Source organism: Paraburkholderia sp. JHI869, from assembly GCF_038900775.1.
Classification (GTDB): Bacteria; Pseudomonadota; Gammaproteobacteria; order Burkholderiales; family Burkholderiaceae; genus Paraburkholderia.
Map to the genome: position 1 here is coordinate 56,919 of NZ_JAYMSC010000023.1, position 89,122 is coordinate 146,040.

85 protein-coding genes, 1 other RNA gene and 1 pseudogene (1 of these 87 running past the window's edge) are annotated in these 89,122 nt (G+C 62.7%); 57 read left to right on the forward strand and 30 right to left on the reverse strand.

Annotation, left to right across the window (positions count from 1 at the left end):
- The 3 genes in view from fdhF to VSR72_RS30710 are tightly spaced (at most 13 nt apart) and all read right to left on the reverse strand, a layout consistent with a single transcriptional unit that may run on beyond the window.
- On the reverse strand, positions 1–15 hold the 5' end (the start) of the coding sequence (gene fdhF, locus VSR72_RS30700) for a formate dehydrogenase subunit alpha (protein ID WP_342956035.1). It extends 2,922 nt beyond the left edge of the window; only the first 15 of its 2,937 coding nucleotides appear in the window; its start codon is at positions 13–15; the stop codon falls past the left edge of the window.
- Between the two features lie 13 nt (positions 16–28).
- Complete coding sequence (locus VSR72_RS30705) at positions 29–1,588, reverse strand: NADH-ubiquinone oxidoreductase-F iron-sulfur binding region domain-containing protein (protein ID WP_342956036.1); 1,560 nt, start codon at positions 1,586–1,588, stop codon at positions 29–31.
- Complete coding sequence (locus tag VSR72_RS30710) at positions 1,585–2,097, reverse strand: NAD(P)H-dependent oxidoreductase subunit E (RefSeq protein WP_342956107.1); 513 nt, start codon at positions 2,095–2,097, stop codon at positions 1,585–1,587. Before VSR72_RS30710 ends, VSR72_RS30705 begins: the two co-directional genes overlap by 4 nt.
- Positions 2,098–2,227: 130 nt before the next feature.
- Here VSR72_RS30710 and VSR72_RS30715 point away from each other — a divergent pair, with 130 nt between their 5' ends.
- On the forward strand, positions 2,228–3,310 hold the full coding sequence (locus VSR72_RS30715; protein ID WP_342956037.1) for a substrate-binding domain-containing protein: 1,083 nt from the start codon (positions 2,228–2,230) through the stop codon (positions 3,308–3,310).
- Positions 3,311–3,434: 124 nt separating this feature from the next.
- Positions 3,435–3,701 carry a hypothetical protein gene (locus VSR72_RS30720; protein WP_342956038.1) on the forward strand — a complete coding sequence of 89 codons (267 nt, stop codon included), beginning with the start codon at positions 3,435–3,437 and terminating at the stop codon, positions 3,699–3,701.
- A 203-nt stretch (positions 3,702–3,904) separates the two neighbouring features.
- Here the strand turns inward: VSR72_RS30720 and ssrA are convergent.
- The 4 genes from ssrA to ompA all read right to left on the reverse strand — a co-directional run bounded on the left by ssrA (position 3,905) and on the right by ompA (position 6,739).
- Positions 3,905–4,274: a transfer-messenger RNA gene (gene ssrA, locus VSR72_RS30725) on the reverse strand.
- Between the two features lie 100 nt (positions 4,275–4,374).
- A complete protein-coding gene (gene gph, locus VSR72_RS30730; protein ID WP_342956039.1) occupies positions 4,375–5,097 on the reverse strand; it encodes a phosphoglycolate phosphatase in 723 nt (240 codons plus the stop codon).
- An 86-nt stretch (positions 5,098–5,183) separates the two neighbouring features.
- Positions 5,184–5,882 (reverse strand): bifunctional 2-polyprenyl-6-hydroxyphenol methylase/3-demethylubiquinol 3-O-methyltransferase UbiG, encoded by a 699-nt coding sequence (ubiG, locus tag VSR72_RS30735; RefSeq protein WP_342956040.1) that lies wholly within the window; start codon positions 5,880–5,882, stop codon positions 5,184–5,186.
- A gap of 212 nt (positions 5,883–6,094) precedes the next feature.
- Positions 6,095–6,739 (reverse strand): outer membrane protein OmpA, encoded by a 645-nt coding sequence (gene ompA, locus VSR72_RS30740; protein ID WP_112171352.1) that lies wholly within the window; start codon positions 6,737–6,739, stop codon positions 6,095–6,097.
- Between the two features lie 563 nt (positions 6,740–7,302).
- Here ompA and gyrA point away from each other — a divergent pair.
- The 17 genes from gyrA (at position 7,303) to cysM (ending at position 26,757) form a co-directional block, all read left to right on the forward strand.
- Complete coding sequence (gene gyrA, locus VSR72_RS30745; protein ID WP_342956041.1) at positions 7,303–9,912, forward strand: DNA gyrase subunit A; 2,610 nt, start codon at positions 7,303–7,305, stop codon at positions 9,910–9,912.
- 197 nt (positions 9,913–10,109) lie between these two features.
- Entirely contained in the window at positions 10,110–10,718 is a 609-nt protein-coding gene (locus tag VSR72_RS30750; RefSeq protein WP_342956108.1) for a DUF2059 domain-containing protein, read from the forward strand.
- A gap of 225 nt (positions 10,719–10,943) precedes the next feature.
- Complete coding sequence (gene serC / locus VSR72_RS30755; protein WP_342956042.1) at positions 10,944–12,026, forward strand: 3-phosphoserine/phosphohydroxythreonine transaminase; 1,083 nt, start codon at positions 10,944–10,946, stop codon at positions 12,024–12,026.
- Positions 12,027–12,068: 42 nt separating this feature from the next.
- Positions 12,069–13,154, forward strand: a complete 1,086-nt coding sequence (gene pheA / locus VSR72_RS30760; protein WP_342956043.1) for a prephenate dehydratase — start codon at positions 12,069–12,071, stop codon at positions 13,152–13,154.
- Positions 13,155–13,298: 144 nt separating this feature from the next.
- Positions 13,299–14,417 (forward strand): histidinol-phosphate transaminase, encoded by a 1,119-nt coding sequence (hisC, locus tag VSR72_RS30765; RefSeq protein ID WP_342956044.1) that lies wholly within the window; start codon positions 13,299–13,301, stop codon positions 14,415–14,417.
- Positions 14,418–14,462: 45 nt separating this feature from the next.
- Complete coding sequence (locus VSR72_RS30770) at positions 14,463–15,404, forward strand: prephenate dehydrogenase/arogenate dehydrogenase family protein (protein WP_342956045.1); 942 nt, start codon at positions 14,463–14,465, stop codon at positions 15,402–15,404.
- Positions 15,405–15,484: 80 nt separating this feature from the next.
- On the forward strand, positions 15,485–16,789 hold the full coding sequence (gene aroA, locus VSR72_RS30775) for a 3-phosphoshikimate 1-carboxyvinyltransferase (protein WP_342956046.1): 1,305 nt from the start codon (positions 15,485–15,487) through the stop codon (positions 16,787–16,789).
- A gap of 28 nt (positions 16,790–16,817) precedes the next feature.
- A complete protein-coding gene (cmk, locus tag VSR72_RS30780) occupies positions 16,818–17,513 on the forward strand; it encodes a (d)CMP kinase (RefSeq protein WP_342956047.1) in 696 nt (231 codons plus the stop codon).
- 181 nt (positions 17,514–17,694) lie between these two features.
- Entirely contained in the window at positions 17,695–19,425 is a 1,731-nt protein-coding gene (gene rpsA / locus VSR72_RS30785) for a 30S ribosomal protein S1 (RefSeq protein ID WP_342956048.1), read from the forward strand.
- A gap of 25 nt (positions 19,426–19,450) precedes the next feature.
- The gene (locus VSR72_RS30790) at positions 19,451–19,774 is read left to right on the forward strand and encodes an integration host factor subunit beta (RefSeq protein WP_027817382.1); all 324 of its coding nucleotides are present in this window, start codon (positions 19,451–19,453) and stop codon (positions 19,772–19,774) included.
- A gap of 279 nt (positions 19,775–20,053) precedes the next feature.
- Positions 20,054–20,347, forward strand: coding sequence for a LapA family protein (locus VSR72_RS30795; protein ID WP_201695552.1), 294 nt, complete (start codon positions 20,054–20,056; stop codon positions 20,345–20,347).
- Positions 20,348–20,412: 65 nt separating this feature from the next.
- On the forward strand, positions 20,413–21,588 hold the full coding sequence (gene lapB / locus VSR72_RS30800; RefSeq protein ID WP_342956049.1) for a lipopolysaccharide assembly protein LapB: 1,176 nt from the start codon (positions 20,413–20,415) through the stop codon (positions 21,586–21,588).
- 113 nt (positions 21,589–21,701) lie between these two features.
- Positions 21,702–23,099, forward strand: a complete 1,398-nt coding sequence (locus tag VSR72_RS30805; protein ID WP_342956050.1) for a UDP-glucose/GDP-mannose dehydrogenase family protein — start codon at positions 21,702–21,704, stop codon at positions 23,097–23,099.
- The gene (rfaE1, locus tag VSR72_RS30810) at positions 23,071–24,075 is read left to right on the forward strand and encodes a D-glycero-beta-D-manno-heptose-7-phosphate kinase (RefSeq protein WP_342956051.1); all 1,005 of its coding nucleotides are present in this window, start codon (positions 23,071–23,073) and stop codon (positions 24,073–24,075) included. Before VSR72_RS30805 ends, rfaE1 begins: the two co-directional genes overlap by 29 nt.
- Positions 24,076–24,180: 105 nt before the next feature.
- On the forward strand, positions 24,181–25,173 hold the full coding sequence (gene rfaD / locus VSR72_RS30815; protein ID WP_342956052.1) for an ADP-glyceromanno-heptose 6-epimerase: 993 nt from the start codon (positions 24,181–24,183) through the stop codon (positions 25,171–25,173).
- 73 nt (positions 25,174–25,246) lie between these two features.
- Positions 25,247–25,609: a helix-hairpin-helix domain-containing protein gene (locus VSR72_RS30820; RefSeq protein ID WP_342956053.1), complete on the forward strand. Its 363-nt coding sequence runs from the start codon at positions 25,247–25,249 to the stop codon at positions 25,607–25,609.
- Positions 25,610–25,854: 245 nt separating this feature from the next.
- Entirely contained in the window at positions 25,855–26,757 is a 903-nt protein-coding gene (cysM, locus tag VSR72_RS30825) for a cysteine synthase CysM (protein ID WP_342956054.1), read from the forward strand.
- Between the two features lie 67 nt (positions 26,758–26,824).
- Here cysM and mltB read toward each other — a convergent pair whose 3' ends face one another.
- Entirely contained in the window at positions 26,825–28,120 is a 1,296-nt protein-coding gene (gene mltB, locus VSR72_RS30830; protein ID WP_342956055.1) for a lytic murein transglycosylase B, read from the reverse strand.
- Between the two features lie 217 nt (positions 28,121–28,337).
- On the opposite strand from mltB, the gene VSR72_RS30835 reads away from it, so the two are divergent.
- A complete protein-coding gene (locus tag VSR72_RS30835) occupies positions 28,338–29,264 on the forward strand; it encodes a histone deacetylase family protein (RefSeq protein WP_342956056.1) in 927 nt (308 codons plus the stop codon).
- Positions 29,265–29,306: 42 nt separating this feature from the next.
- A complete protein-coding gene (locus VSR72_RS30840) occupies positions 29,307–30,101 on the forward strand; it encodes an enoyl-CoA hydratase (protein WP_342956057.1) in 795 nt (264 codons plus the stop codon).
- A 25-nt stretch (positions 30,102–30,126) separates the two neighbouring features.
- Here VSR72_RS30840 and VSR72_RS30845 read toward each other — a convergent pair whose 3' ends face one another.
- A complete protein-coding gene (locus VSR72_RS30845; protein ID WP_342956109.1) occupies positions 30,127–30,957 on the reverse strand; it encodes a lysophospholipase in 831 nt (276 codons plus the stop codon).
- Positions 30,958–31,307: 350 nt separating this feature from the next.
- Here VSR72_RS30845 and VSR72_RS30850 point away from each other — a divergent pair, with 350 nt between their 5' ends.
- The 6 genes from VSR72_RS30850 to VSR72_RS30875 all read left to right on the forward strand — a co-directional run bounded on the left by VSR72_RS30850 (position 31,308) and on the right by VSR72_RS30875 (position 37,668).
- Entirely contained in the window at positions 31,308–32,342 is a 1,035-nt protein-coding gene (locus VSR72_RS30850; protein WP_342956058.1) for a methionine ABC transporter ATP-binding protein, read from the forward strand.
- Positions 32,332–32,985, forward strand: coding sequence for a methionine ABC transporter permease (locus tag VSR72_RS30855; RefSeq protein WP_342956059.1), 654 nt, complete (start codon positions 32,332–32,334; stop codon positions 32,983–32,985). The genes VSR72_RS30850 and VSR72_RS30855 overlap by 11 nt, the downstream gene beginning before the upstream one ends.
- A gap of 55 nt (positions 32,986–33,040) precedes the next feature.
- Complete coding sequence (locus tag VSR72_RS30860) at positions 33,041–33,838, forward strand: MetQ/NlpA family ABC transporter substrate-binding protein (RefSeq protein WP_342956060.1); 798 nt, start codon at positions 33,041–33,043, stop codon at positions 33,836–33,838.
- A 211-nt stretch (positions 33,839–34,049) separates the two neighbouring features.
- Entirely contained in the window at positions 34,050–34,799 is a 750-nt protein-coding gene (locus VSR72_RS30865) for an electron transfer flavoprotein subunit beta/FixA family protein (RefSeq protein WP_342956061.1), read from the forward strand.
- Positions 34,800–34,822: 23 nt separating this feature from the next.
- Positions 34,823–35,758: an FAD-binding protein gene (locus VSR72_RS30870; RefSeq protein ID WP_342956110.1), complete on the forward strand. Its 936-nt coding sequence runs from the start codon at positions 34,823–34,825 to the stop codon at positions 35,756–35,758.
- A 122-nt stretch (positions 35,759–35,880) separates the two neighbouring features.
- Complete coding sequence (locus tag VSR72_RS30875) at positions 35,881–37,668, forward strand: acyl-CoA dehydrogenase (protein ID WP_342956062.1); 1,788 nt, start codon at positions 35,881–35,883, stop codon at positions 37,666–37,668.
- A gap of 80 nt (positions 37,669–37,748) precedes the next feature.
- Here VSR72_RS30875 and VSR72_RS30880 read toward each other — a convergent pair whose 3' ends face one another.
- Positions 37,749–39,035 carry a D-amino acid dehydrogenase gene (locus VSR72_RS30880; protein WP_342956063.1) on the reverse strand — a complete coding sequence of 429 codons (1,287 nt, stop codon included), beginning with the start codon at positions 39,033–39,035 and terminating at the stop codon, positions 37,749–37,751.
- A 176-nt stretch (positions 39,036–39,211) separates the two neighbouring features.
- Between VSR72_RS30880 and VSR72_RS30885 the strand changes: the two genes are divergently transcribed.
- Both VSR72_RS30885 and VSR72_RS30890 read left to right on the forward strand, forming a co-directional pair.
- On the forward strand, positions 39,212–39,700 hold the full coding sequence (locus VSR72_RS30885; protein ID WP_042261052.1) for an Lrp/AsnC ligand binding domain-containing protein: 489 nt from the start codon (positions 39,212–39,214) through the stop codon (positions 39,698–39,700).
- Positions 39,701–39,802: 102 nt separating this feature from the next.
- Positions 39,803–40,951 (forward strand): PA0069 family radical SAM protein, encoded by a 1,149-nt coding sequence (locus VSR72_RS30890; protein WP_342956064.1) that lies wholly within the window; start codon positions 39,803–39,805, stop codon positions 40,949–40,951.
- Between the two features lie 16 nt (positions 40,952–40,967).
- Here VSR72_RS30890 and VSR72_RS30895 read toward each other — a convergent pair whose 3' ends face one another.
- Together VSR72_RS30895 and VSR72_RS30900 are read right to left on the reverse strand one after the other, a co-directional pair.
- Complete coding sequence (locus VSR72_RS30895; RefSeq protein ID WP_342956065.1) at positions 40,968–41,441, reverse strand: NINE protein; 474 nt, start codon at positions 41,439–41,441, stop codon at positions 40,968–40,970.
- A gap of 134 nt (positions 41,442–41,575) precedes the next feature.
- Entirely contained in the window at positions 41,576–42,652 is a 1,077-nt protein-coding gene (locus tag VSR72_RS30900) for a PQQ-dependent sugar dehydrogenase (protein ID WP_342956111.1), read from the reverse strand.
- Between the two features lie 309 nt (positions 42,653–42,961).
- Between VSR72_RS30900 and rpsP the strand changes: the two genes are divergently transcribed.
- The 6 genes from rpsP to VSR72_RS30930 all read left to right on the forward strand — a co-directional run bounded on the left by rpsP (position 42,962) and on the right by VSR72_RS30930 (position 47,339).
- Entirely contained in the window at positions 42,962–43,225 is a 264-nt protein-coding gene (gene rpsP, locus VSR72_RS30905; protein ID WP_028206744.1) for a 30S ribosomal protein S16, read from the forward strand.
- Between the two features lie 97 nt (positions 43,226–43,322).
- Positions 43,323–44,069, forward strand: a complete 747-nt coding sequence (gene rimM, locus VSR72_RS30910; RefSeq protein ID WP_342956066.1) for a ribosome maturation factor RimM — start codon at positions 43,323–43,325, stop codon at positions 44,067–44,069.
- A gap of 42 nt (positions 44,070–44,111) precedes the next feature.
- Positions 44,112–44,879, forward strand: a complete 768-nt coding sequence (gene trmD / locus VSR72_RS30915) for a tRNA (guanosine(37)-N1)-methyltransferase TrmD (protein ID WP_342956067.1) — start codon at positions 44,112–44,114, stop codon at positions 44,877–44,879.
- 153 nt (positions 44,880–45,032) lie between these two features.
- Positions 45,033–45,428, forward strand: a complete 396-nt coding sequence (rplS, locus tag VSR72_RS30920; protein WP_028206741.1) for a 50S ribosomal protein L19 — start codon at positions 45,033–45,035, stop codon at positions 45,426–45,428.
- Positions 45,429–45,514: 86 nt separating this feature from the next.
- Positions 45,515–46,252 (forward strand): CoA pyrophosphatase, encoded by a 738-nt coding sequence (locus VSR72_RS30925; RefSeq protein WP_342956068.1) that lies wholly within the window; start codon positions 45,515–45,517, stop codon positions 46,250–46,252.
- Positions 46,253–46,400: 148 nt separating this feature from the next.
- Positions 46,401–47,339 (forward strand): CobD/CbiB family protein, encoded by a 939-nt coding sequence (locus tag VSR72_RS30930; protein ID WP_342956069.1) that lies wholly within the window; start codon positions 46,401–46,403, stop codon positions 47,337–47,339.
- Positions 47,340–47,415: 76 nt separating this feature from the next.
- On the opposite strand, the gene VSR72_RS30935 is transcribed toward VSR72_RS30930, so the two are convergent.
- From VSR72_RS30935 to VSR72_RS30945, 3 genes are read right to left on the reverse strand one after another with little or no spacing between them, the layout of a single operon-like run.
- Entirely contained in the window at positions 47,416–47,736 is a 321-nt protein-coding gene (locus VSR72_RS30935; RefSeq protein ID WP_233883840.1) for a DUF2007 domain-containing protein, read from the reverse strand.
- A 27-nt stretch (positions 47,737–47,763) separates the two neighbouring features.
- Complete coding sequence (rsgA, locus tag VSR72_RS30940) at positions 47,764–48,651, reverse strand: ribosome small subunit-dependent GTPase A (RefSeq protein WP_342956112.1); 888 nt, start codon at positions 48,649–48,651, stop codon at positions 47,764–47,766.
- Positions 48,652–48,710: 59 nt separating this feature from the next.
- Entirely contained in the window at positions 48,711–49,988 is a 1,278-nt protein-coding gene (locus VSR72_RS30945; RefSeq protein ID WP_342956070.1) for a M48 family metallopeptidase, read from the reverse strand.
- Between the two features lie 112 nt (positions 49,989–50,100).
- Here VSR72_RS30945 and orn point away from each other — a divergent pair, with 112 nt between their 5' ends.
- A complete protein-coding gene (gene orn, locus VSR72_RS30950) occupies positions 50,101–50,730 on the forward strand; it encodes an oligoribonuclease (protein ID WP_342956071.1) in 630 nt (209 codons plus the stop codon).
- Positions 50,731–50,807: 77 nt separating this feature from the next.
- Here the strand turns inward: orn and mog are convergent, their stop codons facing one another.
- A complete protein-coding gene (mog, locus tag VSR72_RS30955) occupies positions 50,808–51,431 on the reverse strand; it encodes a molybdopterin adenylyltransferase (protein WP_233882353.1) in 624 nt (207 codons plus the stop codon).
- Positions 51,418–52,032 (reverse strand): ribosome biogenesis factor YjgA, encoded by a 615-nt coding sequence (gene yjgA, locus VSR72_RS30960; RefSeq protein ID WP_342956072.1) that lies wholly within the window; start codon positions 52,030–52,032, stop codon positions 51,418–51,420. Before yjgA ends, mog begins: the two co-directional genes overlap by 14 nt.
- 276 nt (positions 52,033–52,308) lie before the next feature.
- On the opposite strand from yjgA, the gene pmbA reads away from it, so the two are divergent.
- Positions 52,309–53,679 (forward strand): metalloprotease PmbA, encoded by a 1,371-nt coding sequence (gene pmbA, locus VSR72_RS30965; RefSeq protein ID WP_342956073.1) that lies wholly within the window; start codon positions 52,309–52,311, stop codon positions 53,677–53,679.
- An 84-nt stretch (positions 53,680–53,763) separates the two neighbouring features.
- Here the strand turns inward: pmbA and VSR72_RS30970 are convergent, their stop codons facing one another.
- From VSR72_RS30970 to VSR72_RS31010, 9 genes are all read right to left on the reverse strand, one after another.
- Positions 53,764–54,261 carry a dihydrofolate reductase gene (locus tag VSR72_RS30970; RefSeq protein WP_342956074.1) on the reverse strand — a complete coding sequence of 166 codons (498 nt, stop codon included), beginning with the start codon at positions 54,259–54,261 and terminating at the stop codon, positions 53,764–53,766.
- Positions 54,262–54,357: 96 nt separating this feature from the next.
- Positions 54,358–55,887, reverse strand: coding sequence for a sigma-54 dependent transcriptional regulator (locus tag VSR72_RS30975; RefSeq protein ID WP_342956075.1), 1,530 nt, complete (start codon positions 55,885–55,887; stop codon positions 54,358–54,360).
- 16 nt (positions 55,888–55,903) lie between these two features.
- Complete coding sequence (locus VSR72_RS30980) at positions 55,904–57,394, reverse strand: hypothetical protein (RefSeq protein WP_342956076.1); 1,491 nt, start codon at positions 57,392–57,394, stop codon at positions 55,904–55,906.
- 155 nt (positions 57,395–57,549) lie between these two features.
- Positions 57,550–58,395, reverse strand: coding sequence for a peptidase C39 (locus VSR72_RS30985; RefSeq protein WP_342956077.1), 846 nt, complete (start codon positions 58,393–58,395; stop codon positions 57,550–57,552).
- Between the two features lie 13 nt (positions 58,396–58,408).
- Positions 58,409–59,098, reverse strand: coding sequence for a C39 family peptidase (locus VSR72_RS30990; RefSeq protein WP_321962722.1), 690 nt, complete (start codon positions 59,096–59,098; stop codon positions 58,409–58,411).
- Positions 59,099–59,245: 147 nt separating this feature from the next.
- Positions 59,246–60,823, reverse strand: coding sequence for a cell wall anchor protein (locus tag VSR72_RS30995; protein ID WP_342956078.1), 1,578 nt, complete (start codon positions 60,821–60,823; stop codon positions 59,246–59,248).
- A gap of 27 nt (positions 60,824–60,850) precedes the next feature.
- Positions 60,851–61,480: a hypothetical protein gene (locus VSR72_RS31000; protein ID WP_342956079.1), complete on the reverse strand. Its 630-nt coding sequence runs from the start codon at positions 61,478–61,480 to the stop codon at positions 60,851–60,853.
- Positions 61,477–61,977 (reverse strand): hypothetical protein, encoded by a 501-nt coding sequence (locus VSR72_RS31005; protein WP_342956080.1) that lies wholly within the window; start codon positions 61,975–61,977, stop codon positions 61,477–61,479. Before VSR72_RS31005 ends, VSR72_RS31000 begins: the two co-directional genes overlap by 4 nt.
- A gap of 122 nt (positions 61,978–62,099) precedes the next feature.
- Positions 62,100–62,645, reverse strand: coding sequence for a hypothetical protein (locus VSR72_RS31010; protein ID WP_342956081.1), 546 nt, complete (start codon positions 62,643–62,645; stop codon positions 62,100–62,102).
- A gap of 547 nt (positions 62,646–63,192) precedes the next feature.
- Here VSR72_RS31010 and VSR72_RS31015 point away from each other — a divergent pair.
- From VSR72_RS31015 to VSR72_RS31025, 3 genes and pseudogenes are all read left to right on the forward strand, one after another.
- Positions 63,193–64,578, forward strand: coding sequence for a sigma 54-interacting transcriptional regulator (locus VSR72_RS31015; RefSeq protein WP_342956082.1), 1,386 nt, complete (start codon positions 63,193–63,195; stop codon positions 64,576–64,578).
- A 312-nt stretch (positions 64,579–64,890) separates the two neighbouring features.
- A pseudogene (locus tag VSR72_RS31020) lies at positions 64,891–65,652 on the forward strand (thymidylate synthase); the annotation flags it as partial.
- 333 nt (positions 65,653–65,985) lie between these two features.
- Positions 65,986–66,288, forward strand: coding sequence for a hypothetical protein (locus tag VSR72_RS31025; protein ID WP_342956083.1), 303 nt, complete (start codon positions 65,986–65,988; stop codon positions 66,286–66,288).
- Positions 66,289–66,818: 530 nt separating this feature from the next.
- Here the strand turns inward: VSR72_RS31025 and VSR72_RS31030 are convergent.
- Genes VSR72_RS31030 through VSR72_RS31040 form a run of 3 tightly spaced genes read right to left on the reverse strand, consistent with a single transcriptional unit; the run spans position 66,819 to position 68,628 of the window.
- On the reverse strand, positions 66,819–67,652 hold the full coding sequence (locus VSR72_RS31030) for an ImmA/IrrE family metallo-endopeptidase (RefSeq protein ID WP_342956084.1): 834 nt from the start codon (positions 67,650–67,652) through the stop codon (positions 66,819–66,821).
- On the reverse strand, positions 67,649–68,041 hold the full coding sequence (locus VSR72_RS31035; protein WP_342956085.1) for a hypothetical protein: 393 nt from the start codon (positions 68,039–68,041) through the stop codon (positions 67,649–67,651). Before VSR72_RS31035 ends, VSR72_RS31030 begins: the two co-directional genes overlap by 4 nt.
- Positions 68,038–68,628: a hypothetical protein gene (locus VSR72_RS31040; protein ID WP_342956086.1), complete on the reverse strand. Its 591-nt coding sequence runs from the start codon at positions 68,626–68,628 to the stop codon at positions 68,038–68,040. The genes VSR72_RS31035 and VSR72_RS31040 overlap by 4 nt, the downstream gene beginning before the upstream one ends.
- Positions 68,629–68,793: 165 nt before the next feature.
- On the opposite strand from VSR72_RS31040, the gene VSR72_RS31045 reads away from it, so the two are divergent.
- The 15 genes from VSR72_RS31045 (at position 68,794) to VSR72_RS31115 (ending at position 85,710) form a co-directional block, all read left to right on the forward strand.
- Positions 68,794–69,735 (forward strand): hypothetical protein, encoded by a 942-nt coding sequence (locus tag VSR72_RS31045; RefSeq protein WP_342956087.1) that lies wholly within the window; start codon positions 68,794–68,796, stop codon positions 69,733–69,735.
- Positions 69,736–69,984: 249 nt separating this feature from the next.
- Positions 69,985–71,142, forward strand: coding sequence for a metallohydrolase (locus VSR72_RS31050; protein ID WP_342956088.1), 1,158 nt, complete (start codon positions 69,985–69,987; stop codon positions 71,140–71,142).
- A gap of 12 nt (positions 71,143–71,154) precedes the next feature.
- Complete coding sequence (locus VSR72_RS31055) at positions 71,155–73,383, forward strand: Mov34/MPN/PAD-1 family protein (protein ID WP_342956089.1); 2,229 nt, start codon at positions 71,155–71,157, stop codon at positions 73,381–73,383.
- Positions 73,298–74,158: a hypothetical protein gene (locus VSR72_RS31060; RefSeq protein WP_342956090.1), complete on the forward strand. Its 861-nt coding sequence runs from the start codon at positions 73,298–73,300 to the stop codon at positions 74,156–74,158. Before VSR72_RS31055 ends, VSR72_RS31060 begins: the two co-directional genes overlap by 86 nt.
- Before the next feature lie 215 nt (positions 74,159–74,373).
- The gene (locus VSR72_RS31065) at positions 74,374–75,525 is read left to right on the forward strand and encodes a hypothetical protein (protein ID WP_342956091.1); all 1,152 of its coding nucleotides are present in this window, start codon (positions 74,374–74,376) and stop codon (positions 75,523–75,525) included.
- A gap of 74 nt (positions 75,526–75,599) precedes the next feature.
- Complete coding sequence (locus tag VSR72_RS31070; RefSeq protein ID WP_342956092.1) at positions 75,600–77,000, forward strand: hypothetical protein; 1,401 nt, start codon at positions 75,600–75,602, stop codon at positions 76,998–77,000.
- Positions 77,001–77,060: 60 nt separating this feature from the next.
- Positions 77,061–77,696: a hypothetical protein gene (locus tag VSR72_RS31075; protein WP_342956093.1), complete on the forward strand. Its 636-nt coding sequence runs from the start codon at positions 77,061–77,063 to the stop codon at positions 77,694–77,696.
- 168 nt (positions 77,697–77,864) lie between these two features.
- Positions 77,865–78,308, forward strand: coding sequence for a hypothetical protein (locus tag VSR72_RS31080; RefSeq protein ID WP_342956094.1), 444 nt, complete (start codon positions 77,865–77,867; stop codon positions 78,306–78,308).
- A 726-nt stretch (positions 78,309–79,034) separates the two neighbouring features.
- A complete protein-coding gene (locus tag VSR72_RS31085) occupies positions 79,035–79,718 on the forward strand; it encodes an SOS response-associated peptidase family protein (RefSeq protein ID WP_342956095.1) in 684 nt (227 codons plus the stop codon).
- Positions 79,715–80,074 (forward strand): hypothetical protein, encoded by a 360-nt coding sequence (locus VSR72_RS31090; protein WP_342956096.1) that lies wholly within the window; start codon positions 79,715–79,717, stop codon positions 80,072–80,074. Before VSR72_RS31085 ends, VSR72_RS31090 begins: the two co-directional genes overlap by 4 nt.
- Before the next feature lie 309 nt (positions 80,075–80,383).
- Complete coding sequence (locus VSR72_RS31095; protein ID WP_342956097.1) at positions 80,384–81,157, forward strand: IclR family transcriptional regulator; 774 nt, start codon at positions 80,384–80,386, stop codon at positions 81,155–81,157.
- 163 nt (positions 81,158–81,320) lie between these two features.
- Positions 81,321–82,436 (forward strand): zinc-binding dehydrogenase, encoded by a 1,116-nt coding sequence (locus VSR72_RS31100; RefSeq protein WP_342956098.1) that lies wholly within the window; start codon positions 81,321–81,323, stop codon positions 82,434–82,436.
- A 355-nt stretch (positions 82,437–82,791) separates the two neighbouring features.
- Entirely contained in the window at positions 82,792–83,907 is a 1,116-nt protein-coding gene (locus VSR72_RS31105) for an alcohol dehydrogenase catalytic domain-containing protein (RefSeq protein ID WP_342956099.1), read from the forward strand.
- An 11-nt stretch (positions 83,908–83,918) separates the two neighbouring features.
- A complete protein-coding gene (locus VSR72_RS31110) occupies positions 83,919–84,458 on the forward strand; it encodes a cupin domain-containing protein (RefSeq protein WP_342956100.1) in 540 nt (179 codons plus the stop codon).
- Positions 84,459–84,639: 181 nt separating this feature from the next.
- A complete protein-coding gene (locus VSR72_RS31115; protein ID WP_342956101.1) occupies positions 84,640–85,710 on the forward strand; it encodes a porin in 1,071 nt (356 codons plus the stop codon).
- Positions 85,711–85,800: 90 nt separating this feature from the next.
- On the opposite strand, the gene VSR72_RS31120 is transcribed toward VSR72_RS31115, so the two are convergent.
- A complete protein-coding gene (locus VSR72_RS31120) occupies positions 85,801–86,763 on the reverse strand; it encodes a LysR substrate-binding domain-containing protein (RefSeq protein WP_342956102.1) in 963 nt (320 codons plus the stop codon).
- A 384-nt stretch (positions 86,764–87,147) separates the two neighbouring features.
- Here VSR72_RS31120 and VSR72_RS31125 point away from each other — a divergent pair, with 384 nt between their 5' ends.
- Together VSR72_RS31125 and VSR72_RS31130 are read left to right on the forward strand one after the other, a co-directional pair.
- Positions 87,148–88,098, forward strand: a complete 951-nt coding sequence (locus tag VSR72_RS31125) for a 3-carboxyethylcatechol 2,3-dioxygenase (protein ID WP_342956103.1) — start codon at positions 87,148–87,150, stop codon at positions 88,096–88,098.
- A 30-nt stretch (positions 88,099–88,128) separates the two neighbouring features.
- Positions 88,129–89,034 (forward strand): 4-hydroxyphenylacetate 3-hydroxylase N-terminal domain-containing protein, encoded by a 906-nt coding sequence (locus tag VSR72_RS31130; protein ID WP_342956104.1) that lies wholly within the window; start codon positions 88,129–88,131, stop codon positions 89,032–89,034.
- Positions 89,035–89,122: the final 88 nt, after the last annotated feature.

The following is an 89,122-nucleotide window of genomic DNA, read 5'->3' on the forward strand; positions in this document are numbered from 1 at the left end:
GAGCGTGTCGGACATGGTGGTTCCTCGTTCAGGCGTGTGCCGCGGGTTGCGCGACAGATTCGAGACCGAAATCTTCAGGGAAATGGTTGAGTGCGGAGATCACGGGGTAGGGCGTCATGCCGCCCATCGCGCACAGCGACCCGGCGACCATCGTGTCGCACAGGTCGCGCAGCAGCGTGACCTGCTTTTCGGACGTGTCGCCCTTGCGGATCTTCGCGATCACTTCGACGCCGCGCGTCGAGCCGATACGGCACGGCGTGCACTTGCCGCACGATTCGAGCGTGCAGAACTCCATGGCGTACTGCGCGAGTTCCGCGAGATTCGACGTGTCGTCGTGCACGACGAGGCCGCCGTGGCCCACGACCGCGCCGACTGCCGCATACGCTTCGTAGTCCATGGGAATGTCCCACTGACTCTCGGGCAGATAGGTGCCGAGCGGGCCGCCCACCTGCACGGCGCGCGCCGGACGGCCGCTGGCGGTGCCGCCGCCGTAGTCGACCATCAGCTCGCGCAGTGTCACGCCGAACGCAAGCTCCACGAGCCCGCCGCGCGCGATGTTGCCCGCGAGCTGGAACGGCAGCGTGCCGCGCGAGCGGCCCATGCCGAAGTCCTTGTAGAACGCCGCACCCTTGGCAAAGATGATCGGCACCGTGGCGAGCGTGATGACGTTGTTGATGACCGTGGGCTTGCCGTAGAGACCCGAGAGTGCGGGCAACGGCGGCTTCGCGCGCACAATGCCGCGCTTGCCTTCGAGCGATTCCAGCAACGCCGTTTCCTCGCCGCACACGTAAGCGCCCGCGCCCTTGGCGACGAACAGTTCGAAGCGCTTGCCGCTGCCGAGCACGTCGTCGCCGAGCCAGCCCGCCGCACGCGCGCGCTGGATGGCTTCTTCGAGCGCCGCGATCGAATGCGGATATTCGCTGCGCACGTAGATATGGCCCACGGTCGCGCCCACCGCGATGCCCGCGATCGTCATGCCCTCGATCAGGACATACGGGTCGCTTTCCATGACGAGGCGGTCGGAGAACGTGCCCGAATCGCCTTCGTCGGCATTGCAGACGATGTACTTCTGGTCGGCGAGTGCATTCGCGACGGTACGCCACTTGATGCCGGCCGGGAATGCCGCGCCACCGCGGCCGCGCAGGCCCGACTCGACGAGCGCTTCGCAGATATTGGCGCCGGTCATCTTCAGCGCGTTGCGCAGTCCTTCGAGGCCGCCGTGGGCGACGTAGTCGTCGGTGGAAAGCGGGTCGGTGATGCCGATGCGCGCGAACGTCAGGCGCTGCTGTTTGCGCAAATACGGAATCTGCTCGACGAGGCCGACGCTGCGCGCGTGCTGGCCGCCTTGCAGGAAGCCGGCGTCGAAGAGCGCGCCCACTTCGTCGGCTTCGACGTTCGCATAGCCGACGCGGCCTTCAGCCGTTTCGACCTCGACGAGCGGTTCGAGATAGAGCAGGCCGCGCGAGCCGTTGCGCACAAGCTCGATACTCGCGCCGCGCGCGGCGGCTTCGCGTTCGATGGCTTCGACGATGGCGTCCGCGCCGAGCGCGAGGGCCGAGGAGTCACGGGGAACGTAGACGCGTGTCATGCGGCCTCCTCGGTGCGGACGGTGGCGAGCGCGGCCGCGTAGAGCTTGTCGAACTTCTGCGGGGTCACTTTCGCGTGCAACGTGCCGTTAATCATCATGGTGGGTGAGAGCGCGCATTGGCCGAGGCAATAGACGGACTCCAGCGCGACCGGCCCTTCATGCGCGTGCGTGTGTTCGGCGTCGTGGCCGTGCTGAACGAACCGGCAGCCGGTATGCGCTTCGACGTGCTGCGCGAGCGCCTCGCTGCCCATGCTGCGGCACGCCTCGGCGCGGCACAGCTGGACCGTGACCGGCGCGGGCGGCGCAGTGCGGAAGTGGTGGTAGTAGGTGATGACGCCGTGCACCTCGGCGCGCGAAAGACTCAGCGCCTTCGAGAGCGGCACGACCGTGGCCGGCGGCACGAAGCCGACTTCGTCCTGGATCGCATGCAGGATCGCAAGCAGCGTGCGGCCTGGTTGCGCGTGACGCTGGACGAGATCGTCCGGCGAGCTAACAGCTGTCTCTTCCATCATGGGGCTTCTCCTGGGCATATATGCACTTGTTATTCATAAAGTGTGCATCTATGCTGCGGTTGTCTTGTTGTCTGACCGAACAATAGGCCCGTGGAAAGGCAGATGCAATAGGAAGGAGTATTTCATAATGATCAAGGTCGAATGCCACGCGCAACTGGTCGTTCGCGACGCGGAAGGCCGCGAGGCAAGCCTGACGGACGTTGTGCCGTTGCTCGCGCTCGTCGCCGAAGAAGGAAGCATTGCGCAGGCCGCGCAGCGTAAGGGTTTGTCCTATCGCCATGCGTGGGGTGTTTTGCGTGAAGTGGAGGAGCGCCTGGGGGGCGCGCTGATCGCGAAAGCGCGTGGCCGTGGGTCCGTGCTCTCCGAACTGGGCGAGGCTGTGCTGCGCTCGCAGCGCCTGTGCGGGGAGCGGCTGCAAGGGAACCTCGAGGCGTTGGCAAGCGAGGTGGCGAGCGACCTGAACCGCTGGCTCGCGCCCGCTGCACAGGATTTGCGCATTCATGCCTCGCACGGCTACGCGGTGGCGGCACTCGTGACGGCGCTCGTTGCCGACCAGGTGCCCGTGGAGATCAAGTACCGCGACAGTGTGGACGCGATCACCGCGCTGGCGCGCGGCGAATGCGATCTCGCGGGCTTTCATGTGCCGCGCGGCGACTTTCGGAGCGCCTGTGCCAACGCCTATCGCAGCTGGCTCGACCCGCAACGGCACGTGCTCATTCATCTGACGCAGCGCAAGCAGGGGCTCTTTGTCGGCCGCGGCAACCCGAAGCATGTGACGGGTCTTGCCGACCTGGCGCGCGGCGATATCCGCTTTGTGAACCGGCAGCCGGGCTCGGGTACGCGCATGCTGATCGACCTGCTGCTGACCCGTATTGGCGTCGATCCCGAGCGCGTCAACGGCTATGCGTCGTCGGAACTCACCCATTCGGCGATCGCCGCATTCGTGGCGAGCGGCATGGCCGACGTGGGTTTCGGCGTCGAGCCGGCGGCACACCACTTTGGGCTCGATTTCATCGAGATCGCCGACGAAGACTACTATTTCGCGTGCGATCGTGGTCATCTCGCACATGAGCCGCTGGCGACCGTGCTCGGCTTGCTGCGCGGTGCCGGTTTCCGTGCTTCGGTTGCGCAGCTCGAAGGGTATGATCCGGCGGCGTGCGGCGACGTGGTGGAACTCGAAGCCGCATGGGGCGGGCCACTGGCGTTGTAATAGAAAGCAACCTATTGGCTGGGCTGCGGGCCGGACTACGCTGCAGACTAAGGCGCTTTTTGTGATACTTTCAGTTTGTATTCGCTCTCACGTTTCAGATGCGCGCTCGTCGCGCCGATCGACCATGAAATTTGTCCTCAAAGTTGGTGCTGTGGCCGCTACGGCGGCAGCGTTGTTGGCTACGTTCAACCTCGCATTCGCGCAGAACTCGCCGGGCGTGCCTGGCGGCATCCTCAGCGATCAGTTCAAGTTCAACGAGCATCCGCAGATGCAGTTCGCCGCTTCGGCGCCGTCGGGCAAGTATCAGCATGGCAAGGCGTCTGCTGCACGCAAGCGTGGCGATCTGGGCGATCCGAACGGCTGTAATCTGCAGTGCCCGCAGGACAATTGATGGCGTAGAGGCGCAGGCAGCCGTTGCGCCGCCTGCGGAGTAAAGGAAAACTCGCGAGGCCTTAACGGGCTGTCGCGAGTTTTTTTGTGCGCGCGCTTTGCTTTGGCGGCGTGGCCCGCGTCGGGACCGTGGGAAACAAAAAGCCCCGACAGCCTTGCGGCGCCGGGGCTCGAGTCCGTTCGTCGTGGACGACCGGACATATCTGGTGGAGCCGGCGGGAATCGAACCCGCGTCCAGAAGCAGTCCATAACCAGTTCTACATGCGTAGTTCTGTCATTTGATTTAACCGGAGCGACGCGGACGAACACGCTGCGCTACGGCGATTCACTAAATTTTCGACCTTGGCGTCGTGACGCCGCCAAGGCTTAACTGACGTAAATGACCTCTGGCGGTATTGCTACCGGTCTTGCGACGCTAGCCCGTCAGTAAGCTAGGCAGAGGACGGCGGCCCTTAGGCTGCCAGTGCGAACGTATCGTCGTTTGCAGTTACGTTTTTCCCATTGATTAACGAGGTGACGGGTCCTCGGCATGCCCTGATTACTTCATAACCCCTGTCGAAACCAGGTCGGCCCCAGAGGAAGGGATAATTATCCCATAGTTCGCCATATGAGGCGAACCGCGCCCGGTTCAAGGGCGCGTGGAGCTGTTGCGGCGCAAAACCGTAGGGTACGCCTCAGGCCGGCTTGCCGATGTGCTGAAGCAGGGCGAACAGCGTCGTCGTGGTGTCGGCGAGATATTGCGCATTCCACTGCGAAGGCGGTACGTCGTTGCCGCAGTAGCCGTAAGCGGCGGCGATCGTCGCCATGCCTGCCGCGGCGCCCGCCTGCACATCGCGCAGATCGTCGCCGACATACACCACACGCTGCGGCGCAACGCCGAGCGCCTCGGCCGCGTGCAGCAGCGGCGCAGGATGCGGCTTGGAATAGGGCGTCGTGTCGCCGCTCACCACGCAGCTTGCGCGCGTGTCGAGATGCATCAGTTTCACCAGGGGCTCGGTAAGGCGCGCGACCTTGTTGGTCACGATGCCCCAGCGCACACCGCGCGTGTCGAGATCGTCGAGCACGGCGTCGATCCCGGCGAAGAGCGCGGTTTCGATGCGCAGATTCGCCTCATAGTTGGCAAGAAACTCCTCACGCATGGCGGCGAACTCGCGATTGTCGGGACCGATGCCGAACGCGCCGCCAATCAGGCCGCGCGCGCCCGCCGAAGCGAGCGGACGCAGCTTCTCGAGCGGCGCTGGAGCGAGGCCGCGCGCGTGGCGCATCTGATTGACCGCGGCGGCGAGGTCGGGGGCAGTGTCGGCGAGCGTGCCGTCGAAGTCGAATAGCACCGCGTCGCAGGCGGCAAGCGCTGCGCCGCTGTCTGCGGCAGATTGGGCGTTCGTGGATGAGTTCATGTCAGCAAGCGTTGGCGCGTCGCGCCGGTGTGCGGGAAATGCCGCCGGAGCAGAGTGGTCCGGCGGCGCCGATCGCGCAAACGCCGTCAGGCGTCGCGCCGGCAGGCGATCATGTAATTGACGCTGGAATCGTTCGAAAGCGCGAAGTGCCGCGTGATCGGGTTATACGTGATGCCCTTGATCTCGGCGACGCGCATGCCGGCGTCGCGCACGAACGCGGCAAGCTCCGAGGGACGAATGAAGCGCGCGTAGTCATGCGTGCCCTTGGGCAGCATCTGCGCGATGTATTCCGCGCCGATCACAGCGAGAAGATACGACTTCACGTTGCGATTGAGCGTCGAAAAGAACACCCAGCCGCCAGGCTTCACGAGCGTGGCGCACGCCTTCACGACCTCGGCGGGCTCGGGCACGTGTTCGAGCATTTCCATGCAGGTCACGACGTCGAACGACGCAGGTTCGCGTGCGGCGATCGCTTCGGCGGCGATCAGCTCGTAGTCCACCGTCACACCGCTCTCGAGGCTATGCAGGTCGGCCACGCCGAGCGCCTCGCGCGACAGGTCGATGCCCTTCACGGTTGCGCCAAGCCCCGCCATCGACTCGGAGAGGATGCCGCCGCCGCAGCCGATGTCGAGCACGCGCTTGGACGGCAGATGCGCATGGCTGTCTATCCAGCTCAGGCGAATGGGGTTGAGTTCGTGCAGCGGCTTGAATTCGGCGTTCGGGTCCCACCAGCGATGAGCGAGATCGCTGAATTTCTGCAGCTCGTGGGGATCGGCATTCGTCATGTCGTGGCAGCCTGAAGCGCGGTGCGGGTCAGAAAGAATAAACCCCGAGTATATAGGCGGGTGCGCAGGGCGGCAAAATGCCACGCTGTGCCGTAAATCTTCCCAAACGACAAAGCCGCGCGGAGACAGGCGAAATGAAAGAGGGGAAAGCGGGAGATAAAAAAAGCCCCGCCGAAGCGGGGCTTTTGAGACTTGCGGTCGAAAGCTCGCGATTACTGCTTTTGCGTGCCGACGACTTCGACTTCCACGCGACGGTCCGGTGCGAGGCAGGCGATGAGAGCCTTGTGGTTCTTCTGGTTGCAGCCCGTCGTAACCGGGTTGCGCTTGCCCTTGCCTTCCGTGTAGATACGCTCTGCCGGAACGCCCTTGCTGACCAGGTACGACTTGACGGCTTGCGCACGGCGCAGCGACAGACGGTCGTTGTAGGCAGCCGAGCCGATACGGTCGGTGTAGCCCGTCGCGACGACGACTTCGAGGTTCAGAGCCTGGATCTTGCTTGCCAGGTCGTCCAGCTTTTCCTTACCAGCCGGCTTCAGGATAGCCTTGTCGAAGTCGAACAGGGCATCAGCCTGGTACGTGATCTTCTGGCTGCTGATGGCCGGCGGCGGCGGAGCGACCGGCGGCTGCGGTGCCTGGGCGACCAGGGCGCCATCGCACTTGGCGTTGGCGGTGGCCGGCGTCCAGAATGCATCGCGCCAGCAAAGTTCGTTCGTGCCGTTCATCCACACGTATTCGCCGGTACCATTCACCCAGTTGTCATTGACGGCTTGTCGCGACGCCGGCACCGATTGTGCCTGAGCGGATGCAGCCACAACTGCGGTAGCTGCAATGAACGCGAGCTTTGAAAGTTTATTCATATTTCTCCTCTCGAAATTGAGATTACCGCAGGTTTACTGCGAGCCATATGACGAAGACAAGTCATACATTGCTCGAAGTATAACATTGGCAAGTTGTGGGGAACGCTTTGCGTTGTGTAGACTTCGAGCAGTGTCTAACTTTGTGCGTTGGCATTTTGCCATATCGTTCCCGTCCTACGATAAAAAAAATCCGCCCCTTTCACTGCGGCTTGCTGAACGTGGTACGCCCGCAACAAAAAAGTTCCCGTTATTTTACCTGGTAGTGCGCCTGGGTTGGGGGTGCGAAACACATTGTTATCCAAATCGGTGGCGATGCATCTGATTGCGGTTCGCACTGCGGCGTTTGCGCCACGCTCAAGGCGCTTTTGAGCGCTTCGGCGTCACTCCTCTAATAGGTATACGCAGGCGGCGGGCGAGGGTGTCGTGCATGGTAGAATCGCGTGATGCGCTGCGTCCGCGGCGTCCATGCGACAGCTGGGCGTCTCGCGGTGACTGCGGCGACCTCCGCTCTACTAATTGGGGCGAGGCGCTAGCACACTGCGTGCCCAAATAAGACATCGATAATGGATCAATTCGCCAAAGAGACTCTGCCAATCTCCCTCGAGGAGGAAATGCGCCGCTCGTATCTCGATTACGCGATGAGCGTGATCGTCGGGCGAGCCCTTCCGGATGTGCGTGACGGCCTCAAGCCCGTCCACCGGCGCGTGCTCTACGCGATGCACGAGCTGAATAACGACTGGAACCGCGCTTACAAGAAGTCGGCACGTATCGTCGGCGACGTCATCGGTAAGTACCATCCCCACGGCGACACGGCCGTCTACGACACCATCGTGCGGATGGCGCAGAACTTTTCGCTGCGCTACATGCTGGTCGACGGCCAGGGCAACTTCGGCTCCATCGACGGCGACAACGCCGCCGCCATGCGATACACCGAAATCCGCATGGCGAAGATCGGCCACGAACTGCTCGCCGACATCGACAAGGAAACGGTCGACTTCGGGCCGAACTACGACGGCAGCGAAAGCGAGCCGCAGATCCTGCCCGCGCGTATTCCGAACCTGCTCATCAACGGTTCGTCGGGTATCGCGGTCGGCATGGCCACGAACATTCCGCCGCACAATCTCAACGAAGTTGTCGACGCTTGCCAGCATTTGCTTAAGACTCCGCAAGCGACGATCGACGAACTGATCGAGATCATTCCGGCCCCCGATTTTCCGACCGCCGGCATCATTTATGGCGTCGCCGGCGTGCGCGACGGCTATCGCACCGGCCGCGGCCGCGTGGTGATGCGCGCGGCCACGCACTTCGAGGAAATCGATCGCGGTCAGCGCATGGCGATCATCGTCGACGAGCTGCCGTATCAGGTGAACAAGCGTTCGCTGCTCGAGCGCATCGCCGAGCTCGTCAACGAGAAGAAGCTCGAAGGCATCTCCGATATTCGCGACGAATCCGACAAGAGCGGCATGCGAGTCGTGATCGAGCTCAAGCGCGGTGAAGTGCCCGAGGTCATTCTCAACAATCTTTACAAGGCGACGCAGCTGCAGGACACGTTCGGCATGAACATGGTCGCGCTGGTGGACAACCAGCCGAAGCTGCTGAACCTGAAGGAAATGCTCGAGCATTTCCTCTCGCATCGCCGCGAAGTGCTCACGCGCCGCACGGTGTACGAACTGCGCAAGGCGCGCGAACGCGGCCACGTGCTCGAAGGTCTCGCCGTTGCGCTCGCGAACATCGACGATTTCATCGAGCTGATCAAGGCCGCGCCCACGCCGCCGATCGCGAAGCAGGAGCTGATGAACCGCTCGTGGGATTCGTCGCTCGTGCGTGAGATGCTGACGCGTGCGGAGCAGGACAATGCGTCGGCGGGCGGTCGCGACGCTTACCGTCCGGAAGGGCTGAACCCGCAATATGGTATGCAGGCCGACGGCCTCTACCGTCTGTCCGACACGCAGGCGCAGGAAATCCTGCAAATGCGCCTCCAGCGCCTGACCGGCCTGGAGCAGGACAAGATCATCGGCGAGTACCGCGAAGTCATGGCGCAGATCGCCGACCTGCTCGACATCCTTGCGCGCCCCGAGCGCGTAACGACCATGATCTCCGACGAACTCACGTCGATCAAGAGCGAATTCGGCGACGCCCGCCGCTCGAAGATCGAGTTGAACGCCACGGAGCTCAACACCGAAGACCTGATCACGCCGCAGGACATGGTCGTGACCATGTCGCACGCCGGTTATGTGAAATCGCAGCCGTTGTCGGAATATCGCGCCCAGAAGCGCGGAGGTCGCGGCAAGCAGGCGACTTCGATGAAGGACGACGACTGGATCGACACGCTCTTCATCGCGAACACGCACGACCACATCCTGTGCTTCTCGAATCGCGGCCGCGTGTACTGGGTGAAGGTGTATGAAGTGCCGCAAGGCTCGCGCAACTCGCGCGGCCGTCCGATCGTCAACATGTTCCCGCTGCAGGACGGCGAGAAGATCACGGTCGTGCTGCCGGTCAAGGAATTCTCGGCCGACAAGTTCGTTTTCATGGCTACCGCGCTGGGCACGGTCAAGAAGACGCCGCTCGAAGCCTTTAGCCGCCCGCTGCGCAAGGGTATTATTGCGGTCGGTCTCGATGACGGCGACTACCTGATTGGCGCTGCGATCACCGACGGCGAGCACGACGTCATGCTGTTCTCCGACGCCGGCAAGGCAGTGCGCTTCGACGAGAACGACGTACGTCCGATGGGCCGCGAAGCGCGCGGCGTGCGCGGCATGCAGCTCGAAGACACTCAGCAGGTCATCGCGCTTCTCGTAGCGGGCGACGAGCAGCAGTCTGTGCTCACCGCGACCGAGAACGGCTATGGCAAGCGCACACCGATCACGGAGTACACGCGCCATGGCCGCGGCACGAAGGGCATGATCGCGATCCAGACTTCGGAGCGCAATGGCAAGGTGGTTGCGGCCACACTCGTCGACTCCGAAGCGCAGATCATGTTGATCACCACCACGGGCGTTTTGATTCGCACCCGAGTGTCGGAAATTCGCGAAATGGGCCGTGCAACGCAAGGTGTTACACTCATCAGCCTTGACGAAGGTACGAAGCTCTCCGGACTGCAGCAAGTCGCCGAAGCGGATGCCGATGCGGACGCCGAAGGTGAGGGCGAACCGGGCGAAGGCGAAGAGTGATGCGTCATCCAGGCCCGCAGAAGTGTGTTCGAACGATGCGCTTACGCGGGCTTTAAGGTGGGTTTCAGCGAACCTTGTTAGTGTCAGCTAAATGAATGGTGTGCCGGGCGGACCGGCCAGCGGGCGCATAACGCAAATGCGGCGCCCCGCAGTCCGCGCGGCAGCGCAAACCGATTAATTTCTCAAAGGGAGTAATGATGCAAAAACGATTCAAGCAGGTGATGTTGCTGGCCGCTCTCGTGCCGACGTTTGCCATGGCTCAGGCGCTCCAGAACCAGGCGCCCGCCCCCCAGGCACCGGCAGCGGCTGCAGCACCCGTCGATCCGGCGAAGCAAGCCGCGATCAAGGACCTGCTCGACGCGATCGACGCACAGAAGCTCGTCGGCGCAATTGGTAACAGCGCCCAGATGCAAGCCAAGCAGCTCGTCCCGGCAATCCTGTCGGACGCGCTCTCGGAAAACAAGACGATGACGGACAAGCAGAAGCAAGCTGCCGTGCCGTCGCTGCAGAAGAACGCAGTGCCGAAGCTGGTTGACTCGGCAGGCCAGGTCTTCGCGACGGACTCGTTCAAGTCGGACGCCATGCAAGCTCAGTACGACGCCTACGCGAAGTACTACAGCGTGCAGGAAATCAAGGACCTGACCACGTTCTACCGCAGCCCGACCGGCCGCAAGTTCATTCAGGTTCAAGACCAGGTTGGCCGCGACGTCGTGAACAGCCTGATGCAGAAGTACATGCCGCAGTCGATCAAGGCAACGCGCGACCAGGCCGACAAGGAAGTCGCTTCGGTCAAGGCCGCGAAGTAAGTCTGCTGGCATTACGCAGCCTCCGGTCCGCAGCCAGGATGTACGGTAGCGGGGCCGGATCGGCGGCGTAGACCGGGAAGTCCACCGCCTCGCCACGCGTGGCGGGTTCCCGGCGACAATGCGATAATGGTCGTTTGCGCGATAAGCGCAAGCGGCCATTTTCTTTTTCTGGCGTGTTTTCCGGCGGTTTTTGCCACAGCGCCTGCCTCGGGGATCTTTTTTACGATGCGCGTCTACAACTTCTCAGCCGGACCGGCAGCGTTGCCAGAAGAGGTCCTGCGTCAGGCCGCTGACGAAATGCTCGACTGGCACGGCAGCGGCATGGGCGTGATGGAAATGAGCCATCGTGGCCCGGAATTCATGCAGATCCACGCCGAGGCGCTGCTCGATCTGCGCGAGTTGATGCAGGTGCCCGCAAGTCACCAGATTCTGTTCCTGCAGGGCGGCGGCATTGGCGAGAACGCGATCGTGCCGCTGAACCTCTTTGGCTCGAAGCCGCGCGCCGACTTCGTTGTCACCGGCTCGTGGTCGCAGAAGTCGCAGAAGGAAGCGCTCAAGTACGGCGAGGCGCATATCGCCGCGACGGGGCGCACCGAGGCCGGCTTCACGCATTCGCCGCCGAAGGGCGAGTGGAAGCTCTCCGACGACCCCGCCTACGTGCATCTGTGCACGAACGAGACGATCGACGGCGTCGAGACCTTCGAGATTCCCGACCTCGGCGACATTCCGCTCGTGGCCGACGCCTCGTCGCACATCCTGTCGCGACCCATGGACATCGCCAAGTACGGCGTGCTTTACGGCGGCGCGCAGAAGAACATCGGCATGGCGGGTGTGACGGTCGTGATCGTGCGCGAGGACCTGCTCGACCGCTCGATGCCGATCTGTCCTTCGGCGTTCGAATGGAAGACTGTGGCCGCGAACAATTCGATGTTCAACACGCCGCCCACCTACGCGATCTATATCGCCGGGCTCGTGTTCAAGTGGCTCAAGCGCCAGGGCGGCCTCGAAGTCATCGAGGCGCGCAATGTGGAAAAAGCGAAGCTGCTCTACGACACGATCGATGCAAGCAGCTTCTATAACAACCAGGTGGAGCGCCGTGCGCGCTCGCGGATGAACGTGCCGTTCTTCCTCGCCGACGAAACACGTAACGCGGATTTCCTCGCCGGCGCCAAAGCGCGCGGGCTGTTGCAGCTGAAGGGCCACAAGTCCGTCGGCGGCATGCGGGCATCGATTTACAACGCGGTGCCGCTCGAGGCAGTGAAGGCGCTGGTCGAGTACATGAAGGAATTCGAGGCGAAGCACGCCTGAATCACGCCTGGTGTGCATCCTTTCCAATTGCCGGTTTCACGCATGGACGACGAACTCAACTCCCAACTCAAGCCGCTGCGCGAACGCATCGATGCGATCGACGCACAGCTCATCGCGCTCCTGAATCAGCGCGCCTCGGTCGCGCTCGAAGTAGGCGAGGTCAAGAAGCATTTCAACGCGCCGGTATTTCGCCCGGAGCGCGAGCTTCAGGTGATCGAGCGCCTGCAGAACATGAGCGATGGCCCGCTCGGCAACGATCACATCAGCGCGATCTGGCGCGAGATCATGGCCGCGAGCCGCTCGCTCGAAAAGACGATTTCGGCCGCGTTCCTCGGCCCGGTCGGCACCTATAGCGAACAGGCGATGTACCAGTACTTCGGTCAGTCGATCGAAGGCCTGCCGTGCCCGTCGATCGACGAGGTGTTCCGCTCGGTCGAGGCGGGCGCCGCCGAGTTCGGCGTCGTGCCGGTCGAGAATTCGACCGAAGGCGCCGTTTCGCGCACGCTCGACCTGTTCCTCGAAACGCAGCTCGTCATTGGCGGCGAAATCGCATTGCCGATTCAGCACAACCTGATGACGCAAAGCGGCAACCTGAGCGGCGTAAAACGCGTGTGCGCGCACCCGCAGGCGCTTGCGCAGTGCCAGCACTGGCTGACCGCAAACGCGCCGCAACTCGAGCGTCAGCCTGTGTCGAGCAATGCGGAGGCCGCGCGCCTCGCCGCTGCCGATCCGACGGTTGCCGCGATTGCAGGCGACCGCGCCGCTACGCATTACGGTCTCCTGATCGCGAACGCGCTGATCCAGGACGACCCGCACAACCGCACGCGCTTTGTGATGATCGGCAAGCAGCCGGCGGGCGCGACGGGCCGCGACCAGACTTCGATGATCGTCTCGGTGAAGAACGAGCCGGGCGCGGTGTACAAGCTGCTCGAGCCGCTCGCGCGCCACAGCGTGTCGATGACGCGTTTCGAGTCGCGGCCTGCGCGCGTCGGCAGCACGTGGGAGTACTACTTCTACATCGACTTCGAAGGCCATCGCGACGAACCTGCCGTGGCCGCGGCGCTCGACGAACTCAGCAAGAAGGCCGCGTATCTGAAGATCCTCGGCTCGTATCCGCGCGCGCGCTAAAGCGCGGAAGGCGCGGGCGGGCCGCCGCCGCTGAGCGCCGCCCGCCGCATGAGGAGCCGGGCGGCGCGCCTTTCCCGATCCGTCCGGAACAGACCCGTTGTACGCCCGGCGCCTTGAGCCCCGCCTTGTGCCCTGGAGAGACGCATGACCACGCATTTCGGCCCCTCGTATGTGCGCGCAATCGCGCCTTACATCGCCGGCAAACCGATTTCCGAAGTCGCCCGCGAGTTCGGGCTCGACGAAGCGCGCATCGTGAAGCTCGCGTCGAACGAGAATCCGCTTGGCGTGCCCGAATCGGCGCAGCGCGCAATTGCGCAGGCGGCGAGCGACTTGGGGCGCTATCCCGATTCGAACGCGTTCGAGCTGAAGGCCGCGCTGGCCGCGCGCTACGACGTGCCGCCCGAGTGGATCACACTCGGCAACGGCAGCAACGATATTCTCGAAATGGCCGCGCATGCGTACGTCGAGCGTGGCCAGTCGATCGTCTATTCGCAGTACTCGTTCGCGGTCTACGCACTCGCGACCCAGGGCCTCGGCGCACGCCATATCGTGACGCCGGCCGTGCGCTATGGCCACGATCTCGACGCGATGCTCGCGGCGATCGATGACGACACGCGCCTCGTGTTCGTGGCGAACCCGAACAACCCGACCGGCACGTTCATCGAAGGCGCGGAGCTCGAGACGTTCATCGCGAAGGTGCCCGCGCGCGTCGTGGTCGTGCTCGACGAGGCGTACACGGAATACCTCGCGGCGGAGAAGCGCTACGACTCGATCGAGTGGGTGCGCCGCTATCCGAACCTGCTCGTTTCGCGCACGTTCTCGAAGGCCTATGGGCTTGCGGGCCTGCGCATTGGCTTTGCGATTGCACAGCCGGAACTGACCGATCTGCTCAACCGTCTGCGTCAGCCGTTCAACGTCAACACGCTTGCGCAGGCGGCGGCTATTGCCGCACTCGGCGACACGCCGTTCCTCGAGCGCAGCGCGGCGCTCAACGCGCAAGGCTATCGCACGCTCACCGCGGCGTTCGAGCGCCTCGGCCTCGAATACGTGCCTTCGGACGGCAATTTCGTGCTGGTGCGCGTGGCGAAGGACGCAGCCGACGATGCCGCCGGCGAGCGCGTGAACCTCGCGCTGCTCAAGCAAGCCGTGATCGTGCGGCCGGTGGGCAACTACGGTCTGCCGCAGTGGTTGCGTGTGACGATCGGCTTGCCCGAGGAGAACGCCGCATTCGTCGCGGCCCTCGAGCGGGCGCTTGGTGCCTAATGAGCGCGTCTTGAGCGCGCAACCTTTACTTTTTTCGGTGACGTCGTGAGTGCGTTTTCGTTTAACAAACTGGTGATTTTCGGCGTGGGCCTGATCGGCGGGTCGCTGGCGCGCGCGTTGCGCGAGCGTGGCTCGCACGGTGCGAAAGGCGCTCAGGTGATCGGCGTGGGGCGTAGCGCAAAGTCGGTGTCGCGCGCGCTCGAACTGGGCGTGATCGATGCTGCCGCGACGCTCGACGACGAAACGACACTCGCCGCGGCGCTCGACGGCGCTGACATCGTGCTGATCGCGGCTCCCGTTGCGCAAACCCAGGCTTTGCTCGAGCGCATCGCGCCGCACCTCGGGAGCGAAACCATCGTCACCGACGCCGGCAGTACCAAGAGCGACGTGATCGCCGCGGCTCGTGCCGCGCTCGGCGCACGCATTGCGCAGTTCGTGCCGGGACACCCCATCGCCGGGCGCGAGTCGAGCGGCGTCGATGCCGCGTTGCCCGATCTCTACGTGGGCCGCAACGTCGTGCTGTGCCCGCTCGAGGAAAACGCGCCGGCATCGGTGGAGCGCATTGCCGCGATGTGGCGCGCCACGGGCGCCGTGATCGGCGAGATGCCGGCCGCGCAGCACGATCGCGTGTTCGCTTCGGTGAGCCATCTGCCGCACGTGTTGTCGTTTGCGCTCGTCGACCAGATTCTTGCTTCGCCCGACGCCCAGTTGAAGTTCTCGTTCGCCGCGGGCGGCTTCCGCGACTTCACGCGCATCGCCGCGTCGAGCCCCGAAATGTGGCGCGACGTGTGCCTCGCGAACCGCGCAGCGCTGCTCGCAGAACTCGACGGCTACACTGAAGTGCTCGCGAAGCTGCGCGCGGCCATCGACGCTGGCGACGGCGCGGCGCTCGAAACCGTGTTCGCGCGTTCGCGCGCGGCGCGCGAGGCGTGGCAGGAGCGCGGCGGCAAGGGCGCGGCGGCCATCGACGCAGCATCAGGCAAATAAGCAAGCAGGACCAAGCCCGACGGCGCGAGCGAGCGCCACAAAAACCAGGCTGCAACCCAAGGCATTCTCAGGACACGCTCATGGAACACCTCGATCTCGGACCGTTCACCCGTGCGTCCGGCACGATCCGTCTGCCCGGCTCGAAGAGCATCTCGAACCGCGTGCTGCTGCTCGCGGCGCTGGCCGAGGGCGAAACGACCATCACGAACCTGCTCGACTCCGACGACACGCGCGTCATGATCGACGCGCTCGAAAAGCTCGGCGTGAAGTTGAAGCGCGAGGGCGACACCTGCGTCGTGCAGGGCACGCGCGGCGCGTTCCAGGCGGTGCGCGCGGATCTCTTTCTCGGCAACGCGGGCACGGCGGTGCGTCCGCTCACGGCCGCGCTCGCGGTGAACGGCGGTGACTACCGCATTCACGGCGTGCCGCGCATGCATGAGCGGCCCATCGGCGACCTCGTGGACGGTCTGCGCCAGATCGGTGCGAAGATCGATTACGAAGAGAATGAAGGCTTTCCGCCGCTGCGCATCCGCCCGGCGCCGATTTCGGTCGAAGCGCCCATCCGCGTGCGCGGCGACGTGTCGAGCCAGTTCCTCACCGCGCTGCTGATGACGCTGCCGCTCGTGCGCGCCAAGGACGGCGTGACGATCGTCGAAGTGGACGGCGAACTGATCTCGAAGCCCTATATCGAGATCACGATCAAGCTGATGGAGCGCTTCGGCGTGAAGGTCGAGCGCCACGGCTGGCATCGCTTCGAGATTCCGGCGGGCGTGCGCTACCAGTCGCCGGGCAAGATCATGGTGGAAGGCGACGCGTCTTCCGCGTCTTATTTCCTCGCCGCGGGCGCGATCGGCGGCGGACCGATTCGCGTGGAAGGCGTGGGGCGATCGAGCATCCAGGGCGACGTCGAGTTCGCGGCGGCGCTCATGCGCATGGGCGCGAACGTCACGGTCGCCGACGACTGGATCGAGGTGCGCGGGATTGGCAACGATCACGGCAAGCTCGACCCCATCGACATGGACTTCAACCTGATTCCCGACGCGGCCATGACGATCGCTGTGGCCGCGTTGTTCGCCGACGGCGCGACCACGCTGCGCAATATCGCGAGCTGGCGCGTGAAGGAAACCGACCGCATCGCCGCGATGGCCACGGAGCTGCGCAAGGTAGGCGCGAACGTGGAAGAGGGCCCGGATTACCTGATCGTGCGCCCGCCCGAGAAACTCACGCCGAACGCCGCGATCGACACTTACGACGATCACCGCATGGCGATGTGCTTCTCGCTCGTGAGCCTCGGCGGCGTGCCGGTGAGGATCAACGACCCGAAGTGCGTCGGCAAGACGTTCCCCGATTATTTCGAGCGCTTCCTGGCGCTCGCGCAACCTTGATTCAAACGAAGCCGAGTACCTTTGCCGCATGAAATCGACCCGTCCCTTTTATCCGACGCCCGTTATCACGATCGACGGCCCGACCGCTTCCGGCAAGGGCACGGTGGCCGCGCTGGTCGCGGCGCAACTCGGCTTTCACCTGCTCGATAGCGGCGCGCTGTACCGGCTGGCGGCGCTCGCTAGCGTGCGCTACGCGATCGCGGCCGACGACGCCGGGAGCCTGGCGAAGCTGATCGACGATCTCCATATCACGTTCCGCGAAGGCCTTGCGCAGCTCGACGGCGTTGACGTTTCGAACGAAATCCGCGCCGAGGAAGTGGGTAACCGCGCCTCGATGATCGCCGCGCATCCGGCCGTGCGCACGGCGCTCGTGGCGCGCCAGCGCGCGTTTCGCAAGCTGCCCGGACTCGTCGCGGATGGCCGCGACATGGGCACCGTGATCTTCCCCGACGCCGTCCTGAAGGTGTTTTTGACGGCCAGCGTGGAGGCCCGCGCGGCCCGCCGGCATAAGCAATTGATCCAAAAAGGTTTTTCTGCTAATATGGATGACTTGCTTCGGGATTTGCGTGAACGCGACGCGCGCGACAGTAACCGCGCAGCCGCGCCGCTCAAGCCCGCAGCGGATGCGCAGCTTCTCGATACTTCGGCGCTCTCCGTCGACCAGGCGGTCGAACAGGTGGTGCAGTGGTATCAGGAGTCGAGCCAACTGCGACCGGTGCGGTAACTCACGTACGCGGCAAAACGCAGTAAAGAAAGTAGTAGCAGTGCCTGTTGGTGCCCTGGAATGAAACAGGGCGTGTGTTAAACCCTTTAACCCAGTGTGGCTTTTGCATCTGTGCCGCGAACGTAAGCGCTCCGGCCTCAACGCCCCGCAGTCAAGACTGGCCAGCGGAGCAGCGAAAACCATGCAAATCCAGATTTTTATGTCCGACCTGCAAACCTCCACCCCCAATACTGAATCCTTTGCGGCTCTGTTCGAAGAGTCGCTGACCCGCCAGGACATGCGCGCCGGCGAAGTCATCTCCGCTGAAGTCGTGCGCGTCGACCACAACTTCGTGGTCGTGAACGCTGGCCTGAAGTCCGAGGCTTATATTCCCATCGAGGAATTCCTGAACGACCAGGGCGAAGTGGAGGTTCAGGCGGGTGATTTCGTTTCCGTCGCGATCGACGCGCTGGAAAACGGCTACGGCGACACCATCCTGTCGCGCGACAAGGCGAAGCGTCTCGCTTCGTGGCTCTCGCTGGAAAAGGCCCTCGACAACAACGAACTCGTGACCGGCACGATCACGGGCAAGGTCAAGGGCGGCATGACCGTCATGGTCAACGGCATCCGCGCGTTCCTGCCGGGTTCGCTCGTCGACACGCGTCCGGTCAAGGACACGACGCCGTACGAAGGCAAGACGCTCGAATTCCGCGTCATCAAGCTCGACCGCAAGCGTAACAACGTCGTGCTGTCGCGCCGCGCAGTGATCGAAGCCACGCAAGGCGAAGAGCGCGCAAAGCTGCTCGAAACGCTGAAGGAAGGCGCGATCGTCAACGGCGTGGTCAAGAACATCACCGACTACGGCGCGTTCGTGGACCTCGGCGGTATCGACGGCCTGCTGCACATCACCGACATCGCATGGCGTCGCGTGCGTCACCCGAGCGAAGTTCTCTCGGTTGGCCAGGAAGTCACCGCAAAGATCCTCAAGTTCGACCAGGAAAAGAACCGCGTTTCGCTCGGTATCAAGCAACTGGGCGACGATCCGTGGGAAGGCATCTCGCGCCGTTACCCGTCGGGCACGCGCCTGTTCGGTAAGGTCACGAACATCACCGACTACGGCGCGTTCGTCGAAGTCGAATCGGGCATCGAAGGCCTGGTTCACGTGTCGGAAATGGACTGGACCAACAAGAACGTTGCTCCGTCGAAGGTTGTCCAGCTGGGCGACGAAGTCGAAGTCATGGTCCTCGAGATCGACGAAGACCGCCGCCGCATCTCGCTCGGCATGAAGCAGTGCAAGCCGAACCCGTGGGATGACTTCAGCCGCAACTTCAAGAAGGGCGACAAGCTCCAGGGCGCGATCAAGTCGATTACCGACTTCGGCGTGTTCATCGGTCTGCCTGGCGGCATCGATGGTCTGGTTCACCTTTCGGACCTGTCGTGGTCGGAAACGGGCGAAGAAGCCGTTCGCAAGTACAAGAAGGGCGACGAAGTCGAAGCCGTGGTTCTGGGCATCGACGTCGAGAAGGAACGCATTTCGCTCGGTATCAAGCAGCTCGAAGGCGACCCGTTCAGCAACTTCGTTGCTGTCAACGACAAGGGTTCGACGGTTGACGGCGTGGTCAAGTCGGTCGACGCAAAGGGTGCAGTTATCACCCTGAACGCCGACGTTGAAGGCTACCTGCGTGCTTCGGAAATCGCGCAAGACCGCGTGGAAGATGCTCGCAACGTGCTGAAGGAAGGCGACAAGGTCAACGCGATGATCATCAACATCGATCGCAAGTCGCGCGGCATCAACCTGTCGATCAAGGCTAAGGACTCGGCTGAGACGCAGGAAGCACTGCGCAGCATGTCGTCGGACACGGGTGCGGCTGCCACCGGCACGACCAACCTCGGCGCGCTGCTCAAGGCCAAGCTCGACGGCCAGAACCAGTAAGCCTCAAACGGGGGCAAGCTGAAGTATGACCAAATCTGAATTGGTCGCGCAGCTGGCTACGCGATTTCCGCAACTTGTTCTCAAGGATGCGGATTTCGCGGTCAAGACGATGCTCGATGCGATGTCCGAGGCACTTGCCAAGGGCCATCGCATCGAAATTCGCGGCTTTGGCAGCTTCGGCCTGAATCGTCGGCCGTCGCGCGTTGGGCGCAATCCCAAGTCGGGTGAAAAGGTGCTGGTACCTGAGAAGTTCGTACCGCACTTCAAGCCGGGCAAGGAACTGCGCGAGCGCGTGGACCGCAATTCGGGCGAGCCGCTGAAGGCGGACGAGCCGGACGACGACCTGTAAGCGTTGGATCGATTTCGATCGGGCGATTGCGGTCGTCGGCGGTCAATGCCAGATGGCCAGAATGCATGGACCGGTAAAAAGCGCTGGGGTGAACAACCCCGGCGCTTTTTTTTCGTCTGCGCCTTTTCGACACTGTCTGCGTCAGCGCCCCGGATTGATCTGCACGTGTCGGTGCGCGAGCCGTTCAATTACAATACGGGACACTTCGGCGCGGCTTGTGCTGCGACGCAGCATGTCCGCCTCGCCGGCGCCTTTCTCAACTGCCAAGAGAATCCTTCAATGAGATTGATCGCCTGGGTCATCCGTGTGCTGGTGTTCGTACTGCTGCTCGTACTCGCGCTCGCCAACACGCAAACCGCGACGCTGAATTTTCTGGCCGGATATTCGTGGCAGGCTCCGCTGATCCTGATCGGCCTCGCTTTTTTTGTGGTGGGGCTGCTGGCGGGGCTGCTTTCCGCGCTGCCCGGCGTGTTCCGGCTGCGCATGGAAAACGGCCGCCTCAAACGCGACCTGCGCGTGGCGCGTGAAACGCCCACGCCGAGTGCCGAGCCGCCGCTGCCGCCGCTCATCTGATTTTGTATTGCCGTGCCGCGCGCCTCTTCGCGTGCGGCTGATTTTCCGCTCATACCATCGCTCGCATGGATCTCGATTTTTGGTGGCTCCTCGTCATTCCCGTGGCTTTCGCGCTCGGCTGGATGGCGTCGCGCTACGACCTGAAGGCACTCCTTTCCGAAAGCGCCAACCTGCCGCGTTCGTATTTTCGCGGCCTGAATTTCCTGCTCAACGAGCAGCCGGACAAGGCCATCGACGCGTTCATCGAGGTCGCCAAGCTCGATCCCGAAACCGTCGAACTGCACTTCGCGCTCGGCAATCTGTTTCGCCGCCGCGGCGAGACCGATCGCGCGATCCGCGTGCATCAGAATCTGCTTTCGCGCTCCGATCTGCCTGTCAACGAGCGCGACCACGCGCTGTATGAACTCGGCCAGGACTTCCTGAAGGCGGGCATGCTCGACCGCGCCGAAGAAACCTTCGGCAAGCTCAAGTCAGGCGACTTCGCGCTTGGCGCGCAGCGCGCGCTGCTCGCGATCTACGAGATCGAGAAGGACTGGAACCGCTGCATCGACACCGCGCGTCATCTCGAAACGATGGGCGCGGCATCGCTCGACCTCGAGATCGCCCAGTTCCATTGCGAACTGGCGCAGGAAGCGCTCCAGCAGAAGAAGCCCGACGAAGCGCGCCGTCAGCTCGCGCTCGCGCTCAAGGCCAATGCGCAGAACGTGCGCGCGACGATCCTCGCGGGCGACGTCGATGCGGCAAGCGGCGATTGCGAGACGGCGCTTGGCCACTGGCGCGAAGTCGAAGCGCAGAATCCCGCTTATCTGCCGCTCGTTGCCGAAAAGGTCATGAAGGCGTATGAGACGCTCGGCCGCGCCGAAGAGGGCGCACAATTGCTCACGACGTGGGTCGATGCGTATCCGTCGAACGATCTGCTGGACGTCGCCTACAAGCACGTCGCCGCGCTGCGCGGCGCCGATGCGGCGCATACGCTCGCCCGCACGCAGATGCAAAAGTCGCCGAACCTCGCCGGCATGGCGCGCCTGCTCGAAGCGCAGCAGGCGACGGCCGAAGAGCCGCGCCGCAGCGAACTCGAGCTGATGCGCAAGCTGCTCCAGCAGCGCACCAAGAACCTGCCTCGCTACACCTGCCAGAACTGCGGCTTCCGGGCGCGCCTGTTCTACTGGCAGTGTCCGGGCTGCAGCGGCTGGGAAACCTATGCGCCGCGCCGCGTCGAGCCGGTTCCCGCGTCGAGCTGAGCCTCGGGGCGCGCGCCCGCTGCCGGGCGCCTCGGCTGCCACACTTGGCCGGCCGCACCTCGCCGGCCACGCACACAGTCAATACAACATCAGCATCTGTCACCGGAGCGCCTATGAAGATCACCATTGTCGGTACCGGCTACGTCGGCCTCGTCACCGGTGCGTGTCTTGCCGAAATCGGCCACGACGTGTTTTGCCTCGATGTCGATCCGCGCAAGATCGATATCCTGAATGGCGGCGGCGTCCCGATTCACGAGCCAGGGCTGCTCGAACTCATCGCGCGCAACCGCGCGGCCGGGCGCATCACGTTTTCCACCGACATCGAGGCGAGCGTCGAGCATGGCGAAGTGCAGTTCATCGCCGTGGGCACGCCGCCTGACGAAGACGGCTCGGCTGACCTCCAGTATGTGCTCGAGGCGGCGCGCAGCATCGGCCGCCACATGAACGGCTTCAAGGTGGTCGTCGACAAATCGACGGTGCCGGTCGGCACGGCGCAGCGCGTGCACGGCGTGCTGGCCGAAGAGCTTGCCAGGCGTGGCCTCGCGCATAGCGTGGACCATCGCTTCTCGGTCGTCTCGAACCCCGAGTTCCTGAAAGAGGGCGCGGCCGTGGACGACTTCATGCGCCCGGATCGCATCATCATCGGCCTCGACGAGGACGAGAACGGCAACGCCGCGCGCGAGAAGATGAAGCGCCTCTACGCGCCGTTCAACCGCAATCACGAACGCACGATCTACATGGACGTGCGCTCCGCCGAATTCACGAAGTACGCGGCCAACGCCATGCTCGCCACGCGCATCTCGTTCATGAATGAGATGGCGAATCTCGCAGACCGCGTGGGCGCCGACATCGAATCGGTGCGCCGCGGCATCGGCTCCGATCCGCGCATCGGCTATCACTTTCTGTATGCGGGCTGCGGCTATGGCGGCTCGTGTTTCCCGAAGGACGTGCAGGCGCTGATCCGCACGGCTGCGGAGTCGGGCCAGAACCTGCGCGTGCTCGAAGCCGTCGAGGAGGTCAATCACGGCCAGAAGGAAGTGCTCGTGAAGAAGATCGCCAGGGTGTGCGGCGACGACCTCAACGGCAAGCACTTCGCCGTTTGGGGCCTCGCGTTCAAGCCGAACACGGACGACATGCGTGAAGCGCCGAGCCGTCGCCTGATCGCCGACCTGCTCGAGCGCGGCGCCACAGTGGCTGCGTGGGACCCGGTCGCGGCCGAGGAGGCGCAGCGCGTGTTCGCGCTCGATCTCGCGCACGTGCCGGAGCAGCACGCCCGTCTTACGTTCGCGTCGAGCCAGGACGACGCGCTCACGGGCGCGGACGCGCTCGTGATCGTCACCGAATGGACCGCCTTCAAGGCACCCGATTTCGCGCATTTGAAGAAGGTGCTCAAGGCTCCGCGTATCTTCGACGGACGCAACCTCTACGAGCCCGACACCATGGCGGAGCTCGGCATTGACTATCACTCGATTGGGCGGCCTCATGTCAATCTCGCAAACTCCGCAGCCTGAAGGCACGCCCGTGACTGCGCTTGCCACTGCTATCGCGCCCGAAGTGCGCGTCGTGCCGCGCGAGAAGCTCGCTACCTCGCGCGTGCTCGTGGTGGGCGACGTCATGCTCGACCGCTACTGGTTCGGCGACGTCAATCGCATCTCGCCGGAAGCGCCGGTGCCGGTCGTGCATGTGCAGCGCAAGGAAGACCGCCTGGGCGGCGCCGCGAACGTCGCGCGCAACGCGGCGGCGCTCGGCGCCCACGCGGGCCTTCTGTGCGTGGTGGGCCACGACGAACCCGGCGAGCGCATCGTCGAGCTGCTCGACGAAAGCAATGTGAACGCGTATCTCGAGCGCGATCCCGCGTTGCCGACCACCATCAAGCTGCGCGTGCTTTCGCGCCAGCAACAGCTTTTGCGCGTGGACTTCGAAGACACGCCCGCGCACGAGATCCTGCTCGCCGGCCTCACGCGGTTCGATGCGCTGTTGCCCACGCACGACGTGATCCTGCTTTCCGACTACGCGAAGGGCGGCCTCACGCACGTCACGCAGATGATCGCGAAGGCGCGCGCCGCGGGCAAGGCGGTGCTGGTCGATCCCAAGGGCGACGACTGGGAGCGCTATCGCGGCGCGAGCCTCATCACGCCGAACCGCGCGGAGCTGCGCGAAGTGGTGGGCACCTGGAAGTCCGAGGAAGACCTGCACGCGCGCGTGACGAAGCTGCGCCGCGAACTGCAGTTCGACGCGCTGCTGCTCACGCGCTCGGAAGAGGGTATGACGCTCTTTTCCGATGACGGCGCGGTGCATGCGGCGGCTGACGCGCGCGAAGTGTATGATGTCTCGGGCGCCGGCGACACGGTGATCGCGACTGTCGCGGTCATGCTGGGCGCGGGTTTGCCGCTCGTCGAGGGCGTTGCGCTCGCGAATCGGGCGGCCGGCATCGTGGTCGGCAAGCTCGGTACGGCCACCGTCGATTACGACGAACTCTTTCAATAACGTTGTGCACGCGAGCGCGCAGCGCTCGCACCCCGGCCGGATTCTCCGGAGAGTTTTTCCGGCGGGGCATCAACCTCGCGTGAACCTCGTCACCGCAGACCTATCATGACCCTCATCGTCACCGGCGCGGCCGGCTTCATCGGCAGCAACATCGTCAAGGCGCTGAACGAACGCGGCGAAGACCGCATCATCGCCGTCGACAATCTCACCCGCGCGGACAAGTTCAAGAACCTCGTCGATTGCGAGATCGACGACTACATCGACAAGACCGAGTTCGTCGAGCGCTTTGCGCGCGGCGACTTCGGCGACGTGCGCGCGGTGTTCCACGAAGGTGCCTGTTCGGACACGATGGAAACCGACGGCCGCTACATGATGGACAACAACTTCCGCTATAGCCGCGCCGTGCTCGACACGTGCCTCGCGCAGCGCGTGCAGTTTCTGTATGCGTCGTCGGCGGCGATCTATGGCGGCTCGACGCGCTTCGTCGAAGAACGTGAAGTGGAAGCGCCGCTGAACGTGTACGGCTACTCGAAGTTCCTGTTCGATCAGGTGATCCGCCGCGTGCTGCCCACCGCGCAAAGCCAGATTGCGGGCTTTCGCTACTTCAATGTCTATGGTCCGCGCGAGACGCACAAGGCGCGCATGGCCTCGGTGGCGTTCCACAACTTCAACCAGTTCCGCGCAGAAGGGCGAGTGAAACTGTTCGGCGAGTACAACGGCTACGCGCCGGGCGAGCAGACGCGCGACTTCGTTTCCGTCGAGGACGTGGTGAAGGTGAACCTGTTCTTCTTCGATCATCCGGAGAAGACGGGCATCTTCAATCTGGGCAGCGGCCGTGCGCAGCCGTTCAACGACATCGCCACGACCGTGGTGAACACGCTGCGTGCGATGGAAGGCAAGCCCGCGCTCTCGCTCGCTGAGCAGGTCAAGGAAGGGCTGATCGAGTACATCCCGTTCCCCGACGCGCTGCGCGGCAAGTATCAGTGCTTCACGCAAGCGGACCAGTCGAAGCTGCGCGCAGCGGGCTACGACGCACCGTTCCTGACGGTGCAGGAAGGCGTGGATCGTTACGTACGTTGGCTTTCTGGCCAGGTGTAACGCGAAGCGCTGACTTCATAAACTGGACTCTCCTCGCCGGCGATGGTCGCCGGCGTTTCCAGGGAGATCCAGCATGTTCCGAAAAATCCTTGCGGCGGCCGCGCTTCTGGCCGTATTCAGCCACGCCTTCGCGGCCGTGGACGTCAACACGGCCAACGAAGACGCGCTTCGCGGCATCAAGGGCATTGGGCCCGCGCGCGCCAAAGCCATTCTCGACGAGCGCGGCGCGCACGGCCCGTACAAGGATGCCGCTGACCTCGGCAAGCGCGTGAAGGGCCTGGGCGGCCACACGGTCGAACGTTTGCAGGCCGAAGGATTGTCGGTCGGTCCCGCGAATGGCCAGACGGCGCAGGCGAAGGTTGCACAGGCAACGCCCGCGAAGGCGGGGGCGCAGTCGGTTGCGCCGCAACCGGCTACCGTGGCGGTCAAGAAGTAGGCATCCGCTGCTGTTTTACCCCGCGCGTGGAGTATCGTCACTGCGCGGGGCGCAGTCTCCTTCAGGTGTCGCTCAGGTGATGTCAGCCCGCGACGTTGACCCGCGGCCTCGCCCGCGGGCTTTTTGCTGCGCCTTGAGGTTGGGTCGCCTGCCTGCGTCCATACACGCGTTATGGGTCTCCAGCGGTCGCTGCCCGCGTGGTTTAGAATCGATGGATCACGTCATCGCGCCTCACTGCCATTCCCATGCCCTACAAGACCATTGAAGACACGATCGGCAATACACCGCTCGTGCAACTCGTTCGCCTGCCGGACGACGAAATCCGCGCTCGCAATAACGTCATTCTCGCGAAGCTCGAAGGCAACAACCCGGCTGGGTCGGTGAAGGACCGCCCGGCGCTCTCGATGATCCGCAAAGCTGAAGAGCGCGGCCGCATCAAGCCGGGCGACACGCTGATCGAAGCGACGAGCGGCAATACGGGCATTGCGCTCGCCATGGCGGCGGCTATCCGCGGCTACAAGATGGTGCTCATCATGCCGGAGGACCTCTCGGTCGAGCGCCGCCAGAGCATGGCCGCGTACGGCGCCGAAATCATGCTCACGCCGGTCAAGGGCGGCATGGAATATGCGCGCGACCTCGCCGAGCAAATGCAGCGCGACGGCAAGGGCATCATCCTCGACCAGTTCGCCAACCCCGACAATCCGCTTGCGCATTACGAGACCACTGGCCCGGAAATCTGGCGCGACACCGAAGGGCGCATCACGCACTTCGTTTCGTCGATGGGCACGACTGGCACGATCATGGGCACGTCCCAGTTCCTGAAGGAAAAGAATCAGGCCATCGAGATCGTGGGCGCGCAGCCGGAAGAAGGCTCGCGCATTCCGGGCATCCGCAAGTGGCCCGAAGCGTATATGCCGAAGATTTTCGACCGCAGCCGCGTGGATCGCGTGGAGAACGTGAGCCAGGCCGCCGCCGAGAACATGGCGCGCCGTCTGGCCTCGGTCGAAGGCATTTTCGCGGGGATTTCGTCGGGCGGCGCATGCGAGGTGGCGATGCGTCTTGCGCGCCAGCTCGAGAACGCGACGATCGTGTTCATCGTCTGCGATCGCGGTGACCGCTATCTCTCGACCGGTGTGTTTCCCGCTTGATTGAAGCGTAGATGCAAAAACGGCCTTCGGGGTTTTCCGAAGGCCGTTTTGTTTTGTGCCGCTGAAATTAGTCTTGCTGTGCGGGTGGCGTCGTGCCCGTACCATTAGGGGCGCTGTTTATGTCGTTGCCGCCATTGCCACCATTCCCGCCATTTCCGTTCGCCGGGCCCACGCCCACGCCCGGCTGCGTCGCCAGCATCTGCGCCTTCACGCGCATACCGAGCTGATACACCGCGAGCGCATAGAAGAAGCTACGGTTATAGCGCGTGAGCACATAGAAGTTCTTGAGCCCCAGCTTGTACTCGGTCCCGCGGCCCGGCGTAGGCAGGTCGATCACCGTGATAGGCGTGCTCGCCTCGGCGCCGATGTCCACGTCCGGCTGATCGAGCACGAGACCTGAGCGCAGCAACTGGCTAAGCGGCCAGCGCGGTTCCGGCTTGCCGTCCGCAGCTGCCTGTGCAATGCCGAGGCTGCCTGCATCGGTGGCGATTTTCCACACTACGGGCCGGCCCGACTCCCAGCCGTTCTGCCGCAGATAGTTCGCCACGCTGCCGATCGCGTCGGCCGTGCTCGCGCGCAGGTCGATGTGATTGTTGCCCTCGTAGTCCACCGCATACTGCACGATGCTGCTCGGCAGGAACTGCGGAATGCCGATTGCGCCTGTGTACGAGCCGAGCACCGACGACGGATCGATTTGCGCGTCGCGCGTCCACACGAGGTAGTCCTCGAGATTCTTGCGGAACGTTGCCATGCGCTCCGCGCGATTCGGCGTGTTCGGATAGTCGAAGGCGAGCGTGGTCAGCGCGTCGAGCACACGGAAGTTGCCCATGTAGCGGCCGTAGATCGTCTCCACGCCGATGATGCCGACGATCACCTCGGGCGGCACGCCAAACTCTTCCGAGGCGCGCTGCAGCGTGGCCTGGTTCGCGCGCCAGAAGCGCACACCCGCATTGATGCGCACTGGGTCGAGGAAGCGGGCCTGATACGCGCGCCAGTTCTTCACGCCCGGAACGGGCGAGGGCGTAACGAGCTTGACCGCCGTCGCCGAATAGTTCGCGCTCGCGAAGAGCGCGTGCAGCGCCGTGGGATCGAAGTCGTAGCGCGCCACCATGTCGTTGATGAAGCCGTCGACGTCCGGGTTGTTGGCGTAGCGCTGCGGAACGATTTCCTCCTCGAACGTCTGGCCCTGCGTCGGCGTTTGCGGCTGTGCCTGCGCGAGGGTGAGCGGCGTCTGTCGCGATTTCGGCGCGGCAGTTTGCGCGCGCGCCGCGCCGGTGCACAACGACGCCGCAACGCAAAGCGCGAGTGCGAGGGTCGTGCGACGTGGGCGGCTGGAGGCGGACAGAGCGGTCTTGAGCGTCATGAGCGAGAAGGGGGGGAGAGCGGTCCAGGAAGAACCCGGGCAGTATAACCGAGCGCCTTACGGGAATTGGGCCGTTGCGCGCCGGCGTGGCGCGTGAGCACCAGGTCGCTGTGGTAACGTGGTGTCTGTTCGCGCGCCGGCCGGCGCGCCGCCAGACAAAAGACAGAAGGAGACCCGCGGCCGCGCGCATTCGCGAAGCCCGCGGCCAGTGCGACTCATGACGACCGGTTTCTTCTCTCACCCCGATTTCCTGCTGCACGAGATGGGCGAATGGCATCCCGAATGCCCCGCGCGTCTGCAGGCCATCGAAGACCAGCTGATCGCGAGCCGCATCGACGCGCTGATCGAGCGCGACGAATCCGCGCCGCTCGCGACCGAGGCGGAGCTGCTGCGCGTCCACACCCAGGCGCACATCGACTTCATCCGCAACACGGCGCCCAAGGAAGGCTACGCGAGCATCGACCCCGACACGCTGATGAATCCGCACACGTGGCAGGCGGCGCTGCGTGCAGCGGGTGCCGCGATCGCGGCCACCGACGCGGTGATCGCAGGGCGCTACGAGAACGCGTTCTGCAGCGTGCGCCCGCCGGGCCATCATGCGGAACCCGCTCGCGCAATGGGCTTTTGCTTCTTCAACAACATAGCGGTCGCGGCGCGCCATGCACTCGACGTCCATGGCCTCCAACGCGTGGCGATCGTCGATTTCGACGTGCACCACGGCAACGGCACCGAGGCGGCGTTCGCGGGCGATTCGCGCGTGCTGATGTGCAGCTTCTTCCAGCATCCGTTCTATCCGTACACGGGGGCCGAGAACCCCGCGCCGAATATGGTCAATCTGCCGATCGCGGCGCGCACGAAGGGCATGGAAGTGCGCGAGGCCATCGACATCATGTGGCTGCCGCGTCTGCATGAGTTCAAGCCGGAGATGGTGTTCGTCTCGGCGGGCTTCGACGCGCATCGCGAAGACGACCTCGGCAACATGGGCCTCGTGGAGGACGACTTCGCGTGGATCACGGAACAGATTCGTGAGATCGCGGGCCGCTATGCGAAGGGGCGCATCGTGAGCAGCCTCGAGGGCGGCTATAACCTTTCGGCGCTTGGCCGCAGCGTGGTGGCGCATTTGCGCGCGCTGGCGGATATCTAGGCGGCCGTTGCCGCACACATTCGAACGAAGGAGACACGCATCGTGAGTGCCATTCCCTCCTTATCGCCATCGCTCATCGAGCTCACGCGCGACGCTTACGGCGTGCCCGGCGTCGTGCGCCTCACGCTGAATCGCCCGGATGCATTCAACGCGCTTTCCGAAGCGCTCATCGACGCCGTGCAGACCGAACTCGCCGCGCTGGCGACATCCGACGCGCGCGTGATCGTGATCGCAGCGGCGGGGCGCGCGTTCTGCGCGGGTCACGATCTGAGGGAAATGCGCGCGGCGCCCTCGCACGAGTACTACGCGAAGCTGTTCGAGCGCTGCTCGAAGATGATGCTGGCCATTCAAAAGATGCCGCAGCCCGTGATCGCGCGCGTGCAGGGCGTGGCGACGGCGGCGGGCTGCCAGCTCGTCGCGATGTGCGATCTGGCAGTGGCAGCGGATTCGGCGCGCTTTGCCGTATCGGGCATCAATCTCGGGCTTTTTTGTTCGACGCCGGCTGTCCCGCTCTCGCGCAACGTTTCGCGCAAGGCGGCGTTCGAAATGCTCATGACGGGCGAATTCATCGACGCCGAAAAAGCGCTGCGAGAAGGCCTCGTGAACCGCGTCGTACCCGCCGACGAACTCGACGCCGCCGTGACCGCGCTAGCCGCGAGCATCTGCGCGAAGCCGCGCGAGGCGGTCGAGGCAGGCAAGGGGCTCTTCTACCGGCAACTCGACATGGGCATCGAAGCCGCGTACCAACTGGCCGGGCAGACCATGGCCTGCAACATGATGACCGACCCTGCGCTCGACGGCGTGCAGGCTTTCATCGAGAAACGCGGCGCGAAGTAACGCGTGGCCAGTCGCGCCTCGCCGGTCAGCAGTGCCGGTCGATCCAGTCGATCAGCGCGCCGATCACGCGCTCGCGATCGAGGTCGTTGAGCGTTTCGTGGAAGCTGCCTTCATAGAGCGTGAGCGTGCGATCGGGCGATCCCACGTTCGCGCCGAATGCGCGGCTGCCGTCGGGTTCGGTGAGCTTGTCCTCGGTGCCATGCCAGATCAGCACGGGTAGCCGCAATTGCGCGCGGCCCGCCTCGATGCGCTTCATCGCTTCCAGCAATTGCGCCCCCGTGCGGGCGGGAATCGCGCCGTGATGCACGAGCGGATCGACGCGATTGGCTTCGACCACGGCGGAATCGCGCGCGAGCAGGGCCGCGTCGATCTTCATGGCCGGAAAGGTCGGCCAGATCGCGCTGATCACGCGGCTTGCGGCGATCATCCACGCGGGCACGTCGCGGCCGGGCGCGAGCGCCGCGCTCGAAAGCAGCAGGCCCGCGAGCGGCACACGCGTCTGCGGCAGGCGCTCTACGGCATACAGCGCCGCGATTGCGCCGCCCATGCTGTGGCCCATCAGGAAGAGCGGTGTGCCCTGTTTCGCGCATTGCGCGCTCGCGTGGGCGAGGAGCGCCTCGGCGTCGTCGAGATATTCGTCGACGCGCGCAACCCAGGTGCGTCGGCCAGGCGCGTGCCCATGACCGCGCAGATCGATAGCGTAGACATCGATGCCCACAGCGTTTAGCCGAGCGGCGAGCGCCGCATAGCGTCCGGCGTGTTCGGCGAGGCCGTGAATCAGCGCGATGGCCGCGCGCGACGGCGCGCTCGCGCGCCAGACATAGAGCGGCAGATCGACGCCGTCACGCGTACGCAGCGTCGATTGTCCGGTGGACTCGGGCGCATTGGCTGAAACAGCCGTGCCGATGTTCTGACTGGTCTCCATCTCGCTCCCTGATTGGGCGGTTCGTTTTCGGTATCAGTCTGTCGGGAGCAGTGTAGCGGCCGGACGAGCGGCGCCGCGCTGCCAGGACCCTCTAATGCAAATGGGTTATGAAATTATCGAAATTGATTATTAAAAGGAATTTTGCGTGCCAGGGTAAAATGCACGCTTAAATCCAGTCCATCAAACGGCGGCTGTCTGCCGGCGCGACGCGTTTTCCGAAGATCCGAAAGGTGCGGTCAATGCGAGCGGCGCGCGGCACACCCGCCGTTTTGCTTTTTTCCATGATCGAAATTCGAAACGTGTCCCAGCGCTTCGCCGGCCCACAAGGCTGGATCGAGGCGCTGCACAACGTCAATCTGACGATTCCGCCGGGCGAAGTGTTCGGCATCATCGGGCGCAGCGGCGCAGGCAAGAGCACGCTCGTGCGCACCATCAATCTGCTCACGCGGCCGAGCGAAGGCGACATCGTCGTCAACGGACGCACGCTCACGTCGCTCTCGTCGGCCGACCTGCGCGAAGCGCGCCGCGAGATCGGCATGATCTTCCAGCACTTCAACCTGCTGTCGTCGCGCACGGTGTTCGACAACGTTGCGCTGCCGCTGGAGTTGGCAGGCGTCAAGCGCGCCGAGATCGAAGCGACGGTGTTGCCGCTGCTCGAACTCGTTGGCCTGACCGCGCAGAAAGACCGCTATCCCTCGCAGATCAGCGGCGGGCAGAAGCAGCGCGTGGGCATTGCGCGCGCGCTCGCGAGCAAGCCGAAGGTGCTGCTTTCGGATGAGGCGACCTCGGCGCTCGACCCCGAAACCACGCGCGCGATTCTCGACCTGCTGCGCAAGATCAATCGCGAACTGAACCTGACCATCGTGATGATCACGCACCAGATGGAAGTCATCAAACAGGTCTGCGACCGCGTGGCCGTGCTCGATGCGGGTCGCGTGGTGGAAAGCGGTCCCGTGATCGACGTGTTCTTGCAACCGCGCCATGAAGTCACACGCGCGCTGCTCGGCGACGTGATCGCCCAGGAGTTGCCGCCCGCGCTCAAGGCGCGCGTGGCCGAACATCTCGCGAAGGGCAGTGGCCATTTGCTGCGCCTCGCGTTCAAGGGCACCGGTGTCGACCAGCCGGTGCTCTCGGAAACGATTCGCCGCTTCGAACTCGATTTCAACATCCTGCACGGCCAGATCGACGAGATCCAGGGGCAGGCGTTCGGCTCGCTCGCGGTGCTCGCGGGCGGCGATCCGGTGAAGGTGGCGCAGGCCATTGCATGGCTGCGCGAGCAAGGCGTCGTGGTGGAGGAACTGTCCCATGTGGAGTGAAATGTTCGACATGTTCGTCCAGTCGTTCTGGGAGACGCTCGTCATGGTGGGCATCTCGGGACTTGTGGGCGCGGCCGTCGGCCTGCCGCTCGGCGTGCTGCTCTATCTCACCGACCGCAATGGCGTGCTGCAGAACATCGCTGCGAATCGTGTGATGGGCGTGATCGTCAATGCCGTGCGTTCCACGCCATTCATCATCTTGCTCGTCGCGGTGATTCCGTTCACGCGTCTCGTGGTGGGCTCGTCGATCGGCACGGCAGCGGCCGTCGTGCCGCTCACCATTGCCGCTGCGCCGTTCATCGCGCGACTCGTGGAAACGGCGCTGCGCGAAGTCGATCGCGGCCTGATCGAAGCCGCCCAGGCCATGGGCGCGAGCACGAGCCAGATCGTCTTCAAGGTGCTGCTGCCCGAGTCGCTGCCCGGTGTGGTGGCGGGGCTCACCATCACGTTCATCTCGCTTGTCGGCTATTCGGCGATGGCGGGTGCGATCGGCGGCGGCGGTCTTGGCGACCTCGGCATCCGCTACGGCTATCAGCGCTTCGAACCCGAAGTCATGCTGATCGTGGTCGTGATCCTGATCGTGTTCGTGCAGCTCGTGCAGTCGTTCGGCGACTGGCTCGTGCGGCGCCTGAGTCATAAATAAGCCTTAAAACAGCCGGTTTTTCGATCAACATAACTACACAAGACAAAGGTTTGGTATGCAACGTCGTTTCATGATCCGGCTCGCGGCGGCGCTTGGCGCGGCTTCGCTCATCGCACCGTTCGCGGCTCACGCGGAGGAAACCATCAAGGTGGGCGTGACGGGCGGCCCACACGAGCAGGTGATGGAAGTCGTGAAGAGCGTGGCCGCGAAGAACGGCCTGAACATCAAGATCGTCGAGTTTTCCGACTACGTGCAGCCGAACGCGGCGCTTGCAGGCGGCGACCTCGACGCCAACAGCTACCAGCACGCGCCGTATCTCGACGCGCAGGTGAAGGATCGCGGTTACAAGCTCATCAAGATCGCGGACACGGTCACGTTCCCGATGGGCATCTACTCGAAGAAGATCAAATCGCTCTCCGAACTGAAGCCGGGCGCTCGCATCGCGGTGCCGAATGATCCGACAAATGGCGGCCGTGCGCTGCTGCTGTTGCAGAGCCAGGGTCTCATCAAGTTGCGCGCCGACGCTGGGTTGAAGGCGACGCCGCTCGACATCGTGGAAAACCCCAGGAAGCTGAAGATCGTCGAACTGGATGCCGCACAGATTCCGCGCTCGCTCGACGACGTGGACGCCGCGGCGATCAACACGAACTTCGCCATGCAAGCGGGTCTGAAGCCGAAACAGGACGCGATCGCAATCGAAGACCCGAAGGGGCCCTACGTGAATATCATCGCGATCCGCGAAGCCGATCGCAACAAGCCGTGGGTGGCGAAACTGGTGGCCGCGTACCACTCGCCTGAGGTGAAGCAGTACATTGAAACGAAGTTCGGTGGGGCGGTCATCACCTCCTGGTAGGACCCCGCCATGCCGTGAAATTAGAGATATTTTTCGGCGCCCGGGCTTGATGCCCGGGTTTTTTCCACCGTAAAATCGCACGATCGTTCGCTACTGACGACCGGGGTGCGGCAGCGGTGGTTCGTAAAAATTGCTGGTGGCAGATCGGCCCGACAGGGCTATCGCTATAATGTCCGCCAGGTTGACGTATTCGTAACTTCGGAGCATGTGAATGAAAGTCCTTGTGCCAGTCAAACGCGTAGTCGATTACAACGTGAAGGTTCGTGTGAAGTCGGATGGCACGGGCGTCGACATCGCCAACGTGAAGATGTCGATGAACCCGTTCGACGAAATCGCTGTGGAAGAAGCGGTGCGTCTGAAGGAAGCGGGCGTGGCGACGGAAGTCATCGCCGTTTCGGCGGGCGTCACGCAAGCGCAGGAAACGCTGCGCACGGCGCTGGCGATCGGCGCGGACCGCGCGATCCTCATCGAGTCGAACGAAGACCTCCAGCCGCTGGCCGTCGCCAAGCTCCTGAAGGCGCTGGTCGACAAGGAACAGCCGCAGCTCGTGATCCTCGGCAAGCAGGCCATCGACGACGATTCGAACCAGACCGGCCAGATGCTCGCCGCGCTGGCAAACCTGCCGCAAGCCACGTTTGCTTCGAAGGTCGTGGTCGCCGATGGCAAGGCTACCGTGTCGCGCGAAGTGGATGGCGGCGCGGAAACGCTGTCGCTCAAGCTGCCCGCAGTCGTCACGACGGACCTGCGCCTGAACGAGCCGCGCTACGTCACGCTGCCGAACATCATGAAGGCGAAGAAGAAGCCGCTCGAAACGCTCAAGCCGGAAGACCTGGGCGTCGACGTCACGCCGCGTCTGAAGACGCTGAAGGTAGCCGAGCCGCCCAAGCGTAGCGCAGGCGTGAAGGTGCCGGACGTGAAGACGCTGGTCGAGAAGCTGAAGACGGAAGCCAAGGTGCTGTAAGGAGCGAGACGAAAATGACGAATCTGGTGAATCTGGTAATAGCTGAACACGACAATCACTCGATCAAGGCCGCGACGCTGAACACGGTTGCAGCAGCACAGAAGATTGGCGGCGACGTGCACGTGCTGGTCGCGGGCCACAACGCCCAGGCCGCAGCAGACGCAGCTGCGAAGATCGCAGGCGTGGCGAAGGTGCTGCTCGCCGACGCGCCGCAACTCGAACAGGGTCTCGCGGAAAACGTTGAAGCGACGGTTCTGGCGATTGCAAAGAACTACACGCACATCCTGGCTCCGGCCACGGCAGCGGGCAAGAACGTCACGCCGCGTATCGCCGCGAAGCTCGACGTTGCGCAGATCAGCGACATCACCGCGGTGGATTCGCCGGACACGTTCGAGCGTCCGATCTACGCGGGCAATGCGATCGCGATCGTTCAGTCGGTCGATCCGGTCAAGGTCATCACGGTCCGCACGACGGGCTTCGACCCGGTTGCGGCCGAAGGCGGCAGCGCAGCAGTCGAGAAGATCGAAGCCGCAGCAGACAGCGGTCTCTCGCAGTTCGTGAGCCGCGAAGTCACGAAGCTCGACCGTCCGGAACTCACGAGCGCGAAGGTCATCGTCTCGGGTGGCCGGGGTCTGGGCAGCGGCGAGAACTACACGAAGGTTCTGGAACCGCTCGCCGACAAGCTCAACGCCGCACTGGGCGCATCGCGCGCAGCCGTGGACGCGGGCTACGTTCCGAACGACTTCCAGGTCGGCCAGACGGGCAAGATCGTCGCGCCGCAACTGTATGTGGCCGTGGGCATCTCGGGCGCGATCCAGCACCTGGCCGGCATGAAGGACTCGAAGGTCATCGTCGCGATCAACAAGGACGAAGAAGCACCGATCTTCAGCGTGGCCGACTACGGTCTCGTGGGCGATCTGTTCACGGTCGTGCCGGAACTCGTGAAGGAACTCGGCTGAAGCTGGCCGGTGTATCTAGCGAAGAGCGCCGCGATCATGATTGAACGCGCGGCGTGAGACGAAGCAACAAAGGGGCGCCGCGGCGCCCCTTTGTTATTTGAATCGCAGGGGAGGAGACTGAAATGTACCAGGCGCCCACGAGCGACATGCTGTTCGTCATGAAAGAACTGGCCGGCCTCGAAGAGATCGCGAAGCTGCCAGGCTGCGAAGACGCCACGCCCGAAACCGTCGAAGCGGTGCTGCACGAAGCCGCGAAGCTATGCGGCGAAGTGCTCGAGCCGCTGAACGCCGAAGGCGACCGCAATCCGAGCCGCTGGGATAGCGGCAACGTGCACGCCACGCCCGGTTTCAAGGCGGCATTCCGGCAATACGTGGAAGGCGGATGGCAAGGCGTGCAACATCCTCAGGAATACGAAGGACAGGGCTTGCCGAAGCTCGTCGGCACGCCGTGCGTGGAAATGCTCAATGCGGCGAATCTCTCGTTCGCGCTGTGTCCGCTGCTCACCGACGGCGCGATTGAAGCACTCCTCACTGCGGGCAGCGAAGCGCAAAAGGAGCGCTTCGTGCCGAAGCTCATATCCGGCGACTGGACCGGCACGATGAACCTTACCGAACCGCAGGCGGGTTCGGACCTCGCAGCGGTACGCACGCGCGCCGAACCGCAAGGCGACGGCACATACAAGGTGTTCGGCACGAAGATCTTCATCACGTGGGGCGAGCACGACATGGCGGAGAACATCGTCCATCTCGTACTTGCGCGCACACCCACCGCGCCCGAAGGCGTGAAGGGCATCTCGCTCTTCATCGTGCCGAAGTTTCTCGTGGGCGATGATGGCTCGCTTGGCGCGCGTAACGATGTGCATTGCGTGTCGATCGAACACAAGCTCGGCATCAAGGCGAGCCCGACCGCCGTGCTGCAGTTCGGCGACCATGGCGGCGCGATTGGCCAGTTGATCGGCGAAGAGAATCGCGGCCTCGAATACATGTTCATCATGATGAACGCGGCGCGCTTTGCGGTGGGCATGCAAGGCGTGGCCGTATCCGATCGCGCGTACCAGAAGGCGCTCGCCTATGCGAAGGAGCATGTGCAGAGCCGCCCGGTGGACGGTTCCGCGAAAGCGGCGGTGAGCATCATCCATCACCCCGACGTGCGCCGTATGCTCGCGACGATGCGCGCGCTCACCGAAGCCGCGCGTGCGCTCGCCTACGTGGCGGCGGGCGAGAGCGACCGCGCGAATGGCGACCCCGACGAGGCGGCGCGCGCACGGCATCAGGCGCGCTACGAATACCTCGTGCCGATCGTGAAGGGCTGGAGCACGGAACTCGCGCTTGAAGTGACGAGCCTGGGCGTCCAGGTGCATGGCGGCATGGGGTTCATCGAGGAGACGGGCGCGGCACAGTTTTATCGTGACGCGCGCATTTTGCCGATCTACGAGGGGACGACGGCGATCCAGGCGAACGACCTCATCGGGCGCAAGACGCTGCGCGACGGCGGCACAGCGGCAAAGGCACTGCTCGCCGATATCGCGCAGACCGTCGACGCGCTAGCCGGGCAACAAGGCGCGGCGTTCGAGTCGATGCGCAAGCATCTCGCGCTCGGTAGCGAGGCGCTGGCGTCGGCCGTGGACTTTGTGCTCGCGAAGGCGAAGAGCGATCCGAACGCGGTGTTCGCGGGCAGCGTGCCTTATCTGAAGTTGGCGGGCATCGTGCTGGGCGGCTGGCAGATGGCGCGCGCCATGCTCGCCTCGCAGCGTCTCATGCAGGCCGATCCGAAGTTCCATGGCGCGAAGATCGCCACTGCGCAGTTCTTTGCGCAACACGTCTTGCCGCAGGCGGTGGCACTCGAAGCGGCGATTGTCAGCGCGAACGGCAGCGAGGGTGTGCTGGCGCTGACGGAGGATCAGTTCTGATGCCGCACTAACCTGCGCGAGAAATGAAACACGGCGCCCTGGAGGCGCCGTGTTCGTTTAGGCTGTGAGGCGTGCGCGCATCAGGCGTATGCCGGGCGATGCGAGCCCTGCGTGTCGCCGAGATAGCGATGGACCGAAAGATCGTCGGCGCGGATGGCCGGTTGCTTGCCCGAGATCAGGTCGGCGAGCAACTGGCCCGAACCGCACGACATCGTCCAGCCGAGCGTGCCGTGACCCGTGTTCAGGAACAGGTTCGAGATCGGCGTACGGCCGACGACCGGCGTGCCGTCCGGCGTCATCGGGCGCAGGCCGGTCCAGAACGTGGCCTTCGTCGTGTCGCCGCCGCCCGGGAACAGGTCGTTCACGCACATTTCGAGCGTTTCGCGACGGGCTTGCTTGAGCGTCTTGTCGAAGCCGACGATCTCGGCCATGCCGCCTACGCGGATGCGGTCGTCGAAGCGCGTGATCGCGATCTTGTAGGTTTCGTCGAGCACGGTCGACACCGGCGCGGCGCTCGCGTTCACGATCGGCGCGGTGATCGAATAGCCCTTGAGCGGATAGACCGGAATCTTCACGAGGCCATCGAGCATCTTCGTCGAGAACGAGCCGAGCGCGACCACGAACGAATCCGCGCGCACGAGTTCGCTGCCGCATTGCACGCCCGCGATACGGTCGCCCTGCATGGCAAGGCCGTCGATCGGCGTGTTGTAGCGGAACTTCACGCCCAGTTGTTCGGCCATCGCGGCGAGGCGCGTGGTGAACATCTGGCAGTCGCCGGTTTCATCGCCGGGCAGACGCAGGCCGCCCGTGAGCTTGCCCGACACCGCGGCGAGCGCGGGTTCGGCGCGGCCGAGTTCGGCTGCGGTGAGGAGTTCGTACGGAACGTTCGCGTCCTTCAGAACGGCGATGTCCTTCGCCGCGCCTTCGAACTGCTGCTGCGTACGGAACACCTGGAGCGTGCCGCCCGTGCGGCCTTCGTACTGAATGCCCGTGTCGGCGCGCAGCGCTTGCAGACAGTCGCGGCTGTATTCGGCGAGGCGCACCATGCGGCCTTTGTTGAGCGCATAGCGTTCGGCCGTGCAGTTCTGCAGCATCTGCCACATCCACTGCAGCTGGAATTTCGTGCCGTCGAGGCGAATGGCGAGCGGCGCGTGCTTCTCGAACATCCACTTGATTGCCTTGAGCGGGACGCCTGGTGCTGCCCACGGCGCGGCGTAGCCCGGCGAGATCTGGCCGGCGTTGGCAAAACTGGTTTCGAGTGCGGGACCGGCCTCGCGGTCGATCACCGTGACTTCGTGGCCCGCGCGGGCGAGATACCAGGCGCTGGCCACACCGACCACACCACTGCCCAACACGACGACTCGCATAGCTGCTCCATATAGATTCGTTGAGCTACGCCGCGTTGCCGGTGCCCAGGAAGCGGTGTTTTGGCACCGATAGGGTGGAAGGCATGAAAATTCGGGTGTAGCCAGTATTTGTAGCTATGCTATTGTTGTATGGCTAGGTTTTGTTATCGTATTTTTCAGATTTTCGGAAAGAAATCATGAGAACGCAGCGCCAACCGGTCCGCGCGCTCGACCGGCTCGATCACCGCATCCTGAAACTGCTCCAGGAAGACGGCCGCATGGCCATGAAAGACCTCGCGGAGCAGGTCGGGCTCTCGGTCACGCCGTGCATCGAGCGGGTGAAGCGCATGGAGCGCGACGGCGTCATCACGGGCTACTTCGCGCGCGTGAATCCCTCGGTGCTGGGCGCGGCGCTGCTCGTGTTCGTGGAGATCACGCTCGACCACAAGAGCGGCAACATGTTCGACCAGTTCCGGCGCGAGGTGCAGAAGATTCCCGAAGTGCTGGAGTGTCATCTCGTCTCGGGCGACTTCGACTATCTGATCAAGGCGCGCATTGGCGAGATGGCCGACTACCGCAAGCTGCTCGGCGACATCCTTTTGCAACTGCCCGGCGCGGTGCAGTCCAAGAGCTACGTGGTGATGGAAGAGATCAAGGAGACGCTGACCATCGCTGTGGGTGAATGAGCGGCTGAAAGTGCCCCGTTTTTAGGACTCGACAACGCGGCTCAGTACTGTATATTTATACAGTACTGAGCCGCGTTTTTTCATGTCCATTCCGCTCTCGCCGTGACCGACTCCCATCACCCCGATCCCGACACGTGGTATCCCGTCGCGCCGCCCACGGCGCGCAAGGGGCGCGGTGCGGTCACGAACCTGCAAGGGCGCTACGAAGTCGATCAGCGCGAAGCGTTCGACGACGGTTGGCAACAGGCGGGCGAAGGCGAGGAGGGCCATGGCGATGAAACCGGCGAGCCCAGGCTACGCACCGAAGTCTTCGAAGAGCGCGCGAAAAGCATCCTCACGCGCAACCAGTCGCCGGACATTCCGTTCAACGTCTCTCTCAATCCCTATCGCGGCTGCGAGCACGGCTGCATCTATTGCTTCGCGCGGCCCACGCACAGCTATCTCGGCCTCTCGCCGGGGCTCGATTTCGAAAGCCGTATCTACGCGAAGGTGAATGCCGCGGAACTGCTCGCGCGCGAGATTGCGAAGCCGTCATACGAGCCCGAGCCGATCGCGCTGGGTGTGAACACCGACGCCTGGCAGCCGGCGGAGCGCGACATGCGCATCACGCGGCGCGTGGTGGAGGTGCTGGCCGAGCGCCAGCATCCGTTCGCGGCCATCACGAAGTCGTCGTTGATCGAGCGCGATCTCGACCTGCTCGCGCCGATGGCCGCACGCAAGCAGTTCATGGCGGCCATTACAATCACCACGCTCGACGCCGATATCGCGCGATCGCTCGAACCGCGCGCGGCCACGCCTGCGCGCCGGCTGCGCACCATCCGCACCTTGGCAGAAGCGGGCGTGCCGGTGGGCGTGAGCATCGCGCCCGTGATCCCTTTCGTGACCGAGCCCGACATGGAGCGCGTGCTCGAAGCCTGCGCCGAGGCCGGCGCAACGAGTGCGAGCTATATCGTGCTGCGCCTGCCGTGGGAGGTCGCGCCGCTCTTCCAGGACTGGCTGGCGGCGCACTTCCCGCAGCGCGCGGAGCGTGTGATGAGCCGCGTGCGCGACATGCGCGGCGGCAAGGACTACGAGTCGGCGTTTTCGCAGCGCATGAAGGGCACGGGGCTTTGGGCCGACCTGCTCAAGCAGCGCTTTCACAATGCCGTGAAGCACCTCGGCCTCAATGAGCGCCGCCACGGCATTCTCGACATGTCGGCGTTCGTGCAGTCGAAGACGGTACGCGAGAAGCCGCAACTCGACCTGTTCTGAACTGTTACTGCGGGATTTACTGCGAGATGGCCTTCGCGGCCTCGACCTGAGACTCGAAGTACGTCTGGAACGAGAGCGCGAGTCCTGTCATCAGCAGGAACGCGCCGATCAGCAGCGAGAAGATCACGACGAAGATCACCGTCCAGCCCGAGCGGCTCGTGCGGCCCTTCTCAACGAACGCGGCGTTGAACTGCGCGTCCCATCTGGCGTCGGGGCGCAGCCCGTAGACGATCGCCGCCAGAAACGCCGAGATGACCGACGCCGCACCGATCACGGCGAGCACCCAGCCCGGAATCGAGGCGCGTTCGGTTGCAACGAGCAGCATCACGCCCGGAATGCCGATGAGCGTGCCGAGCAGATGCGCCCAGCCCCACACGTCGCGCGGGCCGTACAGATAGAAGCGGTGTGCGCCGAGGCTGCCAAACAGGAAGGCGAGGGCGGCGGTGAGCGTCTTGGAGCGAAAGCGTGCGGGGTTCTTGTCGTTGGGCATGGGCTCGGGCGAAACGTGGTCGTTCGGCCGTCATGGGCGCATCACGTCATCGCACACGGGCCGCCGGGCATTGTATGCCGCGCGCCAGGCTTGCAGCACAAGCGCACGCTTATGCCCGGCACCATGCCCGAGGCTCAGGGCCTGACGTAAGTCACGCGATAAATCGCGCCCGCATAGTCGTCGCTGATGAGGAGCGAGCCGTCGGGCAGCGGCAGCACGTCGGCCGGGCGGCCCCACTGGGTCTCGTCGGCGTTGAGCCAGCCCTGCGCGAATACTTCCTGCCGTGCGTTCGTGCCTTCGGGGTTGGCGCTCACGCGCACCACGCGATAGCCGACCTTCTTGCTGCGGTTCCATGAGCCGTGCTCGGCGATGAAAATGCTGTTCTTGTAGTCGGCCGGGAACATGGAACCGGTGTAGAAGCGCATGCCGAGCGACGCGACGTGCGCGCCGAGTTTGAGAACCGGGGGCGTAAAGCCGCTGCACGGATGGCCTGCGCCGAACTCGGGGTCGGCGACATTGCCGCCGTGACAATACGGAAAGCCGAAGTCCTCGCCGGTGTGCGTGAGGCGGTTGAGCTTGTCGTCGGGGATGTCGTCGCCGAGCATGTCTCGGCCGTTGTCGGTGAACCAGAGTTCGTGCGTCTGCGGATGCCAGGCGAAGCCGACCGTGTTGCGCACGCCGCGCGCGATGGTCTCGTAGTGCGAGCCGTCGGGGTCCATGCGGCCGATCATCGCGAAATGCACGCGCTGCGGGTCGCTGGCCGGCAGGCAGACGTTGCACGGCGCGCCTTGCGGCACGTAGAGCTTGCCGTCGGGCCCGAAAGCGATGAACTTCCAGCCGTGATGGCGCTCGGTCGGCAGCGAACCGGTGACGACTACGGCTTTGGGTGGATCGTCGAGATGACGGTCGATGTCGTCGAGGCGCACGATCGACGACACCGCCGAGACGTACAGCGCGCCGTTGCGCCAGGCCACGCCCACCGGCATCGTCAGTCCGGAGGCCACGATATGGCGCTTTTCAGCCTTGCCGTCCTTGAGTTCGAGCGCATAGACGTCGCCGCCCATACTGCCTACATAGAGAGTGCCGTTTCCTGACAGCGTCATTTCGCGCGCGCCGGGCACGTTGGCGGAAAGCACCTCGATGTGGAATCCCGGCGGCAGTTTGATGCGCTCGATGGGAAGCGCCGCGTGGGCGAGCGGCGCCGCGAGCAGGGCGGTGGTGAAGGCGAGCCACGCCGCCGCGACGCGTCTGGCTGAAGCGCGAAACGCCAGAAAAAGGGAGCAGTTACCCACGCGGCCACCTATGCCGCGGCGCAGCCATTGCACGAGTTGTCTGAAAGTCGCCACAATTCGCTCCAGGGCCCGCCCGTCGTGGGCATGAGCCGCAGTTTGACCGCTGTGTCCTGTCGCTTTCTCAGCGCCGGCGTGCAATTTCCCGTTAAGTGTTTGTTATGCCTTCAGTTTCGGGCTATAATCGCATGTTTCAGTAGTCCCGAACCCCCGGTTTTCAAGGATTTTAGTATGGTCATCATCCGTCTGGCACGCGGCGGCTCGAAGAAGCGCCCGTTCTACAACATCGTCGCAACCGACTCGCGCAATCGTCGCGACGGCCGTTTCATCGAGCGCGTGGGCTTCTACAACCCGGTCGCTACCAAGGGTGAAACGCTGCGTATCGCTCAAGATCGCGTGACGTACTGGAAGGAAAACGGCGCGCAAATGTCGCCGGCAGTCGAGCGCCTCGTGAAGGAAGCGCAAAAGACCGCCGCCGCTGCGCCGGCTGCTTAAGTCTTTAAGCGTCTTTTCAGTCTGTTGTCCGTGTTTTACCCGCGTACGCGCTGCATGAGCTGCGTGTGCGATATCAAGCTGGTCGCAAGGGGTGTCGATGTCCGCGCATGACGCTAAATCTGCCGTAAAGGCGAACGACGCGTCGGAAAGCGGGGCGCCCGAAACTGCTGCGACCAGCAAGGCTGCGAGCCGCGGCGCGCCGTCGTTTGGTGCGTTCGTGCGCAAGCCTGCGCGCGAGAGCGCTGCGAAAGCTGCACCTGCAAGCGAGAGCTTGCACGCCGAAACCGAAGCGAGCTGGCCGGCCGACGCTGTTGAAGTCGGCGCCGTGATCGACGCCTATGGCCTCAAAGGCTGGCTGAAGATCGCGCCGCACGCGCAGGACGGCAGTGCACTGCTTTCCGCTAAACGCTGGTGGCTCCTCAAGGGCCGCGAGGGTCAGGGGCATCGCGAGCGTCATTCCGCGGTGCGCGTGAGCGCCAAGGTTCATGGTGACAGCGTCGTTGGCCAGCTTTCGGGTTTGGCCGACCGCGATGCCGCGCTGCTGTTGCGCGGTGCGCGCGTGTACGTGAGCCGGGCCGAGTTCCCGGCGCCTGCAGCCGACGAATATTACTGGGTCGACCTGATCGGCCTCGACGTCGCCAACGAGGCGGGTGTCGAGCTCGGCCAAGTCGCCGACCTGATCGACAATGGCGCGCAATCGGTGTTGCGTGTCACGTACCCGTCCACCGACAAGGATGGCAAGCCGGTCACCGGCGAGCGCCTGATCCCGTTTGTGGGCGTGTTTGTGAAGACGGTGGACCTGGCGACGAAGCGTATCGTCGTCGACTGGGAAGCCGATTACTAAGCACCGCGCGCCTTGATTCAATTTCGCTGAACGGAGAGAGCGATGCAGTTCGATGTCGTTACGCTCTTTCCCGAGATGTTCCGCGCGCTGACCGACTGGGGCATTACCAGCCGGGCGGCGAAGCAGCAGCGTTACACGTTGCGCACGTGGAATCCGCGTGATTTCACGACCGACAACTACCGCACGATCGACGACCGCCCCTACGGCGGCGGCCCCGGCATGGTCATGCTGGCCAAGCCGCTCGAAGCGGCGATCGACGCGGCGAAGGCCGCGCAGGCGGAGCAAGGCGTGAGCGCCCCGCGTGTGTTGCTGATGTCGCCGCAAGGCAAGCCGCTCACGCACGAACGCGTCATGCAGTTCGCGCAGGAGCCGGGTCTCTTGATGTTGTGCGGCCGCTATGAAGCGATCGACCAGCGTCTCGTCGACCGCTGCGTGGACGAAGAAGTGAGCCTCGGCGATTTCGTGCTCTCGGGGGGCGAACTGCCCGCGATGGCCTTGATGGACGCCGTGGTGCGCAACCTGCCGGGCGTGCTCGGCGACGCGCTTTCGGCGGTGCAGGATAGTTTCGTCGACGGTTTGCTCGACTGCCCGCATTACACGCGCCCCGAGGAATACGACGGCGTGCGCGTGCCCGATGTGCTGCTTGGCGGCCATCACGCGGAAATCGAGTTGTGGCGCCGCCGCGAGGCGTTGCGCAACACGTGGAACAAGCGGCCCGATCTGATCGCGCGGGCCAGAAAGAACAAGATGTTGAGCCGTGCCGACGAGGCATGGCTCGCTAGTCTCGCGAAGGGCGCGAACGAAGCGTAAGGCTTCGGGCGTGCGCGACAAGGGGCGCAAAAGGCGGTGCCGCTTCATGCGTGAACGGCGCCAGTTGTGAATCCATCCTCTATCGGGGCCGTAGTTGCAGAGCGCATCCTGCACAGGTACGAACGCCGACAAGATGGCATACGGAGTCAATCCATGAATCTGATTGAAAAACTCGAGCAGGAAGAAATCCAGCGCGTGCTGGGCGAGAAGACCATCCCCGAATTCGCCCCCGGCGATACGGTGATCGTCAACGTGAACGTGGTTGAAGGTAACCGCAAGCGCGTTCAGGCATACGAAGGCGTCGTGATCGCGAAGCGTAACCGCGGCCTGAACTCGTCGTTCATCGTGCGCAAGATCTCGTCGGGCGAAGGCGTCGAGCGTACGTTCCAGACGTACTCGCCGCTGCTGGCCAGCATCGTGGTGAAGCGTCGCGGCGACGTGCGTCGCGCGAAGCTGTACTACCTGCGCAACCTGTCGGGCAAGAAGGCACGTATCAAGGAAAAGCTGGTGTCGAAAGACCGCGCAGCTGCTCCGGCCGACCAGGCGTAAAAGCTGTAAGAAAGAAGCACCCTCCGGGGTGCTTTTTTCTTTTTGGCCTCAAAATAATCGCCTGTACGTGTAATTCGAGACGCCCGTTGATCCGTCCAGTATTTGAACCCGAAAGCCTGCCGATCGAATCGACGGGCGCGAGCCTTCCGCGGGTCGCCGCGGAGCGCCTGACCCCCGCCGGTTTGCGCACGCGCTTCGAGCAGCGCCTGCCGTGGGATCCCGAGCCGCAGGAAGCCCGTCTGGCCGAGATACGCGACCCGCGCGAAGCGGCCGTGCTCGTGCCCATCGCCATGCGTCCGGGCGGCCTGACCGTCCTGCTCACGCAGCGCGCCGACAATCTCAGCAATCACGCAGGGCAGGTGAGCTTTCCCGGCGGCAGCCGCGAGCCTTCCGACCCCACGCCCATCGCCGCCGCGCTGCGCGAGGCGCACGAGGAAGTGAATCTCGACCCCACACGTGTCGAGGTGCTCGGCGCGTTGCCCGAGTACCTCACTGGCACCGGCTTCAAGGTGACGCCCGTAGTCGGTCTCGTGCACGAGCCGTTCAGCCTTGCCGCGGATTCGCTCGAAGTGGCGAGCATCTTCGAGGTGCCGCTCAGCTTTCTCATGAACCCGGCGCATCATCAGGTGCGCGTGTTCCGTTGGGAAGGCGGCGAGCGGCGCTTTTACGCGATGCCTTATCCGGACAGAAATGCGCCGGATCGCAACGCGCCAGAGCAGAATGCACCCGAACTGGCTATCGCATCCGCCGTAGGGTCCTCGCACTTTATCTGGGGCGCAACGGCGGGCATGCTGCGCAACTTCTACCGCTTCCTGCTCGCGTAACACGTCTGGCGGCGCGCGCAAGCGCCGCCGCGCACTGTTGCGAGATTGCCGCCCGAAATGCCTGCGATGGTCAGGCACATCTGGCCCTGTGATATCGTTGCAACACTTTCTAAAACCCTTTCGCAACTCGATCTGCACGGCGCGTCGCATGACCTTCTTTTCCGTATTGCTGGCTCTCGTCATCGAACAGGTGCGGGCGCTGTCGCCCAATAATCCGGTCATGGCGCTCGTGCGCCTCAATGCGGAATGGGCCGCTCACGGCTTCGACGCCGGCAAGCAGAAACATGGCCTCATCGCCTGGCTCGTGGTCGTGGTGCCGTGGACGCTCGCTACGGCGCTCGTCTACTACGTGCTGTATCACATCAGCTTCGTGCTGGCGTTCCTGTGGAACGTGGTGGTCGTGTACTTCACGCTCGGCTTTCGCCAGTTCAGCCACTATTTCACCGACATCCATCTCGCGCTGAACAACGACGACGTGCCGCGCGCGCGTGAAATCCTCAACGAATGGACCGGCATCGACACCGTGGACATGCCCGTGAGCGAGATAGTGCGCCACACGCTCATTCACGCAGTGATCGCCTCGCATCGCCATGTGTTCGGCGTGTTCTTCTGGTTTCTCGTGCCGATCGGGCCCGCGGGCGCCGTGCTGTACCGCATCGCCGAATACCTCGCGCGCGAGTGGGCGCGTCCCGCCGAAGACCGCACCGAGGCGTTCTCGAACTTCGCGCAGCATGTGTTCTTCGTAATCGACTGGGTGCCGGCGCGGCTCACGTCACTGGGCTTTGCGATCGTCGGCAACTTCGAGGACGCGATCTACTCGTGGCGCAACCACACGAACCAGTGGCCCGACACCAACGAGGGCGTGCTGCTCGCAACCGGCAGCGGCGCGCTGGGCGCGCGTCTTTCGGGCCCGCTCGCCGAGCAGTCCAGCGTCGATGCGCTCGCGCAGCCGGGCGAGGGCGGTCCGTACACGGTTGGCGACGACTGCACGCCGCGCACGCTGCAATCGGCCGTGGGCCTAGTGTGGCGCGCCGTGATCCTGTGGATGATCCTGCTGCTCATGCTGACCATTGCCGTCTGGCTCTGAGCGCCGCAACGCCAGACCGCACACAAGCAAATGGGCCGCTTCTAGCGGCCCATTTGCATTTGGCTCAGCAACTTCGTCATTCGTCGCGCACGTCGCGATCGCGTCCGCAATTCCAGCACACGGTGAACTGCGCCTCGAGCACCTCGCCGCAGCGCGCGCAGCGCCACGTGGGCGAGCCCGGCGGCGGTCCGTTCACCGCTTCGTCGATCAACCGCCGGGCGAGCTTCTCATCGCGCTCGTCCACGAGCCACAGCTCGGGCGCGCACTGCTCGGCCGGAATCTCGCCCATCGCGCCGCTCAGGTAGCGGTTGTGCAGCTCGCAGGGGACGCCCGCCGTCGCCAGGATGTTCATCCAGTGCTGGGCGATCAGCAGATTCGGCGCGCGCACAAGCTTCAGCATAGGGCGGTGGGGCCAGGCGGCGCGTCAGCGCACGATCTGGCTGATCTCGTGCATGAGCTGCGCATAGAGCGCCTGGCGCTCGGGCGCGACGCGGCCGTCGTCGACGGCTTCCAGAATCGCGCAGCCCGGCTCGTGCAGGTGATGGCAATTGTAGAAGCGGCAGTGCGCAAGCAGCGGCCGGAACTCGGGGAACGCGCGCTCCAGCATGCCCTCGGTGAGGTGATAGAGGCCGAACTCCTGGAAGCCCGGCGAGTCGATCAGCGCGCCGCCCTCGGGCAGCGTGTAAAGACGCGTGAACGTCGTGGTGTGGCGGCCGCTGTTGAGCGCCGTCGAGATCTCGCGCGTGGCCGCTTCGGCGTCGGGAATCAGCAGGTTCACGAGCGTCGACTTGCCCATGCCCGACTGGCCGAGCAGGATCGTCTGGTGACCGTGCAGATGCTCGGCGAGCACCGCGTGCGTCTCGTCGGGACGGCCCTTCACTGACACCTCCAGCACCGTGTAACCCAGCGCGCGATAGCGCTCGAGCCGCTGGCGCGCGAGCGGCAGCGCGGCCTGAACGTCGATCTTGTTGAGCATGATGAGCGGCTTGAGGTCGTTGGCCTCGGCGGCCACGAGCGCGCGCCCGAGCAGGTCTTCGCTGAAGTGGGGCTCGGTGGCAAGCACGATCAGCAGCTGATCGAGGTTCGCCGCAAAGAGCTTCGACTTGAACTGGTCGGAGCGATAGAGCAGGTTGCGCCGCTCGCCGATCGCGACGATCACGCCCTGATCGGCGGATGTCGATTGATACTCGACGCGGTCGCCCACGGCGACCTCGCTCTTTTTGCCGCGCGGGAAGCATTGCAGATGCGCGCCGCCGCCGTCGGGCGCGACCAGATAGTGGCGCCCGTGGGCGGCGATCACCACGCCGTGCAGCGTGGCGGATGTACCCGATGCGGCTTTTGCGCTGCCGGCGGCTTTCGTTGCGCGCCGGTTCATGCGTGCGCGAGCAGTCGGTCGATCCGCTGCGAAGCCGGCGGATGCGAGTAGTAGAACGCGGTATAGAGCGGGTCGGGCGTGAGCGTCGACGCGTTGTCCTCGTAGAGCTTCACGAGCGCGTTGACGAGATGCTGCGCGTCGGTTTGCGTGGCGGCGAAGGCGTCGGCTTCGAACTCGTGCTTGCGCGAGGAGAGGCTGCCGAGCGGCGTGACGAAGAACAGGAACACGGGCACGGCGAGGAAGAACAGCACGAGCGCGAGCCCTTCGTTGCCGCCGAGGAGCGACGGGCGCACACCCAGGCCCTCGAAGAACCACACGCGCTGCGAGAGCCAGCCGAGCAGGGCGAGCAGCGCAAGGCTGATCGCGAACGTGACGACCATGCGCTTGATCACGTGACGGCGCTTGAAGTGGCCGAGTTCGTGCGCGAGCACCGCCTCGATCTCGCTGCCCGAGAGGCGCGCGAGCAGCGTGTCGAAGAACACGATGCGCTTGGCCGCGCCAAAGCCCGTGAAATACGCGTTGCCGTGCGCGGAGCGGCGGCTGCCGTCCATCACGAAGAGTCCCTTGGCCGCGAAGCCGCAGCGCTGCATGAGCGCCTCGATGCGCGAGCGCAGTGCCTCGTCGCGCAGCGGTTCGAACTTGTTGAAGAGCGGTGCGATGAAGGTGGGGTATAGCACCAGCACGAGCATCTGGAAGGCGACCCAGACGGCCCACGTCCAGAGCCACCAGAAGCTGCCCGCCTGCTTCATGAGCCAGAGCACGACGAAGAGAAGCGGAATGCCGAACGCGGCGCCGATCAAGAGCCCCTTGATGCGGTCCATGATGAAGATGCGTTTCGTCATGCGGTTAAAGCCGAAGCGCTCCTCGACCACGAACTGGCGGTAGTAGTCGAGCGGCAGTTCGACTACGCCGGAAATGGCGAGCACGGCGCCGATCAGGGCGATCTGGCCCACATAATCGCGCCCGATCGCATCCGAAATGCCGAGGTCCAGCGCCTGCACGCCGCCGAGCAGCGTGAGCGAGATCAGCACCACGGCGCCGAGCACGATCTCGATCATGCCGAGGCGCGTGCGCGCGACCGTGTAATCCGCGGCGCGCTGGTGCGCGGCGAGTGGGATGGTCGCGGTGAACTGCGCGGGCACCGCGCCGCGGTGGGCGGCCACGAAGCGGATCTGGCGCGACGCGAGCCAGAGCTTGGTCGCGACCATGGCAAGCACGGCCACGACGAAGAGCACGCTGAAGTACAGCGCAGGGGAGGGGGACAGATTAGGCATCCAGGAAGTCCGTGGTATCTATGCGACAATTATATGTTCTCGCCGGCCGGGCATCGCATCCTGTCGATGCCGCGTACGCGCCGCGCTTCTAACGCTCTCCGGGTTGCCCTTCATGACTGACATTACCGCTGCCGGCGCGCCGCTCATCGAGCGCACCGACATGAACCTGATCTGGCTCGATATGGAAATGACGGGCCTCGATCCGGACAACGACCGCATCATCGAGATCGCCGTGGTGGTCACGAACTCGACGCTCGACAAGCTCGTGGAAGGCCCCGTGCTGGCCATCCATCAGCCGGAGTCGGTGCTCGACCGCATGGACGAATGGAACCGCAACACGCACGGCCGCTCGGGCCTCACCGAGCGCGTGCGCGCCTCGAGCGTGACGGAAGAAAGCGCGACCGAGCAGATCATGGCGTTTCTTTCGCAGTACGTGCCGCCGGGCAAGTCGCCGATGTGCGGCAATTCGATCTGCCAGGACCGCCGCTTTATGGCCCGCTGGATGCCCACGCTCGAGCGCTTCTTCCACTACCGCAACCTCGACGTGAGCACGCTCAAGGAGCTGTGCCGCCGCTGGCAGCCGACCATCTACAAGGGTTTCCAGAAGCGCGCGATGCACACGGCGCTCGCCGACATCCACGAGTCGATCGACGAGCTGAAGTACTACCGCGAGCACTTCCTCGTTCCGGCGCCGGGCATCGTGCCGGACGTGGGCGCAGGCGAGGCCGGTCCGGTGCTTTGATCCGATCGCACAAGGCAACGCGGCGGCGGGTTCGTTCCGTTGCCGCCGCGTCGTGCGATGTCGTAGAAGTTTGAGTCTTACGCGCGCGGCGCTCGCTGCGCGTTCTTGGGCCGGAACGCCGCCACGACGTTCGGATCGGTCTCGATATACGGGCCGCCGATCAGGTCGATGCAATACGGCACCGCAGCAAAAATGCCCGGCACCTTCACGGCGCCCTGATCGTCGCGCAGGCCTTCCAGCGTTTCCTTGATCGACTTCGGCTGCCCCGGCAGGTTGATGATGAGCGCCGCGTGGTCGTCGTTTTCGCGGATCACGGCCACTTGGCGCGACAAAATGGCCGTCGGCACGAAATTCAGGCTGATCTGGCGCATTTGCTCGCCGAAACCCGGCATTTCCTTTGTCGCCACCGCAAGCGTCGCCTCGGGCGTCACATCGCGCCGCGCGGGGCCGGTGCCGCCTGTCGTCAGCACGAGATCGCATCCCAGACCGTCCACGAGCGCCGTGAGCGTGGCTGAGATCGTCGCCGCGTCGTCGTGGATCAGGCGCGTTTCGGCGCGCCACGGCGTTTTCAGCACGCTGCCGAGCCATTCCATCAGCGACGGAATGCCCTTGTCCTCGTAGACGCCGCTCGTCGCTCGGTCGCTGACCGACACGAGGCCGATCACGAGTTCATCAGGATGGCTGCGCTCAGGCTTCGTCATCTTCGCGGTCCTCGTCGGCGCGCTCTTCGTCGTGGTCGTCAGCGTCGCCCGCGCCTTGCGTGCTCGCGTCCTTGATCCACTGGAACAGCTCGCGGAAGGATTTCGGCGGCTTGCTCTGCTCCTGCTCGCGGCGCGCGTTGCGAATCAGCGTGCGGCCTTCCTGCGGGTCGGCGGCGGGATACTGGCGGATGAATTCGGTGAGCGCGGCGTCGTCGGCGAGCAGCTTTTCCCGCGTGCGCTCGATCCAGTGCAGCCGTGCCGTGGCGGCCCTGTTCACGCCGCGGTGCTCTTCGAACTTCGTGCGCAGCGCGGCGACTTCGGCTTCGGTCAGGCCGCGCATCATGCGGCCCACATACTGGAGCTGGCGGCGACGGCCTTCGTGGTCGGTGATGCGGCGGCACTCGTGGACGGCGTCCGCGAGGTCTTCGGTCATCGGCATGCGCTTGAGCGCGTCTTTGGGCAGTTCCACGAGGGCCTGGCCGAGTTCCTGGAGCGCTTCCATGTCGCGCTTGAGCTGCGATTTGCTCGGGCGATCGTAGCCGTTGTCGTCCGGCTCGGCGACAGCGTCGTTCATCGGTTGAATGCGGGTTTTGCGTTTCATGGGGCGTATTGTAGCGTGCGTGGGCGCGCGGCTCGGGCTGGAAGCCGGCGAACGGCGGTCCGATGGCGGTGCGAGCGTCGACGCGCAGGTTGATTCGATGATTCGGGCAACGATAGTGCCTGTGATGCGTGTTCACATACCTTGCTATGATCGCGGGATGCGCTCGGTGAACGCAGCGCGTTCCGAAGCACCTGCATCGCACCCGAATCGACACCAGCGAATCACGACACCAGCGGGCCACGGTAACGCGTGGCCCAGAACCGGACCGTAACGACAATGGCAGCAGACATCGAAGCCCGGCAACGCTTTTTCCCGCACACCCAGGACGAGCTGAAGGAGATCGCCTCAGACATCCTGCGGCACGCCAACGCGCTCGGCGCGAGCGACGCCGCCACCGAGATCTCCGAAGGCGACGGCTTGTCCGTCTCCGTGCGCCGCGGCGAGGTCGAGACGATCGAGCACAACCGCGACAAGATGGTCGGCGTGACCGTCTATATCGGCAACAAGCGCGGCAACGCGAGCACCTCCGACTTTTCGCCGCAGGCGCTCAAGGACACGGTGGCGGCCGCGTACAACATCGCGCGCTTCACCGCCGACGACGACTGCGCGGGCCTCGCCGAACGCGAACTCCTCGAAACCGCGCCGCGCGACCTCGACCTCTATCACCCGTGGAATCTCTCGGCCGACGAAGCCGTGGACATCGCGCGCCGCGCCGAAGACGCCGCGTTCGCTGTCGATCCGCGCGTGAAGAATTCCGAAGGCGCGAGCGTTTCGGCGCAGCATTCGCAGTTCGTGCTCGCCACCTCGGGCGGTTTCATGCACGGCTATCCGTATTCGCGCCACTACGTTTCTTGCGCGCCTATCGCGGGCGTTGGCCGCAACATGCAGCGCGACGACTGGTACACCTCGCGGCGCAACGCGGCTGAACTGGCCTCGCCCGAAGCCGTCGGCCGCTATGCGGCCGAGCGCGCGCTCTCGCGCCTGAACGCGCGCAGCCTCGACACGCGCAAGGTGCCGGTGCTGTTCGAGGCCCCGCTCGCCGCCGGCCTGCTCGGCGCGTTCGTGCAGGCCGTGAGCGGCGGCGCGCTGTATCGCAAGACGTCGTTCCTCGTCGACAGCCTTGGCAAGCCGGTCTTCGCGCCGCACATTCAGGTCGTCGAGGACCCGCACGTGCCGCGCGCGGCCGGCAGCGCGCCGTTCGACGAAGAAGGCGTGCGCACGCAGCGCCGCGAAGTGGTGAAGGACGGCATCGTGCAGGGCTATTTCCTGTCGTCGTATTCGGCGCGCAAGCTCGGCATGCAGACCACCGGCAACGCCGGCGGCTCGCACAACCTGCAGTTCCAGAGCTCGCTCACGAAGCCGGAAGACGACTTCGAAGAGATGCTGAAAAAGCTCGGCACGGGTCTCCTGCTGACTGAGCTGATGGGGCAGGGCGTGAATTTCGTGACGGGCGACTATTCGCGCGGCGCGTCGGGCTTCTGGGTGGAGAACGGCAAGATCCAGTACCCGGTGGAGGAAATCACGGTCGCTTCCACGCTGCAGGAGATGTTCCACCACATCGTCGCCGTGGGCGCGGATACGCTCGCGCGCGGCACGCGTCAAACCGGCTCGATACTGATCGAGCGGATGACGGTGGCGGGGCAGTAAGCGGTCTTTGCGCAGGCGCAATGAACAACGGCACGCCTTGGCGTGCCGTTGTGCTTTTGGGCGTCGGGTTGCGCGCCCCGTCGATCAATCCCGCCGCACGTACCGCACGAACGCGAAGTCGAAGTCGTTTGGCGCATTCGCGTGCAGCGTCTCGCGCGACGTTTCTTGCCATACCTCGGGGTCGGGCGCAGGGAAGGTGGCGTCGCCCTCGAAGTCAGCGGAGATTTCCGTCACCACGAGTTCGTGCGCGAGCGCGAGTCCTTCGCCGTAGAGCTGCGCGCCGCCGATCAGGAACGCCGCGGGCGCCTCGTCCTGCGCTGCGAGCGCGAGCGCCTCGTCGAGGCTCGTGGCGGTGTCGCAGCCGGGAAAGCGCTTGCCCGCGTCGCGCGTCACGACGATGTTGCGGCGGCCCGGCAAGGCGCGGCCGATCGACTCGTGCGTTTTGCGGCCCATGATGATGGGCGCGCCCATGGTGGTGCGCTTGAAGAACGCGAGGTCTTCGGGGAGCCGCCAGGGCAGCGCGTTGTCGCGGCCGATCACGCCGTTGCGGGCGCGGGCGACGATGAGGGTGAGCGTCGTCATCGAAAGGGTAGAGGTGCGAGGTTGTAAGCTGTTCGCAGCGATTCTACCTGAGCGCGCCGGGCGCCCCGGCGCGCTTCCCTTGCGGCATCGTGCCTTTTACTCCGGCACGTCGGGCGGCAATTCCGCCTGGTTCTCCGCTTCGCCGTCGAATATCGTTTTCTCGTCGCGCAGGCCGTGCGTGCCCATCAGCCGGTAAAGCGTCACGCGCGAGATGCCGAGGTCGGCAGCGGCTTCCGTGAGCCGGTGCCGGTGCCGCAGGAGCGCCGCCTCGATCGCGCGCCGCTCCGCGGCCTCGCGCGCCTGCGCGAGCGTGACCGTCTGCTGCGCGGTGAAGTGCGCGAGATCGAGATCTTCCGCCGAGATCAGCTTGCTTTCGGCCATGACGATCGCGCGGCGCACGCGGTTGATCAGCTCGCGCACGTTGCCCGGCCAGTTGTAGTTGTACAGGGCCTCGATGGCGTCGGGCGTGAAGCCGCGAATCCGGCGCGCACTGTCCTGCTTGAACTTGTGCAGCACGTGGTGCGCGAGAATTTCGATGTCCTTGCCGCGCGCGCGCAGCGGCGGCTCGTCCACGCGCAGCACGCACAGGCGGTGAAAGAGGTCGGCGCGAAAGCGTCCGTCGCGCATTGCCGCCTCGAGATCGACGTGCGTGGCCGAAATGATGCGCAAGTCCACGGGAATCTGCTCGTGGCCGCCCAGGCGCTCGATCTTGCCTTCCTGCAAAAAGCGCAGCAGGCTTGCCTGGCTTTCGAGCGGCAAGTCGCCGATTTCGTCGAGGAAGAGCGTGCCGCCGTTGGCCGATTCGACGCGCCCGATCTTGCGCTGGTTCGCGCCCGTGAACGCGCCGCGCTCGTAGCCGAACAGTTCGGATTGCAGAAGATGGTGCGGGATCGCACCGCAGTTGATCGGCACGAATGTCGCCTTGCGCCGCGCGGAGCGCTCATGGATCGCGAGCGCGGTGAGCTCCTTGCCCGTGCCCGATTCGCCCGAGATGAACACGGTGGCGTCGGTGTTGGCCACCTTGCGGATCGTGCGAAAGAGCTGCTGCATCGCCTCGCAGGTGCCCACCATCTCGTCTTCGTCCTGACTCGCCGTGGCGGCGCCGGGCGCGTCGAGATCGCACAGCGACACCATGCCGAACGCGTGGCTCACGAGGTAGTCGAGCGTCGCGTGCGCGACTGGCACGTGCACGTAGTCGAAGCAGTAGTGGCGAATCAGGCGCCGCACTTCGGCGTCGGTCAAGCGCGAGTCGTCGGTCAGCGCGATCCATCCCACCTGCTGCAGGCGCAGGATCGTATCGAGGCCCGCGAACTCGCGCGGCGCGAAGCCCGTGAGATCGACGATGCCGGCATAGGCCGCGTCCGGCTTCACGAGGCGCGACGCTTCGTGCACCGTGCGCGCGGTGGCGATGTCCCAGCCGCGGCTCTTCAGGTACGCGCCGAGCAGCGGGTCGGGCGCGCGCGCGACATACAGCAAGGTGCGATCGAGACCCGCCTCGGGCTTCGCATCGTGCGCGCGGCCGGCGTCGGAGACATCGCCGGCGTGCGGCGGCCCGCTCACGGCGAGACGCTGGCCGGCTCCGGCGAGCGGTGTCACAGTGGCGCCCAGATGTGAGGATTCGCGCACGATGGGCCTCATGTCATCAGAAGGTGTAAGGGAAACGCACGCCGACGACGAAGTTCGGTGCATCGGGCGTGAGCCCGACGGATACCGCGCCGTTGATCGTCAAGTGCTTGTTGACCACGTGATTCAGACCGAAGTTGAGCACCGAGGCGGTTGTCTCGCTGCCCGGCACGCCGGTCCACGCACCGCCCGGCTGCTTGGTCTTCGACTGCGGCTCGATGGCCATGGTGTACGAAATGCTCGCCGAGTCCTTGTCCGAGAAGGCGAGCGCGACGCCGCCGCCGAACTGGATGATGTCGCCGAGCTTCACTTCGGCCGGCTCGACTTGCCCGATCACCGAGGAGATGTCGGCGAACGAGCGCGAGATGTTGTACGTGTACGAGAAGCTGCCGAACAGCACCACCGGATCGTAGGTCTTCAGTATCGAGAGGCCGGCCGTCACGTTCCAGAAGCCCGTGCCCGTGGGCAGCTTGCTGGGGGCGACGAGGTTGGTGTTGTCGGGCGTGATCTGCTGCACCTTGATGCCGAACGGCGAGGTGCCGGTGTCCGTTTTCACACGCAGGCTGCCGACCACGTCGGGAATGCTGTTGGTTTCCTTCAGGAACTGGTAGTAGATCCCGAAGTTCACGTCGCCGATCGCGTTCGAATTGACCGACGCATCCGTGAGCGTACTGGCCGAGCCGCCCGCGCCGCCCACGATGAAGGTGCTGTGCCGGTAGACGTAAGGCACGTCCACATCGATGCTCATGCGGTCGGTGAGCCCGTAGCGCGTGTCCAGGTCGGCGGTGATCTGGTGCGACTTGGTCTGCCCCAGGTTGATGTTGCCGAGAAAGATCGCGTCGAGCGCGAGAAAGCCCGAGAGCTGGAGCTGGCGGCGATCGTAGTAGCTGTCGCTGATACCCCAGTCCAAGGTCAGCTTGTGGTCGAAGAGCGGCGCATGCTCGCGCTGCACGACCGCTTCCTCGGCTTGCGTGCGGGAGGGCTCGGCGCTCTTTTGCGTCTCGCCCACAGTTGGGCTGCCATTGTTGGGGTTCACGCCAACCGGCGCGCCCTGCTGCGGCCCGCTCGCGGCCGCGGTGCCGGTTGCACCGTTGGTCGAGCCGGCGTCGGGCGAGGGCGGGTTCACCGGCACGCCGGTGGCCGTGCCGGTGAGCGCACCCGGCGCCGTCGCGCCCGGCAGCGCCTGGGCGAGCGGCGGCAGGGGCACAGGCAGACCGTCGGCGCCCGGTTGTTCGGCGACCGTTGCGTCCGATGCGGCGTCGGGCGCGCCCGTGCCCGGCATGCCGCGACCGCGTTGCGCCATTTCGAGGTTCGTCACCTGGCGCTCGAGCGACTGGATTTGCCGCTGCTGCTCGTCCACCACCCGCATGAGCGTATTCAGGCGGTCTTCGATCGACTGGCTTTGTAGCGCTTGCGCATGGGCGGACTGCGAGAGCGCGAATAGTAAAACGGCTGCTGGGATGGCGGCCAGCGTCACGTGTGGCGCGGCCGCCCTTGACATCATCTTCATTGTTCTTCCCCCGGGATCGAATGCTGGCGCCAACTGGAACCCCCTGGTCCCATGCCCGCGCACGTCGATGCTCCTCTTTCAAAGTGCTGCTTCTCGCGCGGGTCCTCGCCCGCGTGGTGGTCTCCTTGGTGGTGTGTCTCGTTAAGAGTCCTCGGTTAGTGCAGATTTCGCAGAGCCTGTAATACGCCTGTCTGCCGGATCATTTGCGACGTCATCTGCTGCGTCTGTAGACTCAGTTGCAACTGGTTGGCGACCTGCTGGTTATTGCCTGCGACCTGGAGTAGCTGGGCGATCGCGCCTGCCTGTTGCGCGTTGCCAGGCATGATGTTTTGCGTGGCGATACCCGCCGGCGTTTGCAGCGTGACGTTCACGCCGTTACTGCCGAACGAGATGCCCGCTTTTATGCTGCCGGTCGCGTTCGATGCCGACGCGCTCGGCTGGTTGGTGGCGCCTGGCAGATTGGCGAGCTGCGGCGCGTTGTTGTCATAGGAGATGGTTGCGGCGTTGGCGCCCGTGTTGCCATTGCCGGCCACCTGAGTGATCTGCGAGACGCCGTTGACCGAAACGTTCTGGCCGCCGGTGGCCGTCGCGTTCGGGTTGGCGCCGCCATTTGCGCCCGTGGTCCCGCCCTGTGCGGGGTCGATCACGGTTGCATACGTCTTCACCTGCGCGCTCACCTGGTTGGCCGCGTTCTGGGCGACCGCGAGCGCGCCTTGCGCGACTGCCGTCGCGCCGTTTGGCAATTGCCATTGAGAAACCAGGTTCAGAACGAACCCGGAAATCATGTCGCTGCCGGCATATTTGCCGGTCTGATGCGCGAGCACGTCGTCGCCGACGGCTTCGCAGCGGATGCCTTGGGCCTGCCCATCGGCGTTCGAGAGAAACGCCGGCACCGGCTGCGGCAAGCCGACGCCATCGGCCGCTAGCGCACCGCTCGAAAAAGCGCAGGCGAGCGCGGAGACGGCTGCCGCGATGCCACACTGTGAGAGGTTGCGTTTCATGATTCTTAGGACTTCAGAACATGACGGCCTTATCGAGGCCGTATTCGAAGAAGGGAGTCGCAGCTGTGCCATTGAGCAAGGCGTTTTCACGCAGCTTGAGCGCGAGCGACTCGTTGTTCTGCAACAGCGGAGAATCCTCCAGAAACGGTTTGCCGAGCACCGCGAAGACGAGGCCGTTCCATGTCTTGGCGAAGTCGTCTTCGGCGACGATACGGTTGCCGAGCGCGGGGTCCGCAATGAAGATGCGGCTGTTCTCGGCGTGCTTGACGATCACGAAGTGCTCATAGCCATCGATGTTCATGAGCACCAGCACGGGAATCTGCAGGTGGTAGAGCGCGTCGGTGTTGACGCGAAAACCGCGGCCGCGCAAGCCGATCGTCTCGACGAACTTCTTCATGTCGAGCATGGAGAAGCCGTTCTTGACGACCACCTCGGGCGTGGAGAACACCATCATCTGGCGGATCAACTCAGGTTCGGGGATGTCGATGCCGTAGCCGTACTTGAGCAGCGTGGCGAGTGCGGCGGCGCCGCAACTGTAGTCATACTGCTGGCTGACGATGCTGCGATAGCGCAGGTCACGCATCGAGTGGACCGGAAGCTTCACCGGCACGCCGATGAGGTGGGTCGCGTCGAGCGTCGACTGCTGCGCATGCACAGGCACAAGGGCCGCGCTGGCCGTGAGCGTCAGCGCGAGCACAAACATCCTTGACGCCGGGGTCGAAACGGGCCCGGACATGGTGGTCTCCTGCCTTCTGGTTTGCGCGCCGGCCGCGGTGGGACAGCCGGCGCGCGTTGCTTGCTGCGTTACTGCCTGGGACGAGCCCAGTTCCTGCGGTGCTGCCAGCCGTGCCTAGTGGCCGTTGTTCATCGCGGCGATTGCCATGCCGTTGTGCTGCAGGTTGCCGATGCCGCCGGCAATGTTCACGCCGATGTTGCCTTGCGCGCCGGTGAGCGTATTGGCGCCGAGGCTGGCCGTACCCTGGAACTGGCCGGTGGCGTTCATGCCCGCGTTCTGCACGTTGTTATCCGTCGCGACCATTGCAACCGTCGAGTAGGCACCCGGCGTTGCCGTCGTCACGGAACCGGCGAGGCTGTTGTTCTGCGCATTGCCGATACCGGATGCGACGTTCACGCCGACGTTGCCCGAGACGTTCGCGAGCGAGCCGTCCCCGACCGACGCGTTCAGGTTGAAGTTCTTCACCGTGGCCTTGCCGCTCGATGCCTGCGTGTTGAAGATCTGCGCGTTGCCGAACACGTTGCCCATGTCGACAGAAGCGAGCGCCACATCGTTGCTTTGCGCGTTGTTGATGCCTTCCGCGATGTTCACGCCGAGGTTGCCCGTCACGCCGGTTGCCGCGCCGCTGCCGGTGTTGGCGTCGAGCGTGCCCGCTTGTTGCGTGTTGATGTGCTGCGTGACGGAGCCTGTGGTGTGCTCGTCGACGGTGTTGAGCGAGTCGCTCACGTTATAGCCCCAGCTTTTGCTCGAGCTCGAGCTGCGCGACGAGGAGTGGCTATGCGAATCCGAGCTGGAGCTCGAGCTGCTGTACATGGAAGCGTACGTGCTCGACGAGTTCTTCGACTTTTCGCTCGTACCGTTCACGCTCGTCGAAAGCGCGGCGCTGACCGTGCCGTCGGCATGAGCCGTATTGGCGGTAGTCGAGCTGTTGCTCGTGTTCTTGTTGTTGTTCACGGACCAGGCCGCGCCGACATTCGTCGTGTCGCTGTTGTTGTGCGAGTTGGTCGTCGTGTGCGACGTGCTTTCCGAGCCGCTGAGGTCGATGCCAGCCGACCCGTTCCGACGGTTGCCGGTGTGCGACCACGATGCGTTGGCCTGGAGGCTGCCATTGCCGCTCTGCGACTTCGTCGACGTGTTGTTGCCTACGCTGCTGTAGCTCGTGCCAAGGGCCGCGCTGCCCGTGTCGCTATAGGTGCTGGCGGTCGTGTGGTCATGCGTGCTGCCATTGTCGGTCGCGACGTGATAGTCGGCGTTCACGCTTGCGTTGAAGGTCTTGCCGAAGCTCGAGCTGCTCGACGAGCTCTTCGAGTTCGACGCATTGACCTGATGCGAGTGCGACGAGCTGCTCGACGAAGACGAGCTGCTCGACTCGCTCGAGCTCGATGACTTCGAGAAGGAGTTGCTGCCCGTGCCCGTCACGCTCCACGTGGTGTTGTTCACTGTCGTGGTGATCTTGCCGCTGTTGTAGCTCTGCGCCTGCGGAAGGAGCGTGCCGCCACCGGTCGTCTGGTTGTTGTTGATGACGGCGCCTGCGGTGCTCGAAACCGAGACGCAGCCGAACAGCGTGACGAAGCCTTCGATGCCGACGTACTGGGTTACGCCTGTGGCGTTAAAGAGATACGCCGAATTTGCTGCGTGAGCGGAGCCTACCGCCGACGCGAGAACTGCCGCTGCTATGAGGGTGCGCTTCATGATTTCGCTCCGATACTGAGTGGTCAGTTAAAAAAGAGTGCCCGCCGGGGGACGGAGCACAAAACTGTTTGCCGTAGCATTACCGGCGCCGGCTGTCTGGTTCACCTGCACGAGGCCCGTCGCATTCCTGAAAGCCGCGTTGTCGATGCGTACCTCACGAATACCCCCTGCCTGGACCGTTTGCCCATGACCGCCGTTTTGGGCAGCCGCCGCGGACAATTCCCCGTCCGAGACCGCCACCGCACCAATCGCACCACTGCTGATGAGAGCAGTGTTGCGCTGGACATTGCCCACGCCCGCCGACTGATTCACCATCATTGCGCCGTTCGTGTTCGCAAAAGCTCCTGCACCTATCGTCGCGCTCGCGCCCTTGAGCCGCGCCGTGACGCTCGCGAGCTGGTCGTCGCCGTTCACGTTGATCGACACGTTGCCGGTCGTGATCGTCAGCTGGTTGGCCTGCGCGTTGTCGAGACCCGCCGTTTCATTCACCGCGAGCGCGCCCGTCGTCGAAGTCGCCGCGCCGGGGGCAATGCTCGCCGTCGCGCCGACCGTCACCTGAGCGTGTGCGGCGCTGGCGAAGGCGAGCGCGGCGGCGCAGGCGAGCGCGCCGGGAAGCGCCGCGCGCAACGCGCGTGAGGTCTGGATCGAACGGCTCATTTCATGCCTCCCATGGCGCCCGTGAGTGGGGCGAGCGCGCCTGTGATCGTCGAGGAAATCGTGCCGCCGAGGCCCGCGCCGACGCCGGCGCTCGCGCCGGGTCCGGCGGCCACGTTCGCGCCGGTCGCGCTGCCCGTGAGAATGCGGGTGAGCGCCTGGACGCCAGCGGTTTGCGCGCTCAGTGCGCCGTTCGTGTTCACGCCGCTCGAGCCGTGCGCATTGGTGAGGTCGGTGTCCGTGACGAGCGTCGCCATCGCCGGGTCGAAGCTGTTCTTGGGGAAGGTCGTGGCGCGCACGAGGACCGGGTCCTGAGTCTTCGGCACGTTGTCGAAGGCGCTGCGCGGTGTGATGTCACGTTCGACGATGACGTCGCCGGGGTTCGTGACCTGCTGGGCGGCCACGCCCGCCGTGAGGCTCGCCGCCAGGACGCCGCACAGGGCGGCGGCGACCTGGACTGCGCGGCGGCTTGCGCCGCGCGTCGAGTTACGTGTTCTCATGCCGGTCTCCTCCTGGCCGGAGTCGGCGTACAGGCGCCTCGTCCGGTCCATTTGCCCTGGCTTCGCGCGCTGCGCCGCGAACCGGACACCGCGCCGCAAGCGGCACGGGTGCTATCTCATCGTTACTTTCTGACGTAGCTTGCGATGTTGCCCTGCGCGTTCTGCGTGGCGTCGACCGGGATCGGCAGCGGCGCGGGCGGCGCGATTTCGTCCCAGAGCGTCACACTGTTGTTGCCGCGCATCAGTTGCGGCGTGGCGGCCACCATGACCATGCCGACGGCGCCGCCGCGCTGGTGCGCAAGCGTCTGGTCGTCGAGAGAGCCGATGCCCGCGAAGACGCCGTCGTTGCCGAAGGCGACGGGGTCGGCCGGGGCATGGGCGCCAGCGGCCGCGGCGCTGGTCGAATCGGTGGCGGGGGAGCTGGCGTCGCCGGCCGGCGCGCTCACTTCGAGCGTGGCGGGAACGAGTGCCGAAGGTGTTGCAGGAACGACATCCGGGGCGGCGTTCGCGACGCTGGCAACCGCGGTTGGCGCGGCAGGCGCATCGTCCAGTGCCTGTGCGCGAGCACCGGGCGAGAGGACGAGGAGGGCGGCGGGAACGAGCATGGCGGCACATGCGCTGCCATAGCCAATAACACTGCGCCGGACCTGCTGGATGTTGAGTCGCATGGCGTATCTCCTGGTGCGAGACATTTAGCGAAACGTGTGCCATCGCCCGCAATCCATTGATACGCTTCGAACCGCACTATTCTCTGCAAAATTTGAATGGCGGATATTCGCCAAAATGTTTCAGCGTTGAAACGTGAGGCCGTTTAAACCCGTTTGGAAAGCCATATGGTTTCAAAGGAGAACGTTTGCGCGCCAGACGCTTAACTAATCAGAGAATGGAAACATCCGTAATTATTTCTGCACTGACAAAATGCCCGGAAAGCGATGGAAACATTTCCATCGGTCCCTTATCCATTCCTATTGCATAAATTCTATCCAAGTGCCACGAGGCTATAGTAAGCTTCAGAAAAAGCCGTAATGCCTAAAACAAAAAGCCCGCAACTGGGCAAGTTGACACACACGCCACAACTCGGGGATTCACTGTCAGCAAAAGCATGCGCGTTCACTGTTTTTTCAGGTACGCGAAAGACGCTTTTTGCTGCGTGTCTGTACATTCAGGTGCGTGCCGTCATTCCCAAACGATGGTGTTGGCAAGAGGATCTGAATAATGGAACCTGCAACGCGGCAATTGGTGTACGTGACGCGAAAACCGGTCGAAGCGTTGAACGAGCGGTTCCACGAGCGTGGCTGGCAGGTGGAAATCGTCGGCAACGCACGGGACGCGCGGCGGGCGCTTCGCGCAGGTATGCCCGCGGGGGGCCTGCTCGATCTTTCCAGCGAATTTCATCTGCATGAAATCGGCTCGTTCGAGCCGTGCCTCACGCTGCCCAACGTCGGCTGGGTCGCTGCGGCCACGACGGGGCAACTGCAGGACGCAACGCTGCGCCGTCTGGTGCGCGATTACTGTTTCGATTACGTAACGGTCCCCTGGAACGGCGACCGTATCGTCGATTCCGTCGGCCACGCGTATGGCATGGTTTCGCTCGGCGAAGTCGCCTCGAACGACACCACGGGCGGCAGCGAAGGCGAAATGGTGGGCTCGTGCGAGGCGATGCTGGCGCTGTTCCGCTCGATCCGCAAGGTTGCGCTGACCGACGCGCCGGTGTTCATCTCGGGCGAGTCGGGCACGGGCAAGGAACTCACGGCTGTCGCGATCCACGAGCGCTCGGCGCGCCGTAGCGCGCCGTTCGTGCCGATCAATTGCGGCGCCATTCCCCCGCACCTGTTGCAGTCCGAGCTGTTCGGCTACGAGCGCGGTGCGTTTACGGGCGCGAGCCAGCGCAAGGTCGGACGCGTCGAGTCGGCCAATGGCGGCACGCTCTTCCTCGATGAAATTGGCGACCTGCCCATGGAAAGCCAGGCAAGCCTGCTGCGCTTCCTGCAGGAAGGCAAGATCGAGCGCCTGGGCGGCCATCAGTCGATTCCTGTGGACGTGCGCATCATCTCGGCCACCCACGTCGACATGCGTGCGGCGATGGTGGAAGGGCGCTTCCGCCAGGATTTGTATCACCGCCTGTGCGTGCTGCAGATCGACGAGCCGCCGCTGCGCGCGCGCGGCAAGGACATCGAGTTGCTTGCGCGCCACATGCTCGAGCGCTTCAAGAAGGACGGCAGCCGGCGTCTGCGCGGCTTTTCGCCCGACGCCATCGCGGCGCTGCACAACTATAGCTGGCCCGGCAACGTGCGCGAGCTGATCAACCGCGTGCGGCGCGCCATCGTGATGTCGGAGGGCCGTGCGATCACGGCGCGCGATCTCGAGCTCGGCGACTACGTCGAGGTGGTGCCGGTGTCGCTCGCCCAGGCGCGCGAAGCCGCCGAGCGCCAGGCCATCGAACTCGCGCTCCTGCGCCACCGCGGCCGTCTTGGCGACGCCGCCCAGGAACTCGGCATCTCGCGCGTGACGCTGTACCGGCTCTTGTGCGCGCATGGCATGCGCCATATGGAGAGCGAGCCGCTCGCGCCGCATCCGGGCGGCCTGGTTTCGGGCGGTTGAGGCGGTGGCTGGTTGAGGTCGATTCAGGCGACCGGCGCTTTCGTGCTCCGCGCATTGACCGCGCGCCGTCGCTTTTGCCGGGCCATTGCCACGGCGTTTCATCTCGCTGCGCCGCGTTGCGCCGCGAGCGCTTGCTTGGGCGCATCGTAGCCCGTCCTGCGGGCGTTCCGCCCGTGTCCCCGCTTGTGTCACCGTTACGTGATGGGCTCGCGCTTTCGGCGCGGCCGACCCGGGACGCGCGCGCCGGGTAAAATCCTCTTTTTCCATCCTGAATCCGAACCGGGCGCCACGTGCCCGACGAGGGAACCGCGCATGAAACAGTATCTCGAGCTCGTCCGCTCGATTCTCGACACCGGCACCTGGCAGGAAAACCGCACCGGCATTCGCACGATCAGCCAGCCGGGCGCCATGCTGCGCTTCGACCTGCAGGAAGGCTTTCCCGCGGTGACGACGAAGAAGCTGGCGTTCAAGTCGGCGGTGGGCGAGCTGATCGGATTTTTGCGCGCCTCGCGCAGCGCCGCCGACTTCCGGGCGCTTGGCTGCAAGGTCTGGGACGCCAACGCAAATGAGAACGCGCAGTGGCTGGCCAATCCGTACCGCGAAGGCACGGACGACCTGGGCGACGTGTATGGCGTGCAATGGCGGCGCTGGCCAGCTTACAAGGTGCTCGATGCCGATGCCGCCGCACAGCTCGCCGACGCGCAATCGCGCGGCTACGCGCGCGTGGCAGAATTTACCGAGGACGGACGCTCGAAGGTGCTGCTCTACAAGGCGGTGGACCAGTTGCGCCAGTGCCTCGACACGATCATGAGCAACCCGTCCGACCGTCGAATTTTGTTTCATGGCTGGAATCCGGCGGTGCTCGAAGAAATCGCGCTGCCGGCTTGCCATCTGCTGTATCAATTCCTGCCGAACCCGACGAAGCGCGAAATCTCGCTGTGCCTCTATATCCGCAGCAACGATGTGGGCCTCGGCACGCCGTTCAACCTGACCGAGGGCGCCGTGCTGCTGCACCTCGTGGGCCGTCTGACGGGTTATACGCCGCGCTGGTTCACGTACTTCATTGGCGACGCGCAGCTGTTTCGCGAACCAGAATTTGTACCAACCTACCACTGACGTTAGCTTCCAGCCGTTTTCCTTCCGGTACATTCTCAAAAAGTACCAGCTAGCTGTACCTCACCTCGTCGCATTCCAAGCTTAGTAGAACAGCGCTACTCGTCTTTCAAATATTGAAAGACTGCTACTCAACACCGTTTGCTCCGCTCAAACTCTAGTTCAGTTCAGCAAGCCCTGGCAATCCACAGCTAGAGCGTAATATGTGCATACAACATTATCTTGCCGAACGCGTGGAGATGGTGGGCGTTCCACTTTGCCTTACTATCGAGCCACCGCTAGATAGGGGCACCTATGAGTCCTTTGCCGCCACAACTACTTGAACGCCTGCGAAGTCTCGAATCTGTGAGAGTCGTCGTCGCGGTGGCGGACCATGCAAAGCGCGACGTCACCTTCGAGCCTACTACCTCAGTTGCGACTGAGCGATGGCACGTGCGGGCGGGAGGAAGAGACTTCGAGTTACTGCTGCAGGGCGCGAAGTTCTATGACACGCGCGCGAAAAAGGGCGGTGGAGGCGCTGTTGACCTAGTGATGCATCTGTTTGGCGTCGGCTTCATGGAAGCCGTGGGTCTCTTGAAGCGAGGTGGCTTCGAATGAGCGACTGACGATTCGTCCCCATTAGACGTGGTTGATAACTCTGTGTGCAGCACCTACGCTTCAAGCCTCATTCCAATCGAGAGGCGGGAGATGAAACATCCGTTCGACGATGTAGCGGTGATGCTGGGCCATCGGTCCACAACGATGCTCGCATTCTATGTTGGTAGTGGCATGCGTCACTGCGATGTGGAGAGTGTGCTGAAGCGGGCGATGGCAGCTGGCCGGCGCGTTAGCGCTCAAGAAACGACGAGTGGGACCTGTCCGACGGCGGAGGTTGCGACGTATCGTGACACACCATGCCTTACGTCTCCAATGGCCCGCTGGGAGCCGTCGGTGTGGGACGTTTCCGAATACGTTGAGGCGGAACGTCGCGGGAAGTCAGCCGGCTGTGGTCTCCTGCGTAGCTGGAGTGAGCTTGACCGAACAGGGTCTCTTGCTGCGCACCTTAATGCGCTGGACCGGAGCCTGGACGACTAAGCAGGTCAGGCGGCCGGCGGAGGTGCCTTTAGGGCGAGCGTCCCTTTTGTAGCCTAGCGCGACCGCCTTCCAAAGCTCGGAACATCTTGGTAGCGGCGTTCGGGCTCGCGCTCGTACGGTGACTCGAACATATTTGTATCGCCCATGTACAGCATCACCAGCACTTCACCCGGGCGACCGGGTATCGAATTCTCGTGGACTTCGTAGTTGGCCGCTTCATCGTTGGAAAACCACGCTGGCGCTTCCTGTTTTCCGGAGCCTTGCGTGGATTTGACTCCATTGACGATGTCGTACGCAAAGCTGTCTTCGTCGAGTGTCTGCACCAGGCGCCAACGCCTTGGAACATGAGGGGCGAATGCACGCCAGCGTATTCCCGCTTTGTCATAGCAGGCGACGATTACAGGCAGTGAATCCACCTCGGCCATGCGGATGATGGCAGCTGCGATGCTGACTTCGAACGCTTGAGCTACGTCCCCGATGTGCTTGAACGTCGGGATTTTTGCTCCCGAGCGGATGGCGGGTTCGAACAGGTAGCGTGGCATCAACAGATGCGCGGCGTAGCTGTCCGCTTCCTTCTCCAGTGACGCGTCGGACGCTAAGTTTGTACTCTGGTCATCGACGCGGCATCGGAACGACCTCCCGCGATGCATATTCCAGTGCCCGAGTTCGTGTGCGAGGGAAAACCTTTCGCGCCCGCGGTTGCCTGACGGCCTGATAGTCGCGATTGCCTGGTTCTTGACCCCTACGAGTGTCGCCTCGCAACCATCAAGCTGTTCATAACGAACATCCATGCCCGCGTCGTAGGCGATGGCTTCAACGTCCAGTTCCGATGGGGATGAGATGCCAAACTCGGATACCAGTGCTTCCGCGCGCTGGCCGGGAGTCAATGGTTTTCTCCCCGTCCATCTCGAAGTTGCTTGAGCTGAGCGTAGAGCCGTCGAGCGTCGGTTTCTGACATTTCGCTGAGTTGACGAGCGGCGAGGGTGACCTGACCGTCGTTCGCTGCTTCGCGTATGTAGGCCTTTACTTCGTCTAACGACACAGCAGAAGCCGTAACATCGGGCTCATGTTGTCTCTGCTGACGAGCCGCCTTAGCTGCTGCCATTCGTTTGCGTCCAGCGGCTTGATTCGCTGCTGCGATGCGGTTGGTAGCGCGCTGCTTGACGGCGTCGATATCCTCACCTTCGAGGACTTCCTCGTCGGACATCGACATCAGCTCGTACGTGTATGACTCGAGAAAGCGCGACGAGAACTGTGGCTTGCGCGATGCGCTCATCCGTTCCTCCTTTCGTCTTCCATAGTTTCGAGTTTCCGGGCCAACCGCTTACGGGCGGCCTCATACTGATTCTTGTCCATTTGTAGCGCTTCTGCGGCTTCTTTGCCGCGTCTTCCTGCAGCCCATTCCCAGGCGACCAACGCTGCTTCCGCATCATCTGCGAGCAGCATCTCGACGCGAGCGGCTTGCTCGGCATCGGATGTCGCGACCTCGGGGGTGAGCGTCTGAACTGGCTCAACGTTACGGACGAGCAGGTCGGTCGAATCCATGACGTCGGTGCTTTCCACAACGGTGTGCCCGTCGATTGGACCGTTCGCTTCGCGCTTGCGAGCGTTACTAGCCATGCTGTCTAAGACCGATGCGATAGCCGGTACTGCCGGATATCCCCGATGCCAGACCCGCTCTCCGCCGAGAAGCTTTGCACAAGCTTCCTGCAGCAGGTCCTCGTGCGAATCGGCACCGACACCAGCGAACGCTCGCCTGGCAATCCGTTCGACGCGGACCCAATCGGCCGGCGACATATTTTCCAGTTCCTGCTTGACCTCCGCCGGACTCAGGCGGTCGTCAGTGTCGAGGGCTTCTCTCATAGCTCCCGAACTCCCCTTAACGGTGAAGACTCTCCTGGAGCGCTCTACGGACGCTGCCGAAGAAAATTTTTGTTGAGACGTCCGCGCGGTCGTTCTGGAGAGTCTTACAAGGTGTGGGCGAAGCATTTGGCGCTTCGCCGCTCCAGATGAGCGAGGACAAATCCGATGATAGTAGAACGCAAGACGCGCGACATCAATCGTTACCTGTCGCATCTGCCGGAAGCCAAGAAATATTACCTCGGCGTGCGCGTGCGCCCCGAGCATGCCGCTCGCCTAGCGGCGCTTGGCTTTTCGCGCCCGCTGGTCGTCGGCGAGCGTGTGCTGCCGCCGGCGCGCGGCGCGGCGAGCCGCCGAAACGCTAACGGCTTCGACATTGTTCATCGCGACCAGGAGAAAGAGACTGCGTACCGCCAGATTAGCTGGACGTATACGCAGCGTCACGGCGACCGTGAGGTCGAGGTGACGGAGGTCAAGGATGTTCCGTACTACCGCTATCCGCGCACGAAAGTTCCGCCGTATTCCATCGAGGTCGTTGTCTCGGTAGACCCCGACGGCGCGCATTGCGTTGTGGCCGGCCCGTTCAAACGTACGGATGCGCAAACGGCCGCTGCGACGAACACGGCCAACATGCTCGTCGAGCAGTTCGGCTCATTCGAGGTGCTCGACGCGTCGATGAGCTCGTCGGTGGATGTGCCGGTCCGCCGTCTCAACTGGAAGCTCTTGCCGCCGGGGAAGAACCCCTGGCAGACCGCGTGGCCGTCACTTGAGACCGTCATCGAAAAGAGCCGCGGCAAGAGCCGCGAAGTGGTCGCGGCGCGCTTCAAGGAAGTTGGCAAATACAGCCCGGAATTCATCGCCGTTGGTTTGGGTGGATTCGACGACTACGTCGTATTCGGCTTCCCGCGCAAGGGTATTTGCATCTTGGAAAGCCGATTCACCAACAACGCCACCTATGTGCTCGCTCATGCGAGCTGGGAAATCGTCTCGCAGATGACGAAGGCGCAAATCCTGTCGGCATCGGCGCACGACGCGCGATTGATTCACGACCGCAACTGGTTCGACACGTTGGCGGAAATCCTGGCTCGCCCGTCAGCAAGCGCTGCGTAGGCGAATGCGTGCGTCGCGCGCGCTCGGATGCTCTGCAAACGGTCGAATTGACCAGTGTGATGCCGTCCGCATCGCAATTTTCCTTTCAAATGAAAGAAATATTGCGATGTGGCACAATATGTAGTGTATATGGTTTAAATTATTCTATATGTTGTGTTTTTTGGTAATATGATTCATCTGTCTTGAGCGGTAAAAGTTGCCGTCAATGGTTGGCGGCGTTTTCACGCACTTATTTGAAGGATGTCACCCATGGCAACGCCAGAAATCACCTTTTTCCCCGTGGGCAATGGGGACATGACGCTTATCAAATTGTCCAGCGGCCGGACGATTCTTATCGACATCAACATCCGGCAGCCCGGCGACGGTGTGCGCGACGTGCTGAAGGATTTGCGCGAGAAACTTGCCGTTGACGAGGAAGGACGCCCGTATGTGGATGTGATGGTGCTGAGCCATCCGGACCAGGACCACTGCCGCGGCTTGCGCGAGCACTTCTATCTGGGCTCGCTGACGGACTATCCGACGAAGGGCGAGCCGTCGAAAATCGTCATCCACGAGATGTGGTCGTCGCCGCTCGTATTCCGCCGCGCTTCGAAGTACCACACGCTGAGCGACGACGCGCGCGCGTGGAACACGGAAGCAAAGCGTCGCGTTGCGCTCTTCCGCGAAGAAGGGGAGCTGGAAGATGGGGACCGCATCTTGATTATGGGCGAGGACACGGACGGCAAGACCGACGACATTCTCGACATCGTCGTTAAGACCGATGAGCGCATCACGGCGGTGGCCGGGAAAGAGCAGGAGAACTTCAGCGCGTTGCTTCTGGCGCCGATGCCTGCTGACGACGAGCACGATGCCGATGAACTCTCGAAGAACGAGTCGAGCATTATCATCAACTACTCCATCGGCACGGGAGCAGTCTCGGACGCCGTGAAGTTCCTGTCGGGCGGCGATGCAGAGGTGTACATCTGGGAGAAGCAGTGGAAACGCCACAAGGACGACACGACGGCGCTCGAGTACGACTTGCTGTCGACGCCTCACCATTGCTCGTGGCACACGCTCTCGTGGCACAGCTGGAGCAAGAAGAAGGAGGACGCTGAAGTGTCGTCCGACGCGCGCAAAGCGCTGTCGCAGACGCGTGCGGGCGCTTACATCGTCGCCAGCAGCAACCTGATTCTCGACGACGACAATGACCCGCCTTGCATCCGTGCGAAGCGCGAGTACGAAGCTATCGCGAAGGAGGCCTCGGGCAAGTTTGTGAACACCTCGGCCCATCCCAACGAGAAGAATCCCGAGCCGATGGTGTTCGAAGTCATGTCGGGTGGCGTCAAGGCGAAATGGAAGGTTGCGGTGGCCCCTGCAGCGGCTGGTGCCGCCGCAGCGTTCGGCTCGAAGCCCTTGTCGCACGGCTAAGACGGGGTCGCTATGAACGCTCTACTGCAGGGTGCAATCCAATTGCTCGAGGCGCATCCTGCGGTCGAGTCGGTAAAGGTCGAAGAAACTTCTGGCGGTGGTGCAAACGTCTGCGCGACGTTTCTCGTTGACCTGCCGTCGCGTTGGGCCGTCGCGGGCGCGAGTCCGAACGGTGTTCGAGCGCGCGAGGAAGTGCTCGTCGAGTTTCCGTCCGGTTTTCCGGATAGGGCTCCGCGATTCACGTTGCGCGAGGATTTTCCGGACGCGTTACCGCATATCTATCTGCACAAGCGCGGAAGTCGGGTGCCCCCATGCACTACGTTCGGCGATAAGCTTGATGTAATGCATTCAGACGGCTTCTTTCGCCTTGTCGACCAGATGTCGGATTGGTTGAACAAAGCTGCGGTCGATGAGCTGGCCATCAATGAGAAGGGCTGGGAGCCGAGCCGAAGGGACGTAGGCTTCAACTTTGTCGAGATGGACCCCGCAGGATATTTCGACAAGCCACCGTTCGGCGGGTGGCGCTTATTCATGTGCATGACGTGCTGGAGCAAAGACGGCCGCTGGTCGTTAGCGCGTGACCCACAACAGAAGTTCCCGGTCGGTGACAAGGCCTTCATGCACGAGTGGCTTAACACGCTTGGCGTGAGCGAAAGGGCATATCGCGGGCGCGTACCTCTGGTCTTCTGCTGGCCCCAAGCCGCTCCTGGTGAGCAACCGCCTGTTCATGAGCGATACAAGGCCGATACGGTCACGACATTTGCGGAGCTTGCCGAGCAGGCCGCCGAGTGGGGGTGCCGAGTTGCACTAGACGATTTCGTGAGCAACTTCAACCGCACGCTTGCAACGTCGAAATACAAGGTCGATGTGCTCTTGTATTTTGCCTTCCCGGTACGCAGGCCTACAACCATCATCGGTACCCAGAGCCAGTTTGAGATGCTCGGCTACAAGATGCAACACTCACTGCCGGCAAAGCTGTCTGTGGACGATACAACGCCGGTGAGTGCCGTTGCTTTTTCATCTCCCATCTCTTCGAAGCTGTTGAGGCGGACGTCGGCGCTGCAAGAACAATCGAAGGAATTACAGCTGACGTTCGCGGGATGCGGAAGCCTCGGTTCGAAGGTTGCCATGCATGTCGCACGCGCGGGCGGCGAGGCAGCGTTGCTTATAGACGAAAAGCTTGCTGTCGCGCACAACGTGGCGCGCCATGCACTCTTGCCTGACGACGTAGATAACTTGCACGGAAAAGCGGAGAGGCTGGCGCAAATCATGGAGAGCTTTGCGTCAAAGCGCCCGAAGTTCGTCGCATCTGACATTCGCGGCCTGGACTTCAATGCAGCTAAGTACCGAGATTTTTTCCGTGGCGAGCAATCGGTGGTGGTAAACACGACAGGCTCGCCCGCTGTGCGCGACTTTTTCGCAAAGGCGAAATTTGACGCACGCGTCATTGAGGGGGCTCTCATTCATCATGGCGATGCAGCATTCATGACCGTGGAAGGAGAAGGCAGAAATCCGTCGACGGTCGACCTGCTGTATCACGCGTACGAGCGACTACGCTCGCTCGGGTTTTTGCGCGATGCGGGTGTAACCGCGGCGGCGAACATTCTCGAAATCGGTATCGGCTGCCACTCGGTCACTATTCCCATGTCTGACGCTCGAGTCTCGCTCGTCGCAGCTGGTATTGGTCAGAGACTGCATCACTACGACGAGGCCGGCTTGCCAGGGACCGGCATGGCGTCCGTCGCTTCAGTCGGTGACGATGGAATGTCTGTCACGTGGGTTCACGACGAGGTTGGCGCAACGCATGTGGCGGAGGTGTTCGACGGGAAGACGTGGACTGTGCGCGTGCTCGATAGGGCGCATAAGAAAATTGTCGCCGATGTTGCAGAGCATCCTACGGTCGAAACTGGCGGCCTTATCGTGGGAAATGTCTCCGCGCTCACGAGAGAGATATTCATCACAGACGTCCTCCCTGCGTCGCCTGACAGCACGCGCTCGCCTGCGCGTTTCGTGCTCGGGGTCGAAGGAACTCTCGACACGATTCGCGGCTACGAAGCGCTTGGTGGACACACGCTCTGGTGCCTGGGGACATGGCATAGCCATTTGGCGGTGAGTGGTCCATCACAGATGGACAGGGATACCGCGAAATCGCTCGATGGACAAATACGTCACGCGGCAGTTCTGCTCATTCGCCACCCGCAAGGTTACGCTGCGCTGGTCCGCGATGGCGCGCCAGCTTAAGGCTCGCACGGCTTCGATACTCGGCACTACGGGGAAACACATGGACGCTCTACAGCAGGTTGCACAAGTAGCATCATCTGGAAAATCGTTGAAAGCGCGCAATATGGTCTGGCTCGTCGGCGTTGGCATCTTCGATGTCATCATATTGCTGGTCATCGCGTTTCATCACCCCATCGACGACTTCACCGCGGATAAGGGAATGGCGCTACGAACGGGCCTGTCAATTTTCCTGCCTGTTCCCATTATTTTTCTTTCGTACCTGCTCTCGCACTCGCAGAAGGCGATTCTCGTATTCTGGCGCCTTCGTAACCCGATGCCTGGTTCGCGTGCCTTCTCCGTGTACGCCCAGACGGATACGCGGCTTGACGTCGATGCGCTGAAGAAAAATGTGGGGGCTTTCCCGAGTGATGAGCGCGACCAAAATTCGACGTGGTATCGGCTCTACAAGCAGGTGGAGAACGAAGTATCGGTGCTCGAGAGCCACCAGAAATATCTGATGTTCCGGGACATCGCAGCGATGTCGCTGTTGCTCGTACCGCTGGTAGCGCTTGGGCTTTTTCTGTTCGGCAACACAGTCACGGCTATCGTGTGGTCCGCGGTGGTCTTCGCCGTGCAGTATCTGATTGCGGCGCTCGCCGCACGTAACTCCGGAATTCGTTTCGTCCAGAACGTACTTTGCATCCATTCGGCAAAGAAGGTCAGCGGTGCGCGGCGTGCAGGCTCTAGGAGCAAACCAGAAAAGAAGGGGGGCGTGGCTGATGGCCGCGGTGAGTGACACACATTGCCGTGCTTCAGTCTGCAGCGGCATCGACGCGAGCGCTCTCGAGCGTGCCGCGATTCTCTTTGCGTGCGCGCTTGGCGCGTACGGAAGTTAGATTCTGAACTGCGAGGTACTGGACAGTGCTTTCGATAGAACGACCAGAACTTTATCGAGAGGTCCTTGGTTATCCCGACGGAATCCATTGTGTACGAGCGCCGGAAGAGGGCACGATGCGGCTCATCTTGAAGATGTCGGTGTCCTATCTCCTGCCGGCGAAGATGAATCGAGAGTTCAAGATTTACGTGGTTCCTGTTGAACTGAACGAGCATTCAACGATAGGGTTGATGTGCGCATTTTTTGACGACGACGATTGTCCGCTGACGTTATGGCGTCTCCTCACGGATGACGCCCCATCCCTCGACCTTCTGCATCTGTTGAGCAGGCGCGAGATTCTGGTCCACATATTTGATGAGCAGAGTCGTGAGCTGTTAGGTTATAGAGCCGAGGTCGATGTTCCTCTCATGGCGAAGATGCGCCTGGAACACGTCAGGTTTCCCCAGCTAAGTGATTCAAGCTTCGGTCACGCGCATGTGCAGGCGAACATGTGGTTTGGCCTCAGAACAGCGGCTGACGACGCTGACGCGATTGTCGTGCGATTCGAGGAGCCTTTGTTTCCAGAGGACTTGACGATAGCCGACACGCGGCCACAGCTGTACCAGTTTCACGGCAGTCAGGGGTATGCATTCACTTCCCTGGAGAGAGGAGAGCCAGGAGCGTTCCAGGAGCTTGACATCATTTTGATGCTCCAGCGGGTCTTCAAGCCTGAGCAGATTTACCACGCGCCGAGGCGCCACTACGACAGGGAAGAAATTGCGGACGTCATCGTCATAACCGACGACCTGTGTCTGATTGTGCAGGCGAAGGACTCGCCGAATACGGAGAAAACGTTACAGCGCACCCTGAAAAGAAAGAAGCTGATGTCGGTGCATCAGGTAAACGATGCTCTGAAGCAGGTTGTAGGTGCCGTGGGCTACGCGGATTCCACACGGCCGTTTCGCATGATTGTTGGCGAAGGGGAGGTCTGTGTAGACATCAGTAAGCACCATCTTCTGTCGTTGGTTATTGTGCGAGAGCTGTTCGTCGACACCTACGCCGAGTACAGCAAGTCTTTGTTCAGCGCGTTCGATGAGACGAACCTGCCGTGTATCGCGCTCGACTATGCCGAGTTGCATAAATATACGACTTTCTGCCCGAATCAAGGGAGTTTCCTCGGAGCCTATTTTCAGGTCTTCGATGCCGCGCGCGAACTAGGCGAGTTTCCTAGGCTTCGCTTTGGCGCTCGTGACGTTCGAGCGTTATGGGAGCAGGGGGAAGGGGATTGAAGCGCATTCGGGCATGGCGAAACCGTAGCTGTTGCGTAAAATCATGCTCCGACCGCTAACTATTGCAATACGACATGTCGCAGAACCCTGCCAACGAAACGTTCAGAAACGCAGAGCCGTCGTGGGCGAACGCTTGCGTGGGTGATAACGGCTCGCCCGACATCGTGGATTATGCGGCAGGCTTTGCAAACGCCGCACAGGTTCTACTCGAGCAGATTCTAAGTCACCGAGGGCTGAAGCATCCGACGGACACCTTTGTGTACCCTATCTGCTTCAACATGCGTCATGCGATAGAACTGTACATCAAGGCAGCTATCGACTCACTGCGCCCACTTGTTCATCACGCTTATCGCCTGCCAGATATCGACGTCCAGACATCACATGATATCGGGAAATTGTGGTGCTATTTTAAAGAGCATGCGGTCGCACTCGACTGGCGCTATAAGACGGTTATCGAGCCACTAGACACGGCTATATCAGATTTTGCAGCAGTGGATGCCACGGGACAGGTCTTCCGTTATCCGTTTGGCCGGGAGAACCAAAAGCACTTAACTGAGCTTGCGATAATCAACCTCGGAGTCCTGTGGAGAAAGTGCCCAAAGCTGATTGCAGACCTGAAAACGCTGAACTACCAAGGGGATTTTCTTGGTGATGAATATCGACACAGAAGCTACACTGCACGCCTTTCGCGATTCGACCTTGTGTGCATAAGCTACCGGCTGCCCCCGAGAGCCGCATGGGGGACAGAAGCGTTCGATGTAGCGAAGGCCGAAATTCGAAAACGCTTCGATATCAGTTCCAACGAGTTCTCTCGAGCGGTGAAGCTCATCGAGGCGAACATCGAAATGGCTGCCATTATTGAGGCTCCTCGTCCGCTCGCTCATTTGAAGGCCCCGCAACTCACTCTCTATTTCGATTCGTGGTGCAAATTTATTGATGTTGACGATTTAAAGAAGCGACATGCGCCAGCGCCAGAAGGGCGTGACGCGTTACTCGATGCCGAGGTCAACAACGACGATTCAGGGTTGCTCGATGGAATACGTGCGCGCGCGGCGTTGCGAGCCGAAACTTGGCCGGGCCTCATGGCTAATATATCCGCAGAAGCGCTCGGTGAGATGAGGGCTCTGTACTACTTCTCTAGGAACAACTCGAGACATACTGAGGAATTTGAAAGAGAGCGAGAGATATCTATTCGCGACCTCGTGGCTGCCCGTGATGCTGGGGAAGCGAGACTGCGCCAATCCGCCTTCTACCTCATCGATAAGCCACTGGCGTTGGAGCACGTACTTAACTCCTTGCTATTTTTTGGACATATCGACGTGGTGAAGGAAATGCTGCAACGTTATGAGCTGTCATCCTACGCGAGCGGACTGCTCGAGCGTACTCTTCGACGGTTCAGTCTCCGTCATCGTCAGGCCGTAGAGGCTATGAATTTCGACGTGAGGCATCCGGCAAACGAATTGTTCGCACTGTGAGAACTGCGTGGCGACGTAACCAGGCCGGGGCCTACAACTGTTGACTCCGTAGCAGGCAACGTGACTGACACGCCGGCGTCGGAAAGCCTGCCCGAGCGTGAAAGCGCAAACGACGAGAAGAGGACCGAGATGCTCGCGAACCCCGCAGTACAAGCCATCTTGATGTTCCTGGTTAGCACGGCGCTGACGCTAGGCGACGTGCACAGTCGCGCTTGGGCCAAAACATGCTGGTGGCTGACAGGGGCGCTTATCCTTGTGGCGTTTTTCCAGTGGCTGCGCTGGCCTGGCAACTACGGTCGCAAGTGGGAAAGCATCTGGTACTTGCGCTGGGGAGGGCGCGTGTCACTTCGAAAGGCAGCCGAAATCATCTACAGCGAGGCCCGTGCGCAAGACTCAGTCTGGGCGCACGCTGCAGAGCGCATGAGCTTGGATAAGTCGCCTGATGGCATCCTGTGCTACATCGCTGAGGTAGTTAAGCAGGACTCCGTTATCTATGGCATCCGTCCGCCGTCAACGCACGTTGAGAAACTGAACCCATTGCAGTTGAAGTACGGCACGGTGAAGAATGGTGCGCGCGAGGTGCACTTGCGCGATAACACGAAGGCCGTGTTTACAGACTTGGAGGTCGACGCGAAAGAGCTGCGCCGCGCACTGCGTGAGGTGCGGGAGAGCCTGAAGACGACGACGCCCATCTGAGGAGGAAGCAGCGCAGACGTTGAAACGCGACGCGTACGGCGCGCGGGCTTCGCGCGACTGCAGGTTCACCGGCAGCAAGCGCGGCCGGCGTTTCGACAATTGGCCGTCGAATTATCCTCGGAAACGCATTGGCGATAGACTGAGGCATTCGCATTCCGTCCCGGGAGCATGAGCGTGACGTCACAAACCTGCAACCGCATCGACCTCGCGCTTGAGCAACTGGAGATGGCGCTCGACGCGTTCCTGGTGCGCCAGCGCTTTGCATCCGCCATCACGCTCGCCAGCGCGGCCGAACGTGTGCTTGGGCAGGCATTGCGGCACGCCGGCAAGCCTGCGGTGCTGGACTGGAAATTCGAGGCGACCGACCTGGTGCACACGGCACTGCATGGCGAGTCGTTGGACAAGGGCGCATTCACGGATGCCGAGAATCGGGTTAGCAACGCGCTGCGTCACTTTGACAAGGCCGACGCGCCGGACTTCGATGCCGACCTTGAGGAGGCCGCGTGCTGGATGCTAGTGCGTACGTGTGAGAATGCACATCGACTCGGGCTGACCGTGCGAGGCTTCGGCGCGTTCAACGACTGGTTCTACGAATACGTCGTCGGCGTGTGATATCGCAATGCCAAGGGTGAAGCGATGGCGTGGAAATAGGCTATTTGTTGGCCCACACCCGCCCCTTGACCTGCTTCTTGCCGTATTTGCAGTTCGCGGGTCCTGCCGTGGCGCCGACATTCCGTCACCGCCGTTCCCACTTGATGGGCCCGATTCTCTGTAGTTCGTGCATCAGGCGGCGTCTTAGGCGCCCCAAGGACTTGCGTGCTTCCTCTACGGTCGCGTGGTCCTTCTGTAGGCGCCAGTAGCCCTCTGCAGCAATCGCCTCAAGTTCAGAGATGGCGTATCGCCCGCACTGGACTTCGAGAGCGAGTCGACCTACCTCCTCCCCCGGATGCCGGTTCCAGAGGCGTCGCAGTTCGTCGTCGAGCGGCGTAACGAACGGCGGCAGGCCATACCTGCATCGTTCAGCGCGCAACCGGCGCTCGCGATGCCACGGTAGGTCGGCAGCCGGTGGGTCCACGGCCGGCCCGGCCGAGTGCATCCGGTCTCGCTTCGTGTGCTCGAGCCGGTAGACGCACATGTCGTATGCGTACCAGTCGGAGCGCGCTTCCTCGTCGGTAAGCCACGTCGGCGTGGGCACGAAGCAGGTTTTGACTTCGTCCCAAACTGCCCACTTGTATTCCCAAACTGGCTCCATGATGTGACAAAAATACTGTATGAATGTACAGTATCGGGGAACGCAGGCAGGTTGGCAAGTTGCCGTTGCGCTCACGGAGGAGTTCTATGTGCACGAACTACGCAGCGGCGCGCCGCGACCGGATTTTCAAACAGTTCGGAGTTGAAGTGCCCGATAGCCCGTGGCGGGACGAGGTGTACAAGGACTATCCGGCACCAATTGTCAGGCGCGTGGCCGAATCAGAGAGAGCAGACGTCGCAACGTTCGGGATGGTGCCGCGCACGCACGTTCCGCCCGGCGTCCGCGCCTTCGACACAATGAACGCGCGCGCGGAGACGGTGGGCGAGAAGCACAGCTTTAGCGGCGCGTGGAAGCGGCTGCAGTTATGCCTTATCCCGTGCGAGGCATTCTACGAGCCCAATTACGAAAGCGGGAAAGCTGTGCGATGGCGCATCAACACGGCCTCCGGCGAACCATTCGCCATTGCCGGGCTATGGCGGGAGTGGGATGAGGGTGCCGAAGGCAAGGCGCTGTCGTTCACGATGCTGACCGTCAATTCCAGTGAGCATCCGCTCATGAAACGGTTCCACAAGCCTCGTGACGAGAAGCGTTCTGTCGTCATCGTCCGGCCGACGGACTATGAGAACTGGCTCGGCAGCAACTCGACGGACGAAGCGCGTTCGTTCCTGAATCTTTTTCCTGCGGAATTGATGGCTGCGGAGGTGTTCCCCGCTTCGCTCCGTGTGTCGAAGAGCAATACAGCTACGCCGAAAACGGAAGCTGAGAAATGAAGAAGATGGATGACGAAGCGAGGGCGGAGTTGCTGACTTTCCTCGTGGTCGGCCAGCTTTTCGCGTTTGCCCGCACAGGCGAATGGCTGCGTACTGACCATCTCATCGAGTCGTCACAGATGTGGCTCAGTTCCAACGGGGCCGTCTGCGGTTGGTTGGAGCGCGCACAGCTAGTCGAGGCGTGCCGAGTGGTTGCCATCACGGCGCTCGACTTGCCGTTTCCTGAAGTCGAGGCCGAGATGGTGCAGCTCTTCAATTTGAATCGTGGCTGGTTTCTCGACTATAGGAAGCCCGTGGTCCAGCAGATTCACACACTTAGCGTTTCGCACCTTTCTCAGGACGCGAGCTTCATTTAGGTGGCTTGTCGCCGTGAGTTGCAGAAACCTACACTTTTCGTACAAATCGTCCCGGCCCTCGCCTGCAGTCGCGCAGCTTTCGGTCACAGCCGGCACCCACGGGTTTGGGTGTCCACAATCTCGACCTGCTAACGGAAACTGGGTTGCCGCGGCTGTCCCGGCGCACGGAAGCCCACGATACGGTTCAATGAACTGAAATGCGGGTAAACACGGCTCATCCTTCTCTTGTCGCGCCCTAGAATGCGAGCAATCGAGAAGCTTCGCCGGAGTTAGCCGAAGCGACTCCCCAACTTTGTGCTGTTGGCCGCAATGAGCGAAACCGCTGGAGACGACAAGCCGAGCGCGATTCAAGTAATCGCGCGGGCCGCCAAGATTCTCAATCTTCTGAGTGATGAGCCGGAAGGGATGCGATTGGCCGAAATCGCGAGGGTCACGAATCTCCCGCGCTCCACTGTCCAACGCATCGTGTCTGCGCTGGCCCAGGAAGAGCTGTTGCAGTCTGACAGGGGCGACGGGGTGCGGCTCGGTCCCGCCTTGATGCGGATGATTGGGCGGGTGCATACGGATGTCATCGCCTTTATGCGTCCTTATCTCGAACGGCTCTCAGCGGAAGTTAATGAGACGGTTGTCCTTGCTCGCATGAGCGGTCGCCAGCTCGCGTACGTCCACTTCGTCGTAGCGGAGCATATGCTGCGCATTGTGCTCGGTGTTGGCGGTGACCTGCCGCTTCATAGCACAAGCGGTGGGAGAGCGCTCCTCGCGCTCTGCACAGATGCCGAAGTTATAAGCTTGGTTGGCAGGGACTATGAAAAGGTTACAGATGTGACCGTCGATGGCTCTTTTCATCTCATGCGGATTCTTTCGGGTGTGCGCGAACATGGTTATGCCTGGGAGTCGGAGGAGTCGGTGATGGGGGTGTCGTCTTTGGCGGTGGCAGTCGAGACGGTATTCGGACGCTACGCTATCGCAATCGTCGCGCCGACGGCACGTGCGCTGCATGGGAAACATCGTCTCGTGCGTCATGCACTGAAACTCAAGGAAGACCTCGTTGCTGAGATAGGCCAAGGGCCTTTACGCAAGTAGCTCTGACCGGTTGAGCCTTTGGCACAGGCCGCCGTCAATGATTGCCGATTGTGTAGGATGGCTAATTTAATGTAAGGCCATGAGGAAGACGTAGAAGCTCGCATTTATCCAAAGCATTAGGGCTGGGCAATTTTTAACACCTATTCGTAAAGGAGACGGAGACATGGGCGCTAACGACAACATGCGCGCGATGCGGCTTCATGAAGCAGGCGGCAACTTTAGACTGGATGAAATCCCGAGGCCGCGTGTTGAGCGCTCGACGGACGTGGTACTACGCGTGCGTGCATCAGGAATCGTTCCGAATTTGCGCAACGTCATGAGCAACTATGGCGACCGGGCCTACCTCACCGTTCCCGACTTGCCTGCAATCTACGGGCTGGACTTTGCGGGAATCGTCAAAGAGGTCGGTCGTGACGTGAAGGGCCTTGTCGAAGGGGACCGAGTGTATGTGAACCCGGGTCGTTCGTGTGGTAACTGTCACGCTTGCAGACTCGGCGAACGCATCAGCTGTGAGGCATTCACGTTCCAGGGATATTTCGGCTTCGGTCCCGGTTCGAAGGAGATTTACCGTAGCTACCCCTACGGTGGGCTTTGTGAATACGCAACAGCACCTGCGGATGGACTTGTCAAATTACCGGCGGAAGTCAGCTTCGAACAAGCTGCCCGCTTTGGATACATGGGTACGGCGTATTCCGGACTTCGTAAGGCGGGAGTCGGCCCGGGAAGGACGGTGCTATTAAGCGGAGGAACCGGGACGCTTGGTCTCTGTGCTGTTCAGATTGCACGTGCAATGGGTGCGACCAAGATTCTCTGTGTTGCACGGAACGAAGCAAACCTTGCGCGCGTGCGCTCGCTCGACCCGCAACGCATTCGAACCTTCTCATACGGCTCGGGCTCGCTCAGAGAATGGGCTTACAAGGAGACCGGTGGGCTAGGGGTTGACGCTGTCGTTGACGCTATCGGTCCGGGAGCGTCGCATCAGGTAACGCTCGACTGCATATCTTCGTTGCGACGGGGAGCGCGTCTCGTGGAGATTGGAGCGATGTCCGACCCAATGCCCGTCAATATGCACGAACTCATGTGTGCGCAGGTCTCTCTCATCGGCTCTCTCTGGTTCACTGTTGCAGAAGGTCAGGACCTGGCAGACATGGTTGCAGCTGGCACGCTAGACCTGAGCGTATTCGAGCACCATGCCTATCCGCTGGAGGAGGCGAATGAGGCATTGGCGGATGCGGAGCGCCGTGCAGGTGGATTCGTCAATGTAGTCGTCGTGCAATAACGATTCAATAGTCGAGAGGCGCTGTTCGTAGAGAGTCGTGGGCTCTGCAGCATCATGAACGCGCCGCTGCTTACGAATTGGTAACGGATTGGTCACAGTCGGACAACGTGTCGCACCGGTGGATAACGGCTATAGGCGGATTGCATAACCGCACCCTTGGGGGGTGCTGTAACTTTATCCCCCAACGAGCATACCGACGCCGCCATCCAAGCAGATGGTCACAAGAGCCGTCGAGGGATTCGTAAAGCGCTGAATGCGAGAACGCCACTCAAAGCGCAGGTTGGACACTGTCGGATGCTTCGTGATTCGACCAATTTAAGTAGTTCAACAAAATATTATTGAACGGAGACAGTCAATGAAGACGATGCGCGCAGCACGCCTGCATAAGGTCGGAGCAGCTTTTCAGGTCGACGAAATCCCGGTGCCTGAACCGCGGCCTACCGACGTTCTGGTGAGAGTCAAAGCATGCGGTGTGGTGCCGAATTTGCACAACGTCGTCGCCTACTATCCTGAGTGGTTCCCGTTCCTCCCGTTGCCGAAGCTTCCGGCGATTTATGGTCTCGATGCTGCGGGAGTGGTTGAACGCGTCGGGAGCAATGTTCACGGCATCAAGCCCGGTGACCGCGTGTACGTGAATCCAGGCCTGTCCTGCGGTAGCTGCGAAGCCTGCCGTCGACGTGACAACACGAACTGCCCGGCCTATACGTTCCAGGGTTACTTCGGTTTTGGCCCCGGTTCCCAGCAAATCTACGAAGACTATCCGTACGGCGGCTTCAGCGAGTTCATGACGGCGCCGGCCGCCAACCTGGTCAAGCTCCCGGAAGCCGTCTCGTTCGAACAGGGCGCGCGCTTCGGCTACATCGGCACCGCCTATGCTGGGCTCAGGAAGGCAGGACTCGAGGCCTCGCAAACTCTCATCATCGATGGCGCGACCGGTACGCTCGGCCTCGGCGGCACGCTTTGCGCACTGGCAATGGGAGCGAAGACCATTTTTGCAACTGGCCGGAACAAGGAACTGCTGGCCCAGCTCCAGGGACTGGCGCCGAGACGCATTCGCCCCATCGTGCTCGGCGAGCGTAGCGTGCACGACATCGTGATGGAGGAGACCGATGGCTACGGCGTCGACGTCGTACTCCAGGCTCTCGGTCCCAAGGCGCCAGTTTCGAACGTGCTGGATTCGTTTGCGGCGCTGCGCCGGGGCGGGAAGGCAGTCTCCGTTGGTGGGGTATCGGACCCGATTCCACTCGAACCGTTCCCGCTGATGTGCCAGCAGAAGTCGCTCATTGGCTCGCTCTGGTTCACGCCGGCCGAAGGCGAGAACATGGCCGCAATGGCCGAAACCGGTGCGCTTGACCTCTCAGTCTTCGAACACGAGGTCTTCCCGCTTGAGAAAATCAACGAGGCACTCGACGCGGTGAACCATCGTCATGGCGGCTTCACGAACGTCGTCATCAACCCGGCTTCGGTCTGACGGAGGAGTCCATGGTTCGAAGAATCGTTACGACCACCGACAGCGACGGTGCATCGGCTTTCCTTAGCGATGGCCCTTCACCTTGGCAGGCGACGTTCGAGTCAATTCCGGGGTTCGATGTCACGATGTTGTGGGCAACGGATGGCAGTACGTCGACGGAAGCAAAGCTTTCAGACAGTGGCGCATGGCCGACTTCATGGGTCCCGGGACCTGGCGGCAGTCGCTTGCTGCTTGTGACTTTCCCGCCCGATAGCGTGATGCTTAGCCCCGACTTCGACGGCTTGGCTGCTCAGAGGGAGCAGATGGAGAAGCTCCCTGGACTTGCTGAAGCTTTCGAGGCTGAGAGCCCGGGCATGCATAAAACCGCGTCCGTCGACTACGGTGTTGTCCTGTCAGGCCGGATAACGCTCGAACTCGACAACGGGCGGGTGAGGGAACTGCGTGCTCACGATGTCGTCGTGCAGCGAGGTACACGTCACGCCTGGCGCAATCCCGCTGCAGAACCGGCGTCCGTACTCTTCGTACTGCTCGGAGCAACGCCCGCGCGCTGATTCGTGACGTTGGGCGGGACTGTCGACTAACGGCAGATAGCTCGCGCAACGCAGAGCCACCCAGAGCGCCCTTTGTTCTTGCCAAACAAGGGCGCCCATCCCTTTGAACATGGATACGTGCCGGCCGCCAAGATGCGGCCGGGCGGGGCCCGTTTTCGCCTACAGCTTTTGAGGGTGCTTCGTGAAAAAAACAATTCTCGCAATCGCAGTCGCTCTTCTCCCTCTACAGTCGCATGCTCAAAGCACTGTGACGTTGTTTGGGTTGCTCGATAACGGCATCAGCTATGTGAGTAATTCTGGTGGTCATTCTCTCGTCCAAACCGCTTCCGGGATTCAAGCCCCGAGCCTATTGGGCATGCGCATCATCGAAGATTTGGGTGGTGGATTCCAGACGCTCGCGGTAATGGACTCGATGCCAGATATTAATACCGGCGCAAACAGCGGCGGCGCGTTCACAGGCCGTGAGTCATATGTTGGTATCGCATCGCCGTACGGTACGCTCACGCTCGGGCGGCAATTCGACTACATGTTTGACACGCTTTCCATAGCGCGATGGGGCCATCAAATATCCTACGTGAGCTTGTACCAGCTACCCGGCGGCCCGTTCTCGAAGCTGGGTACGCCACTGGGCACGTTTGACTACACGCGGATTGCTGGTGGCGAAGCGACGCCCAACGCGGTCAAATTCACCTCCAAGTACTACGGTGGATTCAGCTTCGGTGCGATGTACGGCTTCAGCAATATCGCGGGCGAGACCGGTAGCAACAACCTCAACAGTTTCGGAGCCAGCTACGACAATGGGCCTTTCCGACTCGATGCTGCGTATACCTACTCTAAGGAAGACGGTATAGATAACGGGCACGCAGGAATCCGAAACTTTGGCGTCGGTGGACGATATGACTTCGGAAATTTCGCGCTTGACTATCTTTATGTGAACACGCGCAATACGTTCACCGGCGCCCATGTCGACAGCTATGAGGTCGGTGGGCTTTACAAGTTTGCGGTCGACTTCTTCCTGTACGCGAACTACATCTACGCGAAGGGCAATGAGCAACTGACGAACAATCATTCGAATCAAGCTGGCGTCACGCTGGACTATCTTCTGTCGAAGCGGACTGACGTCTACTTTAATGCAATCTATCAGCGGGCTAGCGGAGGCATTGACAACTTTGCATCCGTGAACGGCACGTTCGCGACTTCATCAAGTCCTAACCAGACAGTTCTTCGCCTAGGTGTGCGCACGTTGTTCTGAAGCCAGAGAGTGGCGCAAGGCGTTTGCGCCATTCAGAGGAATGGGGCGCCAGGTTGCCTTCATCGAGGCTACCGGCGCTCCGCATGACGCCTATGCTTCTTCGACCAGCTCGAAGGTACTTGCCTTCGATGTCTTGGACAGCCGTTCCGCCCCCAGCCACTTTCCACGTCTGAGAATGTCGTCCACAAGTTTATGGACGAGCTTTTGGCCTTCACGGACGGCCGGTGAATGAGACCTCGCGGTGTTCTCGCAGAGTGCCCAGCTCATGAACATCCCACGAATAGGGCTCCAGGAAACTTCATCCTGGTAGCGCGCGTTACCGCTCACCGCGCAGCAGGGCGTTACGGTATCGCAGATACCCTGTCGAGCAAGCTCTATCGAGAGGTTCATCGCGTCAATCTCGAATAGCGTCTTGAACTGAAGTCCTCTTCTTTCAAGCGAGTTCTCAATCTGGGCGCGGATGACATTTGGTTTGCCGGGCAGCGCCAGTTTCAGGTTCTCCAGGCGCGACAGTGGAACCGGCCTGTCCGGCCGAAGCTGCGTGCTGCTGTGCGATACGAGAATGAGCGGCTCACGCACCAAGGGAGTGTGAACGTAGCCCTGCGGCGGGTTCCCTTCAAAAGGCACTATTGCCAGGTCGAGCATGCCGGAATGCATGACTTCGCGCAGTTCGTGGCTCGCGCCCTCATGGATTCGCAACGACACCCCAGGAAACTCCTGAACGAGCTGCGAGATGTAGGCGGATGTGAACATGTGCTGCCAGGACGGCGCAACGCCGATGGACAACTGGCCTGCCGCGCGGTCCCCAACTTCTTCAACAAGCTTGGACAACTGACGCAGGATTGGGCGCGCGCGCTCCAATAGCAGTGTTCCCGCTTCGGTGAGTGTTACTCCGCCTTGCGTGCGGGTGAACAACTTCGCGCGCATCTGATGCTCGAGCAAAGCAATATGCCGCGACATCGCCGGCTGTGACAGGCGAAGGTCGCTCGCCGCCTTGTTGATGCTGCCGAGCTCGGCTACACGCAAGAAATATTCGATAAGTCTGGAATCCATCGTCTGCCTCCATTACGCCTCATTCGTTCAACACCGGCGCTTGTTATCGCATTTCGATTATAGGGTGATTGCGGAGGCCGGCACCCTGCCAAGCGGGCGCGATGATGCTTCCCGTATTGAGCGCAAGTCATTGAAAAAAAAGATATCAGGAGGTGCGGTTCACCTGTCGAACCATTAAAAATGAGGGTTTGCACCGATATCAGGGAATCGGATGGACTTTATAGAGAATCCGCATTATCGGCATAACGAGCACGTCGCTACTATTTGACCAAGGTCAAGCACTGGGAGCGGGTTGATGCTCCTGAAGCAGTTGTTGAGCCCTTCCCGTAAGTCAGTCAAACCATGCCATCGCGCATGGAATCAAACATACATAGGAGACAGACCGTGCCACTGGCTGTGCTGAGCGCATCCCATACGCCTCTTATGAAAGACGGCGTCACCACGGATGATGTCCGGGTTGCTGTGAAACGCGGCTTTCGCGAACTCGCCGAATACGCTGAACAGTTCAAGCCTGACCTCGTCATCCAGTTTGCGCCTGACCACTTCAACGGATTCTTCTACGACGTAATGCCGAGCTTTTGCGTCGGTATTAACGCATCGTCTGTTGGTGACTGGGGCACGTCCACTGGCACGCTACCCGTCACATCGATTGAAGCTCAGCAGTTGAGTGAATTCCTGGTTGAAGATGGCTTCGATATCGCCGTGTCGTATCGCATGCAGGTCGACCACGGGTTCGTGCAAATCTGGGAGGAGATGTTCGGCGACTTTTCCCGATATCCAGTCATCCCGATTTTCATCAACTGCGCCGCCCCCCCGCTTCCTACTTTCAAGCGCGCGCGGCTCCTTGGCGAGGCCGTGGGCCGTTGGGCTGCAGCGACAGGAAAGCGTGTGCTGTTCTCGGCATCGGGCGGCCTGTCTCACGACCCGCCCACGCCGAACATCGCTACCGCCCCCGATGAGGTGAAGGAGCGTCTCATTGACGGCCGCAACCCCACTGAGGAAATGCGCCACGCACGCGAGCAACGTGTCCTGGCCGCTGGCGCCCGCGCGTATGCCGGCGAGCCGGGGATTTTGCCGGTGGATGCAGATTGGGACGCGACCTTCATCCAGCAGCTTCAGTCCGGAAACCTCTCGCAACTCGATGCGATGACGACGAAGGAGGTCCGCGAAAAAGCGGGCCGCGGCGGTCCGGAAGTTCTCGCATGGGTTGCGGCCTTCGCCGCGCTTTCCGTCGACGGTGAATACACGGCCGACCTCATTTACTACGAAGCCATCCAGGGCTGGATTGCTGGTATGGCAATGATGTTCGCTCAATCGAAGAAGCCGCGCGCATGAGCGCGCAGGTGCGAATACAGGAGATGTGTCATGGGTATCAGAACAGGAAAGCAGTTCATCGAGGGCCTTCGCAATCGTCCGCGAGACGTGTGGGTGCGCGGTGAGCGCGTGGAGGACGTAACGACTCATCCGGCATTCAAGGGCGCTGTCGAGCAGTTGGCGGCGCTCTATGACACTCAGCATGCCCCGGAACTGCAGGACAAGGTCACCTACGTCGTGCCGGAGACCGGTGAGCGCGCTGGTCTTGCGTTCATGCCGGCGTTGTCGGCTGACGACCTTCGCAAGCGTCGTGAAGCGTATCGCATCTGGGCGGAAACGAACTTTGGCCTCATGGGCCGCTCGCCGGACTTCATGAACGTCACGCTGCTAGCATTCTGGGAAGCACGCGATGACTTCGCGAAAGGCGGCGAGCAGTTTGGCGAGAATATCGTCAAGTACTACGAGTACATCCGCGACAACGACCTCTTCCTGAGCCATGCGCTCATCACGCCGCAGAACGACCGCTCGAAGCAGTCGTCGGAGCAGGCGAGCATGCACCTTCGCGTCGTGAAGGAAACGTCGGAGGGCATTTACGTGAGCGGCGCCCGCATGATTGCGACGCTCGGCCCGGTCTCCGACGAAATGATTATGTACAACCTGCCGCAGTTCAAGGCAGGCGATGAAGACCACGCCCTAATATTCGCGGTCCCGACGGACGTGAAGGGTCTGCGCCAGATTGCTCGCGACCCGTACTACGTCGAGGCGCACGAGAGCTACGACCATCCCCTGTCGACGCGTTTCGAAGAAAACGACTCGCTGCTCATCTTCGACAACGTTTTCGTGCCGTGGGAGCGCGTCTTCTGCTATCGGCAGGTCGAACTCTCAAACAAGCTGTACTCGCACACCGCGGTTCGCAATGTAAGCGGCCAGCGATCCCGTCTTGACAGACGAAGTTAGGCGATTGTCGGTATCGGCTGCCAGTGATGCGGCAACAACGCGGCAATGTCGCTGGCCCTGTGCGTGGGCAGACGCGTGAGGATGTCCT

Bases quoted from the DNA above. Each gene is read 5' to 3' on its own strand.
- VSR72_RS30705 (WP_342956036.1), bottom strand. From the start codon at position 1,588: ATGACACGCGTCTACGTTCCCCGTGACTCCTCGGCCCTCGCGCTCGGC.
- VSR72_RS30710 (WP_342956107.1), bottom strand. From the start codon at position 2,097: ATGGAAGAGACAGCTGTTAGCTCGCCGGACGATCTCGTCCAGCGTCAC.
- VSR72_RS30715 (WP_342956037.1), top strand. From the start codon at position 2,228: ATGATCAAGGTCGAATGCCACGCGCAACTGGTCGTTCGCGACGCGGAA.
- VSR72_RS30720 (WP_342956038.1), top strand. From the start codon at position 3,435: ATGAAATTTGTCCTCAAAGTTGGTGCTGTGGCCGCTACGGCGGCAGCG.
- gph (WP_342956039.1), bottom strand. From the start codon at position 5,097: ATGAACTCATCCACGAACGCCCAATCTGCCGCAGACAGCGGCGCAGCG.
- ubiG (WP_342956040.1), bottom strand. From the start codon at position 5,882: ATGACGAATGCCGATCCCCACGAGCTGCAGAAATTCAGCGATCTCGCT.
- ompA (WP_112171352.1), bottom strand. From the start codon at position 6,739: ATGAATAAACTTTCAAAGCTCGCGTTCATTGCAGCTACCGCAGTTGTG.
- gyrA (WP_342956041.1), top strand. From the start codon at position 7,303: ATGGATCAATTCGCCAAAGAGACTCTGCCAATCTCCCTCGAGGAGGAA.
- VSR72_RS30750 (WP_342956108.1), top strand. From the start codon at position 10,110: ATGCAAAAACGATTCAAGCAGGTGATGTTGCTGGCCGCTCTCGTGCCG.
- serC (WP_342956042.1), top strand. From the start codon at position 10,944: ATGCGCGTCTACAACTTCTCAGCCGGACCGGCAGCGTTGCCAGAAGAG.
- pheA (WP_342956043.1), top strand. From the start codon at position 12,069: ATGGACGACGAACTCAACTCCCAACTCAAGCCGCTGCGCGAACGCATC.
- hisC (WP_342956044.1), top strand. From the start codon at position 13,299: ATGACCACGCATTTCGGCCCCTCGTATGTGCGCGCAATCGCGCCTTAC.
- aroA (WP_342956046.1), top strand. From the start codon at position 15,485: ATGGAACACCTCGATCTCGGACCGTTCACCCGTGCGTCCGGCACGATC.
- cmk (WP_342956047.1), top strand. From the start codon at position 16,818: ATGAAATCGACCCGTCCCTTTTATCCGACGCCCGTTATCACGATCGAC.
- rpsA (WP_342956048.1), top strand. From the start codon at position 17,695: ATGCAAATCCAGATTTTTATGTCCGACCTGCAAACCTCCACCCCCAAT.
- VSR72_RS30790 (WP_027817382.1), top strand. From the start codon at position 19,451: ATGACCAAATCTGAATTGGTCGCGCAGCTGGCTACGCGATTTCCGCAA.
- VSR72_RS30795 (WP_201695552.1), top strand. From the start codon at position 20,054: ATGAGATTGATCGCCTGGGTCATCCGTGTGCTGGTGTTCGTACTGCTG.
- lapB (WP_342956049.1), top strand. From the start codon at position 20,413: ATGGATCTCGATTTTTGGTGGCTCCTCGTCATTCCCGTGGCTTTCGCG.
- VSR72_RS30805 (WP_342956050.1), top strand. From the start codon at position 21,702: ATGAAGATCACCATTGTCGGTACCGGCTACGTCGGCCTCGTCACCGGT.
- rfaE1 (WP_342956051.1), top strand. From the start codon at position 23,071: ATGTCAATCTCGCAAACTCCGCAGCCTGAAGGCACGCCCGTGACTGCG.
- rfaD (WP_342956052.1), top strand. From the start codon at position 24,181: ATGACCCTCATCGTCACCGGCGCGGCCGGCTTCATCGGCAGCAACATC.
- VSR72_RS30820 (WP_342956053.1), top strand. From the start codon at position 25,247: ATGTTCCGAAAAATCCTTGCGGCGGCCGCGCTTCTGGCCGTATTCAGC.
- cysM (WP_342956054.1), top strand. From the start codon at position 25,855: ATGCCCTACAAGACCATTGAAGACACGATCGGCAATACACCGCTCGTG.
- mltB (WP_342956055.1), bottom strand. From the start codon at position 28,120: ATGACGCTCAAGACCGCTCTGTCCGCCTCCAGCCGCCCACGTCGCACG.
- VSR72_RS30835 (WP_342956056.1), top strand. From the start codon at position 28,338: ATGACGACCGGTTTCTTCTCTCACCCCGATTTCCTGCTGCACGAGATG.
- VSR72_RS30850 (WP_342956058.1), top strand. From the start codon at position 31,308: ATGATCGAAATTCGAAACGTGTCCCAGCGCTTCGCCGGCCCACAAGGC.
- VSR72_RS30855 (WP_342956059.1), top strand. From the start codon at position 32,332: ATGTGGAGTGAAATGTTCGACATGTTCGTCCAGTCGTTCTGGGAGACG.
- VSR72_RS30860 (WP_342956060.1), top strand. From the start codon at position 33,041: ATGCAACGTCGTTTCATGATCCGGCTCGCGGCGGCGCTTGGCGCGGCT.
- VSR72_RS30865 (WP_342956061.1), top strand. From the start codon at position 34,050: ATGAAAGTCCTTGTGCCAGTCAAACGCGTAGTCGATTACAACGTGAAG.
- VSR72_RS30875 (WP_342956062.1), top strand. From the start codon at position 35,881: ATGTACCAGGCGCCCACGAGCGACATGCTGTTCGTCATGAAAGAACTG.
- VSR72_RS30880 (WP_342956063.1), bottom strand. From the start codon at position 39,035: ATGCGAGTCGTCGTGTTGGGCAGTGGTGTGGTCGGTGTGGCCAGCGCC.
- VSR72_RS30885 (WP_042261052.1), top strand. From the start codon at position 39,212: ATGAGAACGCAGCGCCAACCGGTCCGCGCGCTCGACCGGCTCGATCAC.
- VSR72_RS30895 (WP_342956065.1), bottom strand. From the start codon at position 41,441: ATGCCCAACGACAAGAACCCCGCACGCTTTCGCTCCAAGACGCTCACC.
- rpsP (WP_028206744.1), top strand. From the start codon at position 42,962: ATGGTCATCATCCGTCTGGCACGCGGCGGCTCGAAGAAGCGCCCGTTC.
- rimM (WP_342956066.1), top strand. From the start codon at position 43,323: ATGTCCGCGCATGACGCTAAATCTGCCGTAAAGGCGAACGACGCGTCG.
- trmD (WP_342956067.1), top strand. From the start codon at position 44,112: ATGCAGTTCGATGTCGTTACGCTCTTTCCCGAGATGTTCCGCGCGCTG.
- rplS (WP_028206741.1), top strand. From the start codon at position 45,033: ATGAATCTGATTGAAAAACTCGAGCAGGAAGAAATCCAGCGCGTGCTG.
- VSR72_RS30930 (WP_342956069.1), top strand. From the start codon at position 46,401: ATGACCTTCTTTTCCGTATTGCTGGCTCTCGTCATCGAACAGGTGCGG.
- VSR72_RS30945 (WP_342956070.1), bottom strand. From the start codon at position 49,988: ATGCCTAATCTGTCCCCCTCCCCTGCGCTGTACTTCAGCGTGCTCTTC.
- orn (WP_342956071.1), top strand. From the start codon at position 50,101: ATGACTGACATTACCGCTGCCGGCGCGCCGCTCATCGAGCGCACCGAC.
- mog (WP_233882353.1), bottom strand. From the start codon at position 51,431: ATGACGAAGCCTGAGCGCAGCCATCCTGATGAACTCGTGATCGGCCTC.
- yjgA (WP_342956072.1), bottom strand. From the start codon at position 52,032: ATGAAACGCAAAACCCGCATTCAACCGATGAACGACGCTGTCGCCGAG.
- pmbA (WP_342956073.1), top strand. From the start codon at position 52,309: ATGGCAGCAGACATCGAAGCCCGGCAACGCTTTTTCCCGCACACCCAG.
- VSR72_RS30970 (WP_342956074.1), bottom strand. From the start codon at position 54,261: ATGACGACGCTCACCCTCATCGTCGCCCGCGCCCGCAACGGCGTGATC.
- VSR72_RS30980 (WP_342956076.1), bottom strand. From the start codon at position 57,394: ATGAAGATGATGTCAAGGGCGGCCGCGCCACACGTGACGCTGGCCGCC.
- VSR72_RS30985 (WP_342956077.1), bottom strand. From the start codon at position 58,395: ATGAAACGCAACCTCTCACAGTGTGGCATCGCGGCAGCCGTCTCCGCG.
- VSR72_RS30990 (WP_321962722.1), bottom strand. From the start codon at position 59,098: ATGTTTGTGCTCGCGCTGACGCTCACGGCCAGCGCGGCCCTTGTGCCT.
- VSR72_RS30995 (WP_342956078.1), bottom strand. From the start codon at position 60,823: ATGAAGCGCACCCTCATAGCAGCGGCAGTTCTCGCGTCGGCGGTAGGC.
- VSR72_RS31000 (WP_342956079.1), bottom strand. From the start codon at position 61,480: ATGAGCCGTTCGATCCAGACCTCACGCGCGTTGCGCGCGGCGCTTCCC.
- VSR72_RS31005 (WP_342956080.1), bottom strand. From the start codon at position 61,977: ATGAGAACACGTAACTCGACGCGCGGCGCAAGCCGCCGCGCAGTCCAG.
- VSR72_RS31010 (WP_342956081.1), bottom strand. From the start codon at position 62,645: ATGCGACTCAACATCCAGCAGGTCCGGCGCAGTGTTATTGGCTATGGC.
- VSR72_RS31015 (WP_342956082.1), top strand. From the start codon at position 63,193: ATGGAACCTGCAACGCGGCAATTGGTGTACGTGACGCGAAAACCGGTC.
- VSR72_RS31025 (WP_342956083.1), top strand. From the start codon at position 65,986: ATGAGTCCTTTGCCGCCACAACTACTTGAACGCCTGCGAAGTCTCGAA.
- VSR72_RS31035 (WP_342956085.1), bottom strand. From the start codon at position 68,041: ATGAGCGCATCGCGCAAGCCACAGTTCTCGTCGCGCTTTCTCGAGTCA.
- VSR72_RS31040 (WP_342956086.1), bottom strand. From the start codon at position 68,628: ATGAGAGAAGCCCTCGACACTGACGACCGCCTGAGTCCGGCGGAGGTC.
- VSR72_RS31045 (WP_342956087.1), top strand. From the start codon at position 68,794: ATGATAGTAGAACGCAAGACGCGCGACATCAATCGTTACCTGTCGCAT.
- VSR72_RS31050 (WP_342956088.1), top strand. From the start codon at position 69,985: ATGGCAACGCCAGAAATCACCTTTTTCCCCGTGGGCAATGGGGACATG.
- VSR72_RS31055 (WP_342956089.1), top strand. From the start codon at position 71,155: ATGAACGCTCTACTGCAGGGTGCAATCCAATTGCTCGAGGCGCATCCT.
- VSR72_RS31060 (WP_342956090.1), top strand. From the start codon at position 73,298: ATGGACAAATACGTCACGCGGCAGTTCTGCTCATTCGCCACCCGCAAG.
- VSR72_RS31065 (WP_342956091.1), top strand. From the start codon at position 74,374: ATGCGGCTCATCTTGAAGATGTCGGTGTCCTATCTCCTGCCGGCGAAG.
- VSR72_RS31070 (WP_342956092.1), top strand. From the start codon at position 75,600: ATGTCGCAGAACCCTGCCAACGAAACGTTCAGAAACGCAGAGCCGTCG.
- VSR72_RS31080 (WP_342956094.1), top strand. From the start codon at position 77,865: ATGAGCGTGACGTCACAAACCTGCAACCGCATCGACCTCGCGCTTGAG.
- VSR72_RS31085 (WP_342956095.1), top strand. From the start codon at position 79,035: ATGTGCACGAACTACGCAGCGGCGCGCCGCGACCGGATTTTCAAACAG.
- VSR72_RS31090 (WP_342956096.1), top strand. From the start codon at position 79,715: ATGAAGAAGATGGATGACGAAGCGAGGGCGGAGTTGCTGACTTTCCTC.
- VSR72_RS31095 (WP_342956097.1), top strand. From the start codon at position 80,384: ATGAGCGAAACCGCTGGAGACGACAAGCCGAGCGCGATTCAAGTAATC.
- VSR72_RS31100 (WP_342956098.1), top strand. From the start codon at position 81,321: ATGGGCGCTAACGACAACATGCGCGCGATGCGGCTTCATGAAGCAGGC.
- VSR72_RS31105 (WP_342956099.1), top strand. From the start codon at position 82,792: ATGAAGACGATGCGCGCAGCACGCCTGCATAAGGTCGGAGCAGCTTTT.
- VSR72_RS31110 (WP_342956100.1), top strand. From the start codon at position 83,919: ATGGTTCGAAGAATCGTTACGACCACCGACAGCGACGGTGCATCGGCT.
- VSR72_RS31120 (WP_342956102.1), bottom strand. From the start codon at position 86,763: ATGGATTCCAGACTTATCGAATATTTCTTGCGTGTAGCCGAGCTCGGC.
- VSR72_RS31130 (WP_342956104.1), top strand. From the start codon at position 88,129: ATGGGTATCAGAACAGGAAAGCAGTTCATCGAGGGCCTTCGCAATCGT.